Below are 87,957 nucleotides of genomic sequence, written 5' to 3' on the forward strand. Positions count from 1 at the left end.
CGATCCACATAAATCTGGTTGAGTTTTTGTTTCGTTTTGATAATCCAATCCGCGTGAATCTTAATATCGGTCGCTTGACCTCTTACACCGCCGAGCGGTTGGTGAATCATAACTTCAGCATTCGGCAGCGCGTATCGCTTGCCTTTGGCGCCTGCTGTTAACAGCAAGGACCCCATGCTTGCGGCCATACCTACACAAATCGTAGATACATCCGGTTTAATAAATTGCATGGTATCGAAGATACCCATTCCAGCTGTTACAGATCCACCTGGTGAGTTGATATATAAGTGGATATCCTTTTCGGGATCCTGAGCAGATAAAAAAAGCAGCTGGGCAATGACCAAATTAGCCACATCATCATCAATGGCAGTCCCAATGAAAATAATGCGGTCCTTAAGTAGACGCGAGTAGATGTCGTAAGAGCGTTCCCCACGTGCCTCTTGTTCAACAACCATAGGAATAAGACTCATTGTACCAACTCCTTTTGTGGCCAAAGCCATGTTCTCCAAATTGGGATTCAGTAACAGTTTAACATGTTTGAGCAGCAAAGTCATTTTTTCAGAAGACTGCTATGTATGCAATGAAATTCTTATGTTTTTAGGCAGTTTGTGGCTAAAATAGGGTAAAAGAAAGGCACGTTGCTTACGTACGTGCCTTTACTTACCTTATTTATACTGCTGCGGAAACATGCTTGCTATTTTCGAGCAAGAAGTCAACCGTTTTTCTAATGACAAGATCATTGCTCAGACCATCTAGGCTGCCGTTAGAAGCAAACAGCTCACGAAGTTCTGCCGTTGTTTTTTGGTAGGATGGTGCATATTTCTCAAGTTCCGCGTCAACTTCTTCGTCGGATACTGTGATGTTTTCTGCAGCTGCAATGGCTTCAAGAACAAGGTTGTTACGAACACGCTTTTCAGCATCTTCTCTCATTTGGTCTTTCAGCACGCTCTCGTTTTGACCGGAGAACTGGAAGTAAATCTCAAGCGTCATGCCTTGGGAGCGAAGACGTCTTTCGAATTCTTTCACCATTACATCAAGTTCTGCTTCTACCATGGATGCTGGAATTTCAACATCTGCGTTAGCAGCAGCCTTATCAACAACAGCCGTTTCCAGAGCAGCTTCTGAATCTTTTGTTTTGCTCTCTTGAAGACGTTTTTTCAATTCTTCTTTGTACTCTACAAGCGTATCGTACTCGCTCACGTCTTTGGCAAACTCATCATCAAGTTCTGGCAAGTTCTTGCGTTTGATGTCGTGAATTTTCACTTTAAACACAGCCGCTTTGCCTTTCAGATCTTCGGAGTGGTAGTTCTCAGGGAAAGAAACGTTAACTTCTTTCTCTTCGCCTTTACCAAGTCCTACAAGCTGCTCTTCGAACCCTGGAATGAAGGAATTGGAGCCAAGCTCAAGGGAGTACTTCTCTGCTTTCCCACCTTCGAATGCTTCGCCATCAACGAAACCTTCGAAATCAAGAACAACTACATCACCGTTAGCTGCTTGTCCTTCTTCAAGAACAACCAGTTCAGCATGACGCTGTTGTAGACGAGTAAGTTCATTGTCTAGTTCTTCGTCACTTACATTAGCATCTACGGCTTCAACTTCGATGCCTTTGTAATCGCCAAGCGTTACTTCTGGTTTAACAGTAACCTTCGCTTTGAATTTCAGAACTTGTCCTTTGCCGAATTGCTCTACGTCTACTTCTGGACGATCAACAGGCTCGATTTTAACCTCTTCAATCGCTTGTACGTAAACTTCTGGCAAAATGATATCAAGTGCGTCTTGATACAGGCTTTCAACACCAAATTTAGCTTCAAAGATTGAACGTGGCACTTTCCCTTTACGGAAACCTGGAACATTTACTTTCGCGGATACTTTTTTGAATGCTTTATCCAATGCATCTGCGACGCGCTCTGCGCCAACTTCCACTTCAAGAACGCCTACGTTCTTCTCTATTTTTTCCCAACTTGCTTTCATTTTATGCTTTCCCCTTCCAAAAATGTACGATGACATATTTTCACGTTACGCTCATTATAACCATTCTATTATAACATATAACAATTTCATTTCAAGGCGGCCTTTCGCCCCTAAGATGGATCCGGGTTAAACTGCTTCACAAACGCTTGCAGCACGAGATGTGCCCGCTTCCATTGCAGCGTCATCGACCCAACAATCCCGTAATTATCTAGCAATTCCTCTTTGTTAACAGAACCGAATAATCGCTCTTGCAGAATGGCATGCAAGGCAGATGCCCATACGTCAACGGCGCCTTCTTCAGCTTTCAGTAAGTCCGTATAGATTGCTGTTCCATAGGCATAGGCCAGAAATTCCTGCCAAGTTTGCTTGGCAAAATAAACAAAATCCGGTTGGCTTATCTCACTAATATCCCCGACTCTGCGAATCATATCACGAATTTGGGATGGAAATTCCTCCGGGCATAGCGGTGTTTCTTCAATCTGGACAGCGATCTTTTTGCCGTTTTTCGGGTACTCAATGAATCCCTGCTCGCCCATTTGCTTCAGCGCCTGCAGCGCCTTGAACTGAATATGCGGGTGCCGCGGTCTTTCGCTAAGCCATTCCTTGATAGCCGAGCCTATACCTGGATGATCGACAAAGCCCAATTGTTCCAGACTACTTACTTGCTGCTCCAAAGTACCTGCTTTCAGCAAGTCCAGCAACTTCAAGGCATATGCGCCGTCATCTGAAGACTTCCCGTTTATGTACTGCCTTAATAAATCCTCTTCTCCCTCTAGATCCTCTTCCGATGGACTTGGCATAGGGAATAACTCTTCTGGAAACATGGTTTGCAACCAAATCCTCAGTGCTTCCCATTGCTCGATCTTATCCGATTGGGCGGCTGGAAATTGAAGCAGAAATGTGAGCAGTTGAAGAGCATCACTATACTGTTCGTTTCGTAGAAACTTGGTAAGTTCCTCTTCGTAATATTGCTCTGTTTTCGGAAAAAGAATAACATTATTCATCGACAGCTCGGTTATGTGAATCACCTCAGAAATCTTGGTCTCGCTGGTGACAGTTTACTTGATTGTTCGGGTGATTGCAAAATAAATTTAAAACAAAGTGTTGACTTCCCTTAAAAAGATATGATAATATAACTCTTGCTTCGCCAAACAGCTACACGCTGAGAGGTAAGAAGAGGTCTATGTCTCAGTAGCTCAGCTGGATAGAGCACACGCCTTCTAAGCGTGCGGTCGGGGGTTCGAATCCCTCCTGGGACGTTATGTAAGGAGAGAAGATCGCGAGAAATCGCGGTCTTTTTAGTTTTTCAGATGTCCAGATATGGAAGTTACATTCAAGCAGAAAAAGCCGCCAACCTATGGTTGCGGCTTTCTGAAGCAATATTTTATCATGCAAAAAAATTCCCGTTTCCTACACAGAAGGTCGATTAGGTTGATGATGACCAGGCTCTGTTGAATCCAAATTAGACTGCACGCGTGAAGATTGTTTCGAATGATCAATCGTGCTCTGCTCTCTTTGTTTCATGCTTTTTTTCTTGCCCATGATGAATTCCCTCCTATTAGGTAAGGTGAGCCCGTAGAGTGTACCTCTACAGGCTCTTGTTGGTGCCATAGACTTTAGTGCTTCTTGTGAGGCAAGTTACTGCCTGGCTGACCGTCACCTTGTGTCCTGAAATTCTTCGCGGCTTTCCTCTGCTTGTCGTGCAGTTTGCTAATGAAATGACTATCCATGAGCATTCGCCTCCTGAAGAAAGAATGGCACTACCCCTTTAGAATGTCACGCAAGCTCAAGATTTAAACGCATGGCTAAATTTAGAAGAGCGCCTCTAGCTTCTGCATCTGTTTTGACTCTTTCATAGAGTTCCTCGAAATTACTGCGATTTTCAATAAATTCAGGCTCTGTCTTAATCGCGACTTGCGTCCAATTAATCAGCAAATTCTCCGCTTGTGTCAGTTCATTATAGGCACGGTGCAGGCCAACGCGTTCAATGATTTCTTCCATTTCAGCCTGTCCGACTTCTTTGCCTGCCTCTTTCAAATCGGCAATCCGTTTATCCGCTTGATTACTAATTTGCAAAAAATGCTCTCTGGAGGCTAGATAATCGATTTGTGCTTTGGAATGTTTCTTTTTCATTGCCATCACCTTTACTGTTTAGTAAGTAATAATTAATTAATAATAACAGGCTTAGAATTAAAACACAAAATCTGCCTGATGACTTCCCCGGCAACCTGGGACAGACATTATATATTCCCATTTTGCATACCTTTTATCATCATGCTCTCTTCATAAAGAAAGGAAGGAACGTCTATGTGCGGAATAACGGGTTGGATAGATTGGCGGAAAGACTTGACCGGGTACCCGTCCATTCTAGAAAATATGACGGAAACGCTCCATTTGCGTGGACCAGATGCTTCTGGCACTTGGATCTCACAGCACTGTGCCCTGGGCCATCGACGTCTTAGTGTAATGGATCCGGAAAACGGCGCTCAGCCCATGGTCCGGAAACAAGGAGACTACACTTATACGATCGTATATAATGGCGAGCTTTACAATGCCCCAGAGCTGAAGAAAGAGCTCGAGCTGCGCGGACATCATTTCCGAACAACTTGCGATACCGAGGTGCTGCTTGTTGCCTTCATTGAATGGGGGAGGGCTTGTGTAGACCGTCTGAATGGAATCTTCGCTTTCGCAGCATGGAACGATCAGGAGCAATCCCTTTACTTAGTCAGAGACCGGCTTGGCGTAAAGCCGCTTTTTTATTCTCATCAGAACAGTGTCCTTCTATTCGGTTCTGAACCAAAAGCCATTCTCGCGCATCCCGACTTTCAGGCAGAAGTCGGCGCGGAAGGCTTGGCCGAGATCTTCGCAGTAGGTCCTGCACGCACGCCTGGACATGGCATTTATCGCAATATGTCAGAGCTGAAGCCCGGACAATGCGCTGTTTTTGACCGCAACGGCTTATCCGTCAGAACCTACTGGAAGCTGGAAAGCCACCCTCATCCAGATGATGTTGCAGCGACGGCGCTTCAGGTTCAGCAGTTGCTGAGCGACACTTCCCAAAGGCAGCTAGTTTCCGACGTACCTATCTGTACATTGCTATCTGGAGGGCTTGACTCCAGCGCACTAACCTCTCTTGCCGCGGAGCATTACAAAGAAAGCGGAAAAGGCGCTCTGCACACCTTTTCTGTCGATTACAAAGATAACGATAAGCACTTCAAAGCCAACCTATTTCAACCTAACTCCGACGCTCCTTGGATTAAGCGGATGACAGAGCATCTTGGTACCGAGCACCATTATATTGAGTTCGATACGCCTGAACTAGTGGAATCCCTGAAAACAGCCGTTTTTGCCCGGGATACGCCGGGGATGGCCGATGTTGACGGATCCCTTTATTTGTTTTGCCGTGAAATCAAAAAGGAGGCCACGGTTGCTATCTCGGGTGAAGCTGCTGATGAGATTTTTGGCGGGTATCCTTGGTTCCACAACGAAGAAGCCCTCTCTGCCAATACGTTCCCTTGGTCCCTTAAGCTGCCTAACCGAGTTGATCTGCTAGCACCTGATTTAATCGATTGGATCAAGCCAATTGAATATGTTAGCAATCGGTATCAGCAAGCCTTAAGCGAAGTACCCCGGCTAGCTGGAGAAACACAGCAGCAAAACCGCATGCGAGAAATGTCCTACCTCAACATCACCCGCTTCATGCCGACTCTTCTCGATCGCAAAGACCGCATGAGCATGGCCGTTGGACTTGAGGTGCGCGTTCCTTTCTGCGATCACCGTCTCGTTGAATATGTGTGGAACATTCCATGGGAAATAAAAACCTCCGGAGATCGGGAAAAAGGCATTTTACGAAAGGCACTGAAAGGTGTTCTCCCTGATGATGTCTTAACCCGCAAGAAAAGCCCATATCCAAAAACACACAATCCTAATTACTTAACTGCCGTCCGTAAATGGGTACTGGAAATTTTGGATGACCCCAGCTCCCCCCTGCTGCCCTTCATTGATGTGAAAAAAATACGCGCGCTCGCCAGCTCCGACACGAACGACTTCGATCTCCCGTGGTTCGGCCAGTTGATGACGGGACCCCAGCTGTTCGCGTATTTAGCACAAGTAGATACATGGTTACGAAACTATAAAATATCAATCCGTTAATATAAAAAAGACCTGCTGTCCACTATGATGTGGAAGCAGGTCTTTTCATTAGGATTCGTTTTGCTCAGGGAGCCTATCCAAAAACAATCGCAAAGCTTTAGCGCGATGACTGATTCCGTTCTTCTCTTCCACCGTCAACTCCGCCATCGTTCTTCCAAGAGAAGGAATATAAAACAGAGGATCGTAGCCGAAACCACTCTCACCGCGTTGTTCCCCTATAATGTAACCCTGACAAGAACCCTCGGCTTCAATGATTTCATTCGCCACCGGGTCGATAAGCGTAAGTGCACAAACAAAGGCAGCCTCGCTCAAAAACTTCGGATGTCCAGCTTCCATAGGCAAACCATCAACCGGTGCGGACTCGCTCAAAGCTTGAAGCAGCTTGCTATTGTTGGCTGCATCCGTTGCGTTTTCTCCGGCATATCTGGCTGAATAAACGCCCGGATCACCGCCTAGCGCTTTCACACACAAGCCTGAATCGTCTGCAAGCACGGGAACATGGAGATGCGCCGAAATAATTTGCGCTTTGATCCGCGCATTCTCCGCAAACGTTTTGCCGCTTTCTACGATCTCGGGAAGGTCCGTATAAGCAGCCAAGCTGCGGACTTTGTACCCTTTTGCGCCAAAAAGGCTCTCAAACTCCTTGACTTTCCCTTCATTGCGGGTTGCAATCACAACGATATTACTTCGTAGCCGCATGTTGTACACCCCGAATACGATCCGCTATAGGGCCCAGCACTTTAGACTGCTCTTCAATCATCGTATGAATTCCTATTTCTGCAAGAGCAAGCAGTTCATCCAATTCCTTGCGTGAAAACGGAGAATCCTCACCCGTACCTTGGATTTCTACGAATTGTCCTTGCCCCGTCATCACAACGTTCATATCCACTTTAGCCTGTGAATCCTCTTCATAGTTGAGATCTAAACGCGGTGTTTGGCCGATAACGCCTACCGAAACGGAAGCCAAAAAGTCGTTAATCGGAAACTTTGCCAAATTTTTATCTGTCGCCAGCTTGTTGATCGCAAAAGCCATGGCTACGAATGCACCGGTAATTGAAGTCGTACGGGTACCTCCGTCTGCTTGGATAACATCACAGTCTAGTGTAATGGATCTCTCGCCCAAAGCTTCTAAGTTAACTACGGAACGAAGAGCCCGGCCAATCAAACGCTGAATCTCCATCGTCCTCCCGCCAAGCTTGCCTTTGGCAGCTTCACGCTGATTTCTTACTTGTGTGGCGCGAGGCAGCATGGAATATTCCGCGGTTACCCAGCCTTTGCCTTGTCCTTTCATAAAAGGCGGGACACGCTCTTCAACTGTTGCCGTACAAATCACTTTCGTATCCCCGACCTCAATTAGCACCGAGCCTTCAGCATGTTTTATATAATGGGGGGTTATTTTCATTGGGCGCAACTCTTCATTTGTTCTTCCGCCAATTCGCATAAATCGTGTTCTCCTCCTGTCGCTTCCAAAGGGAAGCTAAATACTCTCGCCCCATTGTAACAAAGTAGCCGGAGAAAAGCACCCTCATCAAGAACAATGATGTCCGGCCTATCAATAGAATGAGAAAACCCCTATGCAAGATTTCTTTTGCATAGAGGTCTATGGAGCAATGCAAGCTGATTATAACTTGGTTGGATTAATATGAGCAGGTCTAGCTACAGGCTTCGTATAGTTCTGAGTGCTATCTGACGATGTGAATTTCACAGCGCCATCCACTTTGATCTGAACTTGCTTAAAGCCTGTATTCTCCGTCAGGGATAGAATGACCGACTTCAGCGCATCTTCGGGCGCTTTCTGATCGGCGCCAAGCAGCTTATTCGAGAAATCAACCGTAATCAAGGCGTCCGCCGGGTTAATGCTCTTCACTTCCGTTGAGGCGTCTAGAACGCTAGCCAGCCCTTTCTTCTGATCTGGCCCTTTTATCAGCTGATCGACAACGGCTTTAGCTACATTATCCGTTCTTTTGACGAGCCTGGTCACAGGTACATAATATTTGTAGTTCTGATCATTTTGATTTAGGAAGTAGAGCGTAACCGGCGTGGATTGCCCGAATTCCGCATCCTCTGCCTTCTCAAGGTTAATCCCCATTGAACGCGCCAGCGGGGTATCCAGCGGGGTTTTGCCTTTTGGCATTTCTTTGAGATCCTTACCATCGACACGCAGTTGTACCTTCTCAACAGTTGGGAAGTTCGTCAAATTCCAAGTGATGGCTTCTAATATTTTTCTTTCATTTTGCTGATCATACGTGAGGAACTCTTTTGAAAAATCAACGATAGCGCGTTTGTCCGATGTTACATTCAAGCTAATGACTTTCGTTCCTTTCGGCAGCAAGGCCTGGAATCCAGATGGGAGCAAGCTTGTGACCGGACCGCCATCTACCATATACTCAAGCGTCGTCTTCGCAACCGACACCGATTTCGGTAATCCCAGACTGAGCGGAGCGACGAAGCCTTTGGCATCCTTCACATACACTGTCATTTGGGATGAATTATCGTCGATCATATCGATCGTGACCGCAGCTGATGTCGTTTTAACGTCTGCTTCCGCACCCGTGGTCGGAGGTGCATCAATGTCAGCTTTCTTCCCAGTGCCCAGAACTGAACATCCTGTGGTCAGCAAGGCAATCACCCCCGCGATAGCGGCTGAACGAATCCAATGTTGATGTTTCATTTGCTTATTTCCTCCTTCGAGTTTTCGCAGAAGCCTCTTCTGAAGCGTCTGCCGCATAGTTACTTTTCGGCATGGCCTGTACATTGCTTTTTCGTATTATTATGTATACGGGGCTTTGTCCGATTTATAACTACTTTTTGTCCACATGCTCAAAAAAGTAATCCAGAGAAGACTCCACCCTTTTTCTGATGAGTCCCTGCCTTTTTCGGCATCTAACCTTGATATGCTATACTTGTAAAAATAGACAGATTTGATCTAACTGGAGGCGCACAGATGAGAACATTCCTCAAAGATAAAACGCTCATTTTCAACGAATTCCGGGATGAAGTTTTCAGCCACTATCCGCAAGCTGTCATCGAAGAGGCGGTTGCCCGCCTGCTTGTGGAAATCAAAGGCATCAAAAAAATTCCTTATGAGAGAATTACATCGACTTTATTAGGTGTTTTGAGCAAAACAGAGACCTATAATGTCATGACAACGCTCATGGAACTGCAAAAAAAGGTGAAGCATGATTCCGAGCTGCTCGCGAGCATGAAAGACCCTGCCTACAACCTGCATCGCACCATTGCCATGTCCATCTGTGGCTTGTATGGCAGCGGCGCAGCCTCTCTTTTCGGTTTCATGGATTGTAAATTTCGTTTTTTCTTCCCGACAAAACGTCCTAAATCATTTATTTCAAAAGGGATTTGCGCGATTGTCGCCTCAACTGCAAGTGTGATCATTTCGGAGAATGTAAAAGTCGATTATTCGCAGCGCAATCTCGCTCTGCTTGCTGAGAGAGGTGTCCAGCTTGAGGATATGGTTGAAATTCTGGATACGCTCCAGCGCCCCTACAATCCGGACATGGAACGCAGCCTATGCGAAGAACACATTGTCGCCGTACTGCGCAAACAGCAGACCTTCCATGCGCTGCAGCTGGCGATCAAAATAGACACCGCCGTCGAAGCCGGCGAATTCAATCCGCAATATAATCATATTGTCGGGCAAGACGAAGGACTTTTCGGGGTAGATGAAAGCATTGCAACTGCCGTTCCTCTCATGTATGGAACCATTGCGCTTACGAATTTCGGTTACTTGGACAAAGAGAAAATCGGGATCATCAAAGAGCTGGACAGCGATCACGATGAGGGGAAATGCAACACGTTTATTGACGATATGGTTTGCGGCATTGTGGCTGCGGCCTGCGGACGATTAGCGCATAATAATGTTCCTACTTATAGCAAGCCTTTGAAGTAAGGTGAGGGATCGGTGCCGAGATAGTCGGCAACAAGAGATGTAAAAAGTACATCAAATTTCGCTTTGCGCTGAGGTTATGGACGGTTTTGATGTAATTAGTACATCAAAAATTGTGATATTGTCCATTATCGCGGTTAGCTGGCGAATTTGATGTACTTTTTGCTTGATTTGAGTTGTTTTCGCGGAAAAATGCTGGATTTGATGTAAGTTTTACATCAAATGGGCTAGTGATACCCAAGTTCTAAGCGCAAGAGCTAAACCCAAGAGCTAAGAACCTACGCATCGCGGCTGGTTGCAACGTAGTGAACAAGCTCCGCGGCAGGATCAACCTGCTGGACGCGTCCCTCCGCTTCCAGCAAGATGAGGTGAGCGATCGTCTCCGACAACGCGAACCTCATCTGATGCACGCTGAGCCGGTCGCCGAAGGTCGCGCGGCACACCTCATAAGCGCTAAGCGGCGCGCTTAGCTGATTCTCCATGAGCGCAAGCCGCTCATGATGATGGCGCACTAGCTCCTCTGTGCGTGCGCCAAAGCCAGACCAAGGCTCCCGGTGCCCCGGGTAAGCCATCTTGACCTGCAGCCTGCCGATCTCCTGCAGGCTGCGCAAGTACTCGCCGAGCGGGTTTTCTTCCACCTGCGGGAGGAAGGAAACGTTCGGCGATATTTGCGGCAGGACGTGGTCTCCGCAAAAGATCACCTCCGCCTCGGCGTCGTAGAAGACCAGGTGACCCGCGGCATGGCCGGGGGTCTCCATGGCTTCGTACACGCGGTCCCCGAGGCGCACGGGCCCTTCTCGCAGCAGGGTAACCTGCGGCTGCGGGGAAACCAAATCGACGAAGCTCACCATGTGCTTCGTCATCTCTGCCAGCCCGGCTTCCGGGAAGCCGTGCCGGGCAAAAAGCGTCAGCAGCCGCGTCGACATCGGCTGCTCCGGCCCCCACAGGAGCTGCACTTGCGCGTATCCGGTCTCCGAGAGGAGAACCGGCGCGCCCGTGCGCTCCTGGAACCACCCCGCCATCCCGTAGTGATCGGGATGGTGGTGGGTGAGCACGATCTGCTCGACGTGCTCGAAGCCGATCCCGCGCTCCTGCAGCACCTGCAGCCAGAGCGCTTCCGCATCCGGGGTATGCAGCCCCGGATCAATGACGGTGTACCCTTTGCTGCCGCGGATCAGGTAAGCATTCACCCATCGAAGCGGAAAAGGCAGCGGCACCTTCACTTGGGTAATTTCATCTGTATGTTCGATTACGATGTTCATCAGCGAGTAGTCATCCTTCCTTATGCCCTACAAAAATCATCCGGCACGAAACATCGGCCTCATAAGGATGACCGTCATAACTGCCGTATACGTGATCAATATGTAAACCTGCTTTTTGCAGCATCGCTTCGAACGCCGTTCGGTCGTATAATTTCACCTGCTCCAAATATTGCCGCTCAGGAGTGCCCTGCTGCGATATCACAATTCGCTTACGCACGCAACCCTCTTCAATGGTTCTCGTTTCGATAATTTGAATATCTCCCTCTGTCCGATGCGATTGCGGAACAAGATGAGCTTGAACATAAATCGGATTCAGAAAATCGATAATAAAGCGACCGCCCTCTTTTAAAAGACGATTCATCTCGTAAAATACCTTAGCATTCTGCTCTTCCTCATCAAAATATCCAAATGAAGTGAACAAGTTCACTACCGCGTCAAACTGACACCCGAGGGGAACTTCCCGCATATCACCGCGTACCCAAGTCACACGCTTCTGCTTGTCCAATTGTACAGCTTCATTCAAAAGCACTTCAGACAAGTCTACACCCGTGATTGCATAGCCAAAATCCGCCAAAGCCAAGGAATGGCGTCCCATCCCGCAGCATAAATCCAATACTTCGGCCCCTTGCTTCAGCTCAAGCCAATCCATCATTTTTTTCACTTCATGATAAGCGCCTTGCATATCCCGATGCTTATAAACTAATAAATAATCATTCCCAAAGCTTTCCTGATACCAAGCCATTTTATCACCTGCAATTTCTATTAATAATCATTAGGAGTTTTCAAAAGAGTCCAATTTCTGCTGTACCCGTCGCAAGCTTTCGGCAGCTTCTTCCTGACTGAAGTTGCCTGCTTCGAGCAAATTTTCATCCGTATCAAGCAGTGTCTCATAAAATGCAACACCTTGCCACAGGAACTCCGATTGGTCCGGATGGTCCTCCATGTAATGAAACAGCACGTCCTCGGCCTTGGCATAATCGCCTTGTTTTTCATAATGGGCAAAAAGCAGCCTCTTCATATCTTCCGGGATTATCCATGCTTTAAGCCGGTCCAGACTAGTTTGTACGCGCGCAGCTGCCTCAGCACTCTCATCATCCTTAGGATTAACCTCAGGAGAAAGCGACAAGTGAAGCAATAAATCCAGAGATTTCACATACGAACGGTATGCCTCATCGTTTTGGTCATGCTGCCTAAGCAGATCTCCGTGTCCGACGAACATATCTCCAATGACCATCGCTTTCGCAGTATCCAAATTTCCGTTATAGGAAAGCAGCTCTAGGATATCCTTGCTTGATAAAGCCTGTAATGAACGAATATTGAGCCCGAGCAAATGCCGGCTAGCTTCATCCAGCAGCTGTTGGGCATCCGGTAGTGGAATGTGTTCTTTATTAAAAAGAATGCGATGCAGAACCTGAGTCATCTGCTCAATCTGCCGCATAAAATAATCTCGTTTGAACACTAGAACATCCCCTTTGCCCAAAAGATATACCTCGTTTCAGCTTACCACGCCTCGGATAGAAACTCAAAAGCAGATATCGCCTATTTTTGCACATAGACCGCACCATTGGCAGCAGCCCTTCATAAACTAATTTTGACTGTATCCCTTAACCTTGTATTTCCCAATACCCGAGCAAGGAGGGGTGACACACATCCATGGGCAGCGACCACAAAAACAAATTTCTACTTACGAACCGCGAACGCGAAGTATTCGAACTATTAGTGCAGGACAAAACGACGAAGGATATCGCACAGCAGCTTTTTATCAGTGAAAAAACTGTGAGAAATCATATCTCCAATGTCATGCAAAAGCTGAACGTAAAGGGTCGTTCACAAGCGGTTGTAGAACTGATCAAGCTTGGGGAATTAAAGATCTGATTCCGTCAGCAAAGGGATCCATGTAAGCCTTCGAGGCCTCCTATTGGAGGATTCGAGGGCTTTTATGTCGTTGTCGCACGCTTTCAAAAGTGAACGTTTTGTTAACCCAACAATTCGACAGTAAACGATCTTTAGCATGTACTATGATAGTAAAAACAAGCACATTTCACCTTTAGGGGGCTATTTCAATCCATGATAGAAATGATTACCGAGCAAAAAAATGTGTTTTCCTTGTCAGAACTCCTGAATGTGGAACCAGACATTCTGTTCCGACTCTGCCAGTATATTGAGTCAAGGGGCCATCTTTTCACCAAATCAGAGGAAGGCGCCTTCCAATTTAATGATAATGATATTGCAGTGATATTAGCCCATTATTAATGGGCTTTTTTGTTGCTCGGCGGTAAATTGGGGGAGGGTAGGAGCCCTGTGAGGAGCTCCGTTTTGGCGTTAAGCTTGTTTTATAGCGCAGCGTTAGAATGGTCAGTTTGTGCGTCATTGAGACGTCCATTTCGGATGTCTCAGAGAAATTCTACAACTTAACGGTTCGTGAGAGAGCCTTTTTTGACCGCTCGTGCAGCATTGCTCCCGTTTTGGAGGAAAATAGCACTTGAGAATGACTTTTCGGCATTCTCAATTAAACGCACTCTTCTCGGCTGGCGCACGTCGGGTGACACACATCCATGGGCAGAAACCATTCAATATGCTTGATGTATTTGAACTATCTGTGGAGGCCAAAGCGTTAATAGATGTCGCAAATAAAATGGAAACTGTGAGAAATCATCTTACCAATGTTATGTAAAAGCTGAACAAATACGAAGACCTTGACGGATCAAACTCCGTCATGCTGTAGTGCTAGCTACTTCACTAACCCCCCACCATCCAATCACGCTGCTCACCATACTGCCAACTTCCACTCAACTGCCAATAACAAATATCAAAATCCCTAGCCTGGAATCAGGCTAAGTCTTTACTCAAAGTTTTCTTAGGGAACTAGAGTCCTCTATTCGATGAAAACCGAGCTGTTTCTTCGCTCAGCAGAATTACAGGGTCTTATTCCATGCGGATTGATGGCGAGTTTAGCTAGTAAAATCGGCAATATAGCGATCCACAGTTCCCCTCGCTCTGGATAAGCCGTATGCTCGTCAATAACCATGAGTCGCGTATGGACCTTGACACTGTTTTGCTTTTCCGTAACGTAAGCCCAATCTCCAAGAATGGGGGGCATCCTCAGACTAGTAGAGTCCACAATTCCTAATACAAGTTTGTTTTGTTTGTTACGAGGCTGAGCTGTTTTACGAATGGAATCTGCGACGGCAGCGAATAAGGCTTGAGTGACCTCGACAGGAAGAGAATTAATGCGACGTGAAAGCTGAGACTTGTGGATGCTAGTGAGTTGGAATTCTTCTTGAAACTCAAGATCTGAACGAATACCTCTTTCAATCGTGTGTAGAGAATCCCACTTCAATAATTGTGCAGCGAGAAAAATTTTCAATAGATTAACCGTTTTAAGCTGTTTGCGATAATCCAGAAACGGCGCTAAAAAATTTTGTAATGGTAACAAAATAAAGGTATTGACGAACCACCTGTTTATCCGATACGCTCAAAGTCCGAGTTCTCCTTTGTATGAGATGTATGGATTAGGTCCCTACATCTCTACACCGGAGATTTTTTCATGCATTGTCCATGAAAATTAAATAAAAAAATTACATAAACAGTAAAAATTTGAGTATAAATTTTCGTGGGAGCTTTGATGCAACGCTAGTGGAAATTCTACCGCTAAATCGTGGCGAAACACAGCTACAGCATGAATAAATGGAATTTCTCCAGTTAATGCGGACGATTGAGCTTGGAAACAGGATAAAGAAGCGAATTAACAGGATTTTTTCCAGTTATTAGGTATATTTAGCGGGAACTTGCTTGAAATACAGGGAGTTTTTCCAGTTATTTGATTCGGCGGCACCATAAAAAAGAAAGAGGCTGCTCCTAGTCATCCAATGACCGAGGGAGCGCCTCTTTCGAACCTTCTGGGACAGCCTATTTTCTTTTCTCTCTTTTTCTACCTTTTCCCTATCTCCCGTCAATCCACCACTATCACTTAACCGTTATAGACGTCACAATCTTATTCGAGCCCTTCAGCTGAACAAGCCGCCCTTCCTTAAACAGCGCCAAGTTGCCGGAAACAGTCACACTAGAAGCAACTTGATACACGGTCGACTGATCCTTGCCATTGATCGATTGCACGATAGTAATCGTGGCAAGACCGCCTTGCGCATTAAGGGTCGTTCCTTTTAATTTCCCTTGCAGATCAAACGGCAAGTTCTCGTCGACCATTTTCGTTACTTCAATGTAGATAACTTTATTGTCGGAGGTGCGAATATCAACTTCGTCGCCTACTTTAAGGTCAACGGCTCTAACCTTAACGCCGCCACGATAGACGATGACATCCGGATGCAAAGCAAAAGCGGTCGTAACTCCCGACTTCGTCAGCTTCAATTCATTGTTGCTGACTGCGGCGCTAACGGTGCCGTTGTTCGTGATAGGCTGCACCATTTTGGTCACTTCAATATAAATGACTTTGTTCTCCGAGGTGCGAACGTTGACTTCATCCCCAACTTGAAGTGCGGCTAGAGCCACTTTCAAGCCATTGCGATAAACGACAACATCCGGATGCAGCGTTATTTCAAAATTGTAATTATCCTTCTTAAGTTTAAGCACATTATTCGTCACAGCTGCAGTGATCGTTCCGCTATTCGTAATCGCTTGCGCCGTTTGTGTTACTTCAATAAAGATCACTTTATTGTCCGAGGTTCTAACGTTTACCTCATCGCCAACTTGCAAGGCAGAAGATGTAACTTTTACTCCATTGCGATAAATAACGACTTCTGGATGCAGCGTATAGTCTGTAGCAACTCCCGATTTCGTAAGCTTCAGCACATTGCTGCTAACGACTGCAGAGACTGTCCCGCTGCTGGATATTGGAACAACCGATTTGGTAACTTCAACATAGATGACTTTGTTATCCGAGGTGCGAATGTTAATTTCATCCCCGATTTTCAGCTCATACGGATTCACTCTCACACCATTACGATAAGCAACAACATCCGGATGGAACGGCAAAGATGAGGTAACGCCCGATTTGGTAAGCGTCAGAGTATTGTTGGCAACCACTGCGCTGACGGTACCGCTATAGATAACTGTTTGTGCGGGTTTAGTTACTTCAATATAAATAATTTGATTGTTAAAAGTCCGCACACTTACTTCATCTCCAGCTTGCAGAGCAGAAGGACTGACTTTCACGCCGTTTTTGTAAATGTAAACCTCCGGATGCAAAGCATAGGTGGATGTCGCACCTGAGGTTGTCATCACTAATGCGTTCCCGTTAACGACGCTGTTTACAGTTCCCGTTAGTGTGTTATTTCCTTGATTCGGCAACTGACCGCCTGTACGATCAAGCAATGCCGCAAGCTGAGCCCGGGTAACCGGCTGATTAGGCCTGAACGTGTTATCTTCGAAGCCATCTACCAGGCCTTTTTCAATGGCCACAGCTACATAACCTACAGAACCTGCAGGAATTTGCTTCGCATCTTTGAACGGCAGGGTCGTGTTCATTTTCGCTTTGGCCTGAGCGTCCAGTTTCAGTGCTTTGACCAAAAGCGTTGTCGCCCATAACCGATCGCCTTCTTTCTGAGGCTGAACGGTGTCGTCATTTTCGGAAAATAAATCATTTTCTAACGCAGTCGCCACATACCCTACTGCCCACGCGGGAACTTGATTGGCATCCTTGAAATTGAGATGAGTGCTCATTTCGCTTGAAGATTCTGCTTGGCTGCGAAGCCCCATGAGACGAACGGCTGCTGTAATCGCTTCAATGCGTGAAACGGTGTTTTGCGGTTTAAATGTACCATCCTCGTACCCCTCGAACACACGCTTCGATGCTAAACTTGCGATATAGCGTATGGCCCATTCTGCGGTTTTCAAATCGTTAAAAGTGAGATGGATTTCGACTTTTCCGTTATCTTTCCGATTACCATTGCCATTGCCATTGTCAGTGGCTAGAACGGCTGTACTGCTCCCCATGATCGTTACGAAAGCAAGGCCTGTCGCGACTACTTTTTTGAACATCAAGCTTCAACACTCCTTCACCTTAGATAACTGCGTGTATCAGTTAACAGATCAATTCGTTGAATTGGTTATTTTTAGGAGGGTGAGCTTTTATTTTCCTTTCACTTTTTCTCATTATAGGCCCTGCATGAGCATGTCATTGGCGAAAGCGCCTACATTATGCTATGTTGGAAGAAATTACGAGCAAGGGAGCCAGCGAAATGAAGGCACATGCAGAGGGACCTCTCTCTCATTTTCACCCGATTCTGAAAGAGTGGTTCCGTTCACGCTTTGGCGAGCCCACCGACGTACAGAAGATGGCGTGGAAAGAGATTAACGCCAGGAAGCATACCCTCATCTCTTCCCCTACGGGTTCAGGTAAAACATTAGCAGCCTTACTGCCCTGTATGGACGGTGTTGTGAAAAAGAAACAGGTTGGCGATGAGCCCTACGCTCCCGGTGTTCGCGTGCTGGTGGTTACGCCGCTAAAAGCGCTGAATAATGATATTCATGATCATTTGTTTCATTTTATGACGGAGATCGAAGAGCTTGCGGCCTCATTTGAAAAGGACACCGCTTGGCACGGACTGCGTGTCGGCGTTCGCACCGGCGATACCACCCAGAGCACGCGGGCCTCTATGTTGAAGCATCCGCCTGATATACTGGTAACCACGCCAGAGTCACTTTATCTGCTGCTGACCTCGCCGCGCGCGAGAGAAATGCTCAAGAGCGTGGAGCAAGTCGTCATCGACGAGATTCACGATCTAGCAGCGGATAAGCGCGGCATGCATTTGTCTTTGACGCTGGAAAGGCTAGACATGTGGTGCGGGCGATCCGTTCAGCGGATCGGTGTCTCCGCCACACAAAAGCCAATCGAACGCGTCGCACGTTTTCTTGGCGGATGGGGAGAGGACGAGCCGCGCCCTGTCGCGATTATCGAGAGCAAAGCCGAAAAGCACTACGCACTGCAGGTGACGATGCCGGAGCCAGCGCGAGCCGGAGCGGATAAAGAGGCCATCTGGACGCCTCTTGTAGAGCGCGTGCTGCAGCTTATGGAAGGCAGCCGCACGGTACTTATCTTCGCAAACAGCCGCAGGCTGTGCGAGCGGTTAACCCTGCGACTCAATGACCATGTCGGTCATGAGATCGCGCGAAGCCATCACGGCAGCGTAGCCCGCGAGATCCGGCTCGAGGTCGAGCGCCAGCTCAAAGCCGGCGAGCTTCGCTGCCTGGTCGCTACCTCGTCGCTGGAGCTCGGCATCGACGTCGGCCATGTCGATCTGGTCATCCAGATCGACTCGCCTTTCACCGCTGCCGCAGGCATCCAGCGGATCGGCCGCGCCGGCCATGCCGTCGGCAGCGTCAGCCGCGGCGTGCTGCTCGCGCGCAGCCGCAGCCTGCTGCCGGAGCTCGCGGTGCTCAGCCGGCGGATCGCTGCGCGCGACATCGAGGCTATCCGCATCCCGCGGGGCAGCCTCGATGTACTAGCGCAGCAGCTCGTCGCCATGGCGGCGCTCGGCGACGAGCTGGATGTCGCGCTCCTCGCGCGCCTGCTCGCGCAGAGCGACTCCTTCCGCGAGGTGCCGCAAGAGCGCTGGCTCGCGATGCTGGAGGTGCTCGCGGGCCTCTATCCCTTTGCGCGTCCGCTCATCGCATGGGACCGCGAAACCGGCCGCTTGGAACGAGTAGCGGCCTCGCAGATGGCCGCGCTGACCGGCGCGGGCACGATTCCTCAGAGCACGGCTTATCCCGTGCATCATAACGAAACCGGCCTTCATCTGGGCGAGCTGGATGAAGAGTTCATTCACGAATCGTCGATCGGCGACGTATTCCAGCTTGGCACGGCTTCATGGCGGATCGTCCGCAAGCGTCCGGAACGCGTTTATGTGCAGGAAGCCGAGAACCGGTACAGCGAGATCCCCTTCTGGCGCGGGGAGACTGGCGGAAAATCCTATCAGCTCGGTGTTCAAACGGGAGTGCTTTGGCGCGAGCTGCGGGATCGTTTGAACTCGCAGTCTCATACCGAGGGAGATATCGCCGTCCAAGAATGGCTTATGGAGCAGTACTTTTTTGATACAGAAGCCAGTCACGCCCTAATTGGGCTCATTCGCAATCAAATTGCGGTCAATACCGTACCGACCGATCAAATGGTCGTTATTGAGTCTTTTGCCGATGAACAAAACCAAACCCATTATGTGCTGCACAGCTTATTTGGACGGAAAGTAAACCGAACATGGCTTATGGCGCTTGAGAAGCATCTGGGCAACAACGGGCATTCGGCCATCTATACCAATGCCAAGGACAATGGCATCGAGCTGATTTTTCCAAGCTATCAAGAATCAGTTATGTATGCCATCATGTCCCTTTCGTATAATGAAGCGGAACATATGGTCATTGGAGCTGTTGCCGAGTCCGGCATGTTCGGAGCGGCCTTCCAGCGGCTTGCAGAAACCTCCCTGCTTCTTTCCCGCAGTTTCACGCGGATGCCCGCTTGGCTCAAGCGACTTCGCGGTCAAGAGCTAATGAAGGAAGCGCTGCCCTACAAAGAGCGATTCCCTCTCTTTCAAGAGGCAATGCGTGAATGCTTGGAGGAGAATGTTGATTTGGAGCATCTGCGGAGTATTCTGGATGCGATTCATGCCGGTGAAATCCACTTTGCCGTTCATCGCAACCACTTCCCTTCCCCACTGGCGGCTCAATTTCAATCTGACTATGTGGCCCAGAAAATATACGAATCCGATAGCTTATCACAGGATTTGCAAGTCGAATTATTAGGCTTCAGCCGGCAGATGGCTGCCGATATTTTTGGAGCAGAGACCGTTCGCAATGCCATAAGTCCTCAAGTCCTAGAAGCCGAAGAGACCAAGCTTTCCGGGGCGGAAGAAGCGTGGACGTCAGCTCAGTCTATGTTTCGTTATTTAAAAGAACGCGGGGATGCTTCCATCTCCGAGCTCGTCCAAGCTGGCTCAACCACGGAATCCTCTGCGGAGACCTGGATGAATGATCTGCTCGAGCAAGGCCAAGCCGCAGTCACCTCATTCACTGGCGAGCCGCGTTATATATGCCGCGATGAAGTCGAATTCTATGCTTCTCTCACCTTAGATCCTCTCTCCAGAACGTTCATCTTCCAAAGATATGCGGACGGGAGACTGTCTTTCACTGCTGAGGAGCTTGCGGATCGCTACGAAATAGACGCTGCGATCGTTGAACGCTGGATCGAGGAAGCCGTCGCTGCCCGACTGCTAGAGCCAGCACCTTTTGCCGATCCCGAGGTGGAGTCGCTTTGGACAAGCAGCAAGGTCGCTTCTCGCTTGATCCGCCAGTCTCTGCAGATACTCCGACGCGAGAGCTCGGCTATTCTTCCGATCACTTATCTGTCGCACATGCCGCTTATGCGCAAACTAACGGACCGCGCGGATGTTCCGGGAATGGAGCAGCTGCGGGAAATTATTACCGATTTGCAAGGCTTCTTCCTACCCGTTTCATTATGGGAGTCTGTCTTCTTCCCGACAAGGCAGTTATCTTACCGGAAGCAGGACTTGGATATGTTATGCTCGTCTGGTGACATTTTTTGGATGGGTCATAAGGAGGAGAATGAAAAAGAAGGCCGAATCGCTTTCTTTCTCGCAGAAAGCTCCACACTTTTCGAACCCTGCCTTGCTGGGATGCGCCATAGACCCGCTTCTTCTCCTGAGCTCCTCCGCCTTATGGAAGCCAAAGGGGCTGTTTTTCTCAGCAAGCTTGGCCTTGAAACCGGCAGAACTCCTTCCCTTCTATTAGAAGAGCTGCTCCAGCTCGTCTGGGAAGGTCAGGCAGCCAATGATCAGTTCGCGCCGCTTCGGCTTCATGCCACGGGTACTTCCACTTCTAAGAAAGGCGACAAATTCCAATCAGGACTTGGCCGTTGGTATACCTTAAGCACACTGCATAATGCCGCTTTTGACAAACAATCTTCCGCCATGCAGTGGACGCATCATCTGTTAGAGCGCTTTGGGCTCATTACCAAGGACCTCGTCTCTGCGCTTTGCCCATTTCCATGGGAGGCGATTCATACCGCCTTACGTCAATTGGAGGAGTGGGGACTTGTTGTCCGAGGGCTGTTCATCGCCGATTTACATGCGCTCCAATTCGCAACGAAAGACTTCATTCGTCTGCTGCATCAGCCTGCTGCACAAGGTTCCGACCTTCCGTCTTCCTTCACGTTAGTGAGTGCTGTCGATCCAGCTAATCCTTTTGGACTGCTTGTCCCCTGGCCTGATAAGCCCGGTATTTCCTTCTCGCGCAAAAGCGGCAACTACTTAGCACTCAAAGGCAGCGAGTGGTTGTATTGGATTGAAAACAACGGGAAGCGCATCTATCAGCTAACTACACAGAGCCATGCTATGGCGGAAACTGCTCACGAGCTCAAGCTCATGTTCCGACAACTGCTTAAACAGCACCAACTGCGTAAAATTGTCATCGACACTTGGAACGGTGTTCGTATCTCTGATGCGCCTGAGCAGGAAATTCTGAAGCTTCTAGGCGCAGAAAAAGACCGCACCAGCTTAGTTCTTTGGCCTAGCCAACTAAGCTGATACGGTCCTCTATGCACGTTCCACTTGTACAGCACAGATTTTAAATTCCGGCATCCGGCTCGTCGGGTCGAGCGCATCGTTCGTCAACACATTGATCGAGTGCTCATCTCCCCAATGGAAAGGGACGAAAACCGTGCGAGGCTGAATGCCTTCAGTTACCTTAACTTCGAAAACAAGTGAACCTCGGCGGCTTGTAAGCCGGATTTTGCTATCCATGCCAAGTCCGATTCGCTTTGCGAGCCATGGATGTATTTCCGCTACGGGTACGGGAGCTTTCTTATGCAGAGCTTCCGTCCGGCGCGTTTGTACGCCGCTCAAATAATGGTTGGCCAGACGGCCTGTGGTCAGAACGAATGGATACTCGCTATCGATCGGTTCTGCTGGCATTTTCGGCTGAATGCCGAATAACTTGGCTTTGCCATCCGGATGATGGAATTGTTCTGTGAATAAATGTGGTGTTCCCGGATGATCAGGCGTTGGACATGGCCAGAATAGCCCTTTTTCTGCTTGCAGCCTTTGGTACGTGATGCCGCTGTAATCCGCTTTCCCGCCAGCGGTTGCGGCTGCCAGTTCGCGAAACACGTCTTCGATGCCTTCATATTGAAAGTACATTCCGCGCCCCAATGCTTCAGCCAACTCGCAAATAATATGATAGTCGAGCTTGCTGTTACTTGGCAGCTCCATCGCTTTGGGACGATGGAATACTCGCCCCTCCAGATTGGTCATCGTACCTTCCGCTTCTGCGAAGGAAGAACCCGGCAAGATATAATGGGCGTAACGTGCCGTTTCCGTTTCAAACATATCCACAACAACAAGCAAATCCAGCTTTTGCAACGCCCGCTCTACCAAGCGATTATTCGGGCTTGAGACTAGCGGATTCGATCCAAGTACAATCAACGCCTTGATTTCACCTTCGTCGACCTTCTTCAGAAGCTCGTACGCGGAGACCCCTTTACCAGGAAGTTCGCTGGAATCAATGCCCCATATCTTGGCAACATGCTCGCGTGCAGCAGGATCTTCAATAGAGCGATAACCAGGCAGTTGATCGGCTTTTTGTCCATGCTCGCGACCGCCTTGGCCGTTTGCTTGACCGGTAACGGCGCCATAACCGCAGCCCTGACGCCCTATTTTTCCCGTGACCAGTGATAAATTAATATAATTCAGCGTATTCTCTACACCGTTCGATTGCTGCTCCAGCCCTCTTGCCGTCAGAACAATTCCTGTCTCGGCCTTAGCGAAACCCCGAGCAATGGTTCGAATCACAGGCTCCAGAACACCTGTCAGTTCCTCCACCCTCTCTGGCGTAAAAGATTTCACGGCTTCCTTCAAACTATCGATACCCGATGTTCTCTCTTGAATGAAGTGTCCATCGACAAGCTTCTCTTCCAACATGACATGCAGAAGACCATTAACAAACACAGAGTCGAACCCTGGCTGTAAGCGAACATGAATGTCAGCAACCTTCGAAGTCATCGTATTGCGTGGGTCAATCGTGACAATTACCGCGCCTTTTTTCTTCGCTTCAAGCAGATACGGCATCATGGTCGGCTGACATTCAGCAATGTTTGTGCCAGCTAGAATCAGGTATTTCGCATTCGGGATTTCGGACAAAGGCATCGACATCCCCCGGTCAATGCCGAAGGCTTGATTGGAGGCCGCCGCTGCGGAAGACATACAGTAACGGCCATTGTAATCGATATATTTACTTCGCAAAGCAACCCGAGTGAACTTGCCAAGCAAATAACAAACTTCATTGGTTAAAGATCCGCCGCCGTATACACCAATTGCATCTGCCCCATACTCCGCTTGCAGGCTTTGGATGCGCATCGCAATGTCGGCATAGGCGTGATCCCATGTCACCGTTCGCCAACGCCCTGACCCGCTAGTTGCCTTTGCCAAAGGCTCAAGAATGCGTTCTGCATGAAAAACATGCTCTAGCGCATTCAATCCCTTTTGGCACAGACGGCCAGTGGCGACCGGGAAGTTCGGACTTGGTTTTGTGATGAGACCTGATGTTTTGTCGCTTGGTATAATTTCCAGCCCGCATTGCATACTGCAGAAGCAGCAATGCGAGGAGGGTTGATCTCTCGGTATGGTCACTAATGGTGATTTCATGTTCGCCCCACCCTTAACAAGCCAATTCTTTACCTACCGGAAATCCTATGAAAACAGTTCCATCATGAACTTTCGTCGAATAGGTATGCACGCAGCCCGTATCTGGAGCTTGCACGAGACCAGAAGGCAGATGAATTTTACGATCATGCATGGGGCAGAAAACGTGCTCGTCACAGACAATACCTTCCGCAAGCACGCCTGCTTTGTGCGGACAACGGTTTTGAATAGCCGTCAGTTTGCCGCTTTTCAGCTTGAAAAGGGCTACTTCCTCCCCTTGATACCGAATCGTTCTGCCTGTGTTCACCGCTAAATCCTCATAAGATACGGCCTCAACCCAAATCATTTGCTCTTCTTGTGTCTTCATGGTCTTCTCCTCCTGAGTGATTTATTTAGGTTAGCTCGACGACTTCGTACAGATCGCGTTGAATTTTCTTGCTATCGATTGCTTGTTTCCAAGGGTCTTTCGTAACAGCAAGCGCTTGTTCAATCCGGTCGCATAGTTGTTTACGCTCTTCCTCATTTTCAACAACATCACGGATGTGCTCAATCCCCAAACGGTGTACCCATTCGCTTGTACGCTCGCCGTATTTACCAGTCTCGCGATAATATTGCAGATAAGCTTCGGTGTATTCAATAATATCTTGCTCTGTTTTCACGGTTGTTAGGAGCTCGCCAACGCGTACCTTCACACCGCCGTTTCCTCCGGCGTACAGCTCCCAACCGCCATCTACGGATACGATGCCTAAATCCTTAATGCCGGATTCCGCGCAGTTCCGGGGACATCCTGATACCGCCAGCTTCACTTTGGCCGGTGTGTTTAAGCGCTCAAAACGCTTCTCCAGTTCAATGCCGACCGCCATGGAATCGCCTGTACCGAACCGGCAGAACGTGTCTCCGACGCATGTTTTGACCGTACGTAAGGCTTTGCCGTAAGCATAGCCGGAAGGCATATCCAGCGCTTCCCACATCGCTGTAAGGTCTTCCTTTTTCACGCCAAGCAAGTCTAATCGTTGTCCGCCTGTGAACTTCACGGTTGGGACATTGAATTGCTCCGCTACTTCGGCAATCCGCTTCAATTCCGTCGGATTCGTTACACCGCCATAAATCCGTGGAACAACGGAGTACGTGCCATCCTTTTGAATATTCGCATGCATACGCTCGTTAACGAAGCGCGAAGTGCTATCATCCTTGTATGTTTCAGGGCTAATCATGCCCAGGTAGTAGTTAAGTGCAGGGCGACATTTGGAGCAGCCCTCTTCATTTTTCCATGCAAGCACGCTTATGACTTCACGGACATGCGACAAGCCTTTTTCGCGAATCGCTTCGACAACCTCATCCCGGGTATGTTCCGTGCAAGAGCAAATGGATTCTTTAGCGGCATTTTTGTCGTAGGAGGAGCCTAGCGTAAAGGCTAACAAATCACTCACAAGCGGTTTACAGCCGCCGCAAGAACGTGAAGCTGTCGTGCAGTTTTTCACCTCTTCAACGGAGGTTAGGCCCTGATCTTTAATCGCTGAACAGATCGCCCCTTTGGTCACCCCGTTACATCCGCAAATAATCGCATCGTCCTTCATGTCGGCAACACCTGAAGCTGCTCCGCCACCGCCTGCTGAATCCGTCAAAATCGCTGTCTTGGCCATCCCGCTGACATCGGTTTCCTCACGAATCATTTGCATGAGCCGCGTGCCGTCCGACGTATCCCCAAAGAGCACAGCACCGACAATTTTGTTATCCTTAATGACGACCTTTTTATATACACCTGTGAACTCATCATGAATGCGAATCGCTTTGGTTCCTTCTTCATCCACGAAATTCCCGCCAGAGAAGACGTCAACACCAGATACTTTCAACTTCGTATAGAGCACCGAGCCTTCATAAGGACCTGTTTCCACGCCTGCCAAATGCTTCGCTAACACAGCGCCTTGCTCGTAGAGCGGCGCAACCAACCCGTAGGCAACGCCACGATGCATCGCGCATTCCCCGACCGCGTACACATTGGGAACATTTGTTTGCATGTAGTCATTTACAATAATACCGGGATTGCATGCTACGCCCGAATTCTTGGCAAGTTCTACATTCGGCCGAATTCCCACCGCCATAACGACCAGATCCGCTTCCGTCATAGTGCCGTCTTTGAATTTTAAACCAGTAACCCGTTTATGACCGACGATTTCTGCGGATTGCTTCGCTAGCAAGAAGTTAATTCCTTGTTCCTCCAGAGCTGCTTGCAGCATTTTGGATGCTGTGCGATCCAACTGACGATCCATGATCGCGTCTGTGATATGAACGACATCCACTTTCATTCCTAAGTTCAGGAAGCCTCTGGCTGCTTCTAAGCCAAGCAAGCCTCCGCCGATGACAACCGCTTTTTTATACTTTTTCGCGGATTCCATCATGATTTCACAATCACGGATGGTCCTGTAGGCCATGACCCCTTCTTTATCTGCGCCAGGCATTGGAATCATAAAAGGATTGGACCCTGTTGCCAAAATCAATTTATCGTAGGAAACCGTTACGCCTTTGTCGCTCGTGACTGTTTGAGCTGCCGTATCAATTGCCGTCACTGTTTGGTTCGTATAGAGCGTTATATGGTTATTGGTGTACCATTCATAGGGGTGGATAACAATATCCTCCACTTTGGAATCTCCCGAAAGGACGTAGGACAGCAAAATCCGGTTATAGTTCGGATGAGGCTCACTCCCAAAAATAGTTACCTCATATTTATCCGGAGCAAGTTTAAGCAAATGTTCAACTGCGTTAACACCAGCCATTCCATTTCCGACTAATACCAACTTTTCTTTTTGAGCCATGGTCTCATCTTCCTCTCTAGTGTTTCTATCTCTATATCCCATTTAGTTATCCACACCCGTCCTGCTAAAAAAGGTCCACTTGGGAGCAGCAATCTACGCGATACTCCCAAATGGCAAATATGGGATATGGAGCTTAAGTAGCTCGATTGAACTACCAAAGACGGCAAGTCGTAAACGTCTTTGCTCATATTGCCTGCAGAAATGTGTCAGGCTGCATGAGCAAACACTTTACTTTCATCAGGTGGTGCTGCTGATCCTGTTGGTAACTCACCGCAGGACCAGCAGCTATACCTATTACCTAAGCATGCACGCTATCAATTGCTGTTGGAGATACTTTCACTTTGCCTCCATCGCCAATCCAGCTGCGCTTCCATTGCCCTTGCACAGATGCAATCAAAATAACGCAGCACACAGCGATTGCACTCAAGATAAGGAAACCTGGTGCGAAAGAACCTGTTGCCAATTTCACATTTCCGAGAATTTTAGGCAGGAAATATCCGCCTAAGCCGCCTGCAGCGCCGACAATTCCAGTAACCACACCGATCTCTGACTTGAAGCGTTGAGGCACAAGCTGGAAGACCGAACCGTTCCCCATGCCAAAAGCCATCATAGCCACGAATAACAAGACCGTTGTAACCGAAAGTGCTGGGAGTGTTGAAATCCCCGCCATCATCAGTGCGACAACCCCATATAATCCCATTAGCATCCGAATGCCGCCAACTTTATCGGCAAGCCAACCGCCTACAGGTCGGAAGAAGCTTCCACCGATTACGCAAAGGGTTGTAAAATCAGCAGCTCGGACCGGTGAAAGACCGTATTGTGTATTAAAGAAGATTGTTAAGTACGTGGACATTCCAACGAAACCGCCGAACGTTACGCTATATAAAATACAGAACAACCAAGAGTCCTTCTGTTTCAAAACCCTGCCGTATTCGGCAACCGTTTTGGGCGCTGGTTTATACGGGCTGTCTTTTGCCAAAATACTGAAAACAACCAACGTTATGGCAATTGGAATCATCGCAATACCGAACACCACATGCCAATCGCCATAATGCTGAGCAATCCGGTTAGCAAAGAGTGTAGCGAAGATCGTCCCGCTGTTCCCTGCTCCGGCGATTCCCATCGCCAAACCTTGATATTGCGGTGGATACCAGGAACTCGCTAACGGCAGTGCGGCTGCAAAGCTGGCTCCGGCGATACCGAGCATCAATGCCACGAAGTACATATCGCTCATAGTGTCAGCGAACTGCCATCCCCAGAATAAGGGAATTAAGGTTAGCGTTAGTCCGATTTGTCCAGTAAGCTTAGGACCAATCTTATCGGTCAGTACGCCCAGCACCAGTCGAAGCACCGCTCCACCTAATGTAGGCAAGGCAACGAGGTTCGCTTTTTCAGCAGCGTTTAAGTGGAAATCATTCGCAAGTACGACCGCCAGAGGTCCTAAAAGCACCCATACCATGAAGCTCATGTCAAAATACAAAAATGAACTAAACAAAGACCCTTTGTGTCCCACTTGCATAAAACTTTTCCGATCAACCATGTGCTTCCCTCTCCTTTTGTGAGGCTTTTCGCCTTCTTTAATCCCTATCCTGATTCCTGCCTGTCTGGACACCCATGGACAGAAAAGGCCGACAAACATACCCCTACATACATTGGGATGTTTGTCGGCCTCTTTGCCACTGCTGCCACATCTTCGTGAACAGCATGTTTCGTTAAATTTTGTAAAGTAAACATAAAAAGCCTATCCGGTTACGTATTTGTAAGGGGATAGGCGCCATTGCCTGCGTTAGGGGCACATCATTGTGCCGATTTCTAACTTGATTATAGTACGGCTTTACACTTATGTCAATAAACATAACATAAAAATATTTAACCATTCCATTTCATCTACTATATCGACAAAAAACAATTTCATATGCTATAGTAATGCCGTATAACCATTCATCCACCGAAGAAACCTCACATAAAGTTACCATAGAGTTATAAAGCTTACAACGATGGAGGTATTCAAATGTTGCAATCATTTATACTGATCGACGAGTTGAAGCAAACTCGCTCGGCTACCTCCTCCCCATCCACAAACGAGATGAGCCATTCTAATGGTACACAAGCATCCATGCCTGACGAGGTATTGAAGGACTTGGGCTTTCGCGTCTACACGGCATCTACGATCAAAGAAATTTCCTTCATCATGCCTAAAATTGATGCTGTTTTGTTAAGTGTAAGCTCCGATCAAGTGGAGGCATGGCGCAAACGCGTATTGGCTGAGCGCAGCCTTCCCCTCTTCTGGTGGTGTGACTCGCACACTTTTCCTTCTAATGAATGCAGAATGGATGCAGGTATAGATGGTTTAATCGGTTCAACGATGAGTCCGCTTGAAATTCACTGTGCTCTGCTCTTGGGCGTGAATCACTATTTTCATCGAACCGAATGGCAGCAGGAGCGCGAGCAGCTCCTCTCCAAACTAGAGGAGCGCAAATGGGTCGATCAAGCCAAGCGGATCTTATGCGAGATTAAAGGGATCTCCGAAGCAGAAGCCTACGACTTTTTGCGAAAACAAGCCATGAATGAGCGTAAACGTATGGTAGACGTCGCTACCTCCATCGTCAAGGTGTACCAAATACTACGAGATCAGAATCAAGGAGGCCGAAAACGATGATATCTTTACTAAAAGAAGTAGGCCGCGGAAAACGCGGAGCGAGAGATCTTTCGTATGAAGAGGCTTCCCAAGCAGCAGAACTCATGCTAACGGGCAGCGCTACTCAGGCTCAAATGGGCGCATTTCTTGTGGCTGAGCGTATTAAAATGGAATCGGCGGATGAGATCAAAGCCTTCATCCACGCGCTGCGTAAACGCACCTTTTCTTATCCGATACCTGGCAGCATGGACTGCGCAGGACCTTATGATGGTCGCACCCGTACGTTCATTGCGACACTGCCGACCGCATTCGTGCTTGCGGCTTGCGGCCTCCCGACTACGCTGCACGGAAGTCCGAGCATGCCGCCCAAATGGGGCATCACGCTGGCGGACGTGCTTGACGCGCTTGGCGTGCCGGCGCTAACCTCGTCACGCGAAGCGCTGGTGTCCGCAGCGGCACGAACAGGCTTCCTATTCGCGCCAACGGAAAGCTGGTGCGCACCGCTTGGCGAGCTGCGCGAACTCCGCAAGGAGCTTGGCTTGCGGACCGTGTTCAACACCGCCGAGAAGTTGCTTCGTTTCACGGAAGCCCCGTTCATGGCTGTCGGCGTCTTCCATGGCACGGTTTTCGAGAAAATTACGAATTTGCTCATTGAACTAGGGATCACGAGTGGAATCGTTGTGCAAGGCATGGAAGGCTCAGAAGATCTTACCATCGAAAAACGCACGAGAACCTATGTGATTCAAAATGGATCCAGTGAATTATTCATTGTAGATCCAGAAATCTATGAATTAATGGTTGAAGTGCCTGAAGTTGAATGGACGGCACAGCTGCAGGGTGAAACGGCTTTGGCCGTCTTGCGCGGAGAAGCTGAACTTCCTTACTTGAACATGGTGCTGCTGAACAGCGCCGTTCGCCTCTGGGTATCCCAGAAAGCCGGGTCCATCGAAGAAGGTATCTACATGGCCCGTCATGCGATCGAGCAAGGAACTGCTCTTCAGACATATAACGAATGGACAGAAGCCATCAAACCGGTATCTGCAACTTAATTAGTTGTTATAAGCCCTCTGCAGAAATTTTCTGCGGGGGCTTTACTGTTTTAAGCCATGACCGGGAAACAAATAAGCCCCTGCCCTTCATTCAGGCAGAGGCTGTTAGACCGGTATGTTTACTTACCGATGAACTGCTGGGTGAACATTTTACCGCACGGTCCTCCGGCAACAATACCGATGCCAATGTGCGTGTAATCTTTGCTCAAAATGTTCGCTTTGTGACCAGGCGAGTTCATCAAGGCCTCATGCGCGGCTTGTACCGATTGATTACAAGCGATATTTTCTCCTGCCGCGTTATAGGTAATACCGAATTTCTCCATCATATCAAAAGGTGAGCCATACGTCGGTGAATCGTGGGAGAAATATTTGTTATCCACCATATCCTGGCTTTTGAGTCTTGCTGTCTTGGTCAGTTCCGCATCAGCGGCTAGCGCAGCTAGTCCCACAGCAGCACGCTCCTTGTTCACCAAATCCAGCATTTGCTGTTCCTCTGCCGTCAGATCCGTGCTCGGCGGAGCTTCTGGTGCCGGCGGTGACTCTGGCTGCGGCGGTGGAGGCTCTGAAGGCGGCGGGGTTGGTGCCGGTGGCGGCGCCTGCTTTTTGGGAATTTTCAAATTCCCATAGGCCCATAGGATGGACTGCAGCGTCTGATCATCGACATTTCCGGTAACCGGAAGGCCATATCGGCTTTGAAACGCTTTAACACCTGATTGTGTTTGATTACCATAGTAGCCTGTAATAGGTCCGCTATAGTAACCCAGAGATTTCAGCATCCCTTGAACCGCATATACATCCGGCCCCTTAGCCCCTTTTCCATAGGCAAAAGCGGTCGTTGAGGTAGAGCAGAACAACGCGATACAGATTAGTATGATCCAGATATGCTTTTTCTTGCCATGAAACATGCGTTTACGTTCACTCCCTGTCGTCGTCAGTATCATTCGCCCGACACGGGCGATAGCCCTTAGAGTGACCTATTTTTTGGATTTTATCCATTTGCATGAATAATTCGCAATAAGATAAACAAGCATATCAGCAACGGCAGTTCAACGTGATTTTTAAATCGCAACGATCTCTTTGGTTTGTAAAATACTTAAATGAATGCGGTCTTGAGCGCTTTGCGTTAATCGGTTCATCAGGTCTGGTGTCTGCGTATAAATAGGCGGATTGTGCGCTGCCTTATAGTGGATAGGAATGAGGGTCTTGGCTCCAAGGATTTGTGCCGCCATAACCGCTTGTTCTGGTGTCAAACAGATCGGCTGGTCACTGTGAGGCGCAACGTGAGGAAATTGCAGAACGGCGCCATTCACCGGCAAACATGCGGCATCAAAGGTACCGTAAGTTTGAACCAGCTTCCACCAGTAACCATGCCATAACGTATCTCCTGCATGGATCATCTGCTTGCCATCTCCGCGCACGATCCAGGATACTTGCGGATCACCGGAGCCGTCCACGGATTGAGCCGCGATCAATGTAAATGGCCCGACGGTGAAGGTTTCGCCGATAGTAGCACCCGTTACGTGGTTTAAACCGCTGCTAGCCGCTAAATCCACGATTTCTTTAGGAACGAATACCGGAACGTCGGAGCCGTAAGCGGCAATGATGGCCTGCGGATCGAAATGGTCCGGATGTTGATGCGTGATCAAGACAGCATTGACAGGACCGAACGACTCCAAAGGAACGAATGGCTCTTTTGGCTCGCCAAGAATGGCAGGAAAATGATAGACGGGGTCGATGGCAATTGCGAAGCCTTCTAATTCAGCACGTATACCGGCCCAAGGAAGCTTTTGAATATTCATGTATGAGAACCTCTTTCTTTTTTTGGGATTTATATGAATGTTACCTTTCTGTATCTTCCCCCCGTAATTCCGTCGCAATGTCCAATTGGACGATTTCCTCGATCTCATTCAAAACCAAAATGTCGGATACCTGCGTTTTTTGACCAGATTGTTAATGATCAAAGCAATAAATACGATAAGCACAGATCCGATCAGTACTGGTGCAAACAGAAAGGACCAACTGCTGCCGCTTAGAATAACGACCAAAGGATCGGCGCCTGCAGGGGGATGTGTTGTTTTGCTAAGCATCATCAAGCCGATTGCCAAACCTACGGCAACTGCCATCACCCAAATACTTCGGCCTAAAAGATGAAAACAAAGCAGCCCTACCAAGGTTGAAATCAAGTGCCCCCCGATAATATTGCGCGGCTGCGACAATGGGGCATCCCAGAGACCGAAAGCCAACACACAGGTTGCACCAAATGGAGCCATGATCCAAGCATTTGCGGTCAAATCCGTTAGGAACGCTAAAAGAGCGATCGCGATAAATCCGCCAATCGAGCCGATCAGCGCATTCTTTGGAACGACTTTTAATGGACTTCTGTCCTTGCTTCTCATTTTCAGCCAAAATCCTGCCTCATCGATTTTGTTCATTCACTCACCACCTTTATTTAAATTACTAGTTAACTAGTTATATAATTAAATACTCTGCGTGTCAACTGTTTTTTTGTATCAAAACCTCCTCTAGATTGTTGGATTCCCACTGAATAAGCGGTATAATATAACTAGTCAACTATGAAAAGAGGTTATTTGTCGTGGAAGAAGATAAAACATATTTCCTTCAGGTTAATCCCCAATTGACCTTTAACGTAAATACACAAATCAAAGAACAACTGAAATGGCTAATCGGAATTGAACAAATGGAGGCTGGCGATATGCTGCCAACTGCAAGTCAATTGGCGGATGAGCTCGGCCTCAATCGAAATACGGTCAACTGGGTATACAACCAACTGCGCGACGAGGGGCTTGTTACGATGCAGAAAGGGCGCGGTACGCAGATCGCTGGTGGGCTCGAGACCAACCATCTCTTGGAAGAACGGAAACCCATGCAGCAGCTTTTGAACAATACGATTCGTGATGCCGCGGCAATGGGATTTGATTTGCAATCATTTTTCATCGCTGGTCTTGCCTACTCCTTGCTGCAGCCCCCTTCCCCAGTTGGCAAGCTGCGAATTTTACTGGTGGAATGCAGAGGACATGACTACCCTTTTTATCGCCAGGAAATCGAACGAGCAACCGATGGTGAAGTAGAAACTTTATTTCTCGATGATAGCTCCCTAAATGATGATGTCGTAAGGGAAGCCGCCCTGCGTTCCGATGTCGTCATCACAACCTTGAATCATGCCGAAGAGACCAAAGCCATGTTTGCCCGCTTCGACAGTAAAGTTATTGTAATCGGGGCAATCCTTGAAGCCTCTGAGCTGCTTGAGATCGCCAAGCTGCAGGCAGGTACCCATGTCGCCTTCGTTTGCCTGGGAAGAACAGGCGGAGAATGGATGGCGGGCCGCATTCGCGAAGCAGGGATTAATCAGCTTCATGTTGAGATTGTGGGGATGAACGAACTCGAACGTTTGAATAAGGCCTTTCAGCACTCGAACAAAATATATGCCTCTGCGGCCGTATTTTCTGAACTGAAGAAGCTGCAACCTGATAAAACGCTGCTATTTCCAATGAAGTTGGAACAAAGCAGCGAGAATTTATTGCATGAAATTGCGACGCAAATGAAATAAATCCCCTAGATAGGGATTCAATTAATTGTTGGGGATGAAACAGAAAGGGGGGAACTACAGGACGTTAATGGGGCGATACCAGGCGATTGGAGGCTTGCAGCGGAACTACAGGGCTTTATTTCTGCTAAAAACCTTACATTGAGGTCACAGTAAGGGGAATAAAGGATCATAGTTCCCATTCACGGAGCGAATCCGTTCATTCCTAAGGAATAGCGGATCGTAGTTCCCCTTCCCCTAGCTCGACAGCTGCTATGAGCCGATTTATGTGCAATTATTTATTAGCGCCATTGTTCATTGTTATTGTGTTCATGTACCATTGACAGCAACCCCATTTTCAAGTAAAGTTTAATTATACTTAGTACCTGGTACTAATACTTGATAATAAAGGAGCGAGCTTCTCATGCCTGTCTCGAATCCCCTGAATGCCCGTATCTCAGCAATAGGCAGCTATGTGCCTTCGCATATTTTAAGCAATGCCGACCTTGAAACCATGGTGGAAACCAACGACGAGTGGATCGTTCAACGCACAGGAATGCGGGAACGCAGAATCGCCGCGGCCGAGGAATTCACAAGCCATTTATGTATAGCTGCCGTCCAAAACATGCTTGACAGATATCCGGAATCGCTGAGCGGTGTAGAGTTGATCATTGTCACTACGCATACGCCAGACCTGCCTTCGACACCAGTGGCTTGCATGATTCAAGCTCACTTCGACCTCCCTGCTGTCGGCGCCTACGACCTTAACGCCACCTGCGCAGGGTTCGCCTATGCGGTTCATACCGCAAGCGGATTAGTCGCGGCAGGTTTGCATCGCAAGGTGCTCGTGGTCGGCGGAGACGCGATGTCCAAAATCACCGACTACACGGACCGGTCGACCTGCATTCTCTTCGGCGACGGCGCCGGGGCGGTGGTTGTGGAACGCGAGGATGAGCATCCGGCATTCCTAGCTCATCATGTTGGCTCAGACGGCTCCGGCGGCAAGCATGTTTATCGCACCGGCCTGGCAGAGCAGTGGCAGGACATACCTCTCACTGGCGGCGGAAAGCTCGTCCAGAACGGCCGCGAGGTGTACAAATTCGCGGTATCCACGGTACCGGAAGGTATTGAGCACTTGCTATCCAAGAGCGGGCTTTCACATTCCGAGATTAATTGGTTTGTCCCGCATAGCGCTAACCTGCGGATCATTCAATCGATTTGCGAAAAAAGTGAAATTCCTTTCGAGAAATCTCTATACAGCCTAGAGTATTACGGCAATACCTCTGCGGCTTCTATTCCTCTGGCGCTTGATCTAGGCGTAAAAGATGGCAGAGTGCAGGCAGGCGATACGCTCCTGCTATATGGTTTTGGTGGGGGACTTACACACGCTGGAATTATTTTGCGTTGGGGATAACGTGATTAGCTAAACAAAGGAGGCGGCAGCCTGCCAAGCCCGAATGTTCAAGCTGCCGCCTCTTGCTTAAGAGGCTGAATATTGATGGTCGAAGCCTTGTTCAAAACCTTTGTGAAAACCATCCATATACCCTCTGTCGTATCCATTGTCAAAGCCCTTATCGAAGCCTCCTCTATGTGTAAGGAGCGCTTTGGCAGGGCGATTTCTCTTTCTCAGGAGCACTTTCTTGCCGCGAATCGGCTTCGCTTTCCTGAGAAGCTTTCCTCTTGGCTTTCTGCGTACAGCAGACTTCGCTTTCATAGATTCTTAACTCCTTTACACGTTATTCGCCACAATGATGGCGGGGGCAATAATTGGCAATGCTGGTGCTGACTGATGAAGATCATTCCAGCTAATAGTCGTTTGGTGACGCAGATCCAGATTCCAATAGCGAAGCGGCCATTCATTAATGAAACGCTGCAGTTTGCTATTAATAACTTGATAGACGGCATTATCTTCGGTCCGCACAAGCGCACCTTCGCGAAAGTGCCCATCGACGTAAGCTCCCTGTGCAAGCGCAGTAAGCTTATTCTGTACGTCATGTTGCGATAGGGAATGCCCCTTCGGCCAGTTGCGCAGATCTACTTGCGAGACGCGAGTAACAGAGAAGTGATGCGTTTCCCCTTCAATGGGGTGGCGGTGACCGTTCTCAATCCAATAGAGCTCTGGTGTTACCCCTCGAACGATGATATGGCTCGGATAGAAGTCAATCATTGCTGCATTTCCGCTGCCCAGCTTAAGCTGAACTTCATGCAGCAAGCTGTGGGTGTCTCCCCATTTTCGAGCGTAAAACTCCAGATTTCTGCCATATACCTCTTCAAAACGGCGTTCACCCAGCGCTTTGATAGAGACGCTTCCGACATGATGAATAAAGGTATCTTTGGCAATAACGAGCTCTAATCCCATCATCCGCGTTCGGAACCCGAAATCGTCATCCTCGCAATTTCCAATCTCAAATCCTTCGTCCAGATACCCTAGCCGCTCGAATACCTCGCGCCGCATAAGCACACAGAAGCCAGTTAATCTCGTGGTGACATGCCATTTTGCAGCGTTCGATTGATTAAAGTTTACAGCGAGTTGGTGCATTTCCTCTATGGAGGTGTAATTCGTCTCCAGCAGCTGCTCACCGCTAATGTAATTCGTCATTGGGCCCACAAGACCGAATTTCTCATTGCTGTTCAGGCAAGTTAGCATATTTTTCAGCCAATCCTTGGTCACAATGGTATCATTGTTCAAAAACAGCAGGTTGGAACCGCGCGCCATCCTTAGCCCTTGATTCGTCCCTCCGGCAAAGCCGAGATTGGATGTAAAGATCCGGTAGCGGATTTTCCCCGTTAAGGATTTCAAGTACTCCGCTGTATCATCCGTTGAGGCATTGTCGATGACGATGATTTCGAAGGGCTCCGGCGTATACTCGTAAATGCTGTCGATACAATTCTGGAGGTGCTGGCGTTGATCATTCGTCGTAACGATGATGATGCTCGTTCCTTGAAACTTCGAAGGGGTTAGCGCTGCATCCCAGCCAAGCTGAAAGGCATGATCATGCGCGCTGTCATAGGCCAAGTTAAAACCTTCATTGTAGCCGCGATTATAGCTTCCTGTTTGGGATACAATCTTACCTATTTTGCCAAGCTTACGAAACTTGCGTGATTTGCTTGCGGACTTTTGGACACGCCGCTTAGTTGTTGTTCTCATCGGTAAGGAGCCTCCCCTTTCACGATAGAATCCGCCAAATGCCCGAAATCGATCGCTACTTTCCCCATGCTCGACGCAATCCATTCTGAAATAATGACAGCCGAGATGCCTGCAGAAACAAGGGCGATATCAAAGTCGTAGCCGGCGATGTTTTCCTTAATGTGCGGGATATCCTTCACACCATGGACCGGCGTAATTTCGCCAACAACATTCACGCCATGCGCGCGGAGCACTTCTGCTAAATGCGGTGCCAAATTGCCGACCAGCAGCACCCTTCTGCCCTGTGTAATGCGCGACAGGTAACCCTCGTGATACACGTAGTAATTCACCAGCGAATCCGTCAAAGTAAGCTCACGGTAGTTAATATGTTCAGCATTAAACACTGCGAACGCAAGCGGTTGGAAATTGCGTACCCGCAGCTTCGGAATGCCTACAACGCTTGCTCCGACAATGGCCTGGACAAGCTCCTCTTTAACCGCCAGGTCGGGTACCTCCACCCCCGCATAGGGAAGGAACTCGCCATCTTGCTTAATCTGTTCAACGGATAAGATTGTCTCCTGTGCTAAGGTCAGCAGCTCCCCATCTCCTAATCGAACAAGGGAAAATGGCGCTCTGGCGTCAAGTGCAGCGACAATTCGATCCCCTAGCTCTCTTGCGGTAAGCAAGTGAAGAATATGCGGCCGCAAATGTTCTACACCGGCAGCAACAACCTGCTCAATCGTGATTTCGGGCAGGATCTGGTAGTCTGGCAGCAAACGATCGACAATCGCATCGCCCCCGTCATGTTTTCCATCCCGGTAGCCTTTATCGAAACCTTTGTCATAACCGGCATTATAGCCTTGATCGTAGACAGCCACAGTTTCAATCGGCATGATTTGTTGCAGCGGCAACACGGGCAGTCTCCGCCGTTTCTTCTTTTTCCGAAATGAAGCGAGATGACCTTTACGCTTGCGGGAGAGCTTGCTCCGCCGGAAGGAAATCACTTTGCCTAATTTCTTAACGCTCTGTTTCTTTTTTATGGGCAACATACGCTCACCCGCCTTTGTTCGTTATCGTTAACAATTCATTTAATCGTTTGCGATACGTGTGATCCTTCAGCGTCCGCGCCAATCCTCGCAAAGCGATATGCTGCCGCTCTTCTTCATGCGTTAAATAGTACTCTATTTTCTGGATAAGCTCCTGCGGGGAACTGAAAGTATCGAGTTCTTCCCCAGGTTTATAGAAGTTCGTCAGCTCATCACGGACATCCGTCAACTGCAGAGTTCCAGACGCTGTAATATCAAAAAGCCGTGGATTAGGCGAGAAAGCGGGGATTTGTCTGCTGTTGCTGTTATGGGATTTATCGTCGGTAGCCCGGTGAAGATTGATCACGATTTTGGCCCCATGGTAATAATTCATCGTATCTTGCGGGCTCAACCAGTAGCCTTGAATTTTGGAGGACAGCTTATCGTAGGAGGTTAGCCGATCCCACCAGTAGCCGTTAATCATGATATCCTTGTCTCGGAGATAGTCGGCCATTTCATCGATGAATGCGACTCTATTCCAAAAAGCTGTACCAATGAAACAAATATCTTTGCGAAAATTCGTAGGCACATAGTCCAGCTTAACGGAATCTGGATTGATACCGAACGGTAAATAATGCACATTCTGGCAACCAAGTAGCTTATAAGGCTCAACACAGCTCTTCTCTAGTGTGAATACATAATCAAAGTTCGGGACGAGTCCCGTCGATTGATCCGAGTGATACGGATCATCCGGAAGCCAGATCGCCGTGCGAATGCCATGCGCCCGAATCGCTTGCACGACATCTCCCGGCAATGATTGCCCTATGGCATCGAGCACGAGTACAAGATCGGGTCTTGTCTCCGCTGCAATCTGAACAAGAGGATCGGCTGGATTGACGACAATGACTTCTCTCACCATATCCCGCAGACTACCCTCGATCCCTTCATCCATCGCTGTATACGGCAGTCCGTTAGCCCTAACGAACATCACCTTCAAATCCCAGAGAATGCCTCGCTCCTGCGGAATATCCCGCATCAAGCTCTGGCAGCGTCCCATGTGAAAGCCATGTGCCCAGCCTTTTCCAAACCCCTGGTCACTCCCCATTCGCCATTCTTCCTGGTAGCGAGACAAGGAAGCAGCCGGCTGCTTCTTCACTTTCACTGCTCTGCGCACACGTTTCCTCTGATTCCTCAGCGGTCGCAAAGGCAATTTCTTCGTTTTCACGGCTCTTAATGCACTCATTCTATCTCACCTCCACTTATAACGACATATCCTTTGCGCTGCAAATAGTGTTCCAAGGCGCTTTGCCAGCTTCTCATCGGCTGAATACGATTCAGTTTGTTGTTGTCCAGCACACTGTATAACGGTCTGCGCACTTTGGCAGGATATGCGCTGTTCATAATCGGTATGGTCTCGCAGGTAATGCCGCAAAACGCGAACGTTTGGACCGCTAGATCATACCAACTGCAGGCACCTTCATCCGAACAGTGATACACACCGTATGCTGTTATCTCTTGTTCGAGGAAAGCCCGCACGGTTTCAGCGACATCTTGGGTGTGCGTCGGTGACATGATGACATCCTGAACAACCGAAATGGGCTTCCCTTGCTTCGAAAGTCTAATCATGGTCTCTACAAAATTGCCGCCTTTCCCGCTGGCCCCAGCTTCGCCAAACAACGAGGATACGCGAAAAATAAAGTAGGTATCCAAATAAGCTGCGATGGCTTCCTCTCCTGCTGCTTTGCTGCTGCCGTAAGCATTCAGCGGACTCACCCGATCTTCTTCGGTATATGGCGCTTGTTTGCTGCCGTCAAACACGTAATCCGTGCTGAAATGAATGAAGAGCGAATCATTCTGCTTGCAATAAGTCGCCATACGCAGAACAGCGATGGAGTTGATGCGGAGGGCCTTCAGCGGATCGGCTTCACACTGTTCAGTGTTATGAAACGCCGTGCAGTTAATGAGCACGTCAATGCGTCCAAGCTTTTCAAGAATGGGAATAATCGTTTCTGTATTCTCCACATCCAGCAAATCCCGCGTAACCGGGACGATCTCGAACTGGCTGTTTTCTTTCAATACCCGATGGATATCGGAGCCTAACTGACCTTTGGCGCCTAGCAGCGCAATGCGTTTCATTATTCACTCGATCCTTGAATGTCTAAAATACCGCCATAGAGCGTGGCATCCTTAATAATCTTGTGCCATTTGATAAGCTCGCTGTACCAATCCAGCGTAATCGTTTGATCCATGCTTGGCACTTCGCCTGCAGCCAGAGCGTTATATATCTCTAATGCCCCCTGCGCAGCCGTCCATTTGCCCTGCCATCCTAAGGCTTTCTCGATTTTGTCAAAACTGACGCGATAGGAGCGGTGATCAGGCGCTCCATACCAAGCAATCGTTACAGGCTTAGGGATTACTTCGGTGATTTCTTGTGCCAATTGACCTAGCTGATAATTGTTGCTGTCCGAACCAACATTGTATATTTCGCCGTTGATGACTTTTGGGTCAGCTTCCAGCAGCAAACACATGACATCCGTTGTGTCTTGAACATGAACGAACGGTCTCCACTGAGAACCGTCTCTCATTAAAGGAATAACCCCATTCTGGTAAGCGCCTAATGCCATTCCATTAATGGCCAAATCGAAGCGAATGCGGGGCGAATAACCGTAAACGGTGGCCTGCCGAATGACAACGACGGTGAAAGCCTCATCGGCTAATGGAAGCACACCGTGTTCCGCCATTTCGTTTGCTTTGGCATACGTCGTGAGCGGATTCGTAGGTGAGGTTTCATCGACGATCACGTCAGGTGCCTGAAAGCCGTATAAGCTGCAGGAAGACGGGAGAATGTATCGTTTCACGCCAAGCTTTTTCGCTTTATGTGCTGTGCTCACACGGGAAATATGGTTGATTTGGTGCGTTGCTTCCTGAAACAATTCACCGCTCGGATCGTTGGAGATCGCCACAAGATCAATGACGGCATATACGTCAGCAAAGGCTTCCTCCTTCAGACGGCGGGAGTCCTCCTTAATCGTTACCAGATTCGGATGCTGCGGGAGCTTATCGATACCGAAGAAAAAGCGGTCAACGGCCTTTACGGCATAGCCTTTATCCAGCAGCTTCCGTACCAGCACACTGCCGATGTAGCCGCCCGCTCCCGTAACCATGATGGTTTTCATGATAAGTCCCCTCCATAAATAAAGTTATTGTCCGCTTGCGCAAGTGAAGGCTGCTGACGATCCCTATCGGACAAGATTGGATTCGATACAGGCCATTCAATCCCCAAATCAGGATCATTCCACGCGATGCCCCGGTCATGCTCTGGCGAATAATAATCATCCACTTTATACAGCAGCTGCGTGTTCGGAACCAAGGTGCAAGCGCCATGGGCAAAGCCCTTCGGAACTAAAATTTGCCGTTTGTTGTCCGCGCTTAGAATAACGCCGATCCACTGTCCGTAGGTTGGAGATCCTTTGCGGATATCAACTACGACATCATAAACGGCTCCGGATACAACTCGAACGAGTTTCGTTAGCGCTTTCGGCTCCAATTGATAGTGCAGACCGCGAAGAACGCCCGTTTCTACCGACAGGGAATGATTATCTTGAATAAAAGCATGGTGAATGCCCTCACCAGCTAATGTTTGTTGGTTATAGCTTTCCATAAAAAAACCGCGATGATCACCATGCGCTTTCGGTTCGAGCACCAAGACCCCCGGCAGCTTGGTCGAAATCACTTTCATGAAAGGGCTCCTCCTCGCTGTTTCGTAATATGATCCACAACATAAGCGGCAAAAGGCATCGAACATGTAAATGCCGGCGAGACCGCATTGAGTACATGCATTGAGCGATTGTCGCCTTCGATCACAAAGTCTTGAACAAGCTCCAAGGTCTCGACATTGAGCAATTGCGCTCTAATACCCGGTCTTAGAAAATGTCCGAAGCCCTTAGGGTCGATGTCCCTTACCATCCCCATCCCTAGCCCGACGAAATAGGACTTGATATACTTGCGCATTTCCTGAAAGGCCAAACGCCTAAAGTGAAACGAATTTGTGATAAACAGCTTCAGCTCAAAGCCGGCAATTTGCAGGAACTCCTTCAGATTAAAACCTTCTAGACCTTGGTAATTTTCCCGCCAAAAAGCCGGCATCGCCGTAGGCCCGATCTTAATGCTGCCATCCACAGTTTTTGTATAATGAACTCCGAGAAATGGATTTTTCAAGTTGGGAACGGGATAGATATTCGTAACGACATCTGTTTTGTTTTTCGTATATTTCAAGTAAATGCCCTTGAACGGAATGATCGTATACTTCTCTCCGAATCCGAAGTCATGAGCAATACTGTCGGCGTAAAGTCCGGCGCAATTGATCAAATACTTATACTTGAAGGTGCCTGAGCTCGTAAAAAGGAGGTCTCCCCGATGCTTGCGATATTTCGTCAGGAAATGAAACTCTACACCGTTTTCTACATTTTCACGCTTCAGGGTCCTGCAAACCTCTACGGGATCAACCGACGCCGTTGTTGGTGAATACAAAGCTTTCCGGTATGTCTTCGCATTCGGATCAATGGACGCAATCTCTTGCTCATTCATCCAGATGAGTTGTACGCCGTTGATGTCTGCCCGCAGCTTGAGCTCTTCCAAACCCGCTAACTCAGATTCATCCTTGGCGACGACTAGTTTGCCGCACTCATTCAGTTGCAGGCCATTAAGCTTACAGTAAGCCCGCATTGCCTGGTTGCCTTCTTTCGTGAACTTCGCTTTCAAGCTGTTGGCTGAATAATAGAAGCCGGCGTGCAGTACCCCGCTGTTGCGTCCACTCGCATGTGCCGCCACATCGGACTCTTTTTCCAACACACAAATGGATACATCCGGCTCTCTTTTCTTCAACTCACGGGCAATCGTCAAGCCAATAATCCCCGCTCCGATGATGATGTAATCGTACTTCCTCACTTGTCATCACCGGCGTCCGACTTAGGTGCTGCAGCCTCTACGTTCGGATACTCGCGCAGCTTATCGGATGCTTCAAACCAAGAGGGGAATGTGCCGGCGTCGATCCACCATCCTGTCAGCAGGTGATAGCTGAGCTTACCTTGCATCGCATATAAGTTATTCACATCGGTAATCTCCATCTCGCCACGCGCAGATGGCTCTACTGTCTTAATCAAGTCGAATACCGTAGAATCGTATAAATAAATGCCTGTTACGCAATACGAGGATTGCGGATGCTCGGGTTTTTCTTCAATCCGCTTGATCAGCTCGCCTTCCATGACCGGAACCCCGTATCGTCTAGCGTCCTCCACTTCCTTCAGAAACACTTTCGCTCCATCTGGCTGAGCTTCAAATTGCTTCACATACATAGCCAGCGAATCCTCGAACAGGTTATCGCCAAGCAGCACAAGCAGCTTCTCGCCTGGATGCACAAAGTTTTGTGCAAGCTCCAGAGCATCAGCAATACCGCCAGCCTCTTCTTGTATTTTGTAGGAAATGTTAACGCCCCACTCCTTCCCGCTACCCAAGAAATCCGTGTACAGGGAGGCGGAGTGCTTACCCGTGATCAGAAGGATATCGGTGATTCCCGCTGCTCTCAGCTTCTCAATCCCATAATAAATCATAGGATATTTACCGACGGGTAGAAGATGTTTGTTAATCATTTTCGTCAAAGGTCGCAGACGTGTGCCTGTTCCCCCTGCTAGAATGACTCCCTTCATAGCAACGACATCCTTTCCTCTTGCTTTCTCAAAAAAATGCTTGGGGGTCGACGCCCCACTTTTCTATAAAGAGCTTGCGCGAACGCTCCACGATGGCTTGCAGTTGGCTTTCGCTTTTCTTGCCGAAGCTGGCGCTGCCATGATGGAAGATAAAGGTGTCCTCGGTCAGCATCAGCTTGTAGCCGGCCTTCCTTGCGCGATAGCAGTAATCGTCATCCTCGTAGTGACCGGGACTGAACTGTTCATCCAGGTAACCGATCTTATCCATCACTTCTCGTTTGAATAAGAAGCAGAAGCCAATCAAACGCTTAACTTCCGTGTATTTCCCTTTATTTCCAACATTGAACTTTAGAATCATATCCGACATATTCGTGTAAGGCTCTTTCATCTGTTGGATACCGCTGGCATAATTGGTCATCGGACCTACGATGCCAATATCATTTCGGTGATACAGACAAGTGAGCATGTGATCCAACCAATTTGGCGTGAGCAGAACGTCATTATTCAGCAAAAGCACGGAGCTGCCCCTAGCTAGCTTCATGCCAGCATTACAAGCTGCAGGAAAACCTCGGTTTTCGGAGAAGGACACGAAGGGGATCTGCTCACGAATCAGATCATCCAGTGTCCCGTCGGTAGAAGCATTGTCGACCACAATAATTTCATAGGGGATTCGTGTATGCTCTCGGATGGAATAAATGCAATCTAAAAGCAGCTGTCTTTCGTTAAAACTTGGGATGATGATACTTGTGCTAGTCATATGGATCCCCCCGCCAGAGCTGTTCGCGTACGAAGAACATCCTTAAATTCAAGTCTTCTACCATGATCTTGAAGCAGCATATGAAGTGCTTCCAAGTGATCGCCTACAATGAGATTAGATACCGGATTCGTGGTTCCGGTGTTCAAGCGGGTAGGTTTGTTGGAAGTAACCACATCTATGCTTGTCGGTGCACAAATACGCAATCCATAACGGATTGCCTTCGCTTGCGCTTTAGGAGGTACCATTAACGCTGCGCTTCCGATAACCTCGAGCGCTTTGCGGGAAAGCATGTGGGGAATCGCCGTCATGGAGTTGGCATTAAGCTCTGGTCGACCCTGAACACGGTTGACGAATTGTTTGACCATCGAAACGCCATCGCGATACGTGAAAAGACCCATATAAGGGGAAATGTCGTTTAAAGCAATATCCCAACCTTGGTCGATGGCCCGAATGAAAGGCACCAGCTCCTCGGATTGAATCGGGATATCGCCATCCAAGAACAACACCATGTCTGCTGAGATGAGCTTGGCGCCAATAGACCTGCCAACGTCATGACCAACAAGATTCGGGTAATGTACGATCGTTGCACGAGGACACTGCTTAGCGATATGAACGCTGTTGTCAGTTGAGCCGTTAATGACGACAATGATTTCCTTAAGCGGCATTCTTTCAAGCGCATCCAGCACACGCGCAATCGTCTTTTCTTCATTAGATACTGTAATGACCGCACCTATTGATTGCCTTGTCGGAACTAATACGAGATTCGGGGTTGGAATCCCCAGCTTCTCGCAATAACCTGCAAGGAACGCCCGAGAGACATGAAGATACTGCCCCTCCGTAATAATCCCGATTTCCCTTGATGTATAAAAGGAGTACCAGAGGGAGTTGATATACGAACTTGGATCCATCCCATCTTGCAAGGGATGATCCGTGGCATAGCGGGAACCAATTGCGTGCACTTTTCTTCTTAACCCTGCCAACGACATCGCCATCGTTCTGGTTGGTCTGGAAGCCCTGCGTATACGGCGTACAGGGATGATGGTTCTCACTTTTGGCCTTTGTTTCACACGCTTTTTCACTAGTTTATTCAACAGCTTCACCCCACAAAGGTTCGGTCCCTTGTTAAATCTGTTAGCTGACCACGCTCATTCGTCTGTTCATGAAGCCAATTCAGGGCTTCGAGGTGATCTCCAAGAATAAGATTTTGCAGCGGGTCCACCTTAAATTTTCTTCGTTTTCGAGGATTCGTCAGACCCACATTCACGTTGTAAACCTTGTGGAGCGTGAGTCCCTTAACACATGCTATGGTTTGAGCGAGCGGCGGCACGGCTAAATTAGCAGCATGAATTTCGTTTAGCGCTTTACGACTAATAGCGTGCGGGATTGTCGTCATCGAAGCTCCTCGCAAGTCTGGTCGGGAGAGTGCAACATTTAGCGCGTGTTTGGCTAGCACAACAGGATGTACATCCATTTTCTCTGTTTTGCCAGAGTAGCTGTTTAGCGCAACATCAACCCCACGATCCACTGCCTGCACGAATGGCCGCAAATCTTTGGCTGCAATCACCATATCCGCATCAATGAACAGGATGGTGCTCCCTTTCGCATGACTCGCGCCTACGCCTCGGGGGACATCATGACCTAACGATTCCTTAAATGAAATAACCCGTGCCCCCATCTGGCGGGCGATTCGCTCTGTCTCATCGTAGGATCCATTGACGACCACAATGACTTCTGTTGCTGGATGAACCAATCGGGCTTGACGAATGACGGACGCGATTGTTTTCCTTTCGTTCATTGCAGGGATGACGACAGATACTTTTGGCGATGCATGATTTGAAATGGGCTTGAAAACAGGCCTCGTTCTCCTCCTGGGTATTAACAACTTTCGCTGCCCACGCTGTTTCATGTCCACACCCTCCCACTGTGATGTGCATTCGTTTTCGTACCCATTGTATGTTTATCCATCCCGATGGACACGGCATACGTTTAAGCCCGTATCATCTCTAGCTCAAAATAGGACATCTATCACAGATCGCCTTCCCTTCTCGGGGCAACTGGATCCTGTATGTTCGACCTGCTTTTATAGTATGACTGCCTTGGGACAGATTCATATGCGCTTACCTAGCTTGGCTAGAAATTGGCGAATGACTACTACGGTTTTGATGAAAGCGCTTATAGTAAAAAGGAGATCAGGGTCATTTAGCGGGATGATGTAAAAAAAGCCCCATCCTCTTCTATTCCTTCGAAGAAGAGGGGGGCTTGCGCTTACCTTGAAGAACGCCGGTATTCACGTTCAACCATGGTTGTCTTGGGGTTCCTTTTTGTTTCACGCGAATAGATAATCCTATGATTTTCCTCGTCAAAATCCGTTGATAACCCACGATAGATGTCAGATTGTCAGCAATTTGTCCGGCTAGCTGCGGCGAACTCTCTACCGAGTCGGCGACACTCTCAATGATTCGAGCCAAAGCCCGCTGACTTCTTGCGAGAGATTCTAGTATATCCAGCTTAATCTGCTGTTCTCTTTCATTTATCTTCATTTGGTATCTTCGAGGCCTGAACCACCGAACAAATCGCCAAAACCGCCACCAACACTGCCGCCAAGGCTAGCGTTATCTTCTTCTTCCACAATGAGAACGCCCAAGTTTTTGGCGAAGGCTACCTCCATTTTGGTAATTCCATCAATGACTTCGATGAGCTGTTCATGGATATCCACCGCTTGCTTCACATGCTCAGCATTGCTTTCATATGCGGCTGTGGACAGGTGTCGGCATATCCAATTGCGCGACTTCTCAGCGTGCAGCGCCTTAGCCTCAAGAATAAGAGCTACATTATATTGTATTTTGGCGGTAGCATCCAAGTAAGATAAGTAACTATCCGTTCTGCTCAATGTCTCCACTCCCTGCCCCTCATTTATTCATCAGCGGGCTGCTCTTTCATGGCCTTTACAATCGGCGACAGATTATCCGCGATGGCATCCTCTAAATCAGCAAGACTGTTTAAATAACCTGTTATCCCTTTGGTAATACTCAGGGAATGTTCCATTAATGCTTCGATTTCTCCGAAGGAAGGATTATGGTCAGGGATTTCACTAACCATCTTCGCCATATGAGCAATCACCTCGCGTTTGGCCTCCAGGGTGCGCGCCAACTCGTGCTGCGACTTCGCCATATGCTCCAGAATCGAAGTAATTTGGTCCTGCATGTGTAATTCCCTCCTCTTGCGCTTAGGCTTTCCCATTTAGCATATGCGGCATAGGTTGAAGTGGGAATACAATGTGACTGAGGCATTGTGCCAAAATTCCTTGGGTATCCAATACATACTGAAAAAGCCCCTCGTAGAGGGACTTTTTCCAAAGATGTTATGCTGCTTTCATTAGTTGATTGTAATACCTGCGCTTGCAAAGCCAGTTACCGCTGAAATAAGGCTGACACCGGCTGTATCGAGGGTGAATACCATTAAGAGTTTTTCTCCGACAGAAACCGGTACTGGCGTGACTAAAGTAAGGTTTGCAAATCTGGTATCACCTACTGCAATCGGACCAGTAAGCGGTGGCGTCAACAATACTGTAACAGCTGTTGGCGAGAACGAATTGCTGCCAACAGTTGCACTATACAAGGTTGCCCTTACAGTAACTGAGCTTGCCAATAAGTTAACGGCAAGTGTGACGCTAAAGAATGCAGAAATGGCTGTGACCGTTCCGGCACGTGGAACCGAGAATGCGAAGTCAAAAATTCCACCAGCCCCCGAGAGAACGATTGTCGTTCCGCCCACAACAACACCGTCGAGAGAACTGCCAAAGCCGATGAGGCCGCCTGTATCTAACAAACCACCCAAAACTGTCGTTAATTCAACTGGAGCACCTGATGCGAACGGAATAATTGCACTGGATCCTGTTGATCCTGTTGCTCCAGTTGCTCCTGTTGCTCCTGTTGCTCCCGTAGCTCCTGTTGCTCCTGTTGCTCCCGTAGCTCCTGTTGCTCCTGTTGCACCAGTTTCACCTGTTGCTCCTGTTGCTCCTGTTGCACCCGTAGCTCCTGTTGCTCCTGTTGCTCCTGTTGCACCAGTTTCACCTGTTGCTCCTGTTGCACCTGTTGCACCCGTAGCTCCTGTTGCTCCTGTTGCTCCTGTTGCACCAGTTTCACCTGTTGCCCCTGTTGCTCCTGTTGCTCCTGTTGCACCAGTTTCACCTGTTGCTCCCGTAGCTCCTGTTGCACCCGTAGCTCCTGTTGCTCCTGTTGCTCCTGTTGCACCAGTTTCACCTGTTGCTCCTGTTGATCCTGTTGCTCCTGTTGCACCAGTTTCACCTGTTGCTCCTGTTGCTCCTGTTGCACCAGTTTCACCTGTTGCTCCCGTAGCTCCTGTTGCACCCGTAGCTCCTGTTGCTCCTGTTGCACCAGTTTCACCTGTTGCTCCTGTTGCTCCTGTTGCTCCTGTTGCTCCTGTTGCACCAGTTTCACCTGTTGCCCCTGTTGCTCCTGTTGCTCCTGTTGCTCCTGTTGCTCCCGTTGCTCCTGTTGCACCAGTTTCACCTGTTGCACCAGTAGCTCCTGTTGCACCAGTTTCACCTGTTGCTCCTGTTGCACCTGTTGCACCCGTAGCTCCTGTTGCTCCTGTTGCTCCTGTTGCACCAGTTTCACCTGTTGCCCCTGTTGCTCCTGTTGCTCCTGTTGCACCAGTTTCACCTGTTGCTCCCGTAGCTCCTGTTGCACCCGTAGCTCCTGTTGCTCCTGTTGCTCCTGTTGCACCAGTTTCACCTGTTGCTCCTGTTGATCCTGTTGCTCCTGTTGCACCAGTTTCACCTGTTGCTCCTGTTGCTCCTGTTGCACCAGTTTCACCTGTTGCTCCCGTAGCTCCTGTTGCACCCGTAGCTCCTGTTGCTCCTGTTGCACCAGTTTCACCTGTTGCTCCTGTTGCTCCTGTTGCTCCTGTTGCACCAGTTTCACCTGTTGCTCCTGTAGCTCCTGTTGCTCCTGTTGCTCCTGTTGCTCCCGTTGCTCCTGTTGCACCAGTTTCACCTGTTGCTCCCGTAGCTCCTGTTGCACCCGTAGCTCCTGTTGCTCCCGTAGCTCCTGTTGCTCCTGTTGCACCAGTTTCACCTGTTGCTCCTGTTGCACCAGTTTCACCTGTTGCTCCTGTTGCTCCTGTTGCTCCTGTTGCTCCTGTTGCTCCCGTAGCTCCTGTTGCACCAGTTTCACCTGTCGCTCCTGTTGCTCCTGTTGCACCCGTAGCTCCTGTTGCTCCCGTAGCTCCTGTTGCTCCTGTTGCTCCTGTTGCTCCTGTTGCACCAGTTTCACCTGTAGCTCCTGTTGCTCCTGTTGCTCCTGTTGCTCCTGTTGCTCCTGTTGCTCCTGTTGCACCAGTTTCACCTGTTGCTCCTGTTGCACCAGTTTCACCTGTAGCTCCTGTTGCTCCTGTTGCTCCTGTTGCTCCTGTTGCTCCTGTTGCTCCTGTTGCTCCTGTTGCACCAGTTTCACCTGTTGCTCCTGTTGCTCCTGTTGCTCCTGTTGCTCCTGTTGCACCAGTTTCACCTGTAGCTCCTGTTGCTCCTGTTGCTCCTGTTGCTCCTGTTGCTCCTGTTGCACCCGTAGCTCCTGTTGCTCCCGTAGCTCCTGTTGCACCAGTTTCACCTGTTGCTCCTGTTGCACCCGTTGCTCCTGTTGCACCAGTTTCACCTGTAGCTCCTGTTGCTCCTGTTGCACCCGTAGCTCCTGTTGCACCAGTTTCACCTGTTGCTCCTGTTGCACCAGTTTCACCTGTTGCTCCCGTAGCTCCTGTTGCACCAGTTTCACCCGTTGCTCCTGTTGCACCCGTTGCTCCCGTTGCTCCTGTTGCACCAGTATCACCTGTTGCTCCTGTTGCACCTGTTGCTCCTGTTGCTCCCGTAGCTCCTGTTGCACCCGTAGCTCCTGTTGTTCCTGTTGCCCCTGTTGCTCCTGTTGCACCAGTTTCACCTGTTGCTCCCGTAGCTCCTGTTGCACCAGTATCACCTGTTGGTCCTGTCGGACCACCTGAAGGACCTGTAGGACCTGTAGCACCAGTATCTCCTGTTGCTCCTGTTGCTCCTGTTGCTCCTGTTGCTCCTGTTGCTCCTGTTGCACCAGTAGCTCCCGTTGCTCCTGTTGCTCCTGTTGCACCCGTAGCTCCTGTTGCACCAGTTTCACCTGTTGCCCCTGTTGCACCCGTAGCTCCTGTATCACCTGTTGCTCCTGTTGCTCCTGTTGCTCCCGTAGCTCCTGTTGCCCCTGTTGCCCCTGTTGCTCCAGTATCTCCTGTTGCACCAGTATCACCTGTTGGTCCTGTCGGACCACCTGAAGGACCTGTAGGACCTGTAGCACCAGTATCTCCTGTTGCACCCGTAGCTCCTGTTGCTCCCGTTGCTCCCGTTGCTCCCGTAGCACCAGTATCACCTGTTGCTCCTGTTGCTCCAGTTGCACCCGTAGCTCCTGTTGCTCCCGTTGCTCCCGTAGCACCAGTATCACCTGTTGCTCCTGTTGCTCCAGTTGCACCTGTAGCTCCTGTTGCTCCTGTTGCTCCCGTAGCTCCCGTTGCTCCCGTAGCACCAGTATCACCTGTTGCTCCTGTTGCTCCAGTTGCACCTGTAGCTCCTGTTGCTCCCGTGGCTCCCGTGGCTCCCGTAGCTCCTGTTGCTCCCGTTGCACCTGTAGCTCCTGTTGCTCCCGTAGCTCCTGTTGCTCCCGTGGCTCCCGTGGCTCCCGTAGCTCCTGTTGCTCCCGTTGCACCTGTAGCTCCTGTTGCACCCGTAGCTCCTGTTGCTCCTGTTGCTCCTGTTGCTCCAGTTTCACCTGTTGCTCCTGTTGCACCCGTAGCTCCTGTTACTCCTGTTGCACCCGTAGCTCCTGTTGCTCCTGTTGCTCCTGTTGCACCTGTTGGTCCTATCGGACCTAATCCAAATTCAAATTTCAATTCCGTTCCATCGTAGAGTTCTATTTCGATCTGTTCAACTCTAGTCCAATTTATCCTCGAAAGAAATCTCGTCAATTCAACTATCCTCTGAGCTGTGCCGTCATTTTTATGAAATTTTAATTTGAACTCATCACCATTATAATATTCGATTTCAATTTCTTTGATATTTTTAATGCTCTTATTCTCAATTGCATGTAATAACTTTTTGAGTTTGTTCAACTACTGACACCTCCTCTTGAATTCAATATGCAGTTAACGTAATCTCTTAACAATCTCCAGCCTCCTTAATTTAACTTAATATCTGAAACTTATAGTTTCGTTTTATAATATATGATTCCATAATTTGGATGCGTGGACGTATGTAATAGGACAAACAACGAAAAAAACATTTATTGTAAGTTATTTAATATAATTGTTAATATTCATGCCGATCAGAAGCCTTATATGTGCTCCTAAGTCCATTTTTCCAAGTAGATTGATTGATAGAATGATATGCATGTTCTTCTCCTACACCTGAGGTTATCTCTTTCAATTATAAAAAAGGACATGTCATGGAATCATTTGATTGTCGCCAACCAATTATTCCAAAACACGTCCTGATGTTATTGAAGATCACTTCCCCGCCCTTTGTTTAATTATTTCAAGATTTCTTAATAACCGGCCGTCCTCCGGAGCTATTTCTACCGCTTTTTCTGCAAACCAACACGCCTTCTCATACATTCCCAACTCATTACAACTCAACGCTCCTAAGTCATAAACTGTAAAGTTCCAAGAGAATGCTTCGTTTAGATATGAATCACTCTTAACTTTAATCTTCAAGGCTTCCTCAACCATATGATATACATTTGGCCAGTTTTTCTCTGAGTAAGCCATTTGTGCCATTTCTAGATAAGGCTCTCGTATATACGGTGCTTCGGCGATAGCTCTATACAGCCAATTTGTGGCTTCACTCGTATCATTCTTACCAATGTATGCTCTTGCTATATATCTCATGGAAGCTGAGCGCTCGTCTTTCCACTGTGCTCGAGGCATCTCTAAATGTTTTTTTAACGTTTCAATACATTTGTCCCACATCCGATAATACATATACTCACGGCCCAACCAATGCATGTTTCTATCATTATCCGGGTCTTCTTTCACGCTCAACTCCAGCAAAGGAAGATACTGTCCTCGCGATTTGCTCTCATCCGGATAATGGTTTAACTGAATACTTTCATCCCATCCATATTCTTCCGGGTCAGTTCCGTAATACCTCAATGTTTCGTGCACAGGATGAACCCAACGATATCCGTGTCTATGATGTATTTTCTCGAACCAAAAGGACTTCCCCCTTGAACCATCAGGATTAAAGTTCCATGTGAACATATATTTAAGCCTTTTCATACTAGGCGTCCATATTTTCTCTACCTTTTCTCTCCACCCAGGCTCGAAAACCTCATCTAAATCTGTCATTACACACACATCAACATCACTTGGTACTAAATGAAGTGAAGCATTCCTTGCTACATCAAATCTCCAAGGATCAACCTTTATTGCGTTGACGGTGGCACCATGCGATTTCAGCTTGTCTACTGTCCCGTCTGTTGATCCAGTATCAGCTACAATAACCATATCTGCTTCTTTCATTGAAGACATCCAACGATCGACAAATTTCTCTTCATTTTTCGTAATGGCATATACGGCTATTTTTAATTTGTTCATGGTTCCAACCCTTCCGCTTCCGCAACATTTAGCTTTTCTACATCCGAGTCATCATACACCCAAAAGTCTGTTAACTCCTTTATTTGCTCTATATCTCTATACACTAATGTTTCATTATCCTGCATTTTCCAAATATATCCTTTTCTGTCATGAATTCGACCTTGTACACAATCCACTACTTCCTCGCCAGAACGAATTGTCTTCAAATGATGTGTATATCTTGTATTGCCTATCTCATATTGATCAGTCAGGCATTGCTTCCAATCATCCATAAGATACTCATTTATGTTAAGAGAAATACAAATATCAATTTCGGAGTTTACCAGTGAAAGTGCCGTATTTCTAGCATCGTCAGAACGCCAAGGTGAAACGAAAATATGATAAACTTTCAGTGGAATCTGTAAATTATTTTTTGTTAACTCGTTTATTCGAGAATTCGTTTGATCGGATGAGCCCACATCGCATAAAACAATCTCATCAGCATCATGAACGGATTTCAAAAATTTCTCTATATATTTTTCATCGTTTTTATAAAAACCATATATGGCTATCCTCGGTTTTTTAATTGCGTTAAGCATATGTCCCCTCATTCCCGATTATATGATTCTTCAGACGATTCACAAAAATAATGAGCATATAAGCTTTTGTGTGTCCATATCCAATCTTTCATCTCCGTAATCATTTTTTCATAACTTGGAACTTCAAATGAAAAATCTTTACGTTTAGTAATCAATGTTTTGTTTACATTAACTGAATTGCAGGGAGAAATACTTATCTCATCTGTTTTAAAAATTTGCTGGAATAGGCGTAATAAATCAAGCTTACTTATATTCTCATTATTAACAAGATTATAGATCCCGGTTACTTTCTCAGATGCAGCTCGTTCCATTGCTTTAGCTAACGTTAAAGTCGTAACACCTGTCCAGATAGCTCCTGTATATCCGTTAATCGTTCCTTTTTGTTTCATAAACCAATTAAATAAGCCAATTCCGTCTTTTTTCATGTCTGGGCCAATAATAGAATTTCTAAAAGTCAAATTTTTGTTATCATCAATTTCACCCAATGCTTTGGTTCTATCATATAAAGTTTCACCGTCGCGATTACTTTTTTCATAATACGGTGCTGATTTACCAGAGAAAACACAATCTGTACTCATATGAAATAGTCTAGTATCGGTATTTTTCAATTTGTCAGCAATATAGTGCGGTAGGTAGCTATTTAAATAAACAGCTCTTGATGGGTTTAAATCACACATTTGATTTAGAATGCCAATGCAATTGATGATGACATCATACTTTTTCTCGAAAAGAATTGAATTTAAAAAAGTCTTTTCCGTAATATCACCGTTTATATTCTCACAAAAAGGAAATGGTGTTCTCGAATAAGCAGTAACTTCATGTCCCCTTTCACATAAATATAATGAGATGGTGTGACCGGCCATTCCAGTTGCCCCAAGAACTAAGAATTTCATTTTGATCCTCCATTCCATTTGCGCAACTCGTTCTTGATGAAAGTAAGTTCCAACAACCTCCCTTTTATTTCTTCTACAGAAAGTATCTTTGTATTATTTGAATTATACTCATCTGATAACGTAATTTTGGCAGATCCTTCATCAAGATATTTTCCATAATTAAGATCCCGGTTATCTGCAGGTATTTTATAAAAGTTCCCCATATCAATCGCTTTTGCCGCTTCTTCTTTAGTAAGAAGCACTTCATAAATTTTTTCTCCGTGACGAGTACCAATGATCTCAATTTCATTATCCACTTTAAATAGTTCTTTTAGTGCTTGTGCTAAATCTCCTATATAAGAAGATGGTGATTTTTGAACCATGATGTCACCATTAGCTGCATGTTCGAAGGCATATAAAACCAATTCGATAGCTTCTTCCAGACTCATAATAAAACGGGTCATTTTGGGATCAGTAATCGTTAATGATCTTCCAGTCTTAATTTGCTGCAAGAACAAAGGGATTACAGATCCACGAGATGCCATAACATTTCCGTATCTGGTTCCACAAATTAAAGTTTTGTCAGACGTAATCATTCTAGACTTAGCAATGAATGTTTTCTCCATCATGGCTTTTGAAATCCCCATAGCATTTACAGGGTATGCTGCTTTATCTGTCGAAAGACAAATAACTTTTTTTACACCTGAATTTATCGCTGCAGTTAATACATTGTCTGTACCAAGTACATTTGTTTTCACAGCCTCTATTGGAAAGAATTCACAAGATGGAACTTGTTTAAGGGCAGCAGCGTGAAAAACAAAGTCTACATCGTACATAGCATTATATAAACTTCGAATATCACGTACATCCCCAATAAAAAATTTGATTTTATTATTCTGATATAACATGCGCATATCATCTTGTTTTTTTTCATCTCTAGAAAATATTCTGATTTCCTTGATATCTGTATTTAAAAATCTTTCTAATACCGCGTTTCCAAACGAGCCAGTGCCACCTGTTATTAGCAACGTTTTATCTTTAAACATAGGGTTATATCTCCACACCCTTCCTTTGCGTGGGCTGTTCCAGCAAAATCATAACGTATATCTCATTATTTAAGCCCTCTTTGATGCAAATCATATTCAGAATTTTCTCTTGGATAGTTATACCAATAGGCAAATATACCTGTATATTTACACTTCGGATTTTTATCAATTAATGCTCTATTGAAATCCCAATCACCGGCAACATCTTTTCTCTTTGTGAATTTTGCATCACCTATAAAACTTCTTCTAATAATCTTAAATTGCCCGGGCCACCATCCGTAACCATCCGTTTCCCTTTTTATATATTGTTCACCAAGTTTAGTAAGCATATTGTAATAATATATGTCATATTCTCCATCAATTTGTGCTAATACATCTCTAATAGGAGGCAAATACTGATCATCGCTATCAATAATCGCTACATAATCACCAGTTGCTTCAGCGATACACCGATTATATGAATCACTTGCACCAATATTTTCTTTATTCAATAATATTTTCAATTGCGGACACGTTTTTCTATATTCTTCCAAAATATCCAACGTATTGTCGGTAGAAGCATCATCACATACTATAATTTCATAAGCATACTTTTTCGGAATACTATCTAACATTGTCACAATCCATTCTTCACTATTGTAAGCCGGAGTTAAAAAACTAATTTTCATGAAACACCTCAGTTCTCTAATTAATTTTAGTTACTTAGTAAGCACATTCGAAAGTGGTAAATATTCAATAATTTCCATTAAAAGTATTTTTCGTTTAATCACTTTATATGCTCTTTATCATACAAGTGTTCTGGAAATTAATGTATTTTGGACTTACACCTACACATAACCTGGTTACAGCGCATAAAGTAAATAATTGAATTAGACTGTATTTTATGAAGAAGCGGGGATGCAAAATAGTGAATACAAAAAAAATATGTCTCTGTATGATCGTAAAAAATGAATCGAAAATCATAGAAAGATGCTTAAATTCAGCGAAATCAATCATTGACTATGTTTCTATTTGTGATACGGGCTCTTCCGATCATACACCTGAGGTTATTACGAATTGGTGCAAAAGAAATAATATCCCTTGTACGCTGCATACTGAGCCTTTTCTCAATTTCGGATATAATCGCAGTCAATCTGTTTTATTAGCACAACAAACATATCCAGATTCAGATTATTTGTTATTACTAGATGCTGATTTAATTTTGGAAGTGGCCCCTGACTTCAATAAATGCAGTTTAATAAACGATCAATATCTCCTTATGCAATACAATAATCACATAAAATATTGGAACACTCGCCTGATTAAGACATCCCTGCCATGGGAATGTGTTGGTGTTACACACGAATACTGGGATATAGACCGTTCGAAGCTCAGTACAACCTCTCGCAGTTATTTGGAAACAAAGCAAAAACTCGAGACTCTGACTATTAACGACCAACAAGACGGAGGAAGCAAGAGCGATAAATTTGTGCGAGATAAAAGATTACTTTTAGAAGGCATTCATGATCCAACAACCACACCCTCATTAAAAAACAGATACATGTTTTATTTAGCTCAAACTTTATCTGCACTGAATGAGATTGAAGATGCGATCAAATGGTATAAGAAGAGGGTTGAAGCCGGAGGATGGGTAGAAGAAGTATTTTATTCCCTATTACAAATTGGTATTTGTTATGAACGATTAGCAAATTTAGCTTCCTCTAACGGTGAATTTCAACAGGAAGAACAATATTTTGCACTTGCAACTATTAACTTTCAGAATGCATGGGAGTACAGACCAAGTAGGGCTGAGCCATTGATGCATCTTGCAAAGATGTACCGAACTAAAGCCAAAAATAACTTAGGTTTGTTGTATGCCTTGCAAGGGAAAGAAATACCTTATCCCAAAGACGATGTTCTTTTTGTGGATTATCATGTCTATGACTATCTTTTTGATTATGAAATTTCCATATGCGCTTATTATATTGAGAGTAAACATCACTTAAGCCAACTCGCTCAGAAACGTCTTCTATCTATTATCCATCAGTTACCACAACATATAGCAACAGCTGTTAAGAATAACTCAAAGTTTATAGATATTTCTGACATTCAATAAAACCAAGCAGAAGTTAAATCATAAGGTGGTGAGTGCCGCAATGGATATGACTCCTACTCACATAGATGAGCTCATTCATAAAAGATTGGTCATTATCGTGATTGCTCATGAGAACGAACAGGTATTGGCGGCACAGGTCGAAAATATTCATTTCTATAATCCTGAAGCCGGCATTATTCTCTACAACGGCGGACACAATCCCGATTTCGGGAAAAACGTGAACATTTGGTCCTTTCCGCACAGCCACCCCTTAAGACCCGGAATTATCGCGCCAGCTATGTGGGAAATCATGAAGTGGTTAAAGGACATTGGCGCCGGCTATGAATATCTCATGTCGCTGGATCATGATATCTTATTTGTTAAGCATGGTTTTCAGCCCTTCTTAGATGAAGCTATGGCCGAATCCGACAGTATGGGCTGGAGGCTGGAAAACAATCGGGATCATGACTTCTCCTTTCCTGTACGAAACATGCTGAAAGAATGGCATTTATGGCAGCCCGTCTTTCAGACAGACGGCTTCCTGACTTACTTTAACCCCGGTCAGGTCTATAGGCACGGTATTATCCAACGTATGCTCGCACATGTGGATCATGACGTCGTAGGTCACCTGATGGGAATATCAGAAGCTTCTGCCTTAGAAGAAGTTTTTTTTGTCACGCTGGCTATGGCCTGCGGTGGCAGGGTCCGGGAGTACCCCGAGGGAAGCAAATATAATGATATGGTCCGTTGGGGCGAAAATATCACTTTCGAAAACGTACAGCAGCATCGAGATCATCCCTACTACTATTGGATTCATCCGGTAAAAGGGGATAAACTGATAGAGATGAATCAGCAATTGCTTCCTAGACCGGAACCAATTGCAAGTGAACTACCCGGTGAACTAACCGCTCCTCTTCCTGCTGCTCTAAGAAGCAGAAAAAGAATCAGGCGCAAGAAACCTCTGAAGAGAGTCCTTCCTCGAAAACGCATCAAACGGCGTAAGCTCAAGCTCAGGTTACGCACCCGCCGAAAAAAAAAGATAAAGCCTGCCAGAAAGCAACTGCGTCCCAAATTAGTGACGAAGCAAAAAGCTGCTAAACCAAAAAAGAGGACGAAGATGGGATAGTCTCCCGCTCCGTCCTCTTAGCTATTTGTCCACCCATTCAATCCCGATTGTCAATTTATTTGCTCCCAAATCGTGCTTATGACTCACTTTAAATTCCATATTCACGTCCGGCAAGGTGATTTGTTTGCCTCGAATAACGAGGTTGTCTGCCGTTATTTGATCCGCAATTTTTCTTAGCAGTTCAGCAAACTGCAAGCCCCGACCGACAAATTCCTCTTCTGACCTCATCATCATCCCTCCTTAGAATCCCTTGATCAGTTCCTTAAGAACAGGCAGCTTCTCCATCTCAAATAAAACAATCTTCTGCAGCTTTTTCTCGTCCCCTGGTTCGCCTTTTTTGAAAGGCGATTTGACATAGCCATAATGCTTGTGAGGAAAAAGCAAATCAATATAGAGCACCTGCATTTGCTCAGGCGTAAATGGAAGAATGGCTTCATAGTAGCGCATGCACCGTTTCAGCTCATCGGCATCCCAGCGTCCAAGCTCCTCCATGCGCTTCGTTAGGAGCTTCCGGATATCACGCAATGGAATGTCGTACGTCAAATTGTCCAGATCCAGCACACACACACCTCGAGCTGTCTGGATCGCATTCCCCTTACCGTAATCCTGGTGGCACATGTAACCGTGTTTGCCGATGTCAGCCACCCATTCCGCATAGCAGGACGCTTCCAGCAGCTTGATGGCATGGCTTGCCATCTGAATCATCGCATCGCCAGTCTTCACATAAGACTGATGAAAAAGTGATTTCCCCTGCTTAGCTTGTGTTTTCCACTGCTTGAGTTCTTCGCACATCCCGCTATAATGACTGGGCCAGACCCCCATCCGGTCATAGACGTCACAATTGTCAGGAGGGATGAACCCTACGGTGTCTTTATGGAACTGCGCGAGGCCCTTGAGCCCCGCATAGAGATGCTCCGGAATCCGATCCATCTCTAAATCGCTTCCTTGGACCCAAACGTAGAGAACCAACGCATAGCCTTCGTGGACAAAATACAGCTGATCATCCTTCGTTGGAATAATTCCCGCAACAATAGCTCCTTTTTGGAAAAGGTAAGCCTGTGCTGCGGTCGTGAACTTGACGATCGGAATCGACTTTCGTATCCGTTTCAAGCAAACGGTTCCCGCGGAAGTGTCCAGCTTCCATATCGTTTTAATGCCTCCGCTTTGAATAACCTGGATATGTTTGATCACTATCTGTGGATAATTCTCTGCCATGAGCTGTTTCCCCAAATTGAGCTCTTCCTGATTAGGAACCACGTTTAACCACCTCATCGAGTCGGGCGAGGAACGATTTCAGAACCGTATTTTTACTCAGCTCGGTACTGATCATATCTTTTAAACGGACGATATGTTTATCGACAGTCCATTGGTCCTCGCGACTTTCATAATATTTGGACACTTGGCCGTAGAATAAATGGGGAAACTGAATATCTGCGGCTAGAATCATATATTGTTCTTTCGTTAAGGGATTGACCTGCTGGTAAAACTTCATCATTTTGAGCATCATCGGAAGGTTCCAATTGGCATCCTTTTTCATCACCTTGTTTAATATTTTCCTCATATCGCGCACAGGCAGATCTACCGTCAATGAATCCATATCGTATACGTAAAGCTTTCCATCTTTACCTACAATCAGATTACCCGCTGCATAATCTTGATGGCACAGTGTTTTGGCTTTCTCCGTTTCCTTCACCCATTGTTCAAAATACGGCTGATTCAGCGTCGTAAGGGCTGCTTGTGCTTGCTGCATGAAGGTATCTACATTCGCCAGGAATACACGGTCAAATTCATTTTTATTTTTAACCTGCTGGCGCTGCTCTTTCCAAGCCGTCAGGCGCTCCATTCTTGTTTGCAAATCTGACTTCCATTTCGTCAACAGGTAGGAAGGGTAGAAACCATTGGGAGATTCGATCCCCCTTGATGCTCGGTGAAAGGCCGCCATTCCTTTAAGAATGAGGGATAAATCATGATCATTATCATATTCCGGCGAGCGTCCGTATACAGTTTCAAAAACGACGAAGTATTCACCATTTAGCTTCACATAACCTTGGCCTGAGCTCGTTTTGAGCACACCAGGCGTGTTAACACCATTGTCCTTGAGATAGTTAATGGCATGGAGCATGAAATCAATGTGAGTTTCATCGAATGGAACCTTTTTCATAATCAATTCACCCACGTCGGTTTGGATGGACCAGACTGCTTTTTTTCCTTTAAAAGATAAGAGATAAATGTTTTTGACCTTCAAAGGATAGTTCGTCATAACCTTCTTCACTACGTCCGAAAAAGTAGTATCCATGCTGACACCTCCGTAGATGTATGGATGTATGGCCTCAAGCCTCAAGCTCATTTGCTTTGATCTGGGGCGTATAAGCTCTCAAGCCGCTTAGCCACATGCTCGAAACCAAAGTTGCTCTCTACAACCGCTCTGCCTGCTTTCCCTAAACGCAGCGCTTCGGCAGGATTGGAAATCAGAAATGTAATCGCCTTTGCGAATGCGCCTGGATTGCTATAATCTTCGATCACGATACCGTTTGCATTTTGTTTTATAATTTCAGCATTCCCTCCGCGATTGGTTGTAATGATCGGAAGTCCTGCACCCATCGCTTCAAAATGGACTCTGGCCAGAGGCTCCTGCCACTGGGAAGAGCAGACGAAAATATCTCCAAGCAAATAATGGACTGGAATCTCGCTAGGTGGAACAAAACCCGTGAAGATGACCCGGTCACCAAGTGATTTGGCTAGCTGGCGAAGGCTTGCTCCGTACTCATCCAACTGCTCATTATGGAACCATTTACTGCCAATAATGACGAGCACGACATCTTTGTGAGTTTTACTTACCTGCTGGATGGCGTTGATCAGAACGTCAGGGCCTTTCGTCTTGCTTAATCGTCCTACGAACAAGATGACCTTTTTATTCTCTACCCCGAATTTTTTACGGAGTTCATTCCGTAGAGTTTGCGCTTCAGGAGTCCAGATTGGCTTGTACTGCTGCAAATTGATACCTGAGTATACCGTCCTAACTTTTCCCTTGGCTGAGGAGAAACGGCTGGTAATCGTTTGGCCGATATAATTGGAGATCGACATAATCTTATCGACCGTTCTAATAACGGAACGACCCATTTCAGTCGTAATTTTCCCTTCTCGAAACATCTCGTTATGGCAGCTGACTACATAACGGGCGTTCGGCATGGCAGCTTTATACACAGGTACATTTTTCGGACGGTTAAACACATGGATGACATCATACTTTTGGTTGCTTGCGCGCTGTCTGGACAGTTCCTTGGCAACGCCGTTCACATAATCCTCGCGCGGAATCCGTATATATTTGACGCCAGCAACCACTTCCCGATTGGGAAGATCGGGGTCCGTGATACAGAAAATAGTGAGATCATGCCTACTCCCAATATGGGGGGTGACGCCATTGATCAAAATTTGAATGGCACCACCCCTAATAGGCGGAACGGTAAGCATTTCAGTGCAAATAAATGCAATCTTCATCTTTACCACTCCAATCGGTATTCCTTAATGGCTTAAAGCCGCTTTTCTTCCAATGTACGCATATCATCTTTCAATCCGACTTCCCCTTCCACTCCGTAAATTTACAATATATTTACTATTGTTCTAATAGAATATGATCATTCTATTTAAACGGAAGGGCTTCAATCCTCATGACTACGCCACATTTTTAGATTTACGCGCCACCTTCTTGCTGAACCTGCTCCACACTGTCGATCGGGACTTAGCCCAGCCTCCTCTTGGAGCCGAAAGTTTCTTCATGCCTAGATTAGGCTGAATACGCTTCTTCCTTCTTTTGGGCTTCTTAAGAATGACAGTCTTCAGTCTTTTCTTCAGGAGCGGTTTTCTATTGTTCAGCACTCTCTTTCTCTTACCCGCTGCTTTTTTCAGCATTGGCTTTCTCCTTGGAAGCAGCCTTTTCTTAGAAGCAGTTTGTTTCCTCCGTACCGGTGGACGCTGCACTTGCACAGCAGGAATCGGCTGCGGCTCTGGCAATGGCTGCGGCGGATTCGGATCCACATAAGGAATATCTCCAGCCATTAGCTGATTATGCAGATCAAGAAGCCGATCTCCTTTGACAGGATGGATCATATGATACATGTAATGATGCATCGCAGCATGCGCTTCATTCTGCTCAATTTCGTGCTCATGCCGCATCACATTCAACCGCTCATCACGAGGAAATTCACGGCATTTCCCACCTAGTGCTGCAGCGAAGGTGACAAAGAAAAACTCCTCCAATGCCACGACTTGACTCTCGGAGAGCCATTGGTCAACCAACGAGACATCCGCAGCCGCCAGCATCTTCTTAACAATCCCACGCCGATATACCTGTGTAGGATTAAAGTAGCGAACGAAGTGATCCGTCTGGAACAAGGAGCCCCAACGCCCCCATTCTTCCCACATCGACTTCTTATTCATTGTGTCTGCATCATGTACGCTGCGACTGGTCTGCATATCCCATCCCATGCAATCGTAGCCTCGCATCGTTTGATCCAGATAAGTCTCAAAGCCAGGCTTCACGAAAAGCACATCGTCGTCGAGATTCACCAAGTACTCGTAGTCCACCTGATGCTCATCCAGCCACTTCATTACGTCCCACAGAAAGGGAGCCAAGTGTCCCCAGGTCAAGTGGCGGCTGTACTCGCAGATGGCTGCATTCATGCCTTTGCCGAATTGGCTGTCTTCGCCTCCGTTATACAGCACAATGCCCGCTTCCGGGTTGAATTTACGAATATTCTCAATCTGAGTGGCAAGAATATGCTCATCTTTGTGCGCCAGCAGTGCAAACATGACGCGTTTTCCCTTAGGTTTACCGCTATAATGGGTCATCCGGAAGTTAACGGCTGCATCATATTCCGCTGTAATTCGGTACAAATCGTCCCACTGGGAGCCTGATATATTTTTATAGAGCTCGCCGCCTCCAACACGTCTTGTATGTTTGACAGCGACCTCATCGATAATAGCTAATTTCTGATGCGGATAGCCTAGCAGCTTAGGCCAAACGAAATCGAGGCCCCAGCCGGACTCACTTTTTTCAAACGTAGGCAGAAGCTTTTGGAAAGTTTCTCTGGTATAAAGAGGAACCATCGGCTCGATAAAATGGGAATATCGTAAATAGTAATTGCTATTTTGCAGTGTGATTCCATGACCATAATAGGAGTCCCGTGTTAAGCTCGGCTGTGCCAGATCTAGACCCTGCTTCATGAATATCTCAAACATGCGATGAATGTCATGAGCACTCGCGCTTATATCATCATCCGGCATCCAGATCGCATCGTAGTGGTAGATTCCATCCCCAAAGGCTTCAATCGTATCCTTCACCGTAGGCCATTTTAACCCTGGGATTTCATGATAGAAGTCGCAATCATTCACATACCTTTGTGGCGTATTACCGAAATAACTAAGACAAAGATCGAAGTTTTTATACTCCGCAGGCTGCAGCCATTGCTGATGGATAGAGGTATCGCCCACTCTGCCGATTACAAGAAACCTCTTGTCACCTTTGACTTCAAATCGCGTCATTTCGCTCGCTCCTTTTTAAGCCGATCGTTATTTCCTTTCAATAAACCTGATATAGTCCAAAATAGGCTGTCTCAAATCTTCTCGCTGCACAGCGATATCAAGAATCGCTTTCACGTAACCTAGGTGATCCCCAACGTCATGCCATACGCCGTTAATTTCACAAGCGTGAACCGCCTCTTGCTCATTCAGTTTCGAGATCGCATCGGTTAGCTGGATTTCTTGCCCGACACCCGGCTCCTGCCCTTCCAAGATTTCGAAAATAGCGGGAGTCAAAATATATCGGCCAATCATGGCGAGATTAGAAGGGGCCTCCTGAGGCTTTGGTTTTTCAACAAGCTTCGTAATATTGTAGAAACGGTCGAACAATAGCTGGGCATCAATGATGCCGTAGCTTGAAACATCCTTCGGATTGACAGGCTGCACACCGATAATCGATGTTTTGTATCGGTCGAAATAGTCCATCATCTGCTTCAAGCAGGGAACATCGGACTGTACGAATGTATCGCCAAGCAGTACGGCAAACGGCTCATCGTTAATAAACTTTCTAGCGCACCAGATGGCGTGGCCTAAGCCCTTCGGCTCTTTTTGGCGAATATAGTGGATATCGATCAGTTGAGCTGGCTCCTGCACTTTCTCTAACATTCTCAACTTCCCTTTTTGCTGCAAATGGTATTCCAACTCAAAGGCGTTGTCGAAGTGGTCCTCCAGTGCACGCTTGCCTTTTCCTGTCACAATAATGATATCTTCAATGCCTGAAGCAACCGCTTCCTCCACGATAAATTGAATCGTAGGTTTATCAATGATCGGCAGCAATTCTTTTGGCATCGCTTTGGTTGCCGGTAAGAACCGGGTGCCCAGACCTGCTGCAGGAATTATTGCTTTCCGAACCTTCATAATGATCATCATCCTTCTGTGTGAAATGGGATAGGATGAACGATCACTTCATCCTACCGATGCTTTGATAGACGAATCCCTCGTCTTTCATCATATAGGGATTGAATAAATTCCTTCCGTCAAAAAGTACCGGCTGCTTCAGCAAGCTCTTGATGCGGCCAAGATCCGCAGATCGATACTGCTTCCACTCCGTAAATATCAACAGTGCATCCGCATCCATTAGTGCTTGATAGAGTCCTGTGAAATACGTGATATTCTCCTCGCCTAGAACTTGGTACGCATTCTGCAGAGCAACCGGGTCGTGCACTTGAAGCTGAACCCCGCGCTTCCTTAACTGCTCGATAGTCTCGATAGACGGCGCTTCACGAATATCATCCGTTTCCGGTTTAAAGGACAATCCCCACACCGCCAGCTTGAGTCCCTTCAAATCTTCACCAAAGTGACTCTCAACCATCTCAAACAACTTTTTCTTCTGCTTATGGTTGACTTTATCAACGGCTTCTAAGATATGTGTTGGAATGTTTCGCTCCGTGGCGCTTTGGATAATAGCCCGTACATCCTTAGGGAAACAAGAGCCCCCATAGCCAACTCCAGCTGACAAAAAGTAACTGCCAATCCGATGATCGAGCTCCATCCCTTGACGCACCCGTTCAATATCTGCACCGACAGCTTCACAGATTCCGGCCATTTCATTCATAAAGCTTATCCGTGTGGCTAACATGGCGTTGGAAGCGTATTTGGCAAGCTCAGCAGAGGCGATATCCATGTGGACGATGGGAAATCCCTTGCTCGTAAGCGGCAAATACAGTTTCTCCATATAGGCCAGAGCTCTGGGGTTGCTGCTCCCGACAACAATTCGGTTAGGGTTCAAGAAATCATTGACGGCAGCACCTTCTCTCAAAAATTCCGGATTCGACACAATATCGAATTCCAAATCCGTGAGTCCTCGGCTCTTTAACTGCTCCTCAATGATGCCTCTTATGCGCTCGCTGCTGCCGATAGGTACAGTTGATTTGGTAATTACGATGGCATAATCTCGGATGCTTGCGCCAATCTGCTCTACAGCCTTCATCACATAAGTAAGATCGGCAGACCCGTCCTCAGCCGGTGGGGTACCAACAGCGATGAAAATGAATTGGCTTTGTGCAACCGCTTCGCTAAGTTCAAGCGAAAAGCTTAACCGACTCTCTAGCACGTTTCGTTCAACCAGCCGTTCCAATCCAGGTTCGTAAATGGGCAATTGTCCGTTCTGCAATGCGGATATTTTGGTAGGATTATTATCCACGCAAATCACTTGATGCCCCATTTCCGCCAAACATGCCCCAACCACGAGTCCTACATAACCAGTTCCAATCATGCAAATCTTCATGGCCGCTCTCCCTTGTTGTGTAGAGTTCACTGACGCTAACCGCAAGTGCGGGTAGACATTAATCACTGTCATCTTAAAGTGTATGCGCCTTGTCTTACCACAAACTCGGACGGATAACTAACCCCTAGGAAAAATCAACTCTTACCTACCTCAGTAAGCTTTATTCTGCTTTTCGGGACAAACGTACAAACCACCCTTTCCTTCCGGTAATACAAATATCTAGACGGGTAAAAACCAGTGTGTACGAAGGAGGATTACGCTTGGAAAGAATCCATATCGTCGTGGCTACCAACAACAAGTACGTGAAACATTTAGCGGTGATGCTTACTTCCTTATTCGAACATAAATCAACGAATCGACCTATCTCCCTCTATGTAATCGACGGCAATCTATCTAGCGAGAACAAGCAGAAGCTTCATAATGCCTTGAAATCGTTTCAAGTGGAGCTTGCTTTTTTAACGGTGGAGGACGCTCTCTTTCAGGATGTTGTCGTTCGTTATCATTTGAGTAAAGAAACCTACTATCGAATTGCGATTCCAGCTCTCTTGTCGAAGGACGTCCGCAAAGCGCTCTATTTGGATTGTGATCTCATTGTGAAAGAAGATATTGCCAACCTGTGGGATGTAAACATTGACAAATATTATCTCGGTGCTGTGCAAATCCCAGGTACAGTGCTTCGTTACGAGGAGCTATCCATCCCGGAAAGCTCTGGTTATTTTAACGCAGGTGTGCTGCTCCTTAACTTGAAAAAGTGGCGAGATAACCAAACCTCGGAGAAAGTTCTACATTATATGAGAAAAAATCCGGAGAAGCTAAAATTCATGGATCAGGACGCATTAAACGCCGTTCTGCACGAGAAATGGCTGAAGCTGGACCCCAAGTGGAACTATCAAGTGCACCGTTCCCATCACCAGCGTTTCGATCCTGCCATCATTCATTACACAACGGATAAAAAGCCGTGGAACAGCTGGCACAATCCCAAGTTTAAAGATGAGTATCTCAAATATGCGAAAAAAACCAATTGGAAACTAGACTAGCGGCACAGCCCAACGTTCAGGAGGTCGAGTAATGAAAACAGATTGGTTAATCATTGGCGCAGGCTTTACAGGCGCAACGCTGGCAGAGCGAATTGCCTCCCAACTGGGAGAGAAGGTCCTGATTGTCGATAAAAGAGATCATATTGGCGGTAACTCCTATGATTGCTATGACGAACACGGCATATTGATTCATAAATATGGTTCGCATACGTTCCATACGAACTCGAGTATGGTTTGGAATTACCTCTCCTTGTTCACCCCGTGGCGTCCGTACTTTCATGAAGTGCGCGTGGTTATTGACGGCAAGAAGGTCCCTGTCCCTTTTAATCTCAACTCCATCTACGCTTTATTTCCTCCCAAATATGCAGAAAAGCTGGAAGCGCTGCTGATTGACCATTTCGGTTATGGTGTCAAAGTTCCGATCTTGAAGCTTCGCCAAAGCGCAAGCGGTGAATTAAGCGACTTGGCTGATTATATTTATCAAAACGTATTCTACAAATACACGCTGAAACATTGGGAGTTAGATCCGGAACAGCTCGCCCCGTCGGTGACCGCAAGGGTACCTGTCTACATCTCACGGGATAACCGCTATTTTCAAGATACCTATCAAGGACTTCCCAAACACGGCTACACGCCTATGTTCAACAAAATGCTCAACCATCCGAACATTAAGACGCTACTGAATACCGACTACAAGGAGCTCATTGGCGAAATAACGTATAAACGGATGATCTATACAGGCCCAATTGACGAATACTTCGACTATATGCACGGACAGCTTCCGTACCGCAGCATGCGCTTTGAATTCGATACGCTGGATACGGAGTATCATCAGGAAGTCGGGACGGTCAACTATCCGCATGAATACGACTACACACGGGTTCTGGAGCAGAAGCATCTTACGGGCCAGCGCTCTCCCAAAACAACCATTTCTTACGTATACCCGGAGACATATACCATAGGAAAGAATGAACCATACTATCCGATTCCGCGTGATGAGAACAAAGACCTCTACAAGCTGTACCAAGCAGAAGCCGACAAAATCAAGGATAAGGTACTGTTTGCGGGAAGATTAGCCGACTACAAATACTACAATATGGATCAGGCCGTAGCTCGTGCGTTGACGCTATTCCATAATGAGATTCAGAAATAAGCGTATAGGCAGAGGAGGCTGCATTCATGATTTGTATGGCATTATTAGCCCACGAGAATGAACAAGCATTACGCAATCAAATTCGAAATATTCGTAAATATAATCCTCAGGATGTCCAAATCGTCTTCTACAACGGCGGACAGGATGCGAATTTCGGCAAAAAGATCTGTGAAGACGAGAATATTATGTACTGTCCTTACAGCCGTCCTTTGCAGCAGCGTACCAGCGGTCGATTCTTCTATGATGTCATGAGATATCTGGAGGATAAACAGATTTCTTATGAATACCTGGTCTATTTGGAATATGACATCATGTTTGTCAATACAGGCTTTCGCGAGTACTTATTAAGTAAAATGGAAGGCTACGACTGCCTGGTTAAAATCCTCCGCAAAGAAGTCGATCCGAAGAATGCCTCCTGGCCTCCTGCCAAAGACATGTGGAAGGACTGGGAAAGGTGGAAGACGATTTTCGAATCCGATTCTTTCTACCGAACTTCCTCTCCGATGTCCGTTTTCCGTCATGGCATTATTAAACAGATGCTCGCTGGATTGAATAAGAAGCGCCTAGAGAGATTGATTAATACGTCAAGCATTCCTTGTTTGGGTGAGATGTTATACATTACATTAGCCAAAAAGTATGGCGGTAAATGCAAAATTTACGGGGATAACACCAAACGTTTTCTCCGATTCCGACCGGCCATTACACGGAAAGAAATCAAAGAAGCAAAGAACCGGCCTGAGGTTATGTTCGTTCATCCCGTGAAGGACGCCGAAGTGCGTGAGTGGATTTTTAATCAACCCTAGGAGGCTGGAACATGCTCTGTTTTGCACTATTAGCGCATGCCGATGAAAACGCCCTCTACAAACAAATCCGAAACATTCGCAGATATAATCCCAATAACGTACTCATTGTTTTGTACAACGGCGGACAGGATGCAAACTTCGGCAAAGCCCTTTGCAAAAAAATGAAAGTCATGTACTGCCCGTACAGCAGGCCTTTGCAAAAGGGGAAGACGGGACGTTTCTACTATGACGTCATGAGATGGCTAGAGGAGAAAAACGTCAATTACGACTACTTAGTTTACACCGAATATGATGTCATGTTTGTCAATCACGGATTTGAACAAATGGTCGAGAATGAACTTAGGGAACACGACTGTCTGGTCAAATTGATCCGTCACGAGAAGAACCGGAAGCGCAACTGGTGGATTCCCGGCAAAACGATGTGGAAGGAATGGAACCGCTGGAAACCCTTTTTCCAGACAGATGATTTCTATGGAACCTTTAATCCGATGCAAGTATATAAGCGTTCCATCCTTAAGCGCATGTTGGCCGTGATCAATACACCTATGCTGGAAGAGTTGTTTAGTGCTACGAACGTGTACGCCTTAGGCGAGATGCTTTATATTACGCTAGCTAAAAAATGCGGTGGCCGCTTAAAAGCCTACCCTAAGCCGAGTGTAGAGTACCTTCGCGTGTACCATCGCATTCGTCTGGATGATGCCAAACAGGCCAGTCAGAAGTCCGAGGTCATGTTCGTACATCCGGTCAAGGACGCAGAAGTTCGCGACTGGATTTTTAACCTTAGAAAATAAAGGAGGAAGCCGCATGATTTGTTTCGCTCTATTAGCCCACGAGAACGAACCTGCGCTTCGCCAACAAATTAGAAATCTTCGAAAGTATAACCCGAATGCGTTTATCGTCCTTTATAATGGCGGCGCTGACAGGAACTTCGGCAAAGAGGTATGCCTGAATGAGCATATCCTCTACTGTCCCTACAGCCGCCCCCTGCGCAGAGGACGAACCGGCAGATTCTTCTATGACGTCATGAGATGGCTGGAGGATATCCGAATTCCCTACGAGTATTTGGTTTATACCGAGTATGATGTGATGTTCATTCACAATGGATTTGAGTCGTTTTTGAGCAATCATATGGAGAACTACGATTGTTTAGTGGAGGCTCTCAAGACAGAGACGACGCCTCACAAAAGCAATTGGACAACGGCTTTGGGCATGTGGAAGGAGTGGGGGCTTTGGCAGCCGTTTTTCCAAAGCAACCACTTCTACGGCACGTTCAACCCGATGCAAGTTTATCGGCATCGTCTGGTGAAGAGCATGCTGGCCAGAGTGAACAAGCCGCTGTTCGAACAAATTCTCGCCAAAACGGATGTTTTTGCACTGGGAGAAATTCTGTACATGACGCTCGCCATGCAGTGCGGAGCCAGGTGCCAAGAATATCCTAGTAAAATCAGGCATTGCTTCCGCTATCGGCCGAATATTTCCTTGCAAGAAATTCAAGAAGCATCCGATAAATCAGAAGTCATGTTTGCTCATCCCGTCAAAGACGAATCCGTACGCGCTTGGATAAGCGCATTATGATCAAGCAGCCAAGGAGGAAACCATGATGAAACAAAGGATTCTGGTTACCGGGGGAGCGGGGTTCATCGGAAGCCACCTGGTGGACTCTCTTCTCTTGGATGATAACTACGAAGTGCTTGTAATCGATAACTTTGATGACTACTATGATCGCAGAGTGAAGGAGAACAACATTCACCATCATTTGCGCTCACCAAGATACGAACTAGTTGAAGCTGACATTCGGGACAGAGCCGGTATGGACCACCTGTTCAGCGCATGGAAACCGGATGCCGTCGTCCATTTGGCCGCCAAAGCAGGTGTTCGGCCATCTCTCGAAATTCCGAGCACCTACGTCGACGTCAATCTTGCGGGCACGGTCAATCTGCTAGATGCTTCGGTCAAATACGGCGTTTCCAAGTTTGTTTTCGGATCGTCCAGCTCGGTGTACGGCTTGAATGACAAGGTCCCGTTCTCAGAAACGGACCCTACCCTGCTCATCGCCTCGCCTTACGGCGCTACCAAAGCTTCCGGCGAAGCGCTGTGCCGAAGCTACAGCCACTGTTTCGGCTTGCCGATTGTCGCTCTGCGCTTCTTCACGGTATTCGGTCCCCGGCAGCGACCGGATCTGGCCATTCATCTATTTGCCAAAAAAATAGCAAAAGGCGAGCCCCTCTCCCTGTTCGGAGACGGCACAACGAGTCGCGATTATACGTATGTAGCCGATATCGTTGCAGGCATTCGCAAATCTATCGATTTCGACCATCCCGGCTACGAAGTGTTTAACCTCGGGAACGACCACCCGACTAGTTTATTGGACCTCGTCACCACGCTAGAGAATGCGCTGAACAAGAAGGCGATCATCCACTGGAAGCCAATGCAGATCGGAGATGTCCCACGGACATGGGCCAATTTCGAGAAAGCGCACACGCTGTTGGGCTACACGCCATCGACGAGCTTGGAGGCGGGCATTGAGCGCTTTGTGCAGTGGCTGGAGGAAGAGCCGCTGGGGTAAGGCTGCCGGATTCCGCTGGAAACGAAGACGAGACTGATCTTTAAAAATCTAAAAAGAAGCTCTCCCTCGGTCATTTGATGACTTTTGGGATAGCTTCTTTTCCTGCTTTTGAAGGTTCTTACACCATGACCGAACCGTTCATGCGAGAGGGACTAGCTACGCTAGGCCACTGAGCAATTGAGCAGGTGGGTCACTTGCAGTTAACGCCGATTCCTCCTGCTATTCGCTGCAATTATTCCATCTTTTTCCTAATTAAGTGGATTTTCTGGCGTTAATTTTGCCGAGTGTACCCAAATCTGACCCCTACCGACGATTTAGCTGGAGTTTCTACCGTTATTACCTTCCCTGCCACTGAACAGCGCAAATTAACGGTGGTTTTTCCATCTATCTTAGCTGCGCGCCTTAGTGGATCGCCCTTGTGGTGTAACGGCAGCATTTTCCGTTAAAATGAAGTGGATGCTCAGCTTACTTGGCTGCTTGCGGCATTTAGAGGAACCTGAGGGCACTATTTGTGCCCTCAGGCCCGTTCTACAGATCTTGGGGAACTACAGGGTCTTATTTCTACGTATTGGGCGGAATATCCGCCCAATACGTAGAAATAACGGACCACAGTTCCCCTTCCGTGTGTAAAGGCGCATATTTCGCAGAAATAGCGCCCTGTAGTTCCCCCTCGGCCTCCGCCTCAGCCTCCTCAATCGCAGCCCCCGCCTGCCCTTTCGGCCCGTCCGCCTCTGCTTCCTCTTCTGCCTCCTCTTCTGCCTCCTCTGCCTCCTCTTCCTCTTCCTCTTCCTCTTCTGCCTCTGCCTCGTCTTACCAGTTGCTAGCGCCGCTTCGGCCCGTTCCCCCACAACCGCCCCTCAACCCAAAAAGGCCAACCGCAAAGTTGACCTTCACACACCGCGAATTCCGGCTGTTTTCTTCCTCATACATACAACTCTTGCAAGCGCTTGGCAACATGCTGAAACCCAAAGTTGCCTTCCACAAATTTGCGGCCAGCTCTGCCTAATTCATTCGCTTTCGAAGGATTTGATAAAATGTGGCTAATCGAGTTGGCGAATGCCCATGGATCGGTATAGGAGCTAATGACGATACCGTTCTTATGGTTCTCAATGATCTCCGCATTCCCCCCGCGATTCGTCGTAATAATCGGGAGGCCTGCCCCCATGGCCTCATAATGCACTCTAGCCAGCGGCTCCTGCCACTGGGAGCTGCAGACGAACACATCCCCGAGCAGGTAGATGGAAGGAATCTTGCTTGGAGGCACAAAGTTGGTGAAAACAACTCTGTCTTTCCCCAGCGAATCGCCTAGTCTTCGCAAATTCGATATATAATCGTCTACACGGTTATCGCTGAACCATTTGCTTCCGACAATGACCAGCACAGCGTCGTCATGCTTTTTGATGACCCGCTGCATCGCCTGCAGCAAAACATCGGCCCCTTTGTTAGCGGACAGCCTTCCAACGAACAACACCACTTTTTTATTGTCGACGCCGTATTTTTTGCGCAATGCCTTTCTTTCAGCCTGAACATCCTCTCGCCATATGGGTTTGTACTGTTCCAGGTTAATGCCAGAATAGACCGTTTTCACTTTGCTTGCTGCTTCAGGAAACCGATCCACGATCGTTTTTCCAATATAGTTAGAGATGGACATGATGTTGTGAGCGATTTTAACCACATTGCGTCCCTTGTCATCCGGCAGCTTCTCTTTGCGAAACATCTCATTATGGCAGCTCAAAACAACTCGGCTCCCTGGCATAGCTTGCTTGATAATAGGGACGTATAATGGCCGGTTAAACACATGGATAACATCAAAAATCCAATTGTTAGCCCTCATTTTTTTCAACTCGTTGGCAACATTCAATTGATAATCATTTTTCTCAACCCGGATATAGGTCACACCTTTGACCACCTCCCGGTCGCGAAGGTCTTTATCCTTTATACAAAATACCGTTAATTCATGATTCTCTCTTAAATAGGGAATAACGCCATCGATGAAAATCTGAATAGCTCCTCCCCTGATGGAAGGAACGGTTAGCATTTCCGTACAAATTAAAGCAATCCTCACTCTGCTCACTCCAATCGTATACGGTTCATGTGGTCTGATATAGCTTCGATAATCGTTGCGCATACTTTTCAAAGTTGTAACGATCCGTAATTAACTTCCTATTCTCACCACCTATTTTGGCGCATTTCTCCCTGTTGTTTAATAACGTGATGATAGCCTGAGCATAGGCTTTCGGTTCTGTATAAAGATCAATGATATAGCCGTTCTTCTCATTCACAACAACCTCAGGATTCCCCCCACGGTTCGAGCTGATGATCGGTATGCCGGCAGCCATAGCTTCATACTGAACTCTCGCAAGCGGCTCCTGCCACTGGGATGGACAAACAAGCACATCGCTCATCGTATAATAATTGGGAAGCCTGTCTACCGGTATAAAATTAGTAAAATAGATATAATTGGACACAGCTAACGCCCTTCTTCGGAGCTTCGTAACATAGTCGCTAATAGTCCGGTCACCATACCACTTACTCCCAACGATCACTAGCGCTGTTTTCGGATGCTTTCTCGTAACGAGCTTCATGGCGTTAATTAGATGATGACACCCTTTTTTGGGCAGCAGCCTGCCGACAAAGAGGACGACATGGAAACCAGGAGGGATACCCAAATCTCTCTTTAACTTTTCGCCAATCTTTTTACCCTCCCCGGTGAAATGAGGCGTAAATCGCTTAGGATCTTCTCCCGTATAAAGCGTAGTGATTTTGCTGCTTACTGCCGGAATGGCTTTGATAATGTCCTGTTCAACAAATTTACTGACAGTAATAAGATGATCGGCTAATTGGAAAGCGTGAACTGCAGACTGATCGTGATTTTCGTGATCAATTAATAAATTGTGAAGCGATAAATAAACGCGGGCAGTCGGAACTGCACTTTTCATTTGTTTAACCCAATTCGGTCTATTATATAATTGAACTACGTCAAATAATTGTTTCTCACAGTATCTCTGCACATCATTGATATAACTGGATTGATCATAACGAATGAATCTTACGCCATTCATCCATTCATCGTTCCTGAACGAAGAATGCTGTATCGAAAATACCGTAACCGAGTGACCCAATCTGCTTAAGTAGGGAGCCATACGATCAATCAATAACTCAATCGCTCCGCTCTTGATCGGTGGACACGGCAGAGAATCCGGGCAGATTAAAGCAATTTTCATGAAAGTCCTCCTTTCGTAGATGAATGCCATACAGGGTTATTCTCTATCCTATTCTTCAAGCCGCTTAAATGATTGTACATATCAAAAAAAGCTCCGCGAATCACACAAAAAAGAATCACGCCTAATAGACGCGATCCTTATGAAGGAAGTCATTACCCTTTTGTTCCTATGGAAATCCAGTTAATGATCCCGTACGCATCTGGTGAAAAACGGGAACGCACAATGATCATTTGCGCTGAATTCGTTTGTTTTTGTTTGATAACGGCATAACAGGAAGGGTGACTTGTTGTCGCTGCGATGACATAATTAACATCTGCATACGGCTCATCAAAGAGTAGCGTTACTTCGACGATTTCGTCCTGCACTTTTAATTCAAAAGGAACTAGCCCGAACTGCTGCAGCGCCGCCTGCTTTGCCGCAGGAACATGCACGGCATTGAAGCTAAGCTTGCTCTCATCCACACTGCCAGCTGCCAGCTTCGTACCTTCGACAGCCCCCTCGGCCAGGTGTTCCCCGTGAACGGCGCCGGCAATTATTTTACTACTGTCTACACTGTTGGGTGACAGATGGAAGCTGCTAATCGCGCTAAATACCAATTTGCTGCCGTCCACACTGCTCGGTGCCAGCTTGCCGCTATCCACGCTGTTAGTCGCCAGTTTGGAACTGTCGATGCAGCCTGCTCCAAGATGGAAAGCGCTAATCGAACCGGAGACCAGCTTGCTTCCATCGATACTGCTTGCTTTGAGCTTAGCGCCATCCAAAGCACCCTCTGCAAGATGTTCGCTGCTTACGCAGCCGGCTGCCAGAATGCTGCCATCAATGCTGCCTGCCGCCAGCTTAGAGCCATTCAATGCGCCGTCAGCCAAGTGATCAGCCGTCACTGCACCCAGAGCCAATATACTGCTGTCTACGCTATTCACGGCCAGTTTGCTGCTATTAATCGCGCCATCCGCGATATGGCTGCCATTCACTGAGCCAGCTGTCAACTTGCTGCCATCGATACTGCTTGCTTTGAGCTTCGCGCCATCTAAAGCACCTTCGGCAAGATGTTCGCTGCTTACCGAACCTGCTGCCAGAATGCTGCCATTAATACTGCCTGCCGCCAACTTCGAGCCACTCAATGCACCTTCGGCCAAATGATCTCCCGTCACTGCACCAAGGGCCAATTTACTGCTGTCTACGCTATTTACTGCCAGTTTGCTGCTATCAATTGCGCTATCGGCGATATGACTGCCATTCACTGAGCCAGCTGTCAACTTGCTGCCATCGATACTGCTTGCTTTGAGCTTGGTGCCATCTAATGCACCTTCTGCAAGATGTTCGCTGCTTACGCAGCCGGCTGCTAACTTGCTGCCATCCACGCTGCCGGAGGATAAATGATAACCGCTGATCGCGCTGGAGGCTAATTTACTGCCGTCAATGCTGCCTGCCGCGAGTTTCGCGCCAAACAATGCACCGTCAGCCAAATGATCTCCTGTGACTGCGCCAGGGGACAATTTACTGCTGTCTACGCTGTTCGCAGCCAGCTTGCCGCTGTCAATCGAGCCGTCTACGATATGGCTGCCATTCACTGAGCCAGCTGTCAACTTGCTGCCGTCCACACTGCCAGTCGCCAGCTTCACAGCATCCACTACGCCGTCCGCGAGGTGGTAGTTGCTCACCGCACCGGCTACCAACTTACTGCCATCCACGCTGCCCGTTGCCAGCTTGGCACTTGTCACAGAGCCATCACTAAGGTGCTCGCTGCTCACAGCATTCTCTACGAGTTTGCTGCCGTCCACACTGAGTGCCGCCAGCTTGCTGCCGTTCACTGCGCCTGGTGCAATGTGATCGCTATTCACAGCACCGGACACCAGCTTGCTGCTGTCCACGCTGCCAGGTGCCAGCTTCGCTCCGTTAATCACTCCGTCAACCAGGTGGTCTGTTTTTACAGCGCCGACTGCCAGCTTAGAGCTAACTACACTGCTTTCCGCCAGCTTCGACCCATCAACAATCCCTGCTACCAGATGACTGCGAAGCACAGAGCCTTCAGCTAACTTCGTGGAGTCAATTACACTGTCCGCTAAATGCTCCCGTTGAATTGCGCTTGGCACCACCTTGCTGCCATCCACGCTGCCTTTCGCGAGCTTGCTGCCATCAATCGCTCCATCCACAATGTGCTCATGATTCACTGCGCCAGCGGTAAGTTTGCTGCTGTCTACACTGCCTGTCGCAAGCTTCGCGCCATACACCGAGCTATCCGCAAGATGATAGTTGCTGATTGCGCCAAGGCTCAATTTCGTGCCATCCACAGAATTTGCGGCAAGGTTACCGTTCTCGACCGCACCGGCTGCCAGATGTTCATTCGCGATAACACCAAGTGCAAGCTTCGCTCCGCTAACTGCGCCATCGGCCAGCTTATCGCCAGTCACAGCACCCGCAGTCAGCTTCGCACCATCCACGCTTTCCTTCGCCAACTTCGCGCCGGTCACAGCGCCGTCAATGATATGCTCGCTGCCAATCGCTCGTGCAGCCAGCTTCGCGCTGCTAATCGCACCATCGGCCAAATGCCTTGAGCTCAGCGCACCAGCTACCAGCTTGCTGCCATGGATGCTCTCATTAGCCAGCTTCGCTGCCGTAATCGCGCCGTCAGCAATATGCTCGCTGTGCACGGACTTGCTGGAGATTTTGCGAGCCGTTACGCTGGTATCAGCCAATTTAGCTTCTGTAACAGCGTGCTCTCCTAATTTGCCAGTCGTTACGACCTGCTCCTGAAGCGTCCTGGCCGAGATCGCTCCTGGTTGCAGATGCTGCGGGCCAACTGAGCCATTCGCCAGCTTATCTTCCGTGACTGCCCCTTTCGCAAGGGTTTCTCCTGTAATGGATTGTTCCATCAACTTCGTTCCATCCAAGCTCCTGTCAGCAAAAATATTGAGTGTAATCGAGCCTTGCGCCAGGTGTTGGGACGAAATCGATCCCGGTTTAAGATGGCTGCCATCAATACTATTTTCTTGCAGATGACGAGTTTCAATGGTCATGGAAGCAATTTTCGTACCCGTCACGGCCTCTTCAGCAATTTTGCTTGTCGTGATCGTTTGATCCTGCAAATGCTGAGTCGTAACTACCTCTTCAGCAATATGATCGCGCCCAATCGCCGACTCCCCGATCTGTTCAGCGCCAATCACGCCATGCCCGATATGCTCCGAGCGGATAGCGTCCATGCCAAGCTTCTCACTGGTAATGACTGCATCCAGCAAATGTTCCGTTCCAATCGTTCCTAGCGCAACATGTGTTCCAAGTACGGCTCCTTCGGCCAGATGCTCGCTGGCAACGATGCCTTGGTGCAAATGCTCGGCTGTAATTGAACTTGCCGCAAGCTTATCAGAGGTCACGCTGTGCTGCTTCAGCTTCGATGTATCCACACTGCCAGCCGCCAATAGATCTGTCGTCACAGCTCCCTCTTCCAGTTTCGAGGAAGAAATGATTCCATCGGCCAAATGAAGCTGCGTGATTGCCCCCTCGCTTATGTGCCTTTCCTCAATGATACTCTCCGTTAAATGGCTTGATGCAATGGACTGATTTTGCAATTTCGAGCTGGAGACGATGCCATCGACCAAATGCCAGTTTTGAATGACTTGCTGCCGGATATGTTTGCCTTCAACAGTGCCTTCAACCAGCTTCGATGAAGTGATCGACTCATCCTGCAGCTTTGCATTTGAAATGCTGTTGTCGGCGAGATGTCCGCTCTCAATCGCCTGTTGCTGGATATGTTTGCCTTCGATTGAGCTTTCCGCCAGCTTCGAAGAGGTAATGGATTCATCCTGCAGCTTCGCGTTAGAAATTACATTGTCGGCGAGATGTCCGATTTGAATCGCGTTCTGGAGAATATGTTTATCCTCTACCGCACTTGCAGCCAGTTTGGCTGATGTAATGGAGCCATCCTGAATCAGTTTGGCGTGCACCGCGCCTTCTGCCAGATGCCCGGATTGTATGATACCGGAAGCAAGATGCGGGGTTTGGATGGAACCGTCTGCCAGATGCTCCGATCGAATCGAAGACTTTACGATATGCTTTGCATCGATCGACAAAGGGGCGATTTTTTGATTGGTAACGGCTTGATTAGCCAGCTTTTCTTCCGTGACGGATGCAGGAGCGAGTTTATCGTCAGTGATAATCTGACTTTCCAAATGGTAACCGTCGATTGCGCCATCCGCGATGTGACTGGCTTCAATTTGACCAGGCGCAATACTCCGGCTCTGGATGCTACCATCGGCCAAATGCTCGTTAAAAATAACTTTAGACTGGATATGAACGGAGCAAATGCTGTCATTCGCAATTTTTTCTTCGGTAACAGCTTGATCTCTTAATTTATCAGTTGTAATGGCTGCATCCATCAGCTTAGCGGTGTCGATGCTGTAATTGGAGATATGTTTGGCTTGCACAGCGCCGCTGCGTATTTTCTCAGCTGTAATCGACTGGTCATCAATCAGCTCATTCGTAATGACCAGCTCAGATAGATGCTGTGATAAAATGGAGCCGTCTGCCAGCTTAAGGGAATCAATCGTTTGATCGGCAAGCTTATCCGCTGTAATACTGTTATCCAGCAGTTTGCTTCCGGAGATCGATTGATCCTGGATTTTATCACCGGAGATGCTGTGTGGAGCGATATGTTCATCATGAATGCTGTGACCGGCGATTTTATCACGCGTTACGCTGGCTGAGGCTAGTTTGGATTGATCGATTGCAAAATCCTTAATAACTTTGGTCCCGATACTTTGCGGCTTGATTTTACTTTCGTCAACAGAACGATTGGCAATTTTCTCCCATGTAACTGCTTCTTCCACGATATCATCCGTGTAAACGACGGGATTTACGAATTTGCCTGTTTTACGTTCAGAAAGCAGCAGCAGCGGAGGCGCAGGCACTGAAGCCTGTGATACATTTACCACCGTTGTGGGTTTAGTCACTTTGCTCGTCTCTACAATCGTTGTTTTCGCTGTCGTCGTTTTTGGAGCCAGACTTGTTTCCACTGGTGCAGCCTTGGGACTTGTTTCCGCTTTCTCCTGCTTAACCGGAGCAGGTGAAGGCTGAGGCTGTTCACTATCATCGAGCCATTTCAACTCATTTGTACGGGAGTTCACTTTTTGCACATAAGGCCTTTCCCTGTTGCTCTTACGCTTACTCATAGACTCCTCTCCATTCCACATAAATTGGTCACTTGTAACATATTCAAGCTCAATCAGAGATGTACGTTAGCCCTGAAAAATGTGCGGACACCCAGATAAATAGTTACCTCCCCAATTTATGTTTATATAAGTCATACCTCATCTCTGCCGCCTTATCCCACGTAAATAACTGCTCAACTCTTTGAATACCTTGTTCCCCCATGGCTCGTCTTAGCTCTTCATCTGCCAAAAGCCGCAATAAATAGCGGGGCAGATCCGAATCAATCTTATCCAAATCAACTAAATACCCGACCGTCCCATTCTTAACAACCTCGCTAATCCCGCCCGAATTTGTCGCTACGACGGGGACCCCAGAAGCCATAGCCTCAATGTTTACGAGACCAAAAGCCTCTCCTTCCTCGGAAGGCACGGCGACAACGTCGGCGAGGTGATACCATTTCGGAATATCGGCGTGTGAGGTATAGGGGACAAACTTCACATTCTGAGGCATCTTGCTGCCTTCCCGGTATAACCTTTTCACATAAGCCGTCAACCTCTTAGAGCCATAGAAGGCACCGCCCACTAAAATTAAAACTGCATTCGGCTCCGCTTGAATCACGGTTTTCATCGCTTTGATGAGATGGTGCACCCCTTTTCTCGGGATAAGCCGTCCAACAAAAAGAATAATCTTGCGGTTCTCGTAGCCCAGCCCTAGCAGCTTTTTGGCGCGGGATTCACTCCCCTCCGGGGACCATCTTGACGTAAATTTGGAAACATCAACACCCAAATGCTGCGTAACGATTTTATGTGCAGCAGACGGCACCTTCGCCTGCACCGCCTGTTTCAGATAATCACTGTTGACAATAATGACATCCGCCGCGGCTAGGCATGCTCTCAAATATTTCTGCGAGATGTAAGGCAACGAAATGAAAACTTTTGAATGCAGTACTAGACTAATGAAGCATCTTGGGAAACGTTTGCGCAGGTAGAGCAAGAAATGCGGTCGATTCTCAACCTGGATGATGCCAGGCTTTCGTATGGCGATTTGCCGAGAAATGGCCGAAATATAAGAACGGGAACCCCCATAAGGAACCCTTATATAGGTACATCCTTCCCGCACTTCACTTCTTGGTTGATACGACGTTCTTCTCCCCAGAACACACACGGGCATGAACTTAACAAGCTTCTCGGCCGTTTTCTGGACAACTTGTTCAACCGAAGAGCTTTTTCCTGAGGGAATGGGAAAAGAACCTGGCGTAACAATGACAACACGCATAGGTCTCTGGCTCACATGTAACTCCCCCTTCCTTCTTCTATACATATGCGGATATACAGGCAAAGTTTGGGCATCTGTCCGCTACGGAAGCAAAAGTATCAGCATCCGTACAAACAAGCTGCACTGCTTTTCCATAAGCTGTAAGGGAGCCTCTATCGTGTTGCGCCGTTTCGGCAAGCCAGTTTTTCTGGCGAAAAACTCTAAGCGTATGCTTTCGATGCCAGTTTTTCTGGCGAAAAACTCTAAGGAGTGAAGTAGATGGTTAATCCCTACGTGGGTATTTTAGTGAACGATTCCTTATACGCAGGCATTCCCCTAGGGAACACAAAATATGAAGCCATCCATTTTTACAGTGACGCCGGCAAAGAATTTGGCATTACCCCCTGCTATTTCCGCATGCAAGACGTTCACATCCATACGATGAGGGTTCATGCCTACGTGCAAAGAGGAACTCGATATCTGCGTGAATGGATTGCCCTGCCCAAAGTCATTCATAACCGGGCCATCTACTTGGACCATGGTTCGGATCAGGAGCTGGAAAGCTGGACACAGCATGGCATTCACGTTTTTAACCGCTGGAATCGGTACAGTAAGCTGCAAATCCACGAAATACTGCTGCTGGATGAAGCCATCAGACCCCATTTGCCAGGCACCTTCCCCGCGACCCTCAAGAATATGAAAGTCATGATGAGTGCCTACGACTCTATCATTATTAAACCAACGAACTCTAGCATCGGGCGCGGTGTTATGAAAATGGATCGAACCCCCACAGGCTGGCAGCTAGTTTATCCCGCAACACTCAAAATCAGCAATAAAGTCTGGCGGCAGTTCAATTTCCGCCAACAATTGCCGTTATTCCTGCGGCGTAAAATCCAAAGCCGCGCTTATCTCGTGCAGCAGTGCTTGCCTTTGGCTACCCATGACAATCGTCCCTTCGACTTGCGTGTATCTGTGCAGCGCGGAGCCTGCGGCGATTGGCGCGTGACGGGCATCGTCGCCAAAGTCGCTTCACGCAAGCTATTCTTGACCAATGTGGCGCAAGGAGGCCAAGTGAAGACATTGACGGAAATTTTGGCAGCTGATTATCCATCTCTAGATTCACGCGCGGTGTGTGAGCAAATTTGGGAGTTTGCCCTTCGGGTAGCGAAGTTTCTGAGCATGCATTTGCCGCATTTGGCCGATCTCGGGCTTGATATTGGAATCACCACGTACGGTTACCCTCTATTTATTGAATGCAACGGCAAGGATCAGCGTTATAGCTTCCGAGAAGCAAACATGCTGGAAGAATGGAAAGCAACCTACTATAATCCAATGGCTTATGCCAAATATTTATTGGATGGCGGTACCCCGGTTTATTAGTCCCTGCCAACCTGCCCCTATCCCTGTAAGGGAACTATAGTCCGCTATTTCGTCTCCAAAGAGCCATTTGGAAAATCAGAGGGAACTAGGATCCGCTATTCCCCCGATTTCAGGCTCTGCAACGGCAAATGCGAGCAAATAGCACCCTGTAGTTCCCCTAACACTGCGAAGTCAGCCCATTTAGCACAAATAACGCCCTGTAGTTCCCACCCTCTTCCTTCATCTCCCCGTCGCTCAAAATAACACCACTCTGGTCCCGCTCCTCGCCCAAATCAAAAAGAGTGCCCCAAGAGTCATTACATGACTAAAGGGCACTCTTTTTTAATTATGCTATTTCGTACCCAGCACTTGCTTTACAGCTTGATTGAGTGCGGCTACATCAACCGAACCGACGCTTTCATCCTTCAGCTTATACTTTTGCTTCAGCTTCTGAATTCTCGCTACGCTCTGATCAATCGTTTCCATTGGAATCCGTTTGTCCTGCACAGCTTGTCGCAGCGCCTCGATAACCTTAACAACTTTATTGTAGTCATGTCCGACCATGATCACATTAGCTCCTGCCAAAACTGATTTTACGGCGGAAGCGCCGATATCGTAGTTTTGTTCAATAGCTCCCATCGTCATATCATCGGTCATGATCACGCCTTGGAAGCCCATCTCCTTACGCAGCAAATCCGTCATGATTTTCTTCGACATCGATGCCGGGTTCTGTCCGTCCACTTTGGGCAGCAAAATATGGGCAACCATCACAGCATCTGCGTCTTGTTTGAAAGCTTCCGCGAATGGGATTAATTCAAGCTTACGCAATCTGTCCAAATCGTTCTGGACAACAGGCAGTCCTACATGCGAATCGACAGAAGTATCACCATGTCCCGGGAAATGCTTAACGACAGACGTAATCTGCTGATCTCGCAGCCCCTTCATTTCTTGAATGCCCAAAGCGTTGACTACAGCAGCGTTTGCCCCAAATGAACGATCACCGATCACTGGATTTTTCGGATTGCTGTTGATGTCCAGCACAGGAGCGAAGTCAACGTTCAATCCATACGCATGAAGCTCTGAACCAATCAAGTTGCCGATGTTATAGGCATAAGACTTGTTATTCGTCTTGCCAATCTCCTGATTCGTTGGCGTTTTCTGGAGCTCCTCCGGCAGTCGCGTTACCCTTCCGCCCTCCTCGTCCGCACCAATCCAAAGCGGCTGTTTATTTTTTGCATTTTTTTGCTTCAGTTCATTCACCAGCGAAACGAGTTGGCTTGAATCTTTAACATTTGGCTTATATAAAATAATGCCGCCCACGTGGTACGTTGCAATCAACGCTTGGCTATTGGCATTCACGCTGTATCCATCGATACCAGCCAAGATCATCTGTCCCAACTTCTCGTCCAGCGACATGCCTGCAGTAGGGGTTGAAGGCGTTGGGCTCGGAGTCGGTGCAACCGTAGGGACTGGCGTAGCTGCTGGAGTAGTTGCGGATGGCGTTGGCGCCAACGAAACAGGTGCGGCTGACGGCGTGTTATCTTTTGGGGAAGATGCACAGCCCATTAAAAAGAGAGATAACGCAGTAGCACACATCATACTCTTGGTATATCTAGAAATAATAAGATTCACTCTAACACCTGCCTTAATTTAAGATTCACCTATTAGACGATGTGCCTAATGAAATAGTTACAACTAACACAGAACTACTCTTTCCTGATCTCTGTTAGCAGATATTTCCACATCATGTAAATTCCATAACAGCCCAAATAAGCTCCGCTTAAAAGGAATAATTGGTTGTTGAAAACCGCATGAATATTCGTCATAAACACCGTATCATCCCGCAAAATATCATACACCGCCAAAGCGGAAATGATGCCGAACACATATGCACTGACCAATGCCAGAACATGAAACCCGATACGACAGGTTATGAACATCCAAGCCCCAACTAACATGCAGGCCGGAATCAAAAACAGAAGCAATACGATCATCATGGACATTGTGCCAGTTCACCTCATTAATAGCATTGACAAGCATATTTCACCTCAAACAGCCTTCAAACTATTTTTTTAGCCACCTATCTTGCCGTTTCTTCTTCATTCGACAATTGATTCTTTTACCTTTCTGTGGCAAGATTAGCGAAGAACCATAAATAGGGATCTTTGAAGAAACTTGAACGTCGGTCAAAAGCCCGCCTAACCACGAATGAACAGGAGTTAATCTATGTCAAAACCGTTCTTCAAATTGCTAACCGAGCTCTCCTCACGTAAATGGGTATCCCAAGTGACAGGAGCTTTTGCCAGGTCCAGAGCAAGTCGGATGTTCATTCCCCGTTTTGCCCAAACTTACGGTATACGTATTGAAGATGCTGAGAAGCATGTAAAAGATTACAAATCCCTAAATGATTTCTTTACTCGCCGCTTAAAGCCGGGTTTACGCCCGATTCACGAAGACGAGGCGCGTGTTGTAAGTCCAGTTGATGCGATGATTACAGGGATCGGGGACATCAAAGATGGCTTAATCGTCAATGTCAAAGGCCAAGACTACACCATCGAGGAGCTGCTTAACCGGTCGCCCCGCACCGTCAATTACAAAAACGGTTTCTATTTCGTCCTTTACTTAAGCCCAACCGATTATCACCGCATTCATTCTCCGATTACAGGGGACATTCTTGAAAAAGAGCACGTGCTCGGCAAAGTTTATCCGGTGAACGAATTCGGTCTTCGCCACATGAAGCGTGTACTTAGTCGCAATGAGCGTTTAATTACCTTCATCCAGCATCACACAGGCGAAGTTGCCGTTGTAAAGGTCGGAGCGCTGAACGTGAGCTCGATACAGTACGTTAAGCCGCTTCCCAAAACATTAGAGCGCGGTCAAGAGCTAGCCTATTTCGAATTCGGCTCAACCGTTGTGCTGCTTTTTGAAGATGATATGTTTGAACCTCGCCCAGACCTTAAGCTTGGTTCCAAAGTGAAAATGGGAGAAGACCTCGGCCGTTTCCTAGATAAATAGCGGATAACGCGATCATGAGAGGAGCGCATCATGAGTGCCATAACAACACCATCTTCCGAATCCAAAAGCTTGCAGGGTGCAGGAGATATTAAACCAACCGTTTACCGGATCTTATTGGCAATCGGCCTTGTCCATTTGCTGAATGACTCTATCCAATCTGTCATTCCCGCCATCTTCCCAATCTTGAAAAGTGAAATGGGATTAAGCTATTCCCAAGTGGGTTGGGTACAGTTCGCCATCAATTTCACGGCTTCCATTATGCAGCCCGTAGTCGGTTTATATTCGGACCGTAAACCTTCCCCCTATATGCTGCCGATCGGCATGACTTCAACTCTTACAGGGATGCTGCTGCTAGCCTTCGCGCACTCGTATTGGGTCGTACTGCTGTCAGTATGCTTCGTGGGGCTTGGCTCCGCAGCTTTCCATCCGGAGGGCTCGCGTGTGTCGCATATGGCTGCCGGAGGACGCAAAGGCTTGGCACAGTCCATCTTCCAGGTTGGCGGTAACTTCGGCCAATCCTTGGCGCCGATTATGACCAAGTGGATTTTCATTCCGCTAGGACTCTTTGGCTCCATATGGTTCACAGGCGTTGCTGCAATTGCGATTGCCGTGCAGATGTTTATTGCACGCTGGTACAAAGCAGAGCTGGCGGCAACCCCGGTTAGAGCCAAGTCCACTGTGAAGCGGACCGTGAATCCCGTACATCGCAAACGCATCTTTTTCGCCATCTACGTATTGATCTTTCTTGTTTTCGTCCGGTCATGGTACGGCGCTGCAATGAGCGGCTACTTCGCTTTCTTCTTGCATGATACATACGGCTTATCCATCAACCGCGCGCAGGACTTTATCTTTTTGTTCCTCGCAGCAGGCGCAGTGGGAACTTTTTTTGGCGGTCCGATCGCAGACCGATTCGGTAAGCGTAATGTCATTTTCTTCTCCATGCTAGGCTCAGCGCCATTTGCTTTGCTGCTGCCGCATGTTGGTATTACTTGGTCTTATGTCTTACTTGTCGTCATCGGTGTTATTCTCTTATCCAGCTTCTCCGTTACCGTTGTCTATGCCCAAATGTTGTTCCCTGGCAAAGTAGGAACCGTATCCGGCCTTATTACCGGACTCGCCTTCGGACTTGGCGGTATCGGCAGTGTCGTGCTTGGAAATCTCTGTGACGCGATCGGCACGACGCGTGTGATGGAACTATGCGCGTTCCTGCCGCTTCTCGGCGTTCTGACGTTCCTTCTTCCTACTGACCGTAAATTAAGAGAGTGGACAGAGGGACAGAATTAAAACAAATAAACCTTGCTCAGCAGACTGACTGGAATCAGCTGCTGGTGCAAGGTTTTTTAGTGCTGATGCGCGCGCGTCAGTATCGTCAAAGCAAGTAACGCCGATTTCTCCTGCTAATTCCCGCTAATGATCTAACTTTTCTCAATTAACTGGAGTTTCTACTTGTATTTCCCCAAAATTTAGCACATATTGTTCAAAATCAGCGTTTTAGCTGGAGTTTCTACCGCTATTTTGCTCCCTGCCGCAGAGCAGCGCAGATTAGCGGTAGATTTGGACCTCTGTCAAGAAAGTGGACACTCTTATCCCGTTTTTTTGTTCTTGAACTGCGCAGCAAAGCGAGCTGGTGACATGTAACCTATCGCACCGTGGATTCGCTTGCG

The 87,957-nt window shown here is 47.5% G+C and carries 74 protein-coding genes and 1 tRNA gene (1 of these 75 cut by a window edge); 20 read left to right on the forward strand and 55 right to left on the reverse strand.

Going from position 1 to position 87,957, the window contains the following annotated elements:
• The 3 genes from clpP to AC58UW_RS24750 all read right to left on the reverse strand — a co-directional run.
• Positions 1–470 carry the 5' portion of an ATP-dependent Clp endopeptidase proteolytic subunit ClpP gene (gene clpP / locus AC58UW_RS24740; RefSeq protein WP_145661597.1) on the reverse strand. It extends 121 nt beyond the left edge of the window, so the window shows 470 of its 591 coding nt (coding positions 1–470); its start codon is at positions 468–470; its stop codon lies beyond the left edge, outside the window.
• Between the two features lie 199 nt (positions 471–669).
• Positions 670–1,971, reverse strand: coding sequence for a trigger factor (gene tig, locus AC58UW_RS24745; RefSeq protein WP_497423236.1), 1,302 nt, complete (start codon positions 1,969–1,971; stop codon positions 670–672).
• A 110-nt stretch (positions 1,972–2,081) separates the two neighbouring features.
• The gene (locus AC58UW_RS24750) at positions 2,082–2,975 is read right to left on the reverse strand and encodes a hypothetical protein (protein WP_497423237.1); all 894 of its coding nucleotides are present in this window, start codon (positions 2,973–2,975) and stop codon (positions 2,082–2,084) included.
• A 181-nt stretch (positions 2,976–3,156) separates the two neighbouring features.
• Here AC58UW_RS24750 and AC58UW_RS24755 point away from each other — a divergent pair.
• Positions 3,157–3,230 (forward strand) — tRNA-Arg (locus AC58UW_RS24755).
• Positions 3,231–3,381: 151 nt separating this feature from the next.
• Here the strand turns inward: AC58UW_RS24755 and AC58UW_RS24760 are convergent.
• The 3 genes from AC58UW_RS24760 to AC58UW_RS24770 form a co-directional block, all read right to left on the reverse strand.
• Complete coding sequence (locus tag AC58UW_RS24760; protein ID WP_268894400.1) at positions 3,382–3,513, reverse strand: hypothetical protein; 132 nt, start codon at positions 3,511–3,513, stop codon at positions 3,382–3,384.
• 74 nt (positions 3,514–3,587) lie between these two features.
• Positions 3,588–3,701 carry a DUF4023 family protein gene (locus AC58UW_RS24765; RefSeq protein ID WP_082562468.1) on the reverse strand — a complete coding sequence of 38 codons (114 nt, stop codon included), beginning with the start codon at positions 3,699–3,701 and terminating at the stop codon, positions 3,588–3,590.
• Between the two features lie 46 nt (positions 3,702–3,747).
• The gene (locus tag AC58UW_RS24770) at positions 3,748–4,104 is read right to left on the reverse strand and encodes a hypothetical protein (RefSeq protein WP_497423238.1); all 357 of its coding nucleotides are present in this window, start codon (positions 4,102–4,104) and stop codon (positions 3,748–3,750) included.
• Positions 4,105–4,278: 174 nt separating this feature from the next.
• Between AC58UW_RS24770 and asnB the strand changes: the two genes are divergently transcribed.
• Complete coding sequence (gene asnB / locus AC58UW_RS24775; protein WP_497423239.1) at positions 4,279–6,123, forward strand: asparagine synthase (glutamine-hydrolyzing); 1,845 nt, start codon at positions 4,279–4,281, stop codon at positions 6,121–6,123.
• A gap of 48 nt (positions 6,124–6,171) precedes the next feature.
• On the opposite strand, the gene AC58UW_RS24780 is transcribed toward asnB, so the two are convergent.
• From AC58UW_RS24780 to AC58UW_RS24790, 3 genes are all read right to left on the reverse strand, one after another.
• A complete protein-coding gene (locus AC58UW_RS24780) occupies positions 6,172–6,822 on the reverse strand; it encodes an XTP/dITP diphosphatase (protein WP_497423240.1) in 651 nt (216 codons plus the stop codon).
• Positions 6,806–7,564, reverse strand: coding sequence for a ribonuclease PH (rph, locus tag AC58UW_RS24785; RefSeq protein ID WP_497372291.1), 759 nt, complete (start codon positions 7,562–7,564; stop codon positions 6,806–6,808). Before rph ends, AC58UW_RS24780 begins: the two co-directional genes overlap by 17 nt.
• A 180-nt stretch (positions 7,565–7,744) precedes the next feature.
• Complete coding sequence (locus tag AC58UW_RS24790) at positions 7,745–8,794, reverse strand: GerMN domain-containing protein (RefSeq protein WP_497423241.1); 1,050 nt, start codon at positions 8,792–8,794, stop codon at positions 7,745–7,747.
• Positions 8,795–9,067: 273 nt separating this feature from the next.
• On the opposite strand from AC58UW_RS24790, the gene AC58UW_RS24795 reads away from it, so the two are divergent.
• A complete protein-coding gene (locus AC58UW_RS24795) occupies positions 9,068–10,030 on the forward strand; it encodes a phosphatidylglycerophosphatase A family protein (RefSeq protein WP_497423242.1) in 963 nt (320 codons plus the stop codon).
• A gap of 275 nt (positions 10,031–10,305) precedes the next feature.
• On the opposite strand, the gene AC58UW_RS24800 is transcribed toward AC58UW_RS24795, so the two are convergent.
• From AC58UW_RS24800 to AC58UW_RS24810, 3 genes are read right to left on the reverse strand one after another with little or no spacing between them, the layout of a single operon-like run.
• Positions 10,306–11,289: an MBL fold metallo-hydrolase gene (locus AC58UW_RS24800; protein ID WP_497423243.1), complete on the reverse strand. Its 984-nt coding sequence runs from the start codon at positions 11,287–11,289 to the stop codon at positions 10,306–10,308.
• Positions 11,290–11,299: 10 nt separating this feature from the next.
• The gene (locus tag AC58UW_RS24805) at positions 11,300–12,031 is read right to left on the reverse strand and encodes a class I SAM-dependent methyltransferase (protein WP_497423244.1); all 732 of its coding nucleotides are present in this window, start codon (positions 12,029–12,031) and stop codon (positions 11,300–11,302) included.
• A gap of 30 nt (positions 12,032–12,061) precedes the next feature.
• On the reverse strand, positions 12,062–12,748 hold the full coding sequence (locus tag AC58UW_RS24810) for a DUF6483 family protein (protein WP_497423245.1): 687 nt from the start codon (positions 12,746–12,748) through the stop codon (positions 12,062–12,064).
• Between the two features lie 194 nt (positions 12,749–12,942).
• Here AC58UW_RS24810 and AC58UW_RS24815 point away from each other — a divergent pair, with 194 nt between their 5' ends.
• On the forward strand, positions 12,943–13,164 hold the full coding sequence (locus AC58UW_RS24815) for a helix-turn-helix domain-containing protein (protein WP_028556998.1): 222 nt from the start codon (positions 12,943–12,945) through the stop codon (positions 13,162–13,164).
• 1,000 nt (positions 13,165–14,164) lie between these two features.
• Here the strand turns inward: AC58UW_RS24815 and AC58UW_RS24820 are convergent.
• Complete coding sequence (locus tag AC58UW_RS24820; protein WP_497423246.1) at positions 14,165–14,725, reverse strand: transposase; 561 nt, start codon at positions 14,723–14,725, stop codon at positions 14,165–14,167.
• 530 nt (positions 14,726–15,255) lie between these two features.
• Positions 15,256–17,286 carry an S-layer homology domain-containing protein gene (locus tag AC58UW_RS24825; protein ID WP_497423247.1) on the reverse strand — a complete coding sequence of 677 codons (2,031 nt, stop codon included), beginning with the start codon at positions 17,284–17,286 and terminating at the stop codon, positions 15,256–15,258.
• A gap of 200 nt (positions 17,287–17,486) precedes the next feature.
• Here AC58UW_RS24825 and AC58UW_RS24830 point away from each other — a divergent pair, with 200 nt between their 5' ends.
• On the forward strand, positions 17,487–21,839 hold the full coding sequence (locus AC58UW_RS24830) for a DEAD/DEAH box helicase (protein WP_497423248.1): 4,353 nt from the start codon (positions 17,487–17,489) through the stop codon (positions 21,837–21,839).
• A gap of 9 nt (positions 21,840–21,848) precedes the next feature.
• On the opposite strand, the gene AC58UW_RS24835 is transcribed toward AC58UW_RS24830, so the two are convergent.
• The 4 genes from AC58UW_RS24835 to AC58UW_RS24850 all read right to left on the reverse strand — a co-directional run bounded on the left by AC58UW_RS24835 (position 21,849) and on the right by AC58UW_RS24850 (position 28,304).
• Positions 21,849–23,954 carry a molybdopterin oxidoreductase family protein gene (locus AC58UW_RS24835; protein ID WP_497423249.1) on the reverse strand — a complete coding sequence of 702 codons (2,106 nt, stop codon included), beginning with the start codon at positions 23,952–23,954 and terminating at the stop codon, positions 21,849–21,851.
• A 13-nt stretch (positions 23,955–23,967) separates the two neighbouring features.
• Positions 23,968–24,318 carry a nitrite reductase small subunit NirD gene (gene nirD / locus AC58UW_RS24840; RefSeq protein WP_497423250.1) on the reverse strand — a complete coding sequence of 117 codons (351 nt, stop codon included), beginning with the start codon at positions 24,316–24,318 and terminating at the stop codon, positions 23,968–23,970.
• Between the two features lie 25 nt (positions 24,319–24,343).
• A complete protein-coding gene (gene nirB / locus AC58UW_RS24845; protein WP_497423251.1) occupies positions 24,344–26,764 on the reverse strand; it encodes a nitrite reductase large subunit NirB in 2,421 nt (806 codons plus the stop codon).
• Between the two features lie 298 nt (positions 26,765–27,062).
• The gene (locus tag AC58UW_RS24850) at positions 27,063–28,304 is read right to left on the reverse strand and encodes a nitrate/nitrite transporter (protein ID WP_497423252.1); all 1,242 of its coding nucleotides are present in this window, start codon (positions 28,302–28,304) and stop codon (positions 27,063–27,065) included.
• A gap of 471 nt (positions 28,305–28,775) precedes the next feature.
• Here AC58UW_RS24850 and AC58UW_RS24855 point away from each other — a divergent pair, with 471 nt between their 5' ends.
• Positions 28,776–29,423 carry an ANTAR domain-containing response regulator gene (locus AC58UW_RS24855; RefSeq protein ID WP_497423253.1) on the forward strand — a complete coding sequence of 216 codons (648 nt, stop codon included), beginning with the start codon at positions 28,776–28,778 and terminating at the stop codon, positions 29,421–29,423.
• Positions 29,420–30,451: an anthranilate phosphoribosyltransferase gene (locus AC58UW_RS24860; protein WP_497423254.1), complete on the forward strand. Its 1,032-nt coding sequence runs from the start codon at positions 29,420–29,422 to the stop codon at positions 30,449–30,451. Before AC58UW_RS24855 ends, AC58UW_RS24860 begins: the two co-directional genes overlap by 4 nt.
• A 119-nt stretch (positions 30,452–30,570) precedes the next feature.
• Here AC58UW_RS24860 and AC58UW_RS24865 read toward each other — a convergent pair whose 3' ends face one another.
• The 3 genes from AC58UW_RS24865 to AC58UW_RS24875 all read right to left on the reverse strand — a co-directional run bounded on the left by AC58UW_RS24865 (position 30,571) and on the right by AC58UW_RS24875 (position 32,883).
• On the reverse strand, positions 30,571–31,392 hold the full coding sequence (locus tag AC58UW_RS24865) for a peptidoglycan-binding protein (protein WP_497423255.1): 822 nt from the start codon (positions 31,390–31,392) through the stop codon (positions 30,571–30,573).
• A 117-nt stretch (positions 31,393–31,509) separates the two neighbouring features.
• The gene (locus AC58UW_RS24870; protein ID WP_497423256.1) at positions 31,510–32,250 is read right to left on the reverse strand and encodes an MBL fold metallo-hydrolase; all 741 of its coding nucleotides are present in this window, start codon (positions 32,248–32,250) and stop codon (positions 31,510–31,512) included.
• A 108-nt stretch (positions 32,251–32,358) separates the two neighbouring features.
• On the reverse strand, positions 32,359–32,883 hold the full coding sequence (locus tag AC58UW_RS24875) for an HPP family protein (protein WP_497423257.1): 525 nt from the start codon (positions 32,881–32,883) through the stop codon (positions 32,359–32,361).
• 161 nt (positions 32,884–33,044) lie between these two features.
• Here AC58UW_RS24875 and AC58UW_RS24880 point away from each other — a divergent pair, with 161 nt between their 5' ends.
• Entirely contained in the window at positions 33,045–34,019 is a 975-nt protein-coding gene (locus AC58UW_RS24880) for a GntR family transcriptional regulator (protein WP_497423258.1), read from the forward strand.
• Between the two features lie 400 nt (positions 34,020–34,419).
• A complete protein-coding gene (locus tag AC58UW_RS24885; protein ID WP_497423259.1) occupies positions 34,420–35,409 on the forward strand; it encodes a ketoacyl-ACP synthase III in 990 nt (329 codons plus the stop codon).
• Between the two features lie 66 nt (positions 35,410–35,475).
• Here AC58UW_RS24885 and AC58UW_RS24890 read toward each other — a convergent pair whose 3' ends face one another.
• The 21 genes from AC58UW_RS24890 to AC58UW_RS24990 form a co-directional block, all read right to left on the reverse strand.
• Complete coding sequence (locus AC58UW_RS24890; RefSeq protein WP_497423260.1) at positions 35,476–35,709, reverse strand: hypothetical protein; 234 nt, start codon at positions 35,707–35,709, stop codon at positions 35,476–35,478.
• Between the two features lie 15 nt (positions 35,710–35,724).
• Positions 35,725–37,143, reverse strand: a complete 1,419-nt coding sequence (locus tag AC58UW_RS24895; RefSeq protein ID WP_497423261.1) for a glycosyltransferase family 2 protein — start codon at positions 37,141–37,143, stop codon at positions 35,725–35,727.
• Complete coding sequence (locus AC58UW_RS24900; protein WP_497423262.1) at positions 37,140–38,171, reverse strand: GT-D fold domain-containing protein; 1,032 nt, start codon at positions 38,169–38,171, stop codon at positions 37,140–37,142. The genes AC58UW_RS24895 and AC58UW_RS24900 overlap by 4 nt, the downstream gene beginning before the upstream one ends.
• Before the next feature lie 4 nt (positions 38,172–38,175).
• The gene (locus AC58UW_RS24905) at positions 38,176–39,390 is read right to left on the reverse strand and encodes a CgeB family protein (protein ID WP_497423263.1); all 1,215 of its coding nucleotides are present in this window, start codon (positions 39,388–39,390) and stop codon (positions 38,176–38,178) included.
• Complete coding sequence (gene rfbD, locus AC58UW_RS24910) at positions 39,387–40,283, reverse strand: dTDP-4-dehydrorhamnose reductase (RefSeq protein WP_497423264.1); 897 nt, start codon at positions 40,281–40,283, stop codon at positions 39,387–39,389. The genes AC58UW_RS24905 and rfbD overlap by 4 nt, the downstream gene beginning before the upstream one ends.
• A complete protein-coding gene (locus tag AC58UW_RS24915; protein WP_497423265.1) occupies positions 40,283–41,323 on the reverse strand; it encodes an NAD-dependent epimerase/dehydratase family protein in 1,041 nt (346 codons plus the stop codon). The genes rfbD and AC58UW_RS24915 overlap by 1 nt, the downstream gene beginning before the upstream one ends.
• Positions 41,320–41,886 carry a dTDP-4-dehydrorhamnose 3,5-epimerase gene (gene rfbC, locus AC58UW_RS24920; protein ID WP_497423266.1) on the reverse strand — a complete coding sequence of 189 codons (567 nt, stop codon included), beginning with the start codon at positions 41,884–41,886 and terminating at the stop codon, positions 41,320–41,322. The genes AC58UW_RS24915 and rfbC overlap by 4 nt, the downstream gene beginning before the upstream one ends.
• A complete protein-coding gene (gene lhgD, locus AC58UW_RS24925) occupies positions 41,883–43,094 on the reverse strand; it encodes an L-2-hydroxyglutarate dehydrogenase (protein ID WP_497423267.1) in 1,212 nt (403 codons plus the stop codon). Before lhgD ends, rfbC begins: the two co-directional genes overlap by 4 nt.
• Positions 43,091–43,852 (reverse strand): sugar phosphate nucleotidyltransferase, encoded by a 762-nt coding sequence (locus AC58UW_RS24930; RefSeq protein WP_497423268.1) that lies wholly within the window; start codon positions 43,850–43,852, stop codon positions 43,091–43,093. Before AC58UW_RS24930 ends, lhgD begins: the two co-directional genes overlap by 4 nt.
• Before the next feature lie 28 nt (positions 43,853–43,880).
• Entirely contained in the window at positions 43,881–44,609 is a 729-nt protein-coding gene (locus tag AC58UW_RS24935; protein ID WP_497423269.1) for a glycosyltransferase family 2 protein, read from the reverse strand.
• Entirely contained in the window at positions 44,606–45,658 is a 1,053-nt protein-coding gene (locus tag AC58UW_RS24940; protein WP_497423270.1) for a glycosyltransferase family 2 protein, read from the reverse strand. Before AC58UW_RS24940 ends, AC58UW_RS24935 begins: the two co-directional genes overlap by 4 nt.
• 47 nt (positions 45,659–45,705) lie before the next feature.
• A complete protein-coding gene (locus AC58UW_RS24945) occupies positions 45,706–46,515 on the reverse strand; it encodes a glycosyltransferase family 2 protein (protein WP_497423271.1) in 810 nt (269 codons plus the stop codon).
• 328 nt (positions 46,516–46,843) lie between these two features.
• A complete protein-coding gene (locus AC58UW_RS24950) occupies positions 46,844–47,149 on the reverse strand; it encodes a hypothetical protein (protein WP_497423272.1) in 306 nt (101 codons plus the stop codon).
• Positions 47,146–47,499 (reverse strand): alpha-helical endospore appendage domain-containing protein, encoded by a 354-nt coding sequence (locus AC58UW_RS24955; RefSeq protein ID WP_497423273.1) that lies wholly within the window; start codon positions 47,497–47,499, stop codon positions 47,146–47,148. Before AC58UW_RS24955 ends, AC58UW_RS24950 begins: the two co-directional genes overlap by 4 nt.
• 23 nt (positions 47,500–47,522) lie before the next feature.
• Positions 47,523–47,813: a hypothetical protein gene (locus AC58UW_RS24960; RefSeq protein ID WP_497423274.1), complete on the reverse strand. Its 291-nt coding sequence runs from the start codon at positions 47,811–47,813 to the stop codon at positions 47,523–47,525.
• A 171-nt stretch (positions 47,814–47,984) separates the two neighbouring features.
• Positions 47,985–51,755 (reverse strand): hypothetical protein, encoded by a 3,771-nt coding sequence (locus AC58UW_RS24965; protein WP_497423275.1) that lies wholly within the window; start codon positions 51,753–51,755, stop codon positions 47,985–47,987.
• A 393-nt stretch (positions 51,756–52,148) separates the two neighbouring features.
• Entirely contained in the window at positions 52,149–53,237 is a 1,089-nt protein-coding gene (locus AC58UW_RS24970; RefSeq protein WP_497423276.1) for a tetratricopeptide repeat-containing glycosyltransferase, read from the reverse strand.
• Entirely contained in the window at positions 53,234–53,815 is a 582-nt protein-coding gene (locus AC58UW_RS24975; protein ID WP_497423277.1) for a hypothetical protein, read from the reverse strand. The genes AC58UW_RS24970 and AC58UW_RS24975 overlap by 4 nt, the downstream gene beginning before the upstream one ends.
• Positions 53,816–53,823: 8 nt before the next feature.
• On the reverse strand, positions 53,824–54,708 hold the full coding sequence (locus AC58UW_RS24980) for an SDR family oxidoreductase (RefSeq protein WP_497423278.1): 885 nt from the start codon (positions 54,706–54,708) through the stop codon (positions 53,824–53,826).
• Positions 54,705–55,733: a polysaccharide biosynthesis protein gene (locus AC58UW_RS24985; protein ID WP_497423279.1), complete on the reverse strand. Its 1,029-nt coding sequence runs from the start codon at positions 55,731–55,733 to the stop codon at positions 54,705–54,707. Before AC58UW_RS24985 ends, AC58UW_RS24980 begins: the two co-directional genes overlap by 4 nt.
• A gap of 65 nt (positions 55,734–55,798) precedes the next feature.
• Positions 55,799–56,401, reverse strand: coding sequence for a glycosyltransferase family 2 protein (locus AC58UW_RS24990; protein ID WP_497423280.1), 603 nt, complete (start codon positions 56,399–56,401; stop codon positions 55,799–55,801).
• A 215-nt stretch (positions 56,402–56,616) separates the two neighbouring features.
• Here AC58UW_RS24990 and AC58UW_RS24995 point away from each other — a divergent pair, with 215 nt between their 5' ends.
• Together AC58UW_RS24995 and AC58UW_RS25000 are read left to right on the forward strand one after the other, a co-directional pair.
• A complete protein-coding gene (locus AC58UW_RS24995) occupies positions 56,617–57,828 on the forward strand; it encodes a glycosyltransferase (protein WP_497423281.1) in 1,212 nt (403 codons plus the stop codon).
• A 40-nt stretch (positions 57,829–57,868) separates the two neighbouring features.
• Positions 57,869–58,933 (forward strand): hypothetical protein, encoded by a 1,065-nt coding sequence (locus AC58UW_RS25000; protein ID WP_497423282.1) that lies wholly within the window; start codon positions 57,869–57,871, stop codon positions 58,931–58,933.
• A 21-nt stretch (positions 58,934–58,954) separates the two neighbouring features.
• On the opposite strand, the gene AC58UW_RS25005 is transcribed toward AC58UW_RS25000, so the two are convergent.
• The 7 genes from AC58UW_RS25005 to AC58UW_RS25035 all read right to left on the reverse strand — a co-directional run bounded on the left by AC58UW_RS25005 (position 58,955) and on the right by AC58UW_RS25035 (position 66,737).
• A complete protein-coding gene (locus AC58UW_RS25005; protein ID WP_497423283.1) occupies positions 58,955–59,161 on the reverse strand; it encodes an amphi-Trp domain-containing protein in 207 nt (68 codons plus the stop codon).
• A 12-nt stretch (positions 59,162–59,173) separates the two neighbouring features.
• The gene (locus tag AC58UW_RS25010) at positions 59,174–60,190 is read right to left on the reverse strand and encodes a CotS family spore coat protein (protein WP_497423284.1); all 1,017 of its coding nucleotides are present in this window, start codon (positions 60,188–60,190) and stop codon (positions 59,174–59,176) included.
• The gene (locus tag AC58UW_RS25015) at positions 60,180–61,229 is read right to left on the reverse strand and encodes a CotS family spore coat protein (protein WP_497423285.1); all 1,050 of its coding nucleotides are present in this window, start codon (positions 61,227–61,229) and stop codon (positions 60,180–60,182) included. The genes AC58UW_RS25010 and AC58UW_RS25015 overlap by 11 nt, the downstream gene beginning before the upstream one ends.
• 47 nt (positions 61,230–61,276) lie before the next feature.
• On the reverse strand, positions 61,277–62,431 hold the full coding sequence (locus AC58UW_RS25020) for a glycosyltransferase family 4 protein (protein ID WP_497423286.1): 1,155 nt from the start codon (positions 62,429–62,431) through the stop codon (positions 61,277–61,279).
• A 174-nt stretch (positions 62,432–62,605) separates the two neighbouring features.
• Entirely contained in the window at positions 62,606–64,474 is a 1,869-nt protein-coding gene (locus AC58UW_RS25025) for a hypothetical protein (protein ID WP_497423287.1), read from the reverse strand.
• 27 nt (positions 64,475–64,501) lie between these two features.
• Positions 64,502–65,368 carry a UTP--glucose-1-phosphate uridylyltransferase GalU gene (galU, locus tag AC58UW_RS25030; RefSeq protein WP_497423288.1) on the reverse strand — a complete coding sequence of 289 codons (867 nt, stop codon included), beginning with the start codon at positions 65,366–65,368 and terminating at the stop codon, positions 64,502–64,504.
• A 43-nt stretch (positions 65,369–65,411) separates the two neighbouring features.
• Positions 65,412–66,737, reverse strand: a complete 1,326-nt coding sequence (locus AC58UW_RS25035; protein WP_497423289.1) for a UDP-glucose dehydrogenase family protein — start codon at positions 66,735–66,737, stop codon at positions 65,412–65,414.
• 260 nt (positions 66,738–66,997) lie between these two features.
• Between AC58UW_RS25035 and AC58UW_RS25040 the strand changes: the two genes are divergently transcribed.
• From AC58UW_RS25040 to AC58UW_RS25065, 6 genes are read left to right on the forward strand one after another with little or no spacing between them, the layout of a single operon-like run.
• Entirely contained in the window at positions 66,998–67,774 is a 777-nt protein-coding gene (locus AC58UW_RS25040) for a glycosyltransferase family 8 protein (protein ID WP_497423290.1), read from the forward strand.
• Positions 67,775–67,805: 31 nt separating this feature from the next.
• Complete coding sequence (glf, locus tag AC58UW_RS25045; RefSeq protein WP_497423291.1) at positions 67,806–68,927, forward strand: UDP-galactopyranose mutase; 1,122 nt, start codon at positions 67,806–67,808, stop codon at positions 68,925–68,927.
• A 26-nt stretch (positions 68,928–68,953) separates the two neighbouring features.
• Positions 68,954–69,730 carry a hypothetical protein gene (locus tag AC58UW_RS25050; RefSeq protein ID WP_497423292.1) on the forward strand — a complete coding sequence of 259 codons (777 nt, stop codon included), beginning with the start codon at positions 68,954–68,956 and terminating at the stop codon, positions 69,728–69,730.
• 11 nt (positions 69,731–69,741) lie between these two features.
• Positions 69,742–70,521: a hypothetical protein gene (locus AC58UW_RS25055; RefSeq protein WP_497423293.1), complete on the forward strand. Its 780-nt coding sequence runs from the start codon at positions 69,742–69,744 to the stop codon at positions 70,519–70,521.
• Between the two features lie 13 nt (positions 70,522–70,534).
• The gene (locus AC58UW_RS25060; RefSeq protein ID WP_497423294.1) at positions 70,535–71,305 is read left to right on the forward strand and encodes a hypothetical protein; all 771 of its coding nucleotides are present in this window, start codon (positions 70,535–70,537) and stop codon (positions 71,303–71,305) included.
• Positions 71,306–71,330: 25 nt separating this feature from the next.
• A complete protein-coding gene (locus AC58UW_RS25065; protein WP_497423295.1) occupies positions 71,331–72,296 on the forward strand; it encodes a GDP-mannose 4,6-dehydratase in 966 nt (321 codons plus the stop codon).
• Between the two features lie 922 nt (positions 72,297–73,218).
• Here AC58UW_RS25065 and AC58UW_RS25070 read toward each other — a convergent pair.
• From AC58UW_RS25070 to AC58UW_RS25085, 4 genes are all read right to left on the reverse strand, one after another.
• On the reverse strand, positions 73,219–74,361 hold the full coding sequence (locus AC58UW_RS25070; protein WP_497423296.1) for a glycosyltransferase family 4 protein: 1,143 nt from the start codon (positions 74,359–74,361) through the stop codon (positions 73,219–73,221).
• A gap of 25 nt (positions 74,362–74,386) precedes the next feature.
• The gene (locus AC58UW_RS25075) at positions 74,387–75,520 is read right to left on the reverse strand and encodes a glycosyltransferase family 4 protein (protein WP_497423297.1); all 1,134 of its coding nucleotides are present in this window, start codon (positions 75,518–75,520) and stop codon (positions 74,387–74,389) included.
• A gap of 152 nt (positions 75,521–75,672) precedes the next feature.
• Positions 75,673–80,685, reverse strand: a complete 5,013-nt coding sequence (locus tag AC58UW_RS25080; protein ID WP_497423298.1) for a WIAG-tail domain — start codon at positions 80,683–80,685, stop codon at positions 75,673–75,675.
• 103 nt (positions 80,686–80,788) lie between these two features.
• Entirely contained in the window at positions 80,789–81,955 is a 1,167-nt protein-coding gene (locus AC58UW_RS25085) for a glycosyltransferase family 4 protein (protein WP_497423299.1), read from the reverse strand.
• Between the two features lie 243 nt (positions 81,956–82,198).
• On the opposite strand from AC58UW_RS25085, the gene AC58UW_RS25090 reads away from it, so the two are divergent.
• On the forward strand, positions 82,199–83,299 hold the full coding sequence (locus tag AC58UW_RS25090; protein ID WP_497423300.1) for a YheC/YheD family endospore coat-associated protein: 1,101 nt from the start codon (positions 82,199–82,201) through the stop codon (positions 83,297–83,299).
• Positions 83,300–83,629: 330 nt separating this feature from the next.
• Here AC58UW_RS25090 and nagZ read toward each other — a convergent pair whose 3' ends face one another.
• Both nagZ and AC58UW_RS25100 read right to left on the reverse strand, forming a co-directional pair.
• On the reverse strand, positions 83,630–84,877 hold the full coding sequence (gene nagZ, locus AC58UW_RS25095; protein ID WP_497423301.1) for a beta-N-acetylhexosaminidase: 1,248 nt from the start codon (positions 84,875–84,877) through the stop codon (positions 83,630–83,632).
• A 107-nt stretch (positions 84,878–84,984) separates the two neighbouring features.
• Complete coding sequence (locus tag AC58UW_RS25100) at positions 84,985–85,281, reverse strand: transposase (protein WP_497423302.1); 297 nt, start codon at positions 85,279–85,281, stop codon at positions 84,985–84,987.
• 223 nt (positions 85,282–85,504) lie between these two features.
• Between AC58UW_RS25100 and asd the strand changes: the two genes are divergently transcribed.
• Positions 85,505–86,293 carry an archaetidylserine decarboxylase gene (gene asd / locus AC58UW_RS25105; protein WP_497423303.1) on the forward strand — a complete coding sequence of 263 codons (789 nt, stop codon included), beginning with the start codon at positions 85,505–85,507 and terminating at the stop codon, positions 86,291–86,293.
• A 30-nt stretch (positions 86,294–86,323) separates the two neighbouring features.
• Positions 86,324–87,577, forward strand: a complete 1,254-nt coding sequence (locus AC58UW_RS25110) for an MFS transporter (protein ID WP_497423304.1) — start codon at positions 86,324–86,326, stop codon at positions 87,575–87,577.
• Positions 87,578–87,957 lie beyond the last annotated feature (380 nt).

The sequence above is a fragment of the Paenibacillus sp. J22R160 genome, from assembly GCF_059692135.1.

Bases quoted from the DNA above. Each gene is read 5' to 3' on its own strand.
- AC58UW_RS25090 (WP_497423300.1), top strand. From the start codon at position 82,199: ATGGTTAATCCCTACGTGGGTATTTTAGTGAACGATTCCTTATACGCA.
- rph (WP_497372291.1), bottom strand. From the start codon at position 7,564: ATGCGAATTGGCGGAAGAACAAATGAAGAGTTGCGCCCAATGAAAATA.
- nirB (WP_497423251.1), bottom strand. From the start codon at position 26,764: ATGGCTCAAAAAGAAAAGTTGGTATTAGTCGGAAATGGAATGGCTGGT.
- AC58UW_RS24760 (WP_268894400.1), bottom strand. From the start codon at position 3,513: ATGGGCAAGAAAAAAAGCATGAAACAAAGAGAGCAGAGCACGATTGAT.
- AC58UW_RS24995 (WP_497423281.1), top strand. From the start codon at position 56,617: ATGAAGAAGCGGGGATGCAAAATAGTGAATACAAAAAAAATATGTCTC.
- nirD (WP_497423250.1), bottom strand. From the start codon at position 24,318: ATGAAGACACAAGAAGAGCAAATGATTTGGGTTGAGGCCGTATCTTAT.
- AC58UW_RS25000 (WP_497423282.1), top strand. From the start codon at position 57,869: ATGGATATGACTCCTACTCACATAGATGAGCTCATTCATAAAAGATTG.
- AC58UW_RS24815 (WP_028556998.1), top strand. From the start codon at position 12,943: ATGGGCAGCGACCACAAAAACAAATTTCTACTTACGAACCGCGAACGC.
- AC58UW_RS25060 (WP_497423294.1), top strand. From the start codon at position 70,535: ATGATTTGTTTCGCTCTATTAGCCCACGAGAACGAACCTGCGCTTCGC.
- AC58UW_RS24790 (WP_497423241.1), bottom strand. From the start codon at position 8,794: ATGAAACATCAACATTGGATTCGTTCAGCCGCTATCGCGGGGGTGATT.
- AC58UW_RS24905 (WP_497423263.1), bottom strand. From the start codon at position 39,390: ATGAGTGCATTAAGAGCCGTGAAAACGAAGAAATTGCCTTTGCGACCG.
- AC58UW_RS24780 (WP_497423240.1), bottom strand. From the start codon at position 6,822: ATGCGGCTACGAAGTAATATCGTTGTGATTGCAACCCGCAATGAAGGG.
- AC58UW_RS25020 (WP_497423286.1), bottom strand. From the start codon at position 62,431: ATGAAGATTGCATTTATTTGCACTGAAATGCTTACCGTTCCGCCTATT.
- AC58UW_RS24835 (WP_497423249.1), bottom strand. From the start codon at position 23,954: ATGAAATCACCATTAGTGACCATACCGAGAGATCAACCCTCCTCGCAT.
- AC58UW_RS25035 (WP_497423289.1), bottom strand. From the start codon at position 66,737: ATGAAGATTTGCATGATTGGAACTGGTTATGTAGGACTCGTGGTTGGG.
- AC58UW_RS25075 (WP_497423297.1), bottom strand. From the start codon at position 75,520: ATGAAAATTGCTTTAATCTGCCCGGATTCTCTGCCGTGTCCACCGATC.
- AC58UW_RS24945 (WP_497423271.1), bottom strand. From the start codon at position 46,515: ATGAAACAGCGTGGGCAGCGAAAGTTGTTAATACCCAGGAGGAGAACG.
- AC58UW_RS24890 (WP_497423260.1), bottom strand. From the start codon at position 35,709: ATGAAAGCGAAGTCTGCTGTACGCAGAAAGCCAAGAGGAAAGCTTCTC.
- AC58UW_RS24855 (WP_497423253.1), top strand. From the start codon at position 28,776: ATGTTGCAATCATTTATACTGATCGACGAGTTGAAGCAAACTCGCTCG.
- asd (WP_497423303.1), top strand. From the start codon at position 85,505: ATGTCAAAACCGTTCTTCAAATTGCTAACCGAGCTCTCCTCACGTAAA.
- AC58UW_RS24930 (WP_497423268.1), bottom strand. From the start codon at position 43,852: ATGAAGGGAGTCATTCTAGCAGGGGGAACAGGCACACGTCTGCGACCT.
- AC58UW_RS24750 (WP_497423237.1), bottom strand. From the start codon at position 2,975: ATGAATAATGTTATTCTTTTTCCGAAAACAGAGCAATATTACGAAGAG.
- AC58UW_RS24990 (WP_497423280.1), bottom strand. From the start codon at position 56,401: ATGAAAATTAGTTTTTTAACTCCGGCTTACAATAGTGAAGAATGGATT.
- AC58UW_RS25055 (WP_497423293.1), top strand. From the start codon at position 69,742: ATGCTCTGTTTTGCACTATTAGCGCATGCCGATGAAAACGCCCTCTAC.
- AC58UW_RS24830 (WP_497423248.1), top strand. From the start codon at position 17,487: ATGAAGGCACATGCAGAGGGACCTCTCTCTCATTTTCACCCGATTCTG.
- AC58UW_RS25080 (WP_497423298.1), bottom strand. From the start codon at position 80,685: ATGAGTAAGCGTAAGAGCAACAGGGAAAGGCCTTATGTGCAAAAAGTG.
- asnB (WP_497423239.1), top strand. From the start codon at position 4,279: ATGTGCGGAATAACGGGTTGGATAGATTGGCGGAAAGACTTGACCGGG.
- AC58UW_RS24895 (WP_497423261.1), bottom strand. From the start codon at position 37,143: ATGAGAACAACAACTAAGCGGCGTGTCCAAAAGTCCGCAAGCAAATCA.
- AC58UW_RS24850 (WP_497423252.1), bottom strand. From the start codon at position 28,304: ATGGTTGATCGGAAAAGTTTTATGCAAGTGGGACACAAAGGGTCTTTG.
- AC58UW_RS25015 (WP_497423285.1), bottom strand. From the start codon at position 61,229: ATGGATACTACTTTTTCGGACGTAGTGAAGAAGGTTATGACGAACTAT.
- AC58UW_RS24970 (WP_497423276.1), bottom strand. From the start codon at position 53,237: ATGAACAAATTAAAAATAGCCGTATATGCCATTACGAAAAATGAAGAG.
- AC58UW_RS25025 (WP_497423287.1), bottom strand. From the start codon at position 64,474: ATGACGCGATTTGAAGTCAAAGGTGACAAGAGGTTTCTTGTAATCGGC.
- rfbC (WP_497423266.1), bottom strand. From the start codon at position 41,886: ATGAAAGTGATTTCGACCAAGCTGCCGGGGGTCTTGGTGCTCGAACCG.
- AC58UW_RS24935 (WP_497423269.1), bottom strand. From the start codon at position 44,609: ATGACTAGCACAAGTATCATCATCCCAAGTTTTAACGAAAGACAGCTG.
- nagZ (WP_497423301.1), bottom strand. From the start codon at position 84,877: ATGATGTGTGCTACTGCGTTATCTCTCTTTTTAATGGGCTGTGCATCT.
- AC58UW_RS24960 (WP_497423274.1), bottom strand. From the start codon at position 47,813: ATGCAGGACCAAATTACTTCGATTCTGGAGCATATGGCGAAGTCGCAG.
- AC58UW_RS25005 (WP_497423283.1), bottom strand. From the start codon at position 59,161: ATGAGGTCAGAAGAGGAATTTGTCGGTCGGGGCTTGCAGTTTGCTGAA.
- AC58UW_RS25100 (WP_497423302.1), bottom strand. From the start codon at position 85,281: ATGTCCATGATGATCGTATTGCTTCTGTTTTTGATTCCGGCCTGCATG.
- rfbD (WP_497423264.1), bottom strand. From the start codon at position 40,283: ATGAAACGCATTGCGCTGCTAGGCGCCAAAGGTCAGTTAGGCTCCGAT.
- AC58UW_RS24985 (WP_497423279.1), bottom strand. From the start codon at position 55,733: ATGTTTAAAGATAAAACGTTGCTAATAACAGGTGGCACTGGCTCGTTT.
- AC58UW_RS24975 (WP_497423277.1), bottom strand. From the start codon at position 53,815: ATGCTTAACGCAATTAAAAAACCGAGGATAGCCATATATGGTTTTTAT.
- galU (WP_497423288.1), bottom strand. From the start codon at position 65,368: ATGAAGGTTCGGAAAGCAATAATTCCTGCAGCAGGTCTGGGCACCCGG.
- AC58UW_RS24875 (WP_497423257.1), bottom strand. From the start codon at position 32,883: ATGAACAAAATCGATGAGGCAGGATTTTGGCTGAAAATGAGAAGCAAG.
- AC58UW_RS24900 (WP_497423262.1), bottom strand. From the start codon at position 38,171: ATGTTGCCCATAAAAAAGAAACAGAGCGTTAAGAAATTAGGCAAAGTG.
- AC58UW_RS24980 (WP_497423278.1), bottom strand. From the start codon at position 54,708: ATGAAATTCTTAGTTCTTGGGGCAACTGGAATGGCCGGTCACACCATC.
- AC58UW_RS24860 (WP_497423254.1), top strand. From the start codon at position 29,420: ATGATATCTTTACTAAAAGAAGTAGGCCGCGGAAAACGCGGAGCGAGA.
- AC58UW_RS24765 (WP_082562468.1), bottom strand. From the start codon at position 3,701: ATGGATAGTCATTTCATTAGCAAACTGCACGACAAGCAGAGGAAAGCC.
- AC58UW_RS24795 (WP_497423242.1), top strand. From the start codon at position 9,068: ATGAGAACATTCCTCAAAGATAAAACGCTCATTTTCAACGAATTCCGG.
- AC58UW_RS25050 (WP_497423292.1), top strand. From the start codon at position 68,954: ATGATTTGTATGGCATTATTAGCCCACGAGAATGAACAAGCATTACGC.
- AC58UW_RS25110 (WP_497423304.1), top strand. From the start codon at position 86,324: ATGAGTGCCATAACAACACCATCTTCCGAATCCAAAAGCTTGCAGGGT.
- AC58UW_RS24915 (WP_497423265.1), bottom strand. From the start codon at position 41,323: ATGAAAACCATCATGGTTACGGGAGCGGGCGGCTACATCGGCAGTGTG.
- glf (WP_497423291.1), top strand. From the start codon at position 67,806: ATGAAAACAGATTGGTTAATCATTGGCGCAGGCTTTACAGGCGCAACG.
- AC58UW_RS24805 (WP_497423244.1), bottom strand. From the start codon at position 12,031: ATGGCTTGGTATCAGGAAAGCTTTGGGAATGATTATTTATTAGTTTAT.
- AC58UW_RS25065 (WP_497423295.1), top strand. From the start codon at position 71,331: ATGAAACAAAGGATTCTGGTTACCGGGGGAGCGGGGTTCATCGGAAGC.
- AC58UW_RS24825 (WP_497423247.1), bottom strand. From the start codon at position 17,286: ATGTTCAAAAAAGTAGTCGCGACAGGCCTTGCTTTCGTAACGATCATG.
- AC58UW_RS24800 (WP_497423243.1), bottom strand. From the start codon at position 11,289: ATGAACATCGTAATCGAACATACAGATGAAATTACCCAAGTGAAGGTG.
- AC58UW_RS24950 (WP_497423272.1), bottom strand. From the start codon at position 47,149: ATGAAGATAAATGAAAGAGAACAGCAGATTAAGCTGGATATACTAGAA.
- AC58UW_RS24770 (WP_497423238.1), bottom strand. From the start codon at position 4,104: ATGAAAAAGAAACATTCCAAAGCACAAATCGATTATCTAGCCTCCAGA.
- AC58UW_RS24870 (WP_497423256.1), bottom strand. From the start codon at position 32,250: ATGAATATTCAAAAGCTTCCTTGGGCCGGTATACGTGCTGAATTAGAA.
- AC58UW_RS24865 (WP_497423255.1), bottom strand. From the start codon at position 31,392: ATGATACTGACGACGACAGGGAGTGAACGTAAACGCATGTTTCATGGC.
- AC58UW_RS24885 (WP_497423259.1), top strand. From the start codon at position 34,420: ATGCCTGTCTCGAATCCCCTGAATGCCCGTATCTCAGCAATAGGCAGC.
- tig (WP_497423236.1), bottom strand. From the start codon at position 1,971: ATGAAAGCAAGTTGGGAAAAAATAGAGAAGAACGTAGGCGTTCTTGAA.